Source organism: Sedimenticola hydrogenitrophicus, assembly GCF_025175675.1.
GTDB lineage: Bacteria > Pseudomonadota > Gammaproteobacteria > Chromatiales > Chromatiaceae > Sedimenticola > Sedimenticola hydrogenitrophicus.
This window is the reverse complement of sequence record NZ_JANIOA010000018.1, coordinates 1-94,508: the sequence shown is the minus strand read 5'-3', so window position 1 is coordinate 94,508 and position 94,508 is coordinate 1. Positions and strand designations below refer to the sequence as shown.

At 61.8% G+C, this 94,508-nt stretch carries 81 protein-coding genes and 1 riboswitch; of the genes, 45 read left to right on the top strand and 36 right to left on the bottom strand.

Annotation, left to right across the window (positions count from 1 at the left end):
- Positions 1 to 253: 253 nt before the first annotated feature.
- Entirely contained in the window at positions 254 to 1,261 is a 1,008-nt protein-coding gene (gene epmB, locus NPX02_RS11645) for an EF-P beta-lysylation protein EpmB (RefSeq protein ID WP_260293752.1), read from the bottom strand.
- Positions 1,262 to 1,296: 35 nt separating this feature from the next.
- On the opposite strand from epmB, the gene efp reads away from it, so the two are divergent.
- Positions 1,297 to 1,869 (top strand): elongation factor P, encoded by a 573-nt coding sequence (gene efp / locus NPX02_RS11640; RefSeq protein ID WP_260293751.1) that lies wholly within the window; start codon positions 1,297 to 1,299, stop codon positions 1,867 to 1,869.
- 13 nt (positions 1,870 to 1,882) lie between these two features.
- Entirely contained in the window at positions 1,883 to 2,872 is a 990-nt protein-coding gene (gene epmA, locus NPX02_RS11635) for an EF-P lysine aminoacylase EpmA (RefSeq protein ID WP_260293750.1), read from the top strand.
- Positions 2,873 to 2,967: 95 nt separating this feature from the next.
- On the opposite strand, the gene NPX02_RS11630 is transcribed toward epmA, so the two are convergent.
- The gene (locus NPX02_RS11630; RefSeq protein ID WP_260293749.1) at positions 2,968 to 3,447 is read right to left on the bottom strand and encodes a MarR family winged helix-turn-helix transcriptional regulator; all 480 of its coding nucleotides are present in this window, start codon (positions 3,445 to 3,447) and stop codon (positions 2,968 to 2,970) included.
- 200 nt (positions 3,448 to 3,647) lie between these two features.
- Here NPX02_RS11630 and NPX02_RS11625 point away from each other — a divergent pair, with 200 nt between their 5' ends.
- From NPX02_RS11625 to NPX02_RS11610, 4 genes are all read left to right on the top strand, one after another.
- On the top strand, positions 3,648 to 5,420 hold the full coding sequence (locus tag NPX02_RS11625; RefSeq protein WP_260293747.1) for an N-acetylglutaminylglutamine amidotransferase: 1,773 nt from the start codon (positions 3,648 to 3,650) through the stop codon (positions 5,418 to 5,420).
- A gap of 11 nt (positions 5,421 to 5,431) precedes the next feature.
- The gene (ngg, locus tag NPX02_RS11620; protein ID WP_260293746.1) at positions 5,432 to 7,183 is read left to right on the top strand and encodes an N-acetylglutaminylglutamine synthetase; all 1,752 of its coding nucleotides are present in this window, start codon (positions 5,432 to 5,434) and stop codon (positions 7,181 to 7,183) included.
- 4 nt (positions 7,184 to 7,187) lie between these two features.
- A complete protein-coding gene (locus NPX02_RS11615) occupies positions 7,188 to 8,342 on the top strand; it encodes an osmoprotectant NAGGN system M42 family peptidase (RefSeq protein WP_260293745.1) in 1,155 nt (384 codons plus the stop codon).
- Between the two features lie 240 nt (positions 8,343 to 8,582).
- Complete coding sequence (locus tag NPX02_RS11610) at positions 8,583 to 10,511, top strand: putative bifunctional diguanylate cyclase/phosphodiesterase (protein WP_260293743.1); 1,929 nt, start codon at positions 8,583 to 8,585, stop codon at positions 10,509 to 10,511.
- A 373-nt stretch (positions 10,512 to 10,884) separates the two neighbouring features.
- Here NPX02_RS11610 and NPX02_RS11605 read toward each other — a convergent pair whose 3' ends face one another.
- From NPX02_RS11605 to NPX02_RS11560, 10 genes are all read right to left on the bottom strand, one after another.
- Positions 10,885 to 12,168, bottom strand: a complete 1,284-nt coding sequence (locus NPX02_RS11605) for an RNA polymerase sigma factor (RefSeq protein ID WP_260293741.1) — start codon at positions 12,166 to 12,168, stop codon at positions 10,885 to 10,887.
- Between the two features lie 6 nt (positions 12,169 to 12,174).
- Positions 12,175 to 12,579 (bottom strand): VOC family protein, encoded by a 405-nt coding sequence (locus NPX02_RS11600; RefSeq protein ID WP_260293740.1) that lies wholly within the window; start codon positions 12,577 to 12,579, stop codon positions 12,175 to 12,177.
- 25 nt (positions 12,580 to 12,604) lie between these two features.
- Positions 12,605 to 13,015, bottom strand: a complete 411-nt coding sequence (locus NPX02_RS11595) for a YciI family protein (RefSeq protein ID WP_260293739.1) — start codon at positions 13,013 to 13,015, stop codon at positions 12,605 to 12,607.
- 42 nt (positions 13,016 to 13,057) lie between these two features.
- Positions 13,058 to 13,429: a VOC family protein gene (locus NPX02_RS11590; RefSeq protein WP_260293738.1), complete on the bottom strand. Its 372-nt coding sequence runs from the start codon at positions 13,427 to 13,429 to the stop codon at positions 13,058 to 13,060.
- 52 nt (positions 13,430 to 13,481) lie between these two features.
- Positions 13,482 to 13,835, bottom strand: a complete 354-nt coding sequence (locus NPX02_RS11585; RefSeq protein ID WP_260293737.1) for a DUF1428 domain-containing protein — start codon at positions 13,833 to 13,835, stop codon at positions 13,482 to 13,484.
- A gap of 602 nt (positions 13,836 to 14,437) precedes the next feature.
- A complete protein-coding gene (locus NPX02_RS11580; RefSeq protein ID WP_260293736.1) occupies positions 14,438 to 14,794 on the bottom strand; it encodes a YciI family protein in 357 nt (118 codons plus the stop codon).
- A 420-nt stretch (positions 14,795 to 15,214) separates the two neighbouring features.
- Positions 15,215 to 18,415: an efflux RND transporter permease subunit gene (locus NPX02_RS11575; RefSeq protein WP_260293735.1), complete on the bottom strand. Its 3,201-nt coding sequence runs from the start codon at positions 18,413 to 18,415 to the stop codon at positions 15,215 to 15,217.
- 152 nt (positions 18,416 to 18,567) lie between these two features.
- A complete protein-coding gene (locus NPX02_RS11570) occupies positions 18,568 to 19,809 on the bottom strand; it encodes an efflux RND transporter periplasmic adaptor subunit (RefSeq protein ID WP_260293734.1) in 1,242 nt (413 codons plus the stop codon).
- Between the two features lie 985 nt (positions 19,810 to 20,794).
- A complete protein-coding gene (locus tag NPX02_RS11565) occupies positions 20,795 to 21,520 on the bottom strand; it encodes a response regulator (protein WP_260293733.1) in 726 nt (241 codons plus the stop codon).
- 5 nt (positions 21,521 to 21,525) lie between these two features.
- Positions 21,526 to 23,037 (bottom strand): DUF4118 domain-containing protein, encoded by a 1,512-nt coding sequence (locus NPX02_RS11560; protein WP_260293732.1) that lies wholly within the window; start codon positions 23,035 to 23,037, stop codon positions 21,526 to 21,528.
- Positions 23,038 to 23,208: 171 nt separating this feature from the next.
- Between NPX02_RS11560 and NPX02_RS11555 the strand changes: the two genes are divergently transcribed.
- From NPX02_RS11555 to NPX02_RS11520, 6 genes are all read left to right on the top strand, one after another.
- Positions 23,209 to 24,654 carry a TrkH family potassium uptake protein gene (locus NPX02_RS11555; RefSeq protein WP_260293731.1) on the top strand — a complete coding sequence of 482 codons (1,446 nt, stop codon included), beginning with the start codon at positions 23,209 to 23,211 and terminating at the stop codon, positions 24,652 to 24,654.
- Between the two features lie 550 nt (positions 24,655 to 25,204).
- Complete coding sequence (locus NPX02_RS11550; RefSeq protein ID WP_260293730.1) at positions 25,205 to 27,751, top strand: sensor histidine kinase; 2,547 nt, start codon at positions 25,205 to 25,207, stop codon at positions 27,749 to 27,751.
- On the top strand, positions 27,748 to 28,194 hold the full coding sequence (locus NPX02_RS11545) for a response regulator (protein WP_335342555.1): 447 nt from the start codon (positions 27,748 to 27,750) through the stop codon (positions 28,192 to 28,194). The genes NPX02_RS11550 and NPX02_RS11545 overlap by 4 nt, the downstream gene beginning before the upstream one ends.
- Before the next feature lie 21 nt (positions 28,195 to 28,215).
- Positions 28,216 to 30,309 (top strand): putative bifunctional diguanylate cyclase/phosphodiesterase, encoded by a 2,094-nt coding sequence (locus NPX02_RS21365; protein WP_305792847.1) that lies wholly within the window; start codon positions 28,216 to 28,218, stop codon positions 30,307 to 30,309.
- 348 nt (positions 30,310 to 30,657) lie between these two features.
- A complete protein-coding gene (locus tag NPX02_RS11525; protein ID WP_260293729.1) occupies positions 30,658 to 32,268 on the top strand; it encodes a CHAD domain-containing protein in 1,611 nt (536 codons plus the stop codon).
- Complete coding sequence (locus NPX02_RS11520) at positions 32,265 to 33,011, top strand: ParA family protein (protein ID WP_260293727.1); 747 nt, start codon at positions 32,265 to 32,267, stop codon at positions 33,009 to 33,011. Before NPX02_RS11525 ends, NPX02_RS11520 begins: the two co-directional genes overlap by 4 nt.
- A 33-nt stretch (positions 33,012 to 33,044) precedes the next feature.
- Here the strand turns inward: NPX02_RS11520 and NPX02_RS11515 are convergent, their stop codons facing one another.
- Positions 33,045 to 33,386 (bottom strand): S24 family peptidase, encoded by a 342-nt coding sequence (locus NPX02_RS11515; protein WP_260293725.1) that lies wholly within the window; start codon positions 33,384 to 33,386, stop codon positions 33,045 to 33,047.
- 55 nt (positions 33,387 to 33,441) lie between these two features.
- Here NPX02_RS11515 and NPX02_RS11510 point away from each other — a divergent pair, with 55 nt between their 5' ends.
- From NPX02_RS11510 to NPX02_RS11480, 7 genes are all read left to right on the top strand, one after another.
- Positions 33,442 to 35,250 carry an ABCB family ABC transporter ATP-binding protein/permease gene (locus tag NPX02_RS11510; protein ID WP_260293724.1) on the top strand — a complete coding sequence of 603 codons (1,809 nt, stop codon included), beginning with the start codon at positions 33,442 to 33,444 and terminating at the stop codon, positions 35,248 to 35,250.
- A gap of 209 nt (positions 35,251 to 35,459) precedes the next feature.
- Positions 35,460 to 36,608, top strand: a complete 1,149-nt coding sequence (gene cca / locus NPX02_RS11505) for a tRNA nucleotidyltransferase/poly(A) polymerase-related protein (RefSeq protein ID WP_260293723.1) — start codon at positions 35,460 to 35,462, stop codon at positions 36,606 to 36,608.
- Positions 36,609 to 36,920: 312 nt separating this feature from the next.
- A complete protein-coding gene (locus tag NPX02_RS11500; RefSeq protein WP_260293722.1) occupies positions 36,921 to 38,564 on the top strand; it encodes an ATP-binding protein in 1,644 nt (547 codons plus the stop codon).
- Complete coding sequence (locus NPX02_RS11495) at positions 38,564 to 39,211, top strand: response regulator (protein ID WP_260293721.1); 648 nt, start codon at positions 38,564 to 38,566, stop codon at positions 39,209 to 39,211. Before NPX02_RS11500 ends, NPX02_RS11495 begins: the two co-directional genes overlap by 1 nt.
- Positions 39,212 to 39,469: 258 nt before the next feature.
- Positions 39,470 to 39,940, top strand: a complete 471-nt coding sequence (locus NPX02_RS11490) for a rhodanese-like domain-containing protein (RefSeq protein WP_260293720.1) — start codon at positions 39,470 to 39,472, stop codon at positions 39,938 to 39,940.
- Positions 39,941 to 40,355: 415 nt separating this feature from the next.
- Complete coding sequence (locus NPX02_RS11485) at positions 40,356 to 40,967, top strand: hypothetical protein (RefSeq protein WP_260293719.1); 612 nt, start codon at positions 40,356 to 40,358, stop codon at positions 40,965 to 40,967.
- A gap of 11 nt (positions 40,968 to 40,978) precedes the next feature.
- The gene (locus tag NPX02_RS11480; protein WP_260293718.1) at positions 40,979 to 41,563 is read left to right on the top strand and encodes a hypothetical protein; all 585 of its coding nucleotides are present in this window, start codon (positions 40,979 to 40,981) and stop codon (positions 41,561 to 41,563) included.
- Positions 41,564 to 41,660: 97 nt separating this feature from the next.
- On the opposite strand, the gene NPX02_RS11475 is transcribed toward NPX02_RS11480, so the two are convergent.
- Genes NPX02_RS11475 through NPX02_RS11460 form a run of 4 tightly spaced genes read right to left on the bottom strand, consistent with a single transcriptional unit; the run spans position 41,661 to position 45,312 of the window.
- A complete protein-coding gene (locus NPX02_RS11475; protein ID WP_260293717.1) occupies positions 41,661 to 42,164 on the bottom strand; it encodes an STAS domain-containing protein in 504 nt (167 codons plus the stop codon).
- 1 nt (position 42,165) lies between these two features.
- A complete protein-coding gene (locus NPX02_RS11470; protein WP_260293716.1) occupies positions 42,166 to 43,362 on the bottom strand; it encodes a SpoIIE family protein phosphatase in 1,197 nt (398 codons plus the stop codon).
- Positions 43,359 to 43,733, bottom strand: coding sequence for a response regulator (locus tag NPX02_RS11465; protein WP_260293715.1), 375 nt, complete (start codon positions 43,731 to 43,733; stop codon positions 43,359 to 43,361). Before NPX02_RS11465 ends, NPX02_RS11470 begins: the two co-directional genes overlap by 4 nt.
- Before the next feature lies 1 nt (position 43,734).
- The gene (locus NPX02_RS11460) at positions 43,735 to 45,312 is read right to left on the bottom strand and encodes a PAS domain-containing sensor histidine kinase (protein WP_260293714.1); all 1,578 of its coding nucleotides are present in this window, start codon (positions 45,310 to 45,312) and stop codon (positions 43,735 to 43,737) included.
- Between the two features lie 535 nt (positions 45,313 to 45,847).
- Here NPX02_RS11460 and NPX02_RS11455 point away from each other — a divergent pair.
- Complete coding sequence (locus NPX02_RS11455; protein WP_260293754.1) at positions 45,848 to 46,606, top strand: PEP-CTERM sorting domain-containing protein; 759 nt, start codon at positions 45,848 to 45,850, stop codon at positions 46,604 to 46,606.
- A gap of 209 nt (positions 46,607 to 46,815) precedes the next feature.
- Here NPX02_RS11455 and NPX02_RS11450 read toward each other — a convergent pair whose 3' ends face one another.
- The 5 genes from NPX02_RS11450 to NPX02_RS11430 form a co-directional block, all read right to left on the bottom strand.
- On the bottom strand, positions 46,816 to 48,543 hold the full coding sequence (locus NPX02_RS11450) for a putative bifunctional diguanylate cyclase/phosphodiesterase (RefSeq protein WP_260293713.1): 1,728 nt from the start codon (positions 48,541 to 48,543) through the stop codon (positions 46,816 to 46,818).
- A gap of 90 nt (positions 48,544 to 48,633) precedes the next feature.
- Positions 48,634 to 49,071 (bottom strand): response regulator, encoded by a 438-nt coding sequence (locus NPX02_RS11445; RefSeq protein WP_335342553.1) that lies wholly within the window; start codon positions 49,069 to 49,071, stop codon positions 48,634 to 48,636.
- Positions 49,071 to 50,690, bottom strand: a complete 1,620-nt coding sequence (locus tag NPX02_RS11440; RefSeq protein ID WP_260293712.1) for a sensor histidine kinase, YfiR-like protein-associated — start codon at positions 50,688 to 50,690, stop codon at positions 49,071 to 49,073. The genes NPX02_RS11445 and NPX02_RS11440 overlap by 1 nt, the downstream gene beginning before the upstream one ends.
- Entirely contained in the window at positions 50,687 to 51,244 is a 558-nt protein-coding gene (locus NPX02_RS11435) for a TOL_0243 family YfiR-like periplasmic protein (RefSeq protein ID WP_260293711.1), read from the bottom strand. The genes NPX02_RS11440 and NPX02_RS11435 overlap by 4 nt, the downstream gene beginning before the upstream one ends.
- A 7-nt stretch (positions 51,245 to 51,251) precedes the next feature.
- Complete coding sequence (locus tag NPX02_RS11430) at positions 51,252 to 53,153, bottom strand: TOL_0244 family TonB-dependent receptor (RefSeq protein ID WP_260293710.1); 1,902 nt, start codon at positions 53,151 to 53,153, stop codon at positions 51,252 to 51,254.
- A gap of 447 nt (positions 53,154 to 53,600) precedes the next feature.
- On the opposite strand from NPX02_RS11430, the gene NPX02_RS11425 reads away from it, so the two are divergent.
- The 4 genes from NPX02_RS11425 (at position 53,601) to NPX02_RS11410 (ending at position 56,739) form a co-directional block, all read left to right on the top strand.
- Positions 53,601 to 53,927 carry a helix-turn-helix domain-containing protein gene (locus NPX02_RS11425; RefSeq protein ID WP_260293709.1) on the top strand — a complete coding sequence of 109 codons (327 nt, stop codon included), beginning with the start codon at positions 53,601 to 53,603 and terminating at the stop codon, positions 53,925 to 53,927.
- Positions 53,921 to 55,225: a type II toxin-antitoxin system HipA family toxin gene (locus NPX02_RS11420; RefSeq protein ID WP_260293708.1), complete on the top strand. Its 1,305-nt coding sequence runs from the start codon at positions 53,921 to 53,923 to the stop codon at positions 55,223 to 55,225. Before NPX02_RS11425 ends, NPX02_RS11420 begins: the two co-directional genes overlap by 7 nt.
- A 131-nt stretch (positions 55,226 to 55,356) precedes the next feature.
- Positions 55,357 to 55,962 carry a DNA-3-methyladenine glycosylase I gene (locus NPX02_RS11415; protein WP_260293707.1) on the top strand — a complete coding sequence of 202 codons (606 nt, stop codon included), beginning with the start codon at positions 55,357 to 55,359 and terminating at the stop codon, positions 55,960 to 55,962.
- Positions 55,963 to 56,298: 336 nt separating this feature from the next.
- Positions 56,299 to 56,739 carry a PaaI family thioesterase gene (locus NPX02_RS11410; RefSeq protein WP_260293706.1) on the top strand — a complete coding sequence of 147 codons (441 nt, stop codon included), beginning with the start codon at positions 56,299 to 56,301 and terminating at the stop codon, positions 56,737 to 56,739.
- Positions 56,740 to 56,803: 64 nt separating this feature from the next.
- On the opposite strand, the gene NPX02_RS11405 is transcribed toward NPX02_RS11410, so the two are convergent.
- Positions 56,804 to 57,598: an arsenite methyltransferase gene (locus NPX02_RS11405; protein WP_260293705.1), complete on the bottom strand. Its 795-nt coding sequence runs from the start codon at positions 57,596 to 57,598 to the stop codon at positions 56,804 to 56,806.
- A gap of 83 nt (positions 57,599 to 57,681) precedes the next feature.
- A complete protein-coding gene (gene sigZ / locus NPX02_RS11400; RefSeq protein ID WP_260293704.1) occupies positions 57,682 to 58,239 on the bottom strand; it encodes an RNA polymerase sigma factor SigZ in 558 nt (185 codons plus the stop codon).
- 179 nt (positions 58,240 to 58,418) lie between these two features.
- On the opposite strand from sigZ, the gene NPX02_RS11395 reads away from it, so the two are divergent.
- Positions 58,419 to 58,847 carry a c-type cytochrome gene (locus NPX02_RS11395; protein ID WP_260293703.1) on the top strand — a complete coding sequence of 143 codons (429 nt, stop codon included), beginning with the start codon at positions 58,419 to 58,421 and terminating at the stop codon, positions 58,845 to 58,847.
- A 134-nt stretch (positions 58,848 to 58,981) separates the two neighbouring features.
- Here NPX02_RS11395 and NPX02_RS11390 read toward each other — a convergent pair whose 3' ends face one another.
- Together NPX02_RS11390 and NPX02_RS11385 are read right to left on the bottom strand one after the other, a co-directional pair.
- Positions 58,982 to 59,986 carry an ABC transporter permease gene (locus NPX02_RS11390; RefSeq protein ID WP_260293702.1) on the bottom strand — a complete coding sequence of 335 codons (1,005 nt, stop codon included), beginning with the start codon at positions 59,984 to 59,986 and terminating at the stop codon, positions 58,982 to 58,984.
- Between the two features lie 3 nt (positions 59,987 to 59,989).
- The gene (locus tag NPX02_RS11385) at positions 59,990 to 60,877 is read right to left on the bottom strand and encodes an ABC transporter ATP-binding protein (RefSeq protein WP_260293701.1); all 888 of its coding nucleotides are present in this window, start codon (positions 60,875 to 60,877) and stop codon (positions 59,990 to 59,992) included.
- Between the two features lie 401 nt (positions 60,878 to 61,278).
- Here NPX02_RS11385 and ald point away from each other — a divergent pair, with 401 nt between their 5' ends.
- The 18 genes from ald to NPX02_RS11295 all read left to right on the top strand — a co-directional run bounded on the left by ald (position 61,279) and on the right by NPX02_RS11295 (position 83,927).
- Entirely contained in the window at positions 61,279 to 62,397 is a 1,119-nt protein-coding gene (ald, locus tag NPX02_RS11380; RefSeq protein ID WP_260293700.1) for an alanine dehydrogenase, read from the top strand.
- Positions 62,398 to 62,502: 105 nt separating this feature from the next.
- A riboswitch (cobalamin riboswitch) is annotated at positions 62,503 to 62,733 on the top strand.
- Positions 62,734 to 62,853: 120 nt separating this feature from the next.
- Positions 62,854 to 63,459, top strand: a complete 606-nt coding sequence (cobO, locus tag NPX02_RS11375; RefSeq protein ID WP_260293699.1) for a cob(I)yrinic acid a,c-diamide adenosyltransferase — start codon at positions 62,854 to 62,856, stop codon at positions 63,457 to 63,459.
- 94 nt (positions 63,460 to 63,553) lie between these two features.
- A complete protein-coding gene (locus NPX02_RS11370) occupies positions 63,554 to 64,366 on the top strand; it encodes a cobalamin-binding protein (protein WP_260293697.1) in 813 nt (270 codons plus the stop codon).
- A gap of 536 nt (positions 64,367 to 64,902) precedes the next feature.
- On the top strand, positions 64,903 to 66,300 hold the full coding sequence (locus NPX02_RS11365; RefSeq protein WP_260293696.1) for a sigma-54 interaction domain-containing protein: 1,398 nt from the start codon (positions 64,903 to 64,905) through the stop codon (positions 66,298 to 66,300).
- A gap of 421 nt (positions 66,301 to 66,721) precedes the next feature.
- Positions 66,722 to 67,810 (top strand): TRAP transporter substrate-binding protein, encoded by a 1,089-nt coding sequence (locus tag NPX02_RS11360; RefSeq protein ID WP_260293695.1) that lies wholly within the window; start codon positions 66,722 to 66,724, stop codon positions 67,808 to 67,810.
- Positions 67,811 to 67,866: 56 nt separating this feature from the next.
- Positions 67,867 to 68,490, top strand: a complete 624-nt coding sequence (locus NPX02_RS11355) for a TRAP transporter small permease subunit (protein WP_260293694.1) — start codon at positions 67,867 to 67,869, stop codon at positions 68,488 to 68,490.
- Positions 68,491 to 68,494: 4 nt separating this feature from the next.
- On the top strand, positions 68,495 to 69,862 hold the full coding sequence (locus NPX02_RS11350) for a TRAP transporter large permease (protein ID WP_260293693.1): 1,368 nt from the start codon (positions 68,495 to 68,497) through the stop codon (positions 69,860 to 69,862).
- A 266-nt stretch (positions 69,863 to 70,128) separates the two neighbouring features.
- Positions 70,129 to 70,623 (top strand): universal stress protein, encoded by a 495-nt coding sequence (locus NPX02_RS11345; RefSeq protein ID WP_260293692.1) that lies wholly within the window; start codon positions 70,129 to 70,131, stop codon positions 70,621 to 70,623.
- 17 nt (positions 70,624 to 70,640) lie between these two features.
- Positions 70,641 to 70,997: an SRPBCC family protein gene (locus tag NPX02_RS11340; RefSeq protein ID WP_260293691.1), complete on the top strand. Its 357-nt coding sequence runs from the start codon at positions 70,641 to 70,643 to the stop codon at positions 70,995 to 70,997.
- 78 nt (positions 70,998 to 71,075) lie between these two features.
- Positions 71,076 to 73,025, top strand: coding sequence for an acyl CoA:acetate/3-ketoacid CoA transferase (locus tag NPX02_RS11335; protein ID WP_260293689.1), 1,950 nt, complete (start codon positions 71,076 to 71,078; stop codon positions 73,023 to 73,025).
- Between the two features lie 149 nt (positions 73,026 to 73,174).
- Entirely contained in the window at positions 73,175 to 76,888 is a 3,714-nt protein-coding gene (locus tag NPX02_RS11330; RefSeq protein ID WP_260293688.1) for a DUF1631 family protein, read from the top strand.
- 449 nt (positions 76,889 to 77,337) lie between these two features.
- Positions 77,338 to 78,333, top strand: coding sequence for an aldo/keto reductase (locus NPX02_RS11325; protein WP_260293687.1), 996 nt, complete (start codon positions 77,338 to 77,340; stop codon positions 78,331 to 78,333).
- 298 nt (positions 78,334 to 78,631) lie between these two features.
- Complete coding sequence (gene cspE / locus NPX02_RS11320) at positions 78,632 to 78,835, top strand: transcription antiterminator/RNA stability regulator CspE (protein ID WP_260293686.1); 204 nt, start codon at positions 78,632 to 78,634, stop codon at positions 78,833 to 78,835.
- Positions 78,836 to 79,176: 341 nt separating this feature from the next.
- Positions 79,177 to 79,791, top strand: coding sequence for a LysE family translocator (locus NPX02_RS11315; RefSeq protein ID WP_260293685.1), 615 nt, complete (start codon positions 79,177 to 79,179; stop codon positions 79,789 to 79,791).
- 4 nt (positions 79,792 to 79,795) lie between these two features.
- Entirely contained in the window at positions 79,796 to 80,302 is a 507-nt protein-coding gene (locus tag NPX02_RS11310) for a gamma-glutamylcyclotransferase family protein (protein WP_260293684.1), read from the top strand.
- 282 nt (positions 80,303 to 80,584) lie between these two features.
- Positions 80,585 to 82,459, top strand: a complete 1,875-nt coding sequence (locus tag NPX02_RS11305) for a PAS-domain containing protein (protein ID WP_260293683.1) — start codon at positions 80,585 to 80,587, stop codon at positions 82,457 to 82,459.
- A gap of 102 nt (positions 82,460 to 82,561) precedes the next feature.
- A complete protein-coding gene (locus tag NPX02_RS11300) occupies positions 82,562 to 82,999 on the top strand; it encodes a thioesterase family protein (protein WP_260293682.1) in 438 nt (145 codons plus the stop codon).
- Between the two features lie 181 nt (positions 83,000 to 83,180).
- Complete coding sequence (locus tag NPX02_RS11295) at positions 83,181 to 83,927, top strand: flavodoxin family protein (RefSeq protein WP_260293681.1); 747 nt, start codon at positions 83,181 to 83,183, stop codon at positions 83,925 to 83,927.
- Between the two features lie 58 nt (positions 83,928 to 83,985).
- Here the strand turns inward: NPX02_RS11295 and NPX02_RS11290 are convergent, their stop codons facing one another.
- Positions 83,986 to 84,618 carry an NUDIX domain-containing protein gene (locus NPX02_RS11290; RefSeq protein ID WP_260293680.1) on the bottom strand — a complete coding sequence of 211 codons (633 nt, stop codon included), beginning with the start codon at positions 84,616 to 84,618 and terminating at the stop codon, positions 83,986 to 83,988.
- 198 nt (positions 84,619 to 84,816) lie between these two features.
- On the opposite strand from NPX02_RS11290, the gene NPX02_RS11285 reads away from it, so the two are divergent.
- Together NPX02_RS11285 and NPX02_RS11280 are read left to right on the top strand one after the other, a co-directional pair.
- Positions 84,817 to 85,686 (top strand): fumarylacetoacetate hydrolase family protein, encoded by an 870-nt coding sequence (locus NPX02_RS11285; protein ID WP_260293679.1) that lies wholly within the window; start codon positions 84,817 to 84,819, stop codon positions 85,684 to 85,686.
- A gap of 323 nt (positions 85,687 to 86,009) precedes the next feature.
- Entirely contained in the window at positions 86,010 to 86,564 is a 555-nt protein-coding gene (locus tag NPX02_RS11280; RefSeq protein ID WP_260293677.1) for a PEP-CTERM sorting domain-containing protein, read from the top strand.
- A gap of 90 nt (positions 86,565 to 86,654) precedes the next feature.
- Here the strand turns inward: NPX02_RS11280 and NPX02_RS11275 are convergent, their stop codons facing one another.
- From NPX02_RS11275 to NPX02_RS11235, 9 genes are all read right to left on the bottom strand, one after another.
- Positions 86,655 to 87,566, bottom strand: a complete 912-nt coding sequence (locus NPX02_RS11275) for a helix-turn-helix domain-containing protein (RefSeq protein WP_260293676.1) — start codon at positions 87,564 to 87,566, stop codon at positions 86,655 to 86,657.
- Positions 87,556 to 88,161 (bottom strand): nucleotidyltransferase family protein, encoded by a 606-nt coding sequence (locus tag NPX02_RS11270; RefSeq protein ID WP_260293675.1) that lies wholly within the window; start codon positions 88,159 to 88,161, stop codon positions 87,556 to 87,558. The genes NPX02_RS11275 and NPX02_RS11270 overlap by 11 nt, the downstream gene beginning before the upstream one ends.
- Positions 88,158 to 89,141, bottom strand: a complete 984-nt coding sequence (locus NPX02_RS11265; protein ID WP_260293674.1) for an XdhC family protein — start codon at positions 89,139 to 89,141, stop codon at positions 88,158 to 88,160. The genes NPX02_RS11270 and NPX02_RS11265 overlap by 4 nt, the downstream gene beginning before the upstream one ends.
- Before the next feature lie 59 nt (positions 89,142 to 89,200).
- Positions 89,201 to 91,363 carry a xanthine dehydrogenase family protein molybdopterin-binding subunit gene (locus tag NPX02_RS11260; protein WP_260293672.1) on the bottom strand — a complete coding sequence of 721 codons (2,163 nt, stop codon included), beginning with the start codon at positions 91,361 to 91,363 and terminating at the stop codon, positions 89,201 to 89,203.
- A 3-nt stretch (positions 91,364 to 91,366) separates the two neighbouring features.
- The gene (locus NPX02_RS11255; protein WP_260293671.1) at positions 91,367 to 91,828 is read right to left on the bottom strand and encodes a (2Fe-2S)-binding protein; all 462 of its coding nucleotides are present in this window, start codon (positions 91,826 to 91,828) and stop codon (positions 91,367 to 91,369) included.
- A gap of 388 nt (positions 91,829 to 92,216) precedes the next feature.
- Entirely contained in the window at positions 92,217 to 92,606 is a 390-nt protein-coding gene (locus tag NPX02_RS11250; protein WP_260293670.1) for a hypothetical protein, read from the bottom strand.
- 101 nt (positions 92,607 to 92,707) lie between these two features.
- On the bottom strand, positions 92,708 to 93,028 hold the full coding sequence (locus tag NPX02_RS11245; RefSeq protein WP_260293669.1) for a hypothetical protein: 321 nt from the start codon (positions 93,026 to 93,028) through the stop codon (positions 92,708 to 92,710).
- Between the two features lie 315 nt (positions 93,029 to 93,343).
- Positions 93,344 to 94,015, bottom strand: coding sequence for a DUF4145 domain-containing protein (locus tag NPX02_RS11240; protein WP_260293668.1), 672 nt, complete (start codon positions 94,013 to 94,015; stop codon positions 93,344 to 93,346).
- Between the two features lie 59 nt (positions 94,016 to 94,074).
- Positions 94,075 to 94,508: hypothetical protein (locus NPX02_RS11235; RefSeq protein WP_260293667.1), on the bottom strand; the 434-nt coding region annotated here is incomplete at its 5' end.

Genomic DNA, 94,508 nt, shown 5'->3' with positions numbered 1-94,508 from the left:
TAGACTGCTGATCCAGGCGGCGGCCTCCTTTGGTTTAAGCAGCAGCGAACCGGCGGGCGCGGCGCTGCGCTCAGGCATTTTAAAACCGAGTGTGTTCTTTGTCTCCATGCAATCGTTATAATCCTGCAAATGGAATTCAACCGCTGACCAACCGCGCGCATTTTACAATATTATTATCGGCAGGTTCAGATCCTACTATAGTAAATATTTGATTGTAAGCGGGTTCAGCCCCCGCAGGTGGTGGTGTGGTGGCTCAGAATACCGGCTGCTTGGAGGCCGCGCCCGCCACCTCCCGGACCATTCGGGGGACCAGATAGCCGGGCAGGTTAGCCTGCAGTGCCTGCTGCAGGCGCCGCGCCTCGGCGGCCTCCACCTCGAAGTGCGCGGCGCCGGCGACCCGGTCAAGCAGATGCAGATAATAGGGGAGTACCCCGGACTCGAACAGCGCCAGGCTGAGTTCGGTCAGGGTGGCGGCGTTGTCGTTCACCCCCTTGAGCAGCACCGACTGATTGAGCAGGCTGACGCCCGCCTGGCCGAGCCGGCGCAGGCCCCGGGAGAGTTCCGGGCTCAGCTCCCGCGCATGATTGATGTGCAGCACCAGCACCGGTCGCAGGCGTCCGCCGGCGAGCCAGCCGCTCAGTTCCGTCGTCAGGCGCGAGGGGATCACCACCGGCAGGCGGGTGTGCACACGCAGCCGCCGCAGGTGCGGGATCGCCTCCAGCCGGGCGACCAGCGCGGCGAGTTTGGCGTCACTCAGGGTCAGGGGGTCGCCGCCACTGAGGATGATTTCATCGATCTCCTGCGCCTGGCTGATATGGTCGATCGCCTGCTGCCAGCGTTGCCGCAAGACGGCGGCCTCCTGGTAGGGGAAGTGGCGCCGGAAACAGTAGCGGCAGTTGACTGCGCAACTGCCATTGGCGATCAGTAGCAGCCGTCCCCGGTATTTGTGCAGCACCCCCGGCACGATCGCCTTCTCCAGGTCACCCACCGGGTCCTCCACGAAGCCCGCGGCCGGCAGGCTTTCCGCGCCGAGCGGCAGGACCTGGCGCAACAGCGGATCGTCGGGGTCACCTTTTACCATCAACTCGGCAAATTCCCGTGGGACTTTCAGGCCGAACAGCCGTGCCGCGGCACGCGCCGCCGGCAACAGCTCCCGATCGAGGCGCAGAAACCCGAAGAACGCATCGACGTCGCTGAAGGCGTTGGCCAGCGATTGCTGCCATAGGGGAGTCTGACAGACAGGCTCTATTCGATGTATCATGCGCGTTTTCCAGTCGGCTGTTTGGTGAGGACAAGATGGCAACGTATAGTACCAGTGAGTTCAAGGGTGGGCTAAAGATCATGCTCGATGGCGACCCCTGCTCCATTATTGAAAACGAATTCGTCAAGCCGGGCAAAGGCCAGGCGTTCAGCCGGGTGAAGATCCGTAACCTGAAGACCGGCCGCGTCATCGAGCGCACCTTCAAGTCCGGGGATTCGGTCGAGGCCGCCGATGTGATGGAGATGGATCTGCAGTACCTCTACTCGGATGGCGAGTTCTGGCACTTCATGCATCCGGATACCTTCGAGCAGGTGAGCGCCGATGCCGCCGCGGTCGGCGATTCGGTGAAGTGGCTCAAGGATCAGGACATGTGCACCGTCACCCTGTGGAACGGCACGCCGATCATCATCGAGGTGCCCAATTTCGTCAATCTGACCATCACCGAGACCGATCCCGGCCTCAAGGGCGATACCTCGGGGGGTGGCGGCAAGCCAGCGACCCTGGAGACCGGTGCTGTGGTGCGGGTGCCGCTGTTCGTGCAGACCGGCGAACTGATCAAGGTGGATACCCGCTCCGGGGAGTATGTCTCGCGGGCCAAAGAGGAGTGACTTGGGGCATCGCTTGAACGACCGTCAGACCGCTCCCGGGGCGTCTCCGGCGGCGTCCATCGAGACGCTCCGGTTGCGTGCCCGGGTGATCGCACAGATCCGGGTGTTTTTCCAGCACCAGGGCGTGCTGGAGGTGGAGACTCCGGTCTGCTCCCGAGCGGCGACCACCGATCCCGCCATCGAGTCCCTGGTCACCCGCTATACCGGTCCCGGTGCCCCGGCCGGCCTGCCGCTCTATCTGCACAGCTCACCCGAGTTTCCGATGAAGCGCCTGCTGGCCGCCGGCTCGGGCCCGATCTACCAGATCTGCAAGGTATTTCGCGACGGTGAAGCGGGGCGGCTGCACAACCCCGAGTTCACCCTGCTGGAGTGGTATCGCCCCGGCTTCGATCACCATAGGCTGATGGACGAGGTGGAGCGGCTGGTCGGGGGTTTAATGCCGGAACCGGCGGTTGCCCGCCGTCTCAGCTACCGGGCGCTGTTTCAACAGCGGCTGCAGATCGATCCCCACCCGGCCACGGCCGAGCAACTGCGCAACTGCGCCCTGCAACAGGGGGTGCCGGGTGTGGACCGGCTGGAGCTGCCGCATCGCGACGCCTGGCTGGATCTGCTGATGACCCACTGCATCGAACCGGCCATGGAGCCCGGGCTCTGCTTCGTCTATGACTACCCGGCCAGCCAGGCGGCGCTCTCCCGGGTGCGGCCCGGCAGCCCGCCGCTGGCCGAGCGCTTCGAACTCTACCTGGACGGTATCGAACTGGCCAACGGCTTTCACGAGCTGACCGACGCGGCCGAGCAGCAGCGTCGCTTCGAGCGGGATCTGCAGGCCCGCGCCGCGGCCGGTCAGCCGGTCGTACCCATGGATCGCCGGTTCATCGCCGCATTGGACGGGGGTATGCCGGAGTGCGCCGGGGTGGCGCTCGGTATCGACCGCCTGATCATGCGCCTGGCCGGCGTGGATCATATCGAACAGGTGATTGCCTTTCCGCTGTCACGCGCCTAGCCCGCAGGGTGGGGTGAGTGCCACAAACCGCATCCTGACCAGGCGATCCGAATCAGCCGTACCCTGGAAAAATATTCGCCGATAATGAACGCGAATCAGGGGTTTGGCGGGTCGATATCCAGCAGCGGGGCGGCATCGATACTCTCCGCGTCCATCATGGTGGCGACGCGCTGCAGCGCGGAGAGGATCTGGGTCTTCTCCCAATCCTCCAGCGCCTCGAACCGTTCAATGAACTTCTCGTGCAGCAGCGGCGGTGTGGCGAGCAGGATCGTCAGGCCGGCCTCGGTGAGACGCGCATTCACCACCCGCTTGTCCACGCTGCTGCGCACCCGCTCGGTCAGTTTTTTATCCTCAAGGCGATTGAGAATGGTGGTGACGGTGGCCTGACTGAGGGACACATCGTCGGAAATCCGCTTTACCGTGACGTCGCCCAGGGCGTTGATGGCGCGCAGCACCATCACCTGGGGGATGGTCAGGCCACAACTCTTTACCATGCGTTTTGACTGCAGATCGGTTGCGCGAATAATGCGGCGCAGGGAGACGAGCACGTCATGCCAATACTGATTTTCGGCCATGAGTTGGGTTAGGTTGAATTTGAAGGGTGGGGGATTATAGCCAGTTTTCATATTTCAACCAATTCTCAACTAACCATTTGGACTCTAAACATTAGAAGTGTAATAATAACTTATTAGAATTATCATGAGAAGGACGCGGCGGAATTCGTCGGGACAGTCGGCTTGCGCGGGCTGCCGTGTCGACAACAGGAGTTTGTTATATGTGTGGATTCGCCGGGATATATGCCCCCGGAGTGGCTGAATCGAATGTCGCCCGGGTTGAGCGAATGACCCGCAAACTGGCCCCCCGGGGCCCCGATGGTGAGGGGATTGTGACCCGCAACGGGCTGGCCCTGGGGCATCGCCGCCTCAAGGTGATCGACCTGTCGGAACATGCCCAGCAGCCGATGGTGGATGCCGAACTGGGCCTGGACCTGGTGTTCAACGGCTGTATCTACAACTATCGTGAGCTGCGCGAGGAGTTGCAGGGCCAGGGCTACCGCTTCTTCTCCCAGGGCGATACCGAAGTGGTCCTCAAGGCCTACCACGCCTGGGGAACCGAGTGCGTCAAACGCTTCAACGGCATGTTCGCCTTTGCCATTCACGAACGCGACACGGGGCGCTTGGTGCTGGCCCGGGACCGGCTTGGCATCAAGCCCTGCTACCTGGCGGAGTCGGATGGACGGCTGGCCTTCGCCTCCACCTTGCCGGCGCTGCTGGAAGCGGGCGATATCGATACCGCTATCGACCCGGTGGCGCTCAACTATTATCTGAGTTTCCATGCCGTGGTGCCGGCGCCCTTCACCTTGCTGAAGGGGGTGCGCAAGCTGCCGCCGGCCACCATCCGGGTCTATGAGAAGGATGGGTCGCACCACAGCGAAACCTACTGGCGACTGCGTGTGGGCCGCCGCGAGGAGGACCGCTCGGTGAGCGCCGAGGAGTGGCAGGAACGGGTGCTGGAGGCGCTGCGGCGCGCGGTGCGCCGGCGCATGGTGGCGGACGTGCCGGTGGGTGTGTTGCTCTCCGGCGGTCTCGACTCCAGTCTGATTGTCGGCCTGCTGGCGGAACAGGGTCAGACCGGCCTGAGCACCTTCTCGGTGGGCTTCGAGGAGGCCGGCGGCGAGAAGGGGGACGAGTTCCAGTACTCCGATCTGATCGCCGAGCACTTCCAGACCGATCACCACAAGATCATGGTCCCCTCCAGCCGTCTGCTGGAGACCCTGCCGGAAACCTTCAGCGCCATGTCCGAGCCGATGGTCAGCTATGACAACATCGGTTTCTACCTGCTCTCCCAAGAGGTCTCCAAGCACCTCAAGGTGGTTCAGTCCGGACAGGGCGCCGACGAGGTGTTCGGCGGTTACCACTGGTATCCGCCGCTGCTGGAAGCGGGCACCGGGGCGGCCGAGTACCGCCGCCTGTTCATGGACCGTGATTTCGACGAGTACGCCGCCACGGTCCAGTCCGAATATGTGCAATCGGACTATGCCGGCGCCTTCATCGAACAGCAGTTCGCCGATGAGAATGGCGGCAGCGCGGTGGACCGGGCGCTGCGTCTGGATACCACGGTGATGCTGGTGGATGACCCGGTGAAGCGGGTCGACAACATGACCATGGCCTGGGGGCTGGAAGCGCGGGTGCCGTTCCTGGATCACGAACTGGTGGAACTGGCCGGGCGGGTGCCGGCCGAGTTGAAGGTGCGCGACGAGGGCAAGTGGGTGCTCAAGGAGGCGGCGCGGCAGGTGATCCCGCACCAGGTGATCGACCGGCCCAAGGGGTATTTCCCGGTTCCGGCGCTAAAATACATAGAAGGGCCTTATCTGGAGTTTGTCCGGGACGCCCTCAACGACAGCCGGGCCATCAATCGCGGGCTGTTCAACCGTGACTACCTGGACCGGTTGTTGGACAACCCGAAAGACCACATCACCCCGCTGCGGGGTTCCAAACTCTGGCAGGTGGCCCTGCTGGAACTATGGTTGCAGACCCACCATCTCTAGGGTACAGAGCAATGACCAAACCAGAGCAAGGAACGAATGGTAATCTGAATATCGAACAGATGGGATCGCTGAAACACTGGGGGGAACCCCCCAGTTCGATAGCCGACGAACTGGACAAACAGGCGGTGGTCGACTGCGGCTGGGGCCGGCTGATCTTCGGTCAGACCTTCCGCTCCAGCCGCCAGCTGGCCGACCAGCTGCGGGATGAGCGTCTGGGGCGCCGTGACGTGGCGCTCTACAGCCGCGACCCCCAGGTGGTGATCTCCCAGGCGCCCCGGGAGCTGTTTATCGATCCCTCCCTCACTTACCGCCTGAACCTGGAATTCGCCGAGCTGGCGGATGTGGCGCTCGCCGGCATCAAGATCCGGCCGATAGCCGATGCCGCGGACGTGGAGCAGGTCAATCGCATCTACAAGGCGCGCTCCATGGTGCCGATGCGCGAGGGGTTCTTCGACTACCAGCAGGCCCATCCCGAACTGCGGATTCTGCTCGCGGTGGAGGAGCAGAGCCACCAGGTGGTCGGCTGCGTCACCGGGGTGGACCATTTTCGCGCCTTCGGCGATCCCGACAACGGCTCCAGCCTGTGGGCGCTGGCGGTCGATCCCCAGTGTGAGCACTCCGGTGTCGGCGAGGCGCTGGTGATCGCCCTGATCAACTCCTTCAAGTCCGCCGGCCGCTCGTTCATGGACCTGTCGGTGATGCACAACAACGCGCAGGCGATCCACCTGTATGAGAAGCTGGGCTTTTTCCAGGTCCCGGTGTACTGCATCAAGACCAAGAATGCGATCAATGAGCAGCTCTACATCGGGCCCAAGAGCGACGAGAAGCTGAATGTCTATGCCCAGATCATCATCGACGAGGCCTATCGCCGCGGTATCGTGGTGGATATCGTTGACGCCGCCGGCGGCTTTTTCGACCTGAGCCTGGGTGGCCGCACGGTCAGCTGCCGCGAGTCCCTGACCGATCTCACCAGCGCGGTGGCCATGAGCCGTTGCGACGACAAGGCGGTGACCCGGCGGTTCCTCTCCCGGGCCGGCCTGAACGTGCCGGAGCAGGAGCTGCTGCGGGACGAGGCGCAGGCGCTGGCGTTCCTGCAGCGTCACCAGCGCATCGTCATCAAGCCCGCGCGCGGCGAGCAGGGGGTCGGCGTCTGCGTCGATCTGAGCGAGCCCGGCGAGGTGATTTCCGCCTATGCCCAGGCCTCGTCTTTCTGCGACCGGGTGGTGGGCGAACGTTTCGTGCCGGGTGAAGATCTACGCATCATCGTGATCAACGACGAGGTGGTGGCGGCGGCGGTGCGGCGGTCCGCCTCGGTGGTGGGGGACGGCGAGCACACGGTGGCCGAACTGATCCGCAAACAGAGCCGGCGGCGGGCGGCGGCCACCCAGGGTGAGAGCATGATCCCGATGGATGAGGAGACCGAACGCTGTGTCAACGACGCCGGCCTGGCCATGGACCGGGTGCTGCCCAAGGGGCGGCGTCTGAAGGTGCGCAAGACCGCCAACCTGCACACCGGCGGCACCCTGCAGGATGTCACCGAGCGGTTGCATCCGACACTGGCCAAGGCGGCCATCCGCGGTGCCCAGGTGCTGGATATGCCGCTGGTCGGGTTTGATTTCATGGTGCCGGACGTGGAGCGCCCCGAGTACGCCATCATCGAGGCCAACGAGCGCCCCGGGCTGGCCAATCATGAACCCCAGCCCACGGCCGAGAAAATGCTGGACATGCTGTTTCCACAAACCACGCTGACCCATCACCGGTAACGTTATGAAGATATTGGATATCGACCGTCGCTACCTGCGCGAAACCCTGCTGGAGCTGCTGCATATCCCCAGCCCCACCGGCATGACCGACATCGTGGTTCAACTGGTCTGCCACAAGCTGGAGGCGATGGGGGTGGAGTACGAACTGACCCGGCGCGGCGCGATCCGCGCCAATCTTTATGGCCAGGTGCATACACCGGACCGGGCCATTGCCGCGCACCTGGATACCCTCGGCGCCATGGTCAAAAATCTGAAACCGAACGGCCGCCTGGAGGTGGTCTCGGTGGGCACCTGGCCGGCGCGCTCCGCCGAGGGGGCCCGGGTGACCCTGTATATCGACAAGGGCATTCAGTACCGCGGCAGTCTGTTGCCGTTGATGGCCTCTGGGCACGTGTTCGGCAAGCAGGTGGATGTTCAGGAGGCGGCCTGGCAGAACCTGGAACTGCGCCTGGATGAGCCGGTACACAGTATCGACGCGCTGAAAGCGCTGGGTATCCACCCCGGAGACATGATCTCCATCGATCCGCAACCGGAGTTTCTCGACAACGGCTTCTGGATCTCGCGCTTTCTCGATGACAAGGTGGGGGTGGCGGTGGTGCTGGCCGCGGCCAAGGCGATCAGCGACGCCCAACTGCAGTTGCCGATGGACTGCCATCTGCTGTTCACCATCTCCGAGGAGACCGGGGTCGGTGCCTCGCATATCCTGCACGGCGATGTGGCCGAACTGCTGGCGGTGGACAACGGCACCATCGCCCCCGGGCAGAACACCTCCGAATACGGCGTCACCATCGCCATGCAGGACTCCAGCGGCCCGTTCGACTGGTACCTGACGCGGCGCCTGATTTCGCTGTGCCAGACCTGCGGTATCGAACACAGCCGCGACGTGTTCCGTTTCTACCGCAGCGACTCGGCCTCGGCGGTGGAGGCCGGCAACGACATCCGTACCGGCCTGGTCTGTTTCGCCCTGGATGCCTCCCACGGCCATGAGCGCACCCATGAGAAATCGGTGCTGGCGGTGGCCCGCTTGCTGGCCATGTACATGCAGAGCGGTCCCCTGTTCGAGCGCGACGAACGGCCCCTGGGCCCGCTGGACGATTTCCCGGAAGATCCCACCGACTGGGCCGACGACCTCAGCGTGGACAAGCCGGAGTCCGGATAGCCGATTACGCCGGGAGCGGTAATGCTGCTCAATAAGGGGATACTTTGAAACTACTCACTTACAGACTGGGTGATTGGCTACGACACTTTTTGCTATTTTTGATGCGGTCTGATCCCGACTCCAATGCGTTGAAATTCGGGAATTTACCGAGAAATATTTGATAGCCAAAGGGATCAAGTTTCCATCCCGCTTGCCGACAACAGGTCCATGTGCAGGATTTCCACCCCGTAAAGAAGTAGCATGGGATCTATAATTGACATCAAAACGGAACAGGTCCGGCTGGTTTACAGCGCCATTCCGCTCTCAGCGCTCGCCATTTTCATCAACAGTACGTTACTGGGCATCGTCCTTTGGACTGTCACCAGTAGCGAAATAATCCTCTCGTGGCTGGCGGCTACCTACCTGCTATCGGCACTTCGATTGTGGCATTACCGAAAATTCAAGGCGTGTAATCCCTCTCCGGCTGACATCGGCCGATGGAGAAATCAGGCCCTGATCGCCACCGTTCTGTCGGGCCTGCTCTGGGGGACGGCAAGTCTGGTCCTGTTTCCCGGTGACGACATCGCGCATCAGGTATTCCTGGCTTTTGTGGTTGCCGGCATGAGTGCCGGTGCCGTTACCACGCTCTCGGCCTATACCACTGCCTGCCTGGTGTTCATCAGTTTGGCATTGCTGCCCATTGTGCTGCGCTTCTCCTTACTGGGCAGTTCTCTCGGCTATACCATGGCCTTCATGTCCGCCCTGTTCCTGGTCATGCTGATGATCACCTCGACACGTCTCAACCGGACGATTTTAGGGGCCCTGGAGATGCGATACGGGCGGCAGGTTGCGGAGGCGACTGTCCGCCGCCAGGCCCTCTACGATACCCTGACCGATCTCCCCAACCGGCGTATGTTCTTTGATCGTCTGAAGCAGGAGTTGGCCCGGTCACAGCGCCACAAGCACCTGGGCGTAGTCATGTTTCTCGATATAGATCACTTCAAGAAAATCAATGATTCACTCGGGCACCTGGTCGGAGATGAACTCCTGGTTGCGGTCGCTGACCGGCTAAAAGGGCGCCTACGCGACGAAGACGTCATCGCCCGTCTTGGTGGAGATGAGTATGTGATCCTGGTTCCCGAGATCGGGGATGCCCTGGAAGGGGCGACGCGCCGCGCCCAGTTGTTTGCTGAAGAGTTGCTGACACTCATCCGCGGCCACTTTGATATCAGGGGGCACAATCTACATGTAACGGCCAGCATTGGCATCACACTCTTTCCCCTGCAACAGAAAACCCCTGAAGATCTTCTGCAACAAGCCGATACAGCGATGTACCAGGCAAAGAGAGAGGGGCGCAACAGCGCATGCTTCTTCCTGCCCAACATGCAGGAGGCGGCCAACCATCGTCTGTCCATTGAAAAAGGTTTGCATCAGGCCCTCGCCAGGGATGAGTTCGAACTCTACTACCAGCCCCAGTTTGATAGTCACGGTGTACTCATCGGCGCCGAAGCGCTGCTGCGTTGGCATCACCCGGAGCGTGGCACGGTTTCACCGGGAGAGTTCATCACGATTGCCGAGGAGAGCGGGATCATCCTGGAGATAGGTGAATGGGTGTTGAGGGCGGCTTGCAGGGCTGTCTCGGCGCTCTCGCTGCATCATCTGACGATATCGGTCAACGTAAGCCCCAGGCAGTTCAAGGATCCTAATTTTGTCGAGCGGGTGAAGAGGGTGCTGGACGATACCGGCGCGGATCCCAGGCGCCTGCGTATCGAGATTACGGAGAGCACCGTCATCGACAATATCGAACAGACTATTGTCCGGTTACAGCAGCTAAAGGCGCTCGGGATCAGCTTCTCGATTGATGACTTTGGCACCGGCTACTCCTCCCTTGCGTACCTGAAGCGCTTGCCTGTGGATGTCATCAAGATCGATCAGTCGTTTGTTCGTGACATCGAGACCGATGCAAACGATGCGGCTATTGTGGAGACTATCATCGTCATGGCCAAACATCTGGGTCTGGGTGTTGTGGCGGAGGGAGTGGAGCCCGAGAGCATGCGCAGTTCCCTGCTGTCAAAGGGTTGTCACCAGTTCCAGGGCTATCTGTTCAGCCGCCCTCTCCCTTTCCCTATTCTGCAAAGCCAGTACCTGACCGGCCAAGCACGGCAGGTCGACCCAAAACTCCCTGCCTAACTACCCTTACCCACAAATGCCGATGAACACGCGTGTAGGATGGGTGGAGGCGCGGCCCCCTTGTTAACGGCTATTCGCGGCGGTCTGGCGCGGCGTAACCCATCTTCGGATGTGGGTGCACGATGGGTTGCGCGTCGGAGAGGGAGTCGGCGGAGAGTTCATAGAGGCGCTCCACCCATCCTACGCCTGGATGCAGTCCGGCCTACACATGGTAACGGGCCGGTCCAGGACTTTGTGGGAATGGTGCTCGCTTAAGGGCTTCCCGGCAGTGTCGGAATGCCAGCCCGTGCACGCCCCACCTGTAGGAGGCCCGCCCCGGGCCGATCGGCCGACGCACAGGCCTCTGATCGTTCATCGCGGAGGGGCGCCGCGCCTACGGGTCGGATTTGCCGCAGGCAGTGGCCCGTCGCAGCAGCAGGCACCGTTCCTGCGCATTGGCGGTGAGCGAGGCGGCGCGCTGGAACTCCCGGCGCGCCTCCTCCCGGCGGTCGAGCTTGAACAGCAGATCGCCGCGCACACTCGGTAGCAGGTGATAGCCCTTCAGGCTCGGTTCGCCGGTCAGGCCGTCGACGATCTCCAGGCCGGCCAGGGGGCCGAACGCCATGGCCGCGGCCACCGCGCGATTGAGTTCCACCACCGGCGACGGGTTCAGCTGGGCGAGGGCATCGTAGAGGGCGGCAATACGGCCCCAGTCGGTCTCCTCGGCCCGGGGCGCCCGGGCGTGGCAGGCGGCAATGGCGGCCTGCAGGCTGTAGGGACCGAGTGCGGCGCCGAGGGTGACGGCGCGCTCCAGCGCCGCCAGGCCGCGCCGGATCAGCAGCGGGTCCCAGCGTGTGCGGTCCTGGTCCAGCAGCAGGATCGGCTCGCCTTGCGGACCTGTCCGGGCATAGATGCGCGAGGCCTGGATCTCCATCAGGGCCACCAGTCCGTGCACCTCCGGCTCGCGCGGCATCAGTTCGGCGAGGATGCGCCCGAGTCGCAGCGCCTCGTCGCATAACGTCGGACGCACCCAGCGATCGCCCGCGGTGGCCGAGTAACCCTCGTTGAAGATCAGGTAGATCACCTCCAGCACCGAGCCGAGCCGGCCGGCGAGCGCCTCGCCGCGCGGCACTTCGAACGGCACCCGGGCCGCGCTCAGGGTGCGTTTGGCGCGCACCATGCGCTGGGCGACGGTCGCCTCCGCCGCCAGGAAGGCGCGGGCGATCTCATGGGTGGTCAATCCGCCGAGCAGCCGCAGGGTGAGGGCCACGCGCGCCTCCGGCGACAGCAGCGGATGGCAGGCGGTGAAGATCAGACGCAGCAGATTGTCGCCGATTTCGTCATCCAGGGCCGCGTCGACGGCCTCCTGAAAATCGGCCCGGGCGGTGTCCCGCTGTACATCCAGTTCGTACCCCAGCTGCCGGTGCTTGCGCTCCAGCAGCGGGTTACGCCGCAGCTGGTCGAGGGCGCGATTTTTCGCCGTGGTCATCAGCCAGGCGGCTGGCCGCTCCGGGATCCCGTCCTCCGGCCAGTGCTCCAGCGCGGCCACCAGGGCGTCCTGGGCGAACTCCTCGGCCAGGCCGATATCGTGCGTCAGCCGGGCCACCACGGCGATCACCTTGGCCGCCTCGATACGCCAGACGGTCTCGATGGCACGCCGGGTGTTGCCTGCGCTCATGGGCCCTTAACTCTCCACATGGATCATCCAGGGTACGCCGAAGCGGTCCGTGAGCATGCCGAAGGCGGGAGAAAAAAAGGTTTTCTCCAACGGCATCTGCACCTCGCCCTCTTCGGCGAGCAAGCCGAACAGTTGTTGCGCCTCGTCCACGTCCTTTGCATTCAGCGTCAAGGCGAAGCCCTGGAACCGCGCCTCGCCCGAGCAGTTGCCATCGCTGCCCATCACGACGCTGTCGCCGATCCTCAGGTTCATGTGCATCACCTTGTCGGGATCATCGACCGGACACATGGTCGGGTCCGGGGCCTCCGAGTAGCGCAGCAGGGCCACGATCTCGGCGCCCAGCGTGGCCTGGTAGAAGTGGGCCGCCTGTTCCGCGCAGCCTTCGAAAAAGAGATAGGGCTCGATACGCATGGTCTGTCGCTCCTGTGGTTTCCGGTTACTCTCCGATGCCCATGTCGCGGAAACGCTCCACCGTCTCCGAGGGACTGAAGTCTTCCAGCTCGAACAGCTGGCGGATCTCGATCTCCGCCTCGCCGCGGTCGATCGATGGGTTGGGGTAGCGCCGCGCCCACTCCACCGCCTCCTCGCGCGAGCCCACCTGGATCAGGGTATAACCGGCGATCAGCTCCTTGGTCTCGGTGAACGGGCCGTCGATCACGGTGCGTTTGTCTCCGTCATAGCGGATCCGCCACCCCTTGGCGCTGGGCTGCAGCCCGGAGCCGTCCAGCAGCACGCCCGCCTTGCTCAGCTCTTCGTGATAGGCGGCCATCTCGGCCAGCAGCGCCTCGCCGGGCATCACCCCGGCCTCGGAATCCGGGGTGGCCTTTACAATAATCATGAATCGCATCTTAAAATCCTCCCGTTTCAGATTGGCCGGTCTGACAGACCGTTACTGCATGGAGTGCAGACCGAACAGGTTGCCCTCGGAATCGAATCCCAGGCTGATGAAGCCATACTCGCCAATGGACATCTTCTCCTGCTTGATGCTTCCGCCGGCGGGAACGATGCGTGCCTCCTCGACGGCGCAATCCTCGCAGCCGAAGTAAACCAGTGTACCGGCACCGCCCGAGGGGATACCCTCCATCTTCACCAGCGCCCCCGAGGCGCCCACGCTGTTCATGTCCATCGGGAAGCTCCATAATTCCAGGTCCGGGTTGTTCAATCTCTCCAGCGTGGTCTGGAACACCGTTTCGTAAAACTGCCTGGCCCGTTCCATCTCCTGCACGTAAATCTCGAACCAGACGACCGGGTTGTTGTTCATGGCGACCTCCTTGGTCAGGTATGCGACAACGGTTGGTTGTGGCGATCGTCGGCTACTCGTCGACAATTATCTCGAAGCCGCCATAGATCATGCGGCTGCCGTCAAACGGCATCGGATTGGCCTCCGGATTCAACCGGGGATCGGCCATCGCCTTCTCCATGCCCTGGTCGCGCGCCTCCCGTGACGGCCACAGGATCCAGGAAAACACCACCGTCTCCTCCGCTTTGCATTTGACCGCCATGGGAAAGGAGGTGACTTCGCCCTCCGGCACGTCATCGCCCCAGCACTCGACCAGTTTCAGCGCCCCGTGCTCATTGAACACGGCGGCGGCGGTCTGCGCGGTCTTTCGGTAAATCTCTCTGTTCTCGGTAGGTACCGCGAGTACGAATCCATCGATATATGACATGATGTGGCTCCTCCATTCTGATCGGCTGCGTCAGCCGATTTCTCGATCCTTTCCATTTTGTCCCTGTTATCCCTACGACGGGCGAAGCGGAGTGAAATCGACAGCCTCCGATATTTTTTCCTGATTACCCATCAAACTCAGCTGTGTTGAGGAAAATATTAGCCGCGAATAAACGCAAATGAACGCGAATAATGTCATTTCGTAAACATCTTATCCGCTGGTTTGGAGAGTACCGACCATTTTCGGGCATGTGTCGGTCCCTATTAAATCCTGAGCGGTTGGTTATCTTTATCACTATTTGCGTGTATTCGCGTTCATTCGCGGCTTAAATAAACGGTATTCGACCATGGCTGAGTATTGTGGGTAATCAGGTATTTTTTTGTATTTTGTTAATCAACCCGTAACCAGTTGTCCGGACGGTACGGGAGCCGTCGCCCCCCTTCGTGCCGGAGGCGCTCCTACATCCCGGTTTACTGCACCTGTAGGAGCGGCTCTGCCGCGAAAGGCGATCGCGATTCACAGGGGTCGGAGTCAAATCGGTCCAACGGCCGGGGGTGAATCAGACCTTATGGCCGATTTGACTCCGACCCCGGCATGGTCAATCAACCCGCGGAACAGGGCGCCAGTTCGCGTACCTCCACCGTCGCCCAGCGGGCCGCCGGGCATTGGCCGGCGATGACGATGGCCTCCTCCCGGGTGACGTTGTCGAGCAGAAAAAAGCCGCCCACCATCTCCTTGGTCTCGGTGAAGGGGCCGTCGCGCAGTTGTGGCTGGCCGTCGCGCACCTGCACCCGCACGCCCTGGCCGTCGCCGAGCAGCGATTCGCTGGCTCGCAGCAGGCCACGGGCGGCCAGCCCCTCACCGAAGCTCACCATCTCGGCGTAGGCCTGGCGTCCCTCCGCTTCCGTGCGTTGCGCGCGCTGGCCGTGGGGTTCCAGGATCAGCAACAGGTAGGACATGGGTCTCCTCCTCTGGAGTTAGTTAGCCCGACAAAGCCGAGGCTTGGTGGGTGAGTGCCTCAAAGGTGCCACTACATCATGGGTCGCCCGGGGTGGGTAAACGACTTGCCATAGCCACGGCTCCGGCCGGCCCCGAATCGCTAAACGATCTGTAGTCTCGCCAAGACGCCAAGGAGAACAGATTCGTAGGGTGGGTTAGCGGCGCACAGGCACAACACTTCCAGACCACGACAACAGCCGGGCGCAGCGTAACCCACCGCGTCTCAGGCCGTAAAACGGTGGGTTACGGCGCGCGCACGGTGCAATGCAAACGGCCACCCCTTGCGCCGGGCGCGCCTAACCCACCCTACAAAACTGTCCCCCCGTTCTTCCTTGCCTGCCAGCGGGGCCGGAGTCAGCTTTGACTCCGGCCCCGGCGTATCACTCCGCCTCCGACCCCTGCGGGTGCAGGCCGCCGCCGCCCGGATGGTGGCTGGGGGCGTGGGGCGACCGGTGCGGCGCCAGGTGGGGCCGCTGCTCGAACTCTTCCGGGCTGGTGCGCAGCCGGCGGTCGGTGACCAGGCGGTAGAACAGCGGGATGAAGAAGATCGCCAGGAAGGTCGCCGCCAGCATGCCGCCCACCACCCCGGTGCCGACGGCATGGCGCGCCCCGGCACCGGCGCCGCTGGAGATGGCCAGCGGCAGCACGCCGAGGATGAACGCCAGCGAGGTCATCAGGATCGGCCGGAAGCGCAGCCGCGCCGCCTCCATGGCGGCGGCGGTGGCGGAGTAGCCCTCGCCCTTCTTGAGCAGGGCGTACTCGACGATCAGGATGGCGTTTTTCGCCGCCAGACCGAGCAGGGTCACCAGGCCGATCTGAAAATAGACGTCATTGCTGAGCCCGCGCAGCCAGACCGCGGCCAACGCGCCGAAGGTACCGAACGGCAGCGCCAGCTGCACCGACAGCGGCAGCGACCATTTCTCGTACTGGGCGGCGAGGATCAGGAACACCATCAGCACCGCCAGGCCGAGCGCCAGGTTGGCGGTGCCGCCGGAGCGCTTCTCCTGGAACGAGGCGGAGGTCCATTCGTAGCTGAAATCCGGCCCCAGGGTGCGGTCGGCGATCTCCTCGACAATCTGCAGCGCCTGCCCGGAGCTGATGCCGGGTGCCGCGTTGCCGAAGATCTTTACCGCCTGGACGTTGTTGTAGCGGTCCAGGGTCTCCGGCCCCGAGGTGTAATCGACCCGGGCCAGCGCCGACAGCGGTACCTGGTCGCCGTTGTTGGTCGGCACATAAAGCGCGCCGATGTCCCGCGGGGTGGCGCGATAGCCCGGTTCGGCCGACATCTGCACCTGCCAGGTGCGGCCGAACTTGTTGAAATCATTCACGTAGAGGGTGCCCAGGGTGGCCGCCACGGTGGTGAACAGCGTGTCGATGTCGACCCCCAGCAGTTTCGCCTTGGCCCGGTCCAGATCGACATAGAGCTGCGGCACCCGCGAGCGCCACAGCGACAGCGGCTGGACGATGCGTTCGTCCTTGCGCAGCTCCGCCAGCAGCTGTTCGCTGGCGGCCGCCAGCGCCTTGGGTCCGTCCTCGCCGCGGTTCTGCAGGTAGAGCTCGAAGCCGCCGGCATTGCCGAGACCGAAGATCGGCGGCGGCCCGAAGGCGATCACCAGGGCCTCGCGGATGCCGGCGCTCTTCGCCATCAGTTGGCCCACCATGTCGTCGGTGGAGCGCTGGCGCTGGTCCCAGTGGCGGGCGGCGACGAAGATGGTGGCGGCGCTGTTGCGGAAGCCGCCGCCGAGAAAATCCAGTCCGGCGAAGGCCACCACGTGTTCGGCGTCGGGATCGGCGCGCATGATCTCGATCACCTCCTGCGTCACCGCCTCGGTACGGCTGAGGCTGGAGCCGTCCGGCAGGTAAACGGCGCCGATGTAGTAGCCCTGGTCCTCGTTCGGCACCAGGGAGCCGGGGGTGATCTGCCACAGGAACACGGCCGCGCCGACCATCAGCAGGTAGAGCGCCACGGCCAGCCCGGCGCGCCGCAGCAGGAAGCCGACGCCGGCCAGGTAGCCGTTGGTGAAGTGGGCGAAACCGCGGTTGAAGGCAGTGAAGAAACGCCCCGGGTGGCGTCCCTGGTTCTGCAGGATGAGCACCGACAGGGCCGGGGTCAGGGTCAGGGCGACAAAGCCGGAGAGGATCACGGCAATGGTGATGGTGACGGCGAACTGGCGGTACAGCTCGCCGGTCAGGCCACCCAGGAAGGCGATGGGGATGAACACCGCGCACAGCACCAGGACGATGGCAATGACCGGCCCGGTCACCTCGCGCATCGCCTTCAACGCCGCCTCGCGCGCCGCCAGCTTCTCTTCGTGCATGATGCGCTCGATGTTCTCCAGCACCACGATGGCGTCGTCCACCACGATGCCGATGGAGAGCACCATGCCGAACAGGGTGAGGGTGTTGATGGTGTAGCCGAGCAGGTGCAGGCCGACGAAGGTGCCGAGCAGCGACACCGGCACCGCGATTACCGGGATCAGGGTGGCGCGCCAGTTCTGCAGGAACACGAACACCACCAACACCACCAGCAGGATCGCCTCGCTCAGGGTCTTGATCACTTCACGGATCGACACCTCGACGAAGCGCGTGGTGTCGTAGGGGATGGAGTAGGTCAACCCCTCGGGGAACTGTTTCGCCAGTTCGGCGACGGTCGCCTTGACCTCGTCGCCGACCGCCAGCGAGTTGGCGCCGGGCTGCAGGAAGATGCCCACCAGGGTCGCCGGCTTGCCGTTGTAGAGGCCGGTGAAGTCGTAATCCCGGGAGCCCAGTTCGATGCGCGCCACATCCTTGAGCCGTAGCAGGGCGGTGCCCTCGCCGGCACGCAGGATGATGTCACCGAACGCCTCCGGGGTCGACAGGCGGCCGCGGGCATTGATGGTATAGACCAGATCCTGGCCGGCGCCGATCGGCGGCTGGCCAATCTTGCCGGCGGCAAACTGGGCGTTCTGCTCACGGATGGCATCGGCGATCTCGTTCGCGGTGACGCCGAGGGCGGCCATCCGGTCCGGCCGCAGCCAGATGCGCATGGCGTAATCCTTGGCGCCGAAGATCTGCACGTTGGTGGTGCCGGGGATGCGCTTGAGCCGGTCCAGCACGTTCAGGGTGACGTAGTTGCTGGTGTAGAGGTCATCGAAGCGGCCGTCCGGCGACAGGAAGGCGAGCACCTGGAGGAAGGCCGAGGAGCCCTTCTCCACCGTCACCCCCTGGCGGCGCACCTCCTCCGGCAGGCGCGGCTCGGCCTGCTTGACCCGGTTGTTGACGTTGAGGGCCGCCTGGTCCACGTCGCTGCCGATCTCGAACGTGGCCTGGATCTCCAGCACCCCGTTGGAGGCGGATGTGGAGCTCATGTACATCAGGTTCTCGACGCCGTTGATGGTGTTCTCCAGTGGCGCGGCGACGGTCTGCTCGATGGTCTCGGCCGAGGCGCCGGGGTAGATGGCGCGCACCGTCACCACCGGCGGGGCGATCTCCGGATACTGGGCGATGGGCAGGATGCGCATCGCCAGCAGACCGGCGAGCACCAGGAAGATCGACAGCACCGCGGCGAAGATCGGCCGATCGATAAAGAAGCGCGACAGCATGTTAGTGCTCCGTCAATGTGCTAATGGCGAGTTCAGTGAGCTTGTCAGCGTTCATGGCAAGGCGCGCCTCGCCGGCAATGGTCGGCTCCCTTGGCAAGAGGCGCAACGCCGTCCATGGGCGCTGAATCCGTAATTATCACGTTGACGGAGCACTAGTACCCCTCAGCGGGTTGCGCCAGGGCGGCGGTTGGTGTGGCGGTGGGTGGGGTTGTCGCCTTCGGCTGCGGCTGGATCGGCATGCCGGGGAAGAAGATGCGTGCCGTACCCTCGATCACCACCCGGTCGCCCGCCGCCAGCCCGGAGCGGATCACCCAGAGGGATTCGCCGTCGGCCATGTCGGGCTGCTCCACCCACTGGCCGACCTCGACCGGCCGGGGTTGGGCGGTGGCGGCGCCGTTTTCGCCCGGGCCCACCACGTAGACAAACTTGCCCTTGGCGTCCTCCTGCACCGCGCGCTGCGGAACCGCCAGGGCGTTGGGGAGGATACCCCCGGTGATCGTTACCCGCACGAACTGGCCGGGGCTGAGCCGGGCCGCCGGATTGGGCAGGATGGCCCGTACATCGTAGGCACCGGTGCGCGGATCGGTCCGGTAGTCGCTGAAATCGACCTGTCCGGCGTGCGGATAGGCGGAACCGTCGGCCAGCTTCACCTCGACCCGGGTCTGATCCGGCGGCGGCAGCGTCAGGGTGCCCTCGGCCAGCTGGCGGTCGATCTCCAGGCGTTCGTTCTCGGCGATGGAGAAGCGCACGTGCAGCGGGTCGACCTGGGCCAGTCTGGCCAGCGGACCGCTGGTCGGCGAGACCAGCGAGCCCTCCACCTGCAGGGCGCGGCCGATTCGGCCGTCGATCGGCGCCTCTACCCGGGTATAGTCGAGGTCGAGCTGGGCCTGGGACAGTTCCGCCTCGGCGGCAGCCACCCCGGCGCGGTGCAGGTCACGGTTGGAGCGGGCATCGTCCAGGTCGCGCTGGCTCACTGACAGGGACTTGACCAGCGGGGTCAGCCGCTTCACCTCCCGCTCGGCCTGGGTGAGGCGTGCGTGGGCCTCGGCCAGGTTTGCTTGCGCCACCCGCTTGCGCGCCTCGAACGGGGCGCGGTCGAGCTGAAACAGCGGCTCGCCGGCCTTGACCCGGCCACCCTCGTCGAACAGCCGCTGTTCGATCAGCGCGGTGACCCGGGGACGGATCTCGATTTCGCGCGATGCCTCCAGCCGGCCGACGTACTCGAACTGCGCCGGCAGGTCCCGGGGCTGCAACGCCACCACCGTGACCTGCTGTGGCGGCATGGCGCCATCCGCCGGTTGCGATTCGCTCTCGCCGCAGCCGGTCAGCTGCAGCATCAGCAAGCCGAGGAGCAGGCCGGCGCAGGCGGGGTGGATCTGCCTGGTTATGCTCATGCGGCCTGTGCCTCGGGCCGATGCGGGAAGGGGCGGGTTGTCATGACGGAAACTCCATATCTATCAGTTGTGTATATTGGGGGCGATGGCGCGTCGGCTCAGTCGGTCGTGGCGTCGCTCACTTCAATGTTAATCGCTCTCCGGGCCTCACCGGTTACCCGACTCCGCCCTGATTACCCGAAAACGGCCCTATCTCCCTGGTCGACGAATGAATCAACGCCCGATCGACACCGGCCGTTGCATCGGTCTTGTCATACCGGCGTTTTTTTCAGAACGGGGGCGTGCCGATCAATCCGCGAGGCTGGCTGCCGGACCCGATGTGGGGCGGTGGGGTCAACCGGGAAGGTGTCGTGGCGGATGGTTGTGCATGCTGGCTCCTCATGATTTCCCTCTGTCGTGCACGTGTCCGATGCCCCTGTCACGGGCCCGTCGAGCAGTGATACAGAGTGATAATAGTCCATATATCGGCACTGCACGCGGATTCTACCTCATTGTTTAAATAGGAAAAAAGCACAAGAAATACCGGTTTTTTCGGCTGGGCGGTTTTGCCAGGAAGGGCGGAATCAGGCTGATTTGGTTCGATATTTTTGGCGAATGCGGGGGTAACCACGGATGGACACGGATAAACGCGGAATGCGATTCGGGGGAGACAGCCGGAACTCGTCAGGTTTGACCTGTCCATCGGCCGAGCGCCTCTGAATGAGAGAGGGCCAATGGACTCTCGCCAAGACGCCAGGCACGCCAAGGAAAATAGATATACCCCTATAATCTTTGCGCTCTTGGCGTCTTGGCGAGAGGAATAATCCTTTACCGATCCGGAACCGGGAAGGCGCCGTGGGTACGAAAAGTTGTCCGGCCGCCTTGGGTGGCCCAGGGTATCGCGGGGGTGTTGTGGCGCCCTTGAAGCCCTCACCCAATAGGCCCCAGGCTTTGCCGGCGGTAGTTTACTCCGTGGTCCGGAAGAGTCAGGCGCGCCTGGGCCGGATTAATTTGATTCCGAATCCTGATTGTTGTCGTCCAGGGCGATCGGCAGGGCCAGCCGGTAGCCGACCCCCTGCACGGTGATGATGAAGCGCGGATGGGCGGGATCGTCACCCAGTTTGCTACGCAGCTGACCCATCAGCACCCTCAGGTAGTGGGTCTCCTCCTGTTGCGCCGGTCCCCAGATGGCCCGGAGGATCTGCTGGTGGGTCAGTACCTGGCCTGGCGAGGCGATCAGCAGGTGCAGCAGCTCATACTCCTTCTTGGTGAGGTGGACCGGATGGCCATCCACGCTGACGTCACGCAATGAGAGGTCGACCCGCAGCCCCTGCGATTCGAACAACCGTTGGGTCGCCCGGGGCTGGCGCGCGTCGCGCAGCACCACGCGGATGCGCGCCATCAGTTCACTGATGCCGAACGGCTTGGTGACGTAGTCGTTGGCGCCGGCATCCAGGGCGGCCACCTTCTGGGTCTCGTCGGCGCGTACCGACAACACGATAATTGGGACGCCGGACCACTCGCGCAGGCGGGCGATGAACTCCTGGCCATCCATATCGGGCAGTCCCAGGTCGAGGATGACCAGGTCCGGCGACCGGGCCACGCACAGCGCCAGCCCCTCATCGCCGAGGCGCGCCTCGTGCACGCTGTAGCGGTGTGCCTCCAGGCTGATGCGCAGAAACTTGCGGATCTGCGCCTCGTCCTCAACCACCAGGATGGTCTCTTGCGGCATCGCTGTTATTCTCCCGGTTCCGGCTGGCCGGCCGGCAGCCGGATGCGTATGCAGGTGCCACGGCCGTTCGGGCCGTCCTCGGCGCTGACGCCGCCGCCGTGGGCCAGGATCATGCCGCGCACGATGGCCAGCCCCAGACCGGTGCCCTGGCGGTTGCCGCGGTCGCCCTGGCGTGCGGTATAGAACATGTCGAATATCTTCTCCCGCTCCTCCGGCGGAATGCCGGGGCCCTCGTCACACACCTGGATCTCCACCTGGCCGTCGATGAAAGCGGCGCTGAGGAGGATGCGGCCGTTGGCGGGGGAGAAGCGCAGCGCGTTGTCCAACAGGTTCACCAGTGCCTGCTCGATCAGCACCCCGTGCACCCAGAGCAGGGGCATATCGGGGGCGATGGCGATCTCCAGGGGCCAGCCCTTCAACGGGTCGCGCATCCGCTCCGTGGCGCTGGAGAAGATGTCATGCAGGTCCACCCAGTCGCGCCGCAGGGTCAGGGTGCCCTGGCCCAGACGGGTCATGTCCAGCAGGTTCTGGATATGGCGGTCCAGCCGTTGCGCCTCCTCCACCACGGTCTCCAGGAGTTCGGTACGGTCCTCGCGGCTGAAGTTGTCCCCGTACTCCAGCAGGCTGGTGGTGGAACCGATGATGGAGGCGAGCGGGGTGCGCAGGTCGTGGGAGACCGACGACAGCAGGGCGGAACGCAACTGCTCTGTTTCCGAGACCAGTCGCGCCTGTTCCAGGTCGGCCACCAACTGGGTGCGGTGCAGGGCGATCGCCGCCTGTTCGCACAGGCTGCGTGACAGCGGCAGCTGTTCGCCGTCCAGCGCATCGCCCTGGAGCGCCAGCAGGCCGAGCGGTTCGCGGTCGGTGATCAGCGGCAACAGCTGCCAGCCGTCCCGCAGCACCGGCTCGGCGTTGCCGGTCGTCCACGCCTGCCGTGGATCGATGGCCGGGGGGGCGGCGGACAGGTCCGTGCCGGCCCGCGGGGTCGCGATTCCCTGCTCGTCTGGAAGGTAAACCGCCACCGGGCGGTCGAGTGAATGGGCAAACTGAGCCACCAGGGTGTCCAGCACCTCCCGGGTATCGGCGGCCGAGGACATGCGGCGGCTGAATTCATAAAGATTGGAGATGCGCTGCAGCGAGAGGTGCCGTTGCATCATTTCCCGGTGCATGCGGGCCGCCAGGTTGCCGGCGATGGCGGCCATCAGCAGGAAGAAGACCAGGGTGGCCACGTCGCCGTCGTCGGCTACGTCGAAAGTGTAGAAGGGCGGGGTAAAGAAAAAGTTGTAGGTGAGAAAGCTGAGCACGCTGGCCACCAGCGACGGACCCAGTCCGGTACGCGCGGAGATGATCAACACCCCGGTCAGGAACAGCAGCGAGAGGTTGGCGTGGGGCATCAGCCGGTGCAGCAGGAAGGCCAGGCTGGCCGAGACCAGCACGATGAGAATGGCCCCGGCATAGGCCATCGGTTTCTGGGTGAACAGATGTTCGGAGCTGCTGTTGTCGATGGCTATGGGCATGGCTACCGGTTTCCGTGTTTCGGATCCTGGGTTGGTGAGTCCATTGTGCTGTCTGCGGCGATGGTGATAAATAAAAAAAGCATAAAATTTTTACGTTATTTTTATGTGACCGGGTCGGGGACGGTTCCGATAATAGGCCATCGGCTGATTGTAGCGTTACCGCCTGGTCCCATGAATCCTTCCATTATCGCCCAAGTACTCGGCATCTGGCTGTTGCTGTTCAGCGGTAGCTTGCTGCCGCCCCTGGTTATCTCACTGCTCTACCACGACGGTGAGACCATGCATTTTTCCCTGCTGGTGCTGTTCAGCCTGATCAGCGGGCTGGTGCTCTGGTTGTTGTCGGCAAAACACGAGACCCAACTGCGCACCCGTGATGGTTTCATTATTGTGGTGGTGCTGTGGCTGGTGACCAGTCTGCTGGGCATGCTGCCGTTTATCTTCGGCCTCGGCTTGAGCGTTGCGGATGCCCTGTTCGAATCGGTGTCGGCCTTTACCACCACCGGCGCCACGGTGATCACCGGCCTGGATGATCTGCCGCCCTCGATACTCTTTTTCCGCCAGGAGATGCAGTGGCTCGGCGGCATCGGTGTGGTGGTCTCGGCCATCGCCCTGCTGCCCATGCTGGGTATCGGCGGCATGCAGATGTTCAAGGCGGAGACCCCGGGGCCGATGAAGGATGAGAAGCTGACCCCGCGCATCGCCCACACCGCCCAGGCGCTGTGGAAGCTCTATCTGGTGATGACCCTGGCCTGCGCGCTACTTTACTGGGCCGGCGGCATGTCCCTGTTCGATGCCGTGGCACACAGCCTGACCACCGTCTCCACCGGCGGTTTCTCCACCCATGATGCCAGCCTGGGTTATTTTGACAGTGTCTTTATAGAGAATGTGGCGACCCTGTTCATGCTGCTCGGCGGGATCAGTTTCAGTGTCCATTTTCTGGTCTGGAAACAGCTCTCTTTTCGCCCCTACTGGCAGAGCGTGGAGGTCCGGGTGTTCCTGTCGCTGGTCCTCGCGGTGATCCTGGTGACCAGTGCCGTGCTCTACCTCGAGGGCGCCCGGGACAGCCTGCTGGAGTCCCTGCGCTACGCCTCGTTTACCGTCGCCTCGGTCGTCACCAGTACCGGCTATGGCATCGACGATTTCTCAGTCTGGCCCACCATGCTGCCACTGCTGCTGATCCTGATCAGTTTTGTCGGCGGCTGTGCCGGCTCCACCGCCGGCGGCATGAAAGTGATCCGCTTCGTCATCATGGGCAAGGGGGCAGGACTGGAGATCCAGCGGCTGATGCACCCCTCCATGATCAGGTCGCTGCAGCTGCAGGGCAAGGTGATCGACGTGCGGGTCGCAGACGCGGTGCGTAGCTTCTTTAGCGTCTACGTCGCCACCTTCGTGCTGTTCATGCTGTTTCTCATGGGCCAGGGCCTGGATCAGGTAACCGCCTTCAGCGCGGTGGCCACCAGCATGAACAACCTGGGTCCCGGGCTGGGTGACGTGGCCAGTAACTTCCAGTCAGTGTCCGATTCGGCCAAGTGGATACTCTCCTTCGCCATGCTGCTGGGCCGCCTGGAGATCTTCACCCTGCTGGTGGTGTTGAGCCCCGCGTTCTGGCGCCGCTGAATCCCTTGGGTAGTCCCCCGGCGCTGCCGGGGGAGTCGTCAGGTTTATCCTGTCTATCGGCCGAGCGCCTCTGCTTGAGAGAGGGCCAATGGACTCTCGCCAAGACGTCAAGCACGCCAAGGAAAATCGATACACCCCTATAATCTATGCGCTCTTGGTGAGAGGAATAATCCTTTACCGATCCGGGAAGGCGCCGTGGGTACGAAAAGTTGTCCCGCCGCAATGGCTGGTCCGGGGGTATTGCGGGGATATTTCCGCAACTGGCGTATCTGTGACCGATCTCTGATCCGTACCCCGATTCTTGACTAAAATACTAATGTATTTCCGGTGATGACCTATAGTTGAGGTCTGTTCCCCTGTGAAGGCCGTTCTGTGACCCGCCAGGCATCCGGCGCTGGCCATATCGTCGGGTTCGCGGTGTCCGAGGGGAGCCATGCCGGGTGGAAACCTCTGAAATAGCGGTAAATGGGCTCGATTGCGCCACCTGTTTCGAAGGAATGATGATCTGGATCGGGATGATCCGGACAGGTGCTGGATTAACGTATCGGTCATGTGGAATTGGCGATTCGCATACAGATTGCTGGGGATACTGGCACCGCTGTCACTGGTGCTGGCGGTGGTGCTGTGGCTGCTGTTCAACGCCGAGGCCAGCGGGATACGGCAGATCGCGCGTGCCGATGAACAGCATGTGATTCAACTGGCGGTCCAGCTGATCGAGACGGAACTGGATCGGGTGCGCGGCGATGCCCTTTATCTGGCCGAACAGTCGTCGCTACAGCAGTGGCTCGAAACCGGCGATCCCGCGGCACAGGCCCGCCTCGGCGAGGACCTGCTCACCTTTACCCGGCATCGCGGTCTGTATGACCAGGCCCGGTTCCTTGATGAGGCGGGTCGGGAACGGGTCCGTGTCGACTGGAATGGAGGCGTTCCCCGGGCTACCCCGCCCGATCAACTGCAGGACAAGACGGACCGCTACTATGTCCGGCAAACCCTGGCCCTGGAGAAGGGCGGGATCTACGTCTCGCCTTTCGATCTCAATATCGAGCAGGCCAGGATCGAGCGACCGCTCAAGCCGATGATCCGCTTCGGCACGCCGGTGTTCGATCAGGCGGGCAAGCCGCGCGGACTGATCATGCTGAACTATCTGGGGCAGCGGCTGCTCGACCGGCTGCGCAAGATCACCACCGGCTCCGGCAATCACCCGTGGCTGCTCAACGCGGACGGATACTGGCTGCTGGGCCCGACGCCGCGGCAGGAGTGGGGCTTTATGTATCCCGATCGTCGGTCACACAGCTTCGCCGGCGCATACGCGGAGATCTGGTCGGCGATGCAGGGCGGCCGGGTGCAGGATCAGGTGACGCACGATGAGGGGATTTTCAGCTACCGGCGGCTGGAACCGGAGACCCTGCCCCTCGGCTTGAACGCGGAACGCTGGTATCTGGTCAGCCGCCTGCCGCGGGCGGTGGTCGCCGGCGAACTGGCCGGGCGCAGCCACAACTACCTGCTGGTGTTCCTGATACTGACGCTGCTGCTGGCCCTGGTGGGTGGCGTCATTGTGCGCAAAGACCTGCAGCGGCGGCTTGCCGTGGCCGGGATCAGCGACAGCGAGGCGCGTTTCCGCGGGCTGTTGGATTCCGCGCCCGACGCCATCGTGATCATCAATCGGGCAGGGCAGATCAATCTGATCAATAGCCAGGCCGAGAAGTGGTTTGGTTACGGCCGTGATGAGCTGATCGGGCAACCGGTTGAACAGCTGATCCCGGAACGCTTTCGCGGCCGCCATACGGTTTATCGGCAGGACTATTCGGAAAAACCGGTGGTCAGGCCCATGGGGGCCGGTGTTGAATTGTTCGGTCGCCGCAAGAATGGCACCGAGTTCCCGGTGGAGATCAGTCTGAGTCCGCTGAAATCCGCCGGCGGGCTGCTGGTGACCGGCATCATTCGCGATATCACGTCACGCAAGCGGGCCGAGGAGGCGCAGCGCCTGATCGAGGCACGCTATCGGGAGCTGGTGAACAACCTGCCGGTGGGGGTGTATCGCAGCAGCGGGGATGAGTCGGGCCGCTTCCTTGAGGTGAACCAGGCGATGCGGGAGATGTTTGAGGCCGAGTCCGCGGATGAGTTGATGAACTGCGCCCTGACGGATCTGTTTTGTGACCGTGCCCGCCAGCGGGCATTCAGCGACCGACTCCAGCGACAAGGCCATGTGAACGGTGAAGAACACCACATGAAGACGTTGCGGGGAAAGAACTTTTATGCGGCGATAACGGCGGTAAAGAAGCAGGATTTCGCCGGACGGATCTATTTTGACGGTGTCATAGAGGATATCAGTGAACGCAAGGAGAGTGACCTGCAGATCCAGCAGCTGAATGAGGTCTTACGTGCCAGGACTACGGCGCTGGAGTCCACCAACCGGGAACTGGAGGCCTTCTCCTATTCCGTCTCTCACGACCTGCGTGCGCCGCTGCGCGCCATTGACGGTTTCAGCAGCACCCTGCTGAGTGACTATGCCGGGTCGCTGGACGAGCGCGGGCGTGACCGGCTGCAGCGGGTGCGGGCCGCCGCCCAGCGCATGGCAACACTGATCGACGATCTGCTCAAGTTGTCCCGGGTCAGCCGTGCCGAACTCAAGCAGGAGCTGGTGGACCTGACCCGGCTGGCCGGCAAGGTGCTGGAGGAGTTGCGCCAGGCGGAACCGCAACGCCGGGTACGCTTCACGGTTCAGCCGGATCTGTATGTACAGGGTGATGTCCAGCTGCTGCGTGTGGTGATGGATAACCTGTTGGGCAATGCCTGGAAATTCACCGGCCAGTGCGCGGAGGCGCTGATCGAGGTCGGCGGCAGTGCCAGCGAGGATGGGATCTGTGTCTTCCATGTCCGGGATAACGGGGCCGGTTTCGATATGGCCTATGTCGACAAACTGTTTGGCGCCTTTCAGCGGTTGCACGACAGCGGCGAGTTTCCCGGCACCGGTATCGGCCTGGCGACAGTGCAGCGGATCATCCATAAGCACGGCGGGCGCATCTGGGCCGAAGGTAGCGTCGGCGATGGGGCGACCTTCTATTTCACTCTGGATCGGACAAGGAGCGCGACATGAGCGACATGAGCGACAAGGTGATTCTGCTGGTAGAAGACAATCCGGATGATGAGCTGCTGACACTCGATGCGCTAGCCGCCAACCACGTCGGCAACCGGGTGGTGGTGGCGCGCAACGGCGTCGAGGCGTTGGACTACCTGTTCGCAAACGGGATCTACAGCGGGCGCGAGGTCACCGATCTGCCGGCGGTGGTGCTGCTGGATCTGAAGCTACCCAAGATCGATGGTCTGGAAGTGCTGCGGCGCATCCGCGCGGATGCGCGTACGCAACTGCTGCCGGTGGTCATCCTGACCTCGTCCAACGAGGACGAGGACCGACTCAAGGGGTATACCCTGGGCGCCAACAGCTATGTTCGCAAGCCGGTGGATTTTGATGAATTTGTCAGGGCGGCCGGACAGTTAGGACTGTACTGGCTGTTGCTCAATCAGCCCCCGCCTGATTGATGCCGGAAATGGAGATCACCCATGACGCAATCCGAAACCCCCACCCCACTTCTGCACGTACTGATCATTGAGGACGTGGAGAACGATGCCTTGCTGCTGGCGGATTTTCTCCAGGCGGGCGGGCTTAAGTTCGACTGGGAATATGTGGATACGGAAGCGACCCTGACAGCGGCGCTGCAGTCCCCCTGGGACATTATCTTTTCCGACTTCTCCATGCCCAACTTCAGCGGTACCCGCGCCCTGGAGCTGGTGCGTCGGTATGATCCGGATATCCCGTTCATCTTTGTCTCCGGCACCATCGGCGAAGAGGCGGCGGTGGAGGCGATGAAACGGGGCGCCCAAGACTTCGTCATGAAGGGCCAGCTGGCGCGGCTGCTGCCGAGCGTCGAGCGCGAACTGCGGGATGCCAGAACGTGCCGCGAACGGCGCCAGGTCGAAGCGGCGCGCAACCGGCTGGCCGCGGTCCTGGAGGCGACTCCGGACCTGGTCGCCATCCATGCACCGGACGGCCGGCTGCGCTATCTCAACGGCGCCGGCCGTCGGCTGTTGGGGTTGGACACCCAGCAGCAGATCGAGGGGCGCGGCATGCAGGATATCTTCCCGGAGGATATGGCCCAACAGCTGATAGTGGACGTGATTCCCCATGTGCGTAAGCATCACTCCTGGAGCGGGGAGACCGTATTGCAGATCGCCGAAGGCGATGAACTGCCGGTGTCGCTGGTGGTACTGGCGCGCCACAACCCGCAGGGGGAGCTGGAGGATCTGTCGATCATCGCCCGGGACATATCGGAACGGAAACGCTTCGAGGCGGAGTTGCAGCATCGTGCTACCCACGACACGCTGACCAGCCTGCCAAACCGCTACTTCCTCATCGATCATATGACCTCGGCGCTGGAACGGGCCCGGCGCCACGACAGCTGTGTGGCCGTGTTGTTCCTGGATCTGGACAATTTCAAACGCATCAATGACACCCTGGGGCATGCCGCGGGTGATGCGCTGCTGCAACAGGTAGCGCAGCGGCTGACCGGCTGCCTGCGGCCCAACGATACGGTGGCGCGGCATGGGGGGGATGAGTTCACCATCATGGTGGATGACCTGTCGGGCGTCGACAATACCGTGGTGGTCCTGCGCAAGCTGCATGCCGCCTTCGAGAGCCCGGTGAACATCGGCCTGCATAAGGTGTACGTCACCTTCAGTACCGGCATCGCCCTCTACCCGCATGATGGGGAGAACGTGGAGGACCTGTTGCGCCACGCCGACACGGCCATGTACCAGTCCAAGTCTTCGGGACTCAACCAGTACCGTTTCTATGCGCCGCGCATGAACGCCCGTGGCCACGAATACCTGGCCATGGAGAGCGATCTGCGCCAGGCACTGGAGCAGGAGCAGTTCCGCCTGCACTGTCAGCCCCAGGTGAGTCTGCGCGGCGGCGAGATCGTGGGTATCGAAGGGTTGATCCGCTGGCAGCATCCGCAGCGCGGGCTGGTGTCACCGGCCGATTTTGTCCCCCTGCTGGAAACATCGGGGCTCATCATTCCGGTGGGCGAATGGGTGCTGCGGCAGGCTTGCCGGTTGCATCGCCAGTGGCGCGAGGCGGGGTTTCACGGGCCGCGCATTTCGGTCAATGTCTCGGCCATCCAGTTCAACGACCGGGACCTGCTGGACAAGGTGCGCCGCGCCCTGGCGGAGGAGCAGATGCCGCCCGGGAAGCTGGAGCTGGAGATCACCGAGAACATGGTGATGCGCGACCCGCTCGGTGCGGCGGAGATCCTGGAGGCGTTGCATACCCTGGGGGTGCGCACCGCCATCGATGATTTCGGCACCGGCTACTCCTCCCTGGCCTACCTGAAGCGGTTCCCGGTCAATGTGTTGAAGATCGACCAGACCTTCGTGGCGGATCTGGGCCGGGACCCGGGCGATGAGGCGATTGTCGAGGCGAGCATTTCGCTGGCGCGCAAGCTGGGCCTGGAGATCGTCGCCGAAGGGGTCGAAACCCTGGAACAATTGGAATTCCTGCGCGCCCGCGATTGCGACCTGGTGCAGGGATACTACCTGAGCAAGCCGGTGACCGACACGGCGCTGGTTGGACTGTTGCCGAAGGTATGGCGCTGGTGAGCGGCAGGGGTACCCGCCCCGTGGCCTGGCCATTATCCGCTTCCCGGCAGGCCGGGTTGGGCCGATCCGCCGGTGCTTGAAACCCGCCCCGTCAACTGTAATGGTATTTTTATGCCCGCTTGATTAGTATCTAGCCCCTGAGCGGACCCTACCGCGACTCACGGGATAAGGGCTCGCGCAAGAATAAGTTCCGGTATTCGGTCGCCACTGGCCCCCTCCGTCGGCGTTACGCTTTTTGGCAAGGGAACAGCCATTGCCTGCAAAACGTGCCTTGCCGGCGGGGCCCAGTGACGCCCTCGGTACTACGGAATTATTCTTGCGCGAACCCTAAGGGCAGGATACAACCACATGAAGGCACCAGAGCTCCAGTATCAACTGCGGGATGCAGGGTCGATCGGTGAGGTGATGACGGCCCTCTCCTCACAGTTTCAGTTGACCAGTGAGCCGGAACAGAGCGTGCGCCACACCCTCCATGACAGTTTCGACTGGCGCCTGTTCCAGGCCGGTCTGCAACTGGACGAAGTGCAGGGACAGGGCCGGCATGAGCTGACCCTGCGCAAGCTGGATGACGGCACGGCCTGCGAGACGATACGTCTGGAGGGCTCGGTCGGCGGGTTTTACCAGGCGTATCCACCCGGACTGTTGCGTGACCGGCTGGCCGCCGCGCTGCAGATGCGCAGCCTGCTACCCCAGGTGGAGGTCCGCTGCCGCGAGCGACTGCTCAGCGTCCTGGATAACGAGCGCAAGACGGTAGTCAGGGTTGCTCTGCGGGAGCACGCCGCCCGGCCGCCCGGACGCGGCGAGTACCAGCCGATGGCCGCCCTGGTCCGGCTGCTGCCGGTGCGTGGCTATGCCAAGCCGCTCACTCAGCTCGGTCGGTTTCTTGCCGATACCCTCGAACTGCAACCGCAGCGCGAGCCGCTGATTGTCCTGGGGCTGGCGGCCATCGGCCGGCAGCCACTGGATTACAGTTCCAAGCTCGATATCGAACTGCATCCGCGGATGCCGGCGGGGGAGGTGGCACGGCAGATTCACCTTACCCTGCTGGAGACCCTGGAGAGCAATCTGCCGGGTACCCGGGCCGACCTGGATTCGGAGTTCTTGCATGACCTGCGGGTGGCGGTGCGGCGCACCCGCTCGGCGCTCAGCCAGATCAAGGGGGTGTTTCCCAAGGCGGAGATGGAGGCATTCCAGGAGCGCTTCGCCTGGGTGGGCCAGTTGACCGGCCCCACCCGCGACCTGGATGTCTACCTGCTCGGTTTCAACGAGTACCGCAACAGTCTGCCGGAGCCGTTCCGCCCCGACCTGGAGCCGTTGCATGAATTTCTCGTCCGCCATCAGCAGGCCGAGCACCAGACCATGGTGCGCAAGCTCAACTCGCCCCATTTTCACCGCCTGATGAAGGAGTGGCGCGGCTTTCTGCAGGCAACGCCCGGCGCGGAGCCCAGTCTGGAACAGGCCGCGCCCCAGGCCGGCAAGCCGATCGCCAAGCTGGCGGGCAAGCGCATCCATCGCACCTTCGGGAGGGTGTTGAAGGAGGGCCTGGCGATCAATTCCCACTCCCCGCCGGAGGCGCTGCACGGGCTGCGCAAGCGCTGCAAGAAACTGCGCTACCTGCTGGAGTTCTTCCAGAGCCTCTATCCCGCGGACCAGGTGAAGCCGCTGATCAAGCGCCTGAAGGGGCTGCTGGACAACCTGGGCGAGTTCCAGGACCTGGAGGTGCAGGCCGACAAGCTGCGCGAGTTTGCCCACCAGATGGTGGCCGAGGGCGAGGTGCCCGCCGATACCCTGCTGGCGATGGGCATGCTGGTGGATGGCCTGCTCCGGCGGCAACAGGAGAGCCGGCTGGCCTTCGCCGAGCGCTTCGCCCGGTTTGCCGATGCGGATCAGTTGGCCACCTTTGAACAGCTGTTCGGCAAGGCGGGGAAAAAGCGCGCCGAGTCCGGGGGGACGGTATGAAGATTATCGGCGTCTACAACATCAAGGGCGGGGTGGGTAAGACCGCCTCCGCGGTGAATCTCGCCTTCCTGTCGGCCCGGGCCGGGCTGCGCACCCTGGTCTGGGACCTGGATCCGCAGGGCGCGGCCAGCTATTACTTCCGCATCAAGCCCCGCGTCAAGGGGGGCGGCCGCAAGATGATCAAGGGCAAGCGGGACCTGGACGGGCTGATCAAGGGGAGCGATTTCGACAACCTGGATCTGCTGCCGGCCGACTTCTCCTACCGCAACATGGACCTGGTGCTGGGTGAGGCCAAGGGACCGGTGAAGCAACTGCTGCGGCTGTTGCGGCCGCTTTCCGAGGAGTACGACCGGATCTACCTGGACTGTCCGCCGAGCATCTCGCTGGTCTCGGAGAACATCTTCCGCGCCGCCGATGCCCTGCTGGTCCCCACCATCCCCACCACCTTGTCGCTGCGCACCTATGAACAGTTGGTGGCGTTTCTGCAGGGTCACCAGGTGGGCGAGGTGAAGCGCATGCCGTTCTTTTCCATGGTGGACCGGCGCAAGCGCATGCACCGGGATCTGATCGAGCAGCTGCCGGCACGTTTTCCGGAACTCCTGGATGCCCACATCCCCTATGCCAGCGATGTGGAGCGCATGGGCTATTTCCGCGCCCCGCTGGGGAGCTTCGCCCCGCGCAGTGCCGCCGGCACCGCCTATGAGGCGCTGTGGCGCGAGCTGGAGGCGGCGCTCGCGGGCTGATCGCCATCCCCGCGGATTGCGGGTGGCAGGGTGTCAGCTCACCAGGCCGCTGTTCTCCTCGTAGGGTTTATAATGCTTGACCTTGCGGCGGATATTACGCTGGACAATCACGCCCTCGACCTTATGATGGGTGCCGTCCAGGGTTAGGCCCGGGTACGCCGGGTTGAGCGCCACCAGCCGCACCTGGCCCGACGCATCGCGGATCCACTGGCGGAACAGCCGCTCGCCATCCACGCTGATGATGACGTAGGCACCGCTGGCGCACACCTCGGAGGGCTCGATGACGATGATGCAATTGAGCGGAAATTCCGGCTCCATGCTGTCATCCAGCACCTGCAGGGCGTAAAGTTCGTTGTAACTGCAATCTTGTGTCATATCGGTTGGCCCAGGAATTCTGCTGTATTAGTAAATTATTAAACAGTCTCTCTATATGGCACACAATCGTCAAGCCCAGGCGCGTCCCCACAGTGACCGGCGCGACTGGAAAAATATCAGGAACATGCTTCCCTATCTCTGGGGTTATCGCTGGCGCGCCCTGCTGGCCCTGGGCTGTCTGGTGTTGGCCAAGGTGGCCAATGTCGGCATTCCCGTGGTGCTCAAGGGGATTGTCGACGGTATGGATCGCGGCCAGGAGACCCTGCTGGTCCTGCCGGTGGCCCTGCTGATCGGCTACGGTGCGCTGCGGGTCAGCAGTACCCTGTTCAACGAGCTGCGTGACGTAATATTCGCCCGGGTACGCTACCACGCCATGCGCCGGCTGGCGACCGAGGTGCTGACCCACCTGCACCGGCTCTCGCTCAGTTTTCATCTGGGACGCCAGACCGGCGCCATCAGCCGGGATCTGGATCGCGGCACCCGCAGTGTCAGCTCCATCCTCAACTACATGGTGTTCAGCATCATCCCGATGGTGGTCGAGTTCGCCCTGGTGGCGGTGATCCTGCTCACCCACTACGACCCGATCTTCACCCTGGTCACCTTCGGTACCGTCGCTGTCTACATCGTCTTTACCTTTGCCGTGACCGAGTGGCGCATGGATTACCGCCATACCATGAACCGGCTGGAGTCCCAGTCCAATGCGCGCGCGGTGGACAGCCTGATCAACTACGAGACGGTCAAGTACTTCGGCAACGAGCGCCTCGAGCTGGAGCGTTTCGACGGCACCCTGGACGGGTGGGAAGAGGCCGCGGTGAAGAGCCAGAGCTCCATGTCCCTGCTCAATTTTGGGCAGGGCGGGATCATCGGTCTCGGCGTCACCGCTATCATGTTCTTCGCCGCCGGCGGGGTGGTGGACGGCAGCATGTCCATCGGCGATCTGGTGCTGGTCAACGCCTTCCTGCTGCAACTGTTCATCCCGCTCAATTTCCTCGGCATGGTCTACCGGCAGATCAAGTACTCCCTGGCGGACATGGATCTCATCTTCAAGCTGATGGAACTGCAGCCGGAGATCCAGGACCGCGCGGACGCCCCGGCCCTGCGGCTGAACCGGGGCGAGGTGCGTTTCCGCCAGGTCTGCTTCTCCTACCAGGCGGAACGGGAGATCCTGCGCGATGTGGATTTCACCATCCGCCCCGGCGAAAAGCTGGCGGTGGTGGGGCACAGCGGTGCCGGCAAGTCGACCCTGTCGCGACTGCTGTTCCGTTTCTACGACGTCACCGGCGGGGCGGTGCTGGTGGACGGCCAGGATGTACGCGAAGTGACCCAGGAGAGCCTGCGCGAGGCGATCGGCGTGGTGCCCCAGGACACGGTCCTGTTCAACGACACCATCTATTACAACCTCGCCTACGGCCGCCCGGATGCGAACCGGGAGGAGATCGAGGCGGCCGCCGGCATGGCCCATATTCGCCAGTTTATCGAGTCCCTGCCGCACGGCTACCAGACCCTGGTGGGGGAACGGGGGCTGAAGCTCTCCGGCGGCGAGAAGCAGCGCATCGCCATCGCCCGGGCGATCCTCAAGCGGCCGCGAATCCTGATATTCGACGAGGCGACCTCGTCCCTGGACACCCAGACCGAGCAGGCGATCCTCGAGACCATGCGTGAGGTGGCGGAGGATCACACCACCCTGGTGATCGCCCACCGCCTCTCCACCGTGGTGGACGCCGACCAGATCCTGGTAATGGACCAAGGACGGATTATCGAGCGCGGCAGCCACCGCCAACTGCTGGCGCAGGCCGGGGTGTACCGCGAGATGTGGCAGCTGCAGCAGGAGGAGCGCAAGATGCAAGTGGAGCAGGCGGTATGAAAAATTGGCAGGACAGACGATTTTAACCCACAGGTGTCGGAGTCAAACCGGCCCGCTGTCGTGCATCGGTTCACCGGAGTGAGCCCGGTTTGACTCCGACACCTCCGGAATGATTCGTCCAACCCGGCAGCTGAACGGTCGGGAGTGTACAAGTTAATGTTTTCCTTCGTGTTCTTTGCGCCCCTGGCGGTTGAAATGAGGTTTTTGGAATGAACATCTATCTGGTCGGCGGCGCGGTACGCGACCGGCTGCTGGGCATCCCGGTCAAGGACCGGGACTGGCTGGTGGTGGGGGGCAGCGAGGCGGAGATGCTGGAGCGCGGCTTTGTCCGCGCCGACGGGCAGTTCCCGGTGTTCCTGCACCCCGAGACGGGCGAGGAGTACGCCCTGGCGCGGCGCGAGACCAAGACCGGGCCGGGCTACAAGGGATTCAGCGTCGAATACGGCCCGGATGTCACCCTGGAGGAGGATCTGCGGCGGCGCGACTTCACCATCAACGCCCTGGTGGAGAATGAGGCCGACGAGGTGATCGATCCCGTGGGCGGCCTGGCCGATATCGAACAGCGCCGGCTGCGCCATATCACCCCCGCCTTCGGCGAGGACCCGGTACGGCTGCTGCGCGCGGCACGCTTCATCGCCCGCCTGTCCACGCACGACTTCTCCCTGGCCCACGACACCTTCGACCTGATGAAACAGATGGCCACCAGCGAGGAGCTGGCGGCGCTCAAGCCGGAGCGGGTCTGGCAGGAGTTGAAACGGGCCCTACTGGAACCCGCGCCGTGGCGCTTTTTCGAGACCCTGCAGCGTTGCGGGGCGCTGGCCGCCCTGCTGCCGCCGCTGGCAGAGGCCATGGCCGAATCGGAGGAGAGCGACACCGCCCACGGCGAGCAGCCGGACTGCGAGCCGATCCGGGCGCTGAAGCGCGCAGTGGCGGCCGGGGCCGATCCGCAGGTGCGCTTCGCCGCACTGTTGCATAGCCTGTGCCTGGGCACCGCCCGCGCCAGCTGGCTCAAGGCGGCTTTGCCGGTGGAGCGGGAGTATCTGGACCTGCTGGCCCAGTTGCAGGGGGTGGCCCGTTTCTATCCGGGGGCGCTGCACCGTGAGCCCGCCGCCACTCTCGATCTGCTGATCCGCGGGCGGGCACAACAGCAGCCGGAGCGCTTCCACCGGCTGCTCCTGCTCTGCACCGTGGTCTGGCCCGCGCCGCCGGAGCAGCTGACCGCCTGGCTGGCCGAGGCCGGGCGCGCCATGGCCTCGATCTCTCCCGCCCGGCTCAGCGCGGAGGGGCTGCAGGGGGCCGATCTGGGGCGGGTGCTGCGGGAACGGCAGATCCGCGCCATCTCCGGGCTCGGGACATGATCCGTTCGTCGTATTCCCTGGTCAAAATGCATCGCCCGTAGGAGCGGTGCCCCGCCGCGATGATCGACCCGGAGGTGGTGCCCCGACCCATCGGCCCGGGGGCGGGCCGCCTGCCGGCCGTGTTGTATCCGCCCGCGATGAATATAGCCGCCTTGACATTCCCTTCCCTGGACGATCACCACCGCACGGGATCACCAGCCGCCGATGACCAGTTTCCTTCACCATGGAAAATCATGCTAAATTAGCAACTTCGAATACAGAGCGCTGAGCAATCCGGTTCGCATCCACACAAGGTGAAAAATGACTACGGCCATGACGAACGATGAGAAGCCGCCTCGTTCCCCTGCGCCCGAGGCCGGTGGCCCGCTGATGAACGTGGTCGGCCGCTACCCCTATCTGCAGGTGCTGGTGGCTGCCCGCCTGATCGGCCCGCTCATCACCCTTGCCTCGGCCCTTCTGTTCAGTCTGCTGCTGGCGCTCTGGTTCGTTCGCGGCACGGCGCCGGACCCGATCGGCCTGCTGTTTCTCGCCACCATTCTGGTGGCAATTGCCGCCTTCATTGTCGGCGTCAACCGGTTGCGCAACCGCCTGCTGGCGCCACTGGTACAGCTGGAGCGTGCGGTGGGGGATGTCTGCCAGGGTGAGCCCTGGACCTCGATGTTGATCGATGACGTGGGGGTGCTGGGGCCGCTGGCCAGGGATCTGGACAGCCTCAGCAGCGAGCTGATCGATCTCTACGAGGATATGGACAACCGGGTGGCGCGGCAGACCCGGCGGTTGGCCCAACAGACCACCGGCCTCAAGGCGCTCTACGATGTGGCGGCCAGCATCAACCAGGTCGATGACATGGACGAGCTGCTGCTGCGTTTTCTGCGGGTGCTCAAGGAGATGGCCCACGGCGTCGCGGCCACGGTCCAGCTGACCACCGCCCAGGGGCTGATGCGCCTGGTCGGCAGCATCGGCCCGGATGACCGTATCCTGACCGAGAGCGAGCAGCTGCCGGTGCCGCTGTGCCAGTGCGGCAAGACGCTCTCCAGTGGCGACGTGCTCTGTGAACACGATGCGCTGGCCTGCTCCAGGCGCAACGGCCGGCACATGTACGGCAGCGATGAGCTGGAGCAGATCACCATCCCGTTGAAATTTCATGGCGATGTGCTGGGGCTCTATCGCCTGCTGATCAAAAAGTCCGGACTGGAGGGACGTGAGGAGACCTACGACCTGCTCTATACCATCGGCAGCCACCTGGGCATCGCCATTGCCAAGCACCGCTCGGACGAGGAGGCGCGGCGCCTCTCCATCATCGAGGAGCGCACCGCCCTGGCCCATGAACTGCACGACTCCCTGGCCCAGACCCTGGCCAGCCTGCGCTTCCAGGTGCGCATGCTGGACGAGACCCTGGAACAGGAGCCGGGTGACAACTCCCTGGCCCGCAACGAGCTGGAGCGGATCAAGAACGGACTGGACGAGGCCCATACCGAGCTGCGCGAGCTGCTCAATAACTTCCTCGCCCCGGTGGACCAGCGCGGCCTGATCCTGGCGCTGGAGAAGATGACCCAGCGCTTCCGCCAGGATACCGGGATCCCCATCTTCTTCCAGTGCGGCTGTCGCCAGGTCAATATGGGCGCCAGCGAGGAGATGCAGCTGCTGCGCATCGTGCAGGAGAGTCTGGCCAACATCCGCAAGCACGCCAAGGCGCATACCGTGCGGGTGTTGCTCACCTGTAATACCGAGGGCGAATACCGGCTGCTGGTGGAGGATGACGGCGTCGGCTTCGACAATTTCCGGCCGCATGGCAACCCGGGGGAACATATCGGCCTCTCGATCATGGAGGAGCGGGCCCGGCGGGTGGGGGCCGAGATCAGGATCGAGAGTGAACCGGGTGAAGGTACCCGGGTTGAACTGACCTATAACCTGGGCCTGAGCGCCCGCAAAAGCGAGCAGAAAGAGAGCGGCTGATGCGTATCCTGTTAATCGATGACCACGCGCTGTTTCGTATCGGCCTCCAGGAGCTGTTGCAGCGCCGGGGGATCAACGTGATCGGTGCCTTCGGCAATTGCCGGGAGGGGATCGAAATGGCCGCACGCGAACAGCCCGATGTGGTGCTGCTGGATATGCGCATGCCGGAGATGAACGGCATCGAGGTGCTGCGGGTATTGCGCGAGCAGGGGCTGACCATGCCGATCGCCATGCTCACCACCAGCCGCGAGGAGAGCGACGTGATCAACGCCCTGCAGGGGGGCGCCCAGGGCTATCTGCTCAAGGATATGGAGCCGGACGACCTGGTCAATGCCCTGCGCGCCATTGTCGGCGGCGCCACCATCGTCGCCCAGGAGCTGACCGGCATCCTCGCCAAGGCGGTGCAGGGCGAGGGACAGGCCAGCACCGTCCGGGATGTCTTTGCCGACCTCACCCCGCGCGAAGCGGAGATCCTCTGCCTGCTGGCGGACGGCCAGAGCAACAAGGTGATCGCGCGCAACCTGGGCATCTCCGACGGCACCGTCAAGCTGCACGTCAAATCCATCCTGCGCAAACTCAACGTGCATTCGCGGGTCGAGGCGGCGGTGATCGCCGTCGAACAGGCCCTCTGCTCCCGTGAACAGTAACCCTCATCGTAACTACTCACGGGGTGATTGGCCTGCCTTGCCGGCCTCACGTGATGGCTTGTGTCCTCGAATCCAGCCCCTTTTTCAGCGCCTGCCCAAACTCGCTTTGCTCAAACAAGGGCAGGCTTGAATCTGAAAAAGGAGCCGGATTCGAGGCGCCATCAAGATCGGCCAACAAGGCAGGCCAATCACTTACAGACTGGGTGAGTAGTTACCCCTCATCAACGATAAACCAAAGCAGTAACAGGACTTATCACCATGATGCGATTTATAGAACTGATCCGCAGCTGCCTGACGGATGTAAAAGAGATCATGCCGTGGGATCTGGAGGAGCGCCAGCTGGCCAATCCCGATCTGCTGATAGTCGACGTGCGCGAGCCGGAAGAGTTCGCCGCCATGCACATCCCCGGCTCCATGAACGTGCCGCGCGGCATCCTCGAATCGGCCTGCGAATGGGACTACGAAGAGACCGAGCCGGAACTGGTACGCGCACGCGAGCGCGAGATCGTGGTGGTCTGCCGCTCCGGCTACCGCAGCGTGCTGGCCGCCAACTCCCTGCAGGTACTGGGCTTCGAGAACGTCGCCTCGCTGAAGACCGGCCTGCGCGGCTGGAACGACTATGAACAACCGCTGGTGGACGCCAACGAACAGCCAGTGGACGTGGAAGCGGGCGACGACTACTTCACCACCAAACTGCGGCCGGAGCAAAGACGGCCGGTCGGGGGCTGAACCCACTGTCCCTGTGCCGGGTTCACTCCGGTACCCCCGTAATGCACCTCCACTTAATCACCATATCGACATGCGTGGAGAATAATCATATGAATGATGAGTGTCCCGTATTTCGCCGTATTTCCGAGGCGATTATGCGGGCGACCTGGGTGGCGGGGTGATTGTTTCGAAAGGTGGGATATTTGGTGAGTGAACAGCCGAGTGGGCACAAAAACCGTGCCCACCCCACAAGGCTACTTGGCCGTGAAATGTCGCTGTCATATAGGTTTTTATGGATAAGGTGAGTGTGGTATTTTATGGCCTCGCGTGATCTTGGGATCGGGCCAGGCGCCGTCCTGTTTTCGACAGCGCTTAGCGTGAAACAACGATAATTTACCATCATTTCCGACAAAAGCTTATCAAGGGGATTATTTGCATGAGAAACATATTGAAACCGGGTTCGTTTGCCGGTCGTTGGGCGACCTTGTTGAGTATCGCTCTCTTATCCGGATGTGCGAACATGTATGTGGATAATGGAACGAGGGAGATCAGCACTGACCAATACGCAAAGCCGGAACCATTGCGCCCCGTGCAGGCGCTGTTTGAGTTTCAGACGAAAGGGGTACTGAACGCTCGGGCAACAGATTTACTGAAAGTGAAGGTGCTTGATCAAGTCAAGTCCAGCGGCTTGTTTAGCGATGTGTCTGAAGAGCCGGTAACGGGAGGCGCCCTGCTCAGCATTACCTTGAACAATGTCCCCGTGACCGATGATGCTTTCAGCAAGGGATTTGTTACCGGACTCACCTTTGGTTTGGCCGGTTCACAGGTCACTGATGGCTACGTATGTACCGCCCGTTATGTAGGTGATACTTCTGGCCAGGCGATTGAAAAGAAAGCCCGCCATGCCATTCATACCACGGTGGGTAATGCCGCCGCTCCGGCAAATGCCACCAAGGCTGTAGATACTGAAGATGCGGTCTACACAATGACCCGGCAAGTCGTGAGTAATGTTTTGAACGATCTGTCGCACGACAATAATTTCAAGTGAACGGGGCTGTCATGAACTCAGTATTTTTACGTGAGATCAAATTATTTTTGGCTGGATTGATCGGAATGAGCCTCGTCGGCTGTGCCTCTGTGGCCATGCCTCCTCCATCGGCTACACCGAGTACGCTGGAAAAGCTGCGTATCGCCAATTTGGCGCCATCCAATGTGGGTAAATTCGGTATTGCGCCTGATCGAAATCCCGAGATGGACAGCTCACTGGGTGGATTGCGCGGTTCGTCGCTCCAGGGTTCGAATGGCAGTTTCTCCCAGCACCTCAGGGGAGTGGTTGTTGCTGAACTGAAGGCCGCCGGACTGTATGATGAAAGTTCCAACATATTGATCGGTGCACAGCTTACTGACAGCCAGGTAGACGCGGCGATAGGGACAGGGACCGCAAAGCTGGCTGCGAATTTCACCGTGGATAAAGCAGACAAACGGGTATTCGAAAAGACGCTGTCGGTTGATTCCCGGTGGAAGTCTTCCTTTGTGGGTGCCATAGCAATACCCGAGGCGATTAATCGATATAGTGAGCTCTATAGGGCGTTGGCAGCGAAGCTTTTTGACGACGAGGATTTTCGTGAAGCGCTGGCACGCTAACCCCAGTAGCGAGTAGGATGGGCGAAGGAGGAGCGACCTAACCCACCGGTTCCGATCGACAGGTTAGGTTGCGTTTCACCGATCCTCTCATCGCCGGCTAGCCGTCCTTCCCTTGGCGTTGTTCGGCCTCCAATGCCGTGACCAGATCCTGGAATACCGTTCGGTTGCGTTCGTCGATGGCGCAGAGTCGGCGATGGGCGGAGAGGACCAGGTCCAGCATTTCGCGCTCGTCCACGGCCAGGGTATCCAAGGCTTTCGGTTCGGTGGTCTCGAGGCTGTCGCCGCCCAGGATATGGAACTGCTGATCGAAACAAACTACCCGCAGTAGCTCGGTGATATCCGGGTTGGACGAGACAATCAACGGCTTGCCTTCTCCCCGCTGCGCCAAGTGATTGGCAATACCTGCCAGGATGCCGAGACAGGTGCTGTCGATGGATTCGGCCTGATTGAGGTCGATCAGGTAACGGGTCAGTCCGCTGTCGGCGAAGGTGGTGTTGAGCAGGGCATCGAGGGCGGGCGCCAGTGGGTGACGGACGTTACCCGAAAGCTGCAGGATCAGAGTGTCGCCCTCTTTGGCATAGCGTGCGGAATCCTTATTCATTCTAACCGTCCCGTGTCAGCAGTAGCAGCGTGATGTCGTCGGGGTAGCTTTGACCCGCACTCAATCCCAGGCGCTCGATCAGGTTTTGGGCGCTGGGGTCGAAATGGTTCAGGGCGTCGAGCAGGTGCCGTTTCTTCTCCGCCAGGGTGGGCTGAGGCAGCACGTCGAGGATGCCGTCGGAGAAGGCGGCAAGGGCGAAATGCTCCGGCAGGTCCAGGGTATCTGTAGCGTAACCTGCCCCCGCGAAGAGCCCGACGGGTGGTCCTCGTCCCGGAAGAAAATCCGCCTGGGTGCCGTCGAACAGCAGAGGGCTGGGAAAGTGGCCGCCAATGCTGTATTTGATCCGGTTACGCTCGCTGTCGATGACCGCATAGAAGATGGTCAGATATTTCTCCAGTTGGTCCGACAGCAGGGTCTGGTTGAGGCGTGCGAGCAGCCGGTCAGGTTCCAGCACGGTTTGGTCATTGTCCTTGTGCAGCCGTTCGAGTTGACGGTTGACATAGCTCTTGAGGAGCACGGTAATGAAGGCGGAGGAGACGCCATGTCCGGATACGTCGGCAAGGTAACAGCCGAAGTGGCCGCGATCGATACTGAAGTAGTCTACGAAATCACCGCTCAATACCATTGAGGGCAGGAGGCTGTGGCTCAATCGGTAGGGGGTGAGGTCGATCGCCTGCTCGGGCATGATCTGCAGCTGGATGCGACGTCCCGCATCGGCATCGTCGCGCATCTGCTGCAGGCTCTCCTGCAGACGGCGGTTGGCCAGTTCCAGATCCTGTTGATAACGGTGGTTGTCGCGGATTAATTGCGCCTTTCCCAGGGCGGCGGCGACGGCATGTTCGAGCACCGCCATGTCCTGGATCGGTTTGACGACGAAATCCCAGGCCCCGGCGCGCAGGGCATCCACCGCATCCTTCAGCACCCCCGTACCGGAGATGGCAATGACCGGCAGCTCAGGATGGTATTGGTGCAGCTCCCCGATCACCTCCAGCCCGTCGAGACCCGGCATGCGTAGATCGCTTAACACCAGATCAAACCGTTGCCGGTTTACCGCCTCGATCGCCCGCAGCCCGTCCTCCGCCTCGAACACCGAATAACCGGAATCCTCCAGATAGCCGGCAATGTTGTAGCGGATCATACTCTCGTCATCCACTACCAGGATCCGGATCTCTGCGGCTGTCGGGGCGGGATTGCTCATCGGCCGGCACAGAGCGCGCGCACGGTCGCAGCCAGTTTGGTCATGTCCGTGACCGGTTTACGGTAGAGATGGTCCGGTGTGATACCGATGGCGCCGAGTTCGGGGGAGATGACATAGTTGGGTGATCCGGTATGGAGCAGGAAGCGGATCCCGGGGTCCTGCCGGTGCAGCGCCTGACAGGCCTGGTCGCCGTTCATGCCGGGCAGGCGCATGTCCATGATGCATACCTGCACCCTCAGTCCCGCCTCAACCTTTCGCAACGCCTCTTCGGCCGAATTGGCGACGTCAACCTCCAGCCCTTCATCCTCCAGATAGGCCGCCAAATTGGAACTGATCAGCTCCTCATCGTCGACAATCAGTACCGACGCCATCTCAATGCTCCTCGTGCCGAGGTAGCCGCAGGGTGAATTTTGAGCCCTTGCCCGGAATGGAATCCACCTCCAATCGGCCATGGTGTTGCTCGGTGACGATGAAGTAGGCTACCGCGAGCCCAAGACCTGTCCCCATGCCTACCGGCTTGGTGGTGAAAAACGGCTCGAACAGACGGTGACGGACCTCTGCCGATATACCCGGTCCGTTGTCGATCACCTCCAGGCGCAGCCACTGTTCCTCCTCACGCAGCCGCAGGGTGATCGTCGGAGAGGTTTGCAGTGGATTGCCGGCCATCGCCTGGGCGGCATTTTTCAGCAGGTTGAGCAGCACCTGTTCGATGGCCATGGCTTCGCAGAAGATCAGGTCGGAGCCGACATCGTAGTCGCGCTCGATGGTGATGCGCCGGAAGTCATAGTTTTTCTTGACGTCATAGTCGTGGCTGGCGAGATGCAACACGGTCTCCACCAGTTCGGGCAAGGAGGTCGGGACGAAACTCGAGGTGCTGCGCCGGCTATAAGCGAGCATCTCGGTCACGATTCGTCCCGCCCGCTCGGTAGCCTCCTGCATACCGGCAATAAACTGAAAGAGTCCGCGCTCGGTCATATAGCGGCGCATTGCCTCCAGATCCAAGCCCACATTATCGGCCACCTCCCGGTTCTTCGGGATCTCGTCGGAGAGCCGGCGCACCAGGTTTTGGCAACTCTGGGCGATGATCCCAAGCGGGTTGTTGATCTCGTGGGCCATGCCCGCGGCCAGGCCCCCCACCGACATCATCTTCTCCGTCTGGACCATCATCTCCTCGATGCGGACTCGCTCGGTGACATCATCGATACGAACCACGCCACCCAGGGCATCGGCAGAACTGAGCGGATAGACCACCAAGTCGATAAAACGGTTGCCGCTACCGCTTTGCAGCGGGAGGCGTTCCTTGCGCACCGGATGGCGTTCGCGGATGGCGCCGCTGATATCTCCCAGTTGACGCTCCAGGAAGGGGAAGAGCTTTACCAGGGGTTGGCCGATGCCCTCCCCGATGTCCATACCCCGCTCCGCCGCGGCGGAGCGGTTCCAGTGGGTAATAATGCCCTTCTCATCCACGCCGACCAGGATCGACGGCATGGAGTCGATGATGTCCTGGAGATGGGCCCGGGCGCTGAGCAGGGCCTTTTCCACCTCTTTCTGTGCTGTCAGATCATGGATGATGCCGATAAAGCCATGGAACTCCGCCACCTCGATCTCGCCTACCGAGAGGTAGATGGGGAAGACGGTGCCGTCCTTGCGCCGTCCCTCCACCTCACGGCCGATGCCAATGATATGGGGTTCTTTGGTCTCCAGGTAACGGGCGAGATATTCGTCGTGATGCCGGCTGTAGTCCGGTCCCGCCAACAGCTTGATATTGCGCCCCATCACCTCTTCCGACGGATAGCCGAAGAGGCGCTCGGCAACCGGATTGAACATCTCGATATTGCCGTGGATATCGATGGCGATAACAGCGTCGGCGACATTGTCCACTATTCCCCGCACCCTGGGATCGGTACTCCAGAAGCGAACACGCTGTACTTGGTCTACTGAGGTATCCATCGTTACGCTCGTATTCCCGTCCGTTTGGACTCAATAATCCACTCTTTCCCCAGCCCGCTGCCGGGACATTTTGAGTATAGTTGAGTAAATTTGTCGGGTAATGGTTCAGATATAAACCCCAAACCCGGGACACCCAACACTCGATTGGCTGTGACGTGATGGTAAACACCAGACGATTGGCCTTAAAGCGTCCGAAGTGGACATGGCAAATCTGGTGGATTTATCGGGGAGTATTCGAGGTGGGAATGGTGGATGGCCTGTATGTCTGTAGTTCGCTGGATTTCGTATTTTCTCGCGTATTTTCTCGTATTTTTTTCCCGGATGGCCATGATAATTGTCTGGTTTTTTTACAGTTCGCCCTAATGCCGTAGGGTTTTTGGCGGCATGCTGACTATCTATAAAGTTAAAAAATTATAAATTACAGTTACTTGAAGAGGGTGTTTGTGATGGTGGCACGGTAAATGCCTTATTGAATCTGACAGGGTCTGTTTACGATCAAGTAAGACAAAAGAAATGGCTAGGGAGAACTGCAGTGATGATTAGAAAGTATAAATTTGTGGTAGTGGCCGCCGCGATGACACTCAGTGCGACAGCGAATGCAACGATAGCTACCGTGTTCGATGGTATTTCGGCTGGTGTCGCCTCTTTTGATTCGACGGTAACCGGAACGGGCGCGACGGTAGACTTTGATATATGGTCCGGCTTGTCGAGTGGCACCAGTATCGATCGTGGCGACTATGTAATCACCCAAAATGATGGGGGCAGCGGATTTCCGACCACGTATGGCAGCATGTCGGGGCAGGTGATTGGCATCAATCCGGCCGGCCCCACCACCCCCATCGCCGGTCCGCGTGCTGATCCACTGGACTACTTTAATAGCGGTATCACTTTCACCTTTGATAGCGCTGTCAATGCGGTTGGCTTTGAGATTGGCGACTGGGCTACCTGTTGCCATGACCCGGTAACTGAGCTGTTTATCTCCTTTGATGGGGGAGCGCCTATCCTGGTAGCAAGTGCAACTGCCACCTCTGATGGTTTATTCCCGTCTCAGAATAATCCAGGCGTTAATGTGTTTGAGATATTTGTTGCGGCTTTTGATGATACCGGTGATTTTACCGAGGTCTCCTTCTGGGGTAATGGTATTGGTGAAGTTCTGGTCGCTGGCGGACAACTGCGTTACGCTCTACTGGAGCAGGGCAGTCTTCCCGGTGTCCCAGTTCCTGCTCCTCTCGCCCTGATGGCGATTGGTTTGCTGGGTATGGCTTGGCGTGTACGGAAACAGGCTTCGAGCTGAATAAAAAGATCCAGCTTTAGGGCGTCAACTTGGGTGAAGAGGCCCCCGTCGTGAGGCGGGGGCTTTTTTTATGTGCTGAAATAATTCGCTGCAATACGCAAAATAAAGCCGGGACAACCAACATTCGATTGACTGCGCCGTGATGCTAATCACCTGGCGTTACGGGTAACAGCTGAGGGGATACGCGTAACGCCTGACTTCGTCACCTTTCAGGGCAGCAGGGAGGCAAAGGGCGGTGGCGGCGTCAGCAGCGGGGTGATGTTGTCAGCCGGTACCGGCCGTTGGAAATAATAGCCCTGCACCCATTCGCAGCCCTCGTTGTGCAGGAATTCGAGCTGTTCCCGGGTTTCGACACCTTCGGCCACGACATGGAGCCGCAGTCGCTCCGTCATCGCGATGATGGCCCGGGTGATTGCCGCATTGTCGAGGTCGTTGGGCAGACCGTCGACAAAGGTTTTGTCGATCTTCAGCACGTTCACCGGAAACCGCTTAAGATAGCTCAGGCTCGAATAGCCGGTGCCGAAATCGTCCAGCGAAATTGAAAGCCCAAGGTCGCGCAGCTTTTTCAGCATCTGCAGGGCCGTATCCGGATCCTGCATCAGCGCCGTCTCGGTAATTTCGATCTCCAGCTGCTCGGGATCCAGCTGATAATGTTTGATGATGCGGCTGACGATCTCCACCAGGTTGCGCTGGTGGAACTGAAAGGCCGAGAGGTTCACGGCCATCCGCGGTGTCGGTGATATGCCGGTCGCCTGCCAGTGACTGACCTGTCGGCACGCCTCTGCCAGCACCCATTGCCCGATCGGCAGAATCTGTCCGGTCTCTTCGGCTAGCGGAATAAAAATGGCCGGCGAAATCGGCCCCCGGTCTGGATGCGTCCAGCGCAACAGTGCCTCGACCGCAACAACACGGCCGCTGGAGAGCTCGACCTGGGGCTGGTAGTGGAGCGAGAATCGCTGGCCTTTCACCGCCTGTGCCAAGTCCCGTTCCAGGCTCAGGCGCTGGTGCAGCTGCTCGCGGATCTCGGGTTTGAAGAACCGGCAGCCACCCTTGCCCTCCTTTTTGACCCTGTGCATCGCCATGGCCACACTGCGCTGCAGCTCTTCCGCGTCCTTGCCGTCGTCCGGAAAAACACTGACGCCGATACTGGCATGCACCTGCAGAGCATAGCCGCATAGGGTGACAGGCGCGGCGAGCGTCCTCCGGAGTTTGCCGATGCTCTGCACCAGATCGCTTTTCAGCACCAGACTCGGCAGGATCAGGGCAAACTCGTCGCCGGCCAGTCGAACGACCACGTCGTCCGTCCTGGCACATTTGACCAGACGCCGGGCAATCTTCTTGAGCAGTTGATCGCCGGCGTTCTGGCCCAGGCTACTGTTGATATCGCGAAAGCGAACCAGGTTGAGCTGCACCAGCCCGACCTTCAGTCCTTGACGCCGGGCCTGCTCGATCAACTGATTGAGACGCCTGTCGAACAGGGCACGATTCGGCAAGGCGGTGAGTTCGTCATAATTGGCCAGAAAGCGGAGGCGTTTTTCGGCCAGACGCCGCTGACGCCGCGTTTCCGACTCCTGCAACTCGCGGGGCACCGTGGCCGACAACCGACGCAGGTTACCCTTGAGGATGTAGTCCTGGGCGCCCGACTTGACGGCCTCGACCGCAGTCTCCTCGCCGAGGGTGCCGGAGACGAAAATAAAGGGTACATCCGGATCCTTCTGGCGTACCAGCCGCAGCGCCTTGATTCCATCGAAGGTGGGCATCGTAAAGTCTGAAAACACAATCTGCCAGGGGTTCTGCAGTGCCTCTGCCAGGGCCTCTTCGGTGTCGACGCAGACATAGTCCGGCTCGTAACCGTTGCGGCGCAGCTCCCGCAGCAACAGCTGAGCATCGTCCTCGACATCCTCAATAATCAGCGCCTGCAAAGGTATCCTGTCCATTATCCTTGCTCCTGTACTTGCTCCTGTAAAGGTACCGGCCCGGTGCTGTGGTCGGGCCGGGTCAGGTTCAGGGTCGCCATCGATCAGGTCCTAATAGGGCAGTTCATTCAACAGCAGCCAGTAAATACCCAGTTGGCCCACTGCCGCGACGAATTCGATGAAGTCCACCGGCTTGCGCACATAACTGTTAGCGCCCAGGTTATAGCTGCTGACAAGATCCTCATCCTGTCTCGACGAAGTGAGAATGACCACGGGCAGCACTCGCGTCTGCTCGTTGCCCCTGATCCGGCGCAGCACTTCCAAGCCGTCAATCTTCGGCAGCTTGAGATCGAGCAGTACCACCGCGGGCAGGTCGCGGCTGTCCCGATCGGCATACTGACCCTGGGCGAAGAGGTAATCGAGGGCTTCAGCGCCGTCCCGGGCCACCACGATCGGATTGCTGATATTGCTCTTGCTGAGGGCTCTGAGGGCCAGGACCTCGTCATCGGCGTTGTCCTCCACCAGCAGTATCGGTTTGCTGTGCATCATCATCCATCTCCTGTTATCGTCTCCGGGGGCTGCGGCAGCGTGAAATAAAAGACCGCGCCCCGGTCAACTTCCGCTTCGGCCCAGATCTGACCGCCGTGACGGCTTATGATGCGCTGGACCGTTGCGAGACCGACCCCGGTACCGGGATAATCGCGCGCATCATGCAGGCGCTGAAAGGCGCCGAAAAGCCGGCCGGCATAGGTCATGTCGAAGCCGGCGCCGTTATCTTCGATGAAGTAGCTGGGACGACCGTCGGCATCGCGCAGGCCGAATTCGATCCGGGGCTGGCTGTGCTTGCCGGTGTATTTCCAGGCGTTGTTGAGCAGGTTTACCAGCGCCACCCGGATCAACCTTGCGTCACCGTAGCCGCTCAGTCCGGCGCCGATCCGCACCTCCACCGCGCGCTTCGGGTCGCTTTCCCGCAGCTGTGCCACGATCTCCTCGGCCATGCTGCTGAGATCCAGCACCTCACGATCGAGCTGCGTCCGGCTGACGCGGGACAGGTTCAGCAGGTCATCGATCAGTACGCCCATGCGCTGGGCCGCCAGGCGTACCCGGCTCAGATAGTCCTGGCCGATATCGTCCAGCCTCGCCTTGTAGTCCTCGAGCAGGGCCTGGCTGAAGCCGTCGATGGAGCGTAACGGCGCCCGCAGGTCGTGCGATACCGCGTAACTGAAGGCCTCCAACTCCTTGTTTGCATTTTCCAGTTCTGCGGTGCGCTCAAGCACCCGCTGCTCGAGTTCGGCATTCAGCCGTCCGACCTCCTGGCTGGCCTCGATGCGCTCGCGTATCTCCTCGGCCAACCGGCGGTTGCCGGACTCCAGTGCCTTGGTGCGCCGGCCGATTTCCGACAGCAGGTCGTTGAAGGCCTGCACCAGATAGCCGATTTCGTCGTCGGTGGTGCCTTCGGCACGCAGGCTGTAATCCCGCTGTTCGACCACCTTCCGTGCCAGTTCGGTCACCCGAAGTACCGGGCGTGTGATGCGTGTCTGGATCCACAGCGAGACCAGCATCGAGATCACCAGCGCCAGCAGAGCCACGCCGAGGACGATGCCGATATCACGTAATAGCCGTTCGTTATAGGGAAAGTCCGCCAGCAGATAAACGGAGCCGAGCAGCTCGTTCTCGAACTGGATAGGCTGGAACAGACCCAGTTGGCCTTCGACGCTACGAAAATCCGCCGTACCCGGCCGTTCGGGCAGCACAGCGGGTTCGATGTCCGCAGCGGCATAGTGGGTGAAGAGTGCGCCATCGGACCGGTAGATCGCCGCGGCCAGTATCTGCGGGCGCAGGTGCAGCAGCGCCAGTTGCTGACCGGCGACCCCGGGATCGTCGAACTGCAGGGCCGCCACACTGGCCTGGCCCATCAGGTCAGCCAGGGTGCGAAGATCCTGCTGAGTACGTTCACGAAAGTCCCCTAGGTCGTAGACGATGATGATGGATCCCGAAATCAACAGCGCCGTCACCGTCGTCAGCAGTACGCCCAGGGTCAGTTTGTGGCGGATCGAACGCAGTCCGAAGTTCTGCTTCCCGGACCGGCCTGTCACGCCGGGCGTCCTGTCCTGCGCCGACGAGTCGTGCGCCGGATGCCCCTGATTCAAACCGAGACGCCGCATCATGGTTGCGCCCTCCGTACCTGACGCGCGACCGCCAGCAACTGCGAGCTGATGCGCAACTTTTGGGCCTCGGCGGCAATCAGCGAGATATCGAAGCGGACCCGGTCGCCTTCGACAACAAAATTGACGCTGCTGCCGGTTGCCAGTCCGCCGGGATCGTCAGTAACCAGAAGCACCGGCTTGTCCTGCAGGCGCTCGAGAACTGTCTGTCGGGCGGCCCCGTCTCTGCCATCGACGTATAGCAGATGGACCCCCGCCGGGGCGATGTCGTTCCGGTAAAAGCGCACCTGCAGTGGCCGCTGTTTGACGTAACGGCCGACGATCACCCGCTGCAGTTCCTTGGCGATGGCGATATCGCCGACGACCCCGATCACGATCGGATCGGCGGGCCCGGCAAAGGCCGCGTCGGGCCATTCGACGTAGAGGCTGAACTTGTACAGAAAGGCGGCCTTGATGCGGTCCTCGGGCGTTGTTTCCTGTGCGGAGGCGGCGGGCACCGTCACCAGGCAGAGACTCAGCCAGAACAGTTTGATCATCAGCGCAGCCGGTCGTTTCATCACCACTTCAGAACCTCAGCAGCAGTTCAAGATAAAGACTGCGTTCGACTTCGTTGCGCGAAGTACCCTCACCAAACTCGCCATGCGATGGATCGAGCAAGTTCCAGGCCGACAGGGACAGCTCGGCATTGGACGTGGGTTTCCAGCCCAGACGCAGGTCCAGGGCGGTATAGGCGGGCACCTGTGGGTTGGAGAGCTTGCCGACATGGCGCAGCGTCAGGTCGAGCTCGTGGGCGGGGCCGAGATTCAGGCTGGACCGCAAGAGCCACTGGTTCGACGGGTCGTTGCCCTGCGAGGTCTCGATACTGCCGGGCTCAAGATCGAGATCTTCCTCGCGCAGCAGGACGCCGGCGCTCAGGCGCCAGCGCTCGGTGGCCTGAAAATCGCCCCAGGCCTCGAGCCCGTAGATCTGCGCCTCGATACCGTTGCCGAGCACCAGGTTGCCATCACCGACCGATTCGAGCGCGCGCAGATCAGCGTAGTCATGATAGAAGGCGGTCAACGAATAGTTGAACCGCCCCAAGCGGTTGCCGCGGTAACCAAGCTCGAGCGAATCCGCGGTCTCGGATTCGAAATTCGGACCACCGACCAGTGGCAGCGATGGCACGAAAACGAAGAAGTCGCGGTCCAGTCGCGACGGCGTGCGCACCGCCTGGGCCAGCGAAGTCCAGAGCAGATCCTGCGGCGTGATATTCCAGGCCAGCCGGGCATTGGGCATGAATTCCAGGCCAGTATAGCTGTTGTGCTCCAACCGGCCGCCAAGGGTGAGCCGCAAGTTCGGCCGCAGGCCGATTTCGTCCTCCACGAAGAGGTTGCTCCAGCGCAGGCGCTTCTTGGCCGGTAGAAAGGCCAGGAGCGCCGAGTTGGTCACATCGTCCCAGGCCGAACGATGGCCCAGGCCCCAGACGATCATCTGCCGCTCGCCCAACCTGAAATTGTGCTGCAGTTCGAGATCGAGGATATTCAAGGTCTCGGCGAATTGGCCGGGAATGTCGCGCTCGGTCCTGTCGTAGTAGGCCTGCAGCTCCAGTGTCGCATCATCCCCGAGCTCATGCTGCCAACGGCTCAGCAGGTTGAGGCCACGGATCTCGTCCCGATCCTCGGCCTGCCGGTTCAGCCGGCCTTCATAGGCATCGCCCTGCAGGGTCAGCTTTCCATTCAGCGGCGTATCGACGCGGAAACCGGCCTGGCCCTTGTGCCAGCCGTCACCGGCCCCGCGGCCGCTTTCCCGCTGCGACTCTTCGACCCGGAAACCCTTGCCGTAGACCCGATAATGACCGCCGCTTTGCAGGGCGCCGCCATAGCGCACCGCCGCGCCGCGCTCGAGATTGCCGGCCCCCGCCGCCAGCAGGGTACCCTGGGTATAGGCGGCAGAGCGGGTGATCACATTGATCACGCCATTGACCGCATTACTGCCCCAGGTGGTGGTGTTGGGGCCGCTGATCACCTCGATACGCTCGACATCCTCGAGCAGCACATCCTGTGCATTCCAAAACACACCGGAAAACAGCGGTGTATAGGCGATGCGGCCATCAATCAGCACCTGCAGCTTGTTGGCGGTGGTGGAATTGAAGCCCCGGGCGCTGATCGCGTAGCTGTCGGCACCGACGCGGGCGACCAGCAGGTTCGGCGCCAGGCGCAGGACCTCGGGCAGGCTGGTAGCACCGCTGCGACGGATATCCTCGGCGGTGATGACGAATACCGATGCGGCGGCATCGGACAGGCTCTCGGGTCTTTTCGACACCGAGCTGATCGTCAGGTTGGCCAGCTCCTCGAGGCTGAGTTCGATCAGTTCGTTGGTGGCATTGGCAGCGCTGTCGGCCCCGGCCTGCGCGGGCAGCAGCAGCGCTGCGGTCAACAGCAGGCTGAGGTAATGAACAAGCGGCCGTTTTGGGCAGCGGTATGGCAATGCCGTATCCGCGCGGCTCTTCCGTGAAATCCTTGCCAGCATAACAAGCGTCCAGACATAGAGGGTATAAGAAGCATAAACGCCCTTTTCCGCCGACCGTGACAGTCACGATCCCGAACAGGCGGAAACGCCCTGAGTCGATCTAGAACTAAATGTATAGACGACCGGTGAGGAATTGCCAGCCTATTTAATGGCCGGGATTACCGATTGCCCAATACCACAAATAAAGCCTGGTAACTTAATTCAACCTATGGCTGAGTTTTTCTGTCATAAGGTAAAATAATATGCTTTAATAGCAAAAATTAGGTATTAGAGATATAAAAATACCCTTAAACAATATTTACACCCTTCGTTCGTTTTATGTACTACTATAGGTAAGCATTTACTCTTAATTGCTATAAATAGTTACTTATAGGTAAATATATGCCTGTTACAAATCTGTATTCCATGAGCGACGAAGCAATTGCCGCGGAGCTGGGCGGGCGCATCGAGCAGCTGCGACTGGAGGCGGATATCACCCAGGAAAGTATCGCCGGGGAGCTGGGGGTCACCACCAAGACCTACCGTGCCGCGATCAAGGGGAGAGGCAAGTTTGCCACCCTGATCGGCATCCTGCGGGTGCTCGGTCAGCTGGAGCTGGTGGATCGCTTCATTCCGGAGACCCCGTTTAGCCCCATGGCTCTGCTGGAGCTGCAGGGGCGCCAGCGCCAGCGGGCGTCCGGGGCCGGTGCGCGCAAACAGGATCCGAACGCTGAGGAGGATCTCGGATGGTAACGCATCAGGTCGCCCGGGTGATGCTGTGGGGCGAACTCGTGGGTGCCCTGGCCTACAACGAGGAGACCGGCTTCAGCGCCTTTGAATACGCCCCTGGCTGGCTGCGTAAAGGGGTTGAGATTTCGCCCATCCGACTGCCGCTCGGGCGGCGCAAGTACCTGTTCAGCGAGCTCCCCTACGCCACCTACCGCGGCCTGCCGGCCGCCTTCGCCGATACCCTGCCGGACGATTTCGGCAATGCGGTGATCGATGCCTGGCTGGCGAAACAGGGGCGCGACCCCGGGTCGTTCTCCCCGGTGGAACGCCTGCTCTACACCGGGCGCCGCGGAATGGGCGCGCTGGAGTACCACCCGGAGTTCGACCAGGCCCTGACCCGGACCGCCCCGCTGCGGGTCGATGCCCTGGTGGCGATGGCCCAGCAGGTGATCGACGGTCGCGCTGCCCTGCAGGTGGCGATAGACCGGGAGCAGCGCGGTGATGGCCTGGAGTCGCTGTTTCAGGTGGGTACCTCCGCCGGTGGGGCGCGGGCCAAGGCGGTGATCGCCGTCAACCGGGAGCGTACCGAACTGCGCAGCGGGCAAGTGGACTGTCCCGAGGGCTTTGAGCATTTCATCCTCAAATTCGATGGCGTGGTGGACAGCAACCGCAGCCATCAGACCTTCGGCGATCCGCAGGGGTATGGCCGCATGGAGTACGCCTATTATTTGATGGCCCGGGATGCGGGCATCCGGATCTCTTCGTGCGAACTGCTGGAAGAGGGCGAACGGGCCCATTTCATGACCCGGCGCTTCGATCGGGTCGGCAACGAGAAGCTCCATTTCCAGTCGCTCTGCGCCATGGATCACGCGGACTATAAAAGGCCCGGGCACTACAGTTATGAGCAGCTGTTCGGCCTGATGCGCCGCCTGCGCCTGGATCGGCAGACGGCGCTCGAGATGTACCGGCGCATGGTGTTCAACATCGTCGCCCGCAATCAGGATGACCACCCGAAAAATGTCGGCTTCATCCGCCGCCAGGGGGGCGGCTGGGGGTTGGCTCCGGCGTTTGATCTGGCCTACAGCTATCGGCCCGATTCGCCCTGGGTCGGAAGTCATCAGATGACCCTGAACGGCAAACGCGATCACTTCCTCCTGGCGGACCTGCTGGCCCCCGCGGCCACCTTTGGCCAGGAGGCCCGGGACATTATCGAAACGGTCCGGGAGGTGGTCTCCCGCTGGCCGGATTACGCGGCGCAAGCGGGTGTGCCGGAGCTCTTCGCGGCGGCCATCGGCAAGCATCACCGCCTGGTTTTTTCCTGATGCGCCGGTTGGAGTGGGGAAAAGACTATCCCGTCACCTTGCAATGCTACGCTACTATGAATGGAATCAGCAGGCGGCGGAGCGCCTGAAATTCCTGTTGGATTGAACCGGCATTAATCGAGGAGCCCGTGATGACTGAGCCTTTTATCGCCCAGGACAACAAACCCCGCTGCCGATGGTGTGGCGCCGCGCCGGAGTTTCTGGATTACCATGACCACGAGTGGGGCTACCCGGTGGATGATGACCGGCGCCTGTTTGAAAAGCTCTGCCTGGAGGGCTTCCAGTCGGGCCTCAGCTGGCGCACCATCCTGGCCAAGCGGGAAAACTTCCGCACGGCCTTCCACCAGTTTGATTTCAACAAGGTGGCCCGCTTTACCGAGCGCGATGTGGATCGCCTGCTGCAGGATGCGGGTATCGTGCGTCATCGCGGCAAGATCGAGGCGGTGATCAATAATGCGAAGCGTGCCCAGGAGCTGGTGGAGCAGGAGGGCTCCCTGGCCGCCTTTTTCTGGCGTTATGAACCTCCAGCCGAAAAGCTGGCGGCGCCGCAAACCGCCTCAACGTCGGATGAGTCGGTCGCCCTGTCCAAGGCGTTGAAAAAGATGGGTTGGAAGTTTGTCGGCCCGACCACCGTATACGCCTTCATGCAGGCCATGGGATTGATCAACGATCATGTCGGGCCCTGCGTTATCCGAGATAAAGTGGAACGTGCGCGCGAGCGTTTTACGCGGCCCTAGTAGTCCTTCTATAAAATAAAGTTAGAGTGTTAAAGGAATGGCACTTACTTAAGGCGAATTGCAGGATTTTCGTCATTCCGGCGCAGGCCGGACAAAAGCGCGAAGCGCGTTGAACGACTGAAAGTCGGCCCGAAGGGTGAGCGAAGCGAATAATCCAGGAATACCGCCACCATTAAGCAGTCTGGATCCCGGCCTGCGCCGGGATGACGGTGGTTCTTGGCTTAAGTTAAGTGCCATTCGAGTGTTGAAGAACTTTTGTGGGTGGATAAGCGACAGCGCATCAACCGCGGCAATGGTGGATGCGCCTACCGGAAAATCCGCCGAAAGGAGATAGATGTGAGCAAGCTGAGAGCGGATGTTTCGATCGAGCTGTTGAACCAGCGGGGAACCGAATACTTGCCCGGGTTCCTCGGAATCCAGATGGTGGAACTGGCGGCCAACAGCCTGCGCAGCCGCATGCCGGTGCAGAAGCTCCACTTCGCCCCCAACAATTTTCTGCATGCGGCCAGTGTTGTGGCGCTGGCCGATACGACTTGCGGCTATGCCACCATCGCGCACCTGCCGGATGGGGCGGAGTCATTCACCACCATCGAGTTGAAAAGCAACCACCTCGGTACGGTGAAGGAGGGGAGTATCGTTTGCCACGCGACACCGCAACATCTGGGAAAAAGCACCCAGGTCTGGGATGCGGTCGTGTCGGATGAGGCCAGTGGTCGCAAGATTGCCCTGTTCCGCTGTACCCAGATGATTCTCTGGCCAAAGGGGGGAAGGGGATAAGGTTCCAGGAACCAACCAGTTTGGATGGCGTGGGCACGCCGGACGCGCCCACGCCGATGCACCTTCAGGTTAGGGGTTTCACCGCCTCGATATTGGCCGATGCCACGTAATCATCCACCGACGTCCCCGGCGCCCAGTCGCGGATGAAGCGCCTGCTCTCGTCCTTCGGCGTGATGCGGATCTGCTCAAAGCCACCCTCGCGCAGCATCGCTTCCACTTCCGCCACCCGTGAGGCGCCGGCCACGCAACCGGTGTAGAGCGCCAGATCCTGGCGCATCGTCTCCGGCAATTCGGCCAGCGCCAGCACGTCGGAGATGGCCAGCCGGCCGCCCGGTTTCAGTACCCGGTAGGCCTCCGCGAACACCCGGGGTTTATCCGGGGAGAGATTGATCACGCAGTTGGAGATGATGACATCCACCGAGGCGTCGGCCAGCGGCAGATGCTCAATCTCCCCGAGGCGGAACTCGGTGTTGCGGTAGCCGCCCTGCTCGGCGTTCCGGCGTGCCCGGGAGATCATCTCCGCGGTCATGTCGACGCCGATCACCCGGCCGCTGTCGCCGACCTGACGCGCCGCCAGGAAACAGTCGAAGCCGCCGCCACTGCCCAGGTCGAGTACCACCTCACCCGGCTTGAGCGCGGCGATGGCCTGCGGGTTTCCGCAGCCCAGGCCCAGGTTCGCGCCCGGGGGGGCGCTGCCGGTCTCCTCGGCGCTGTAGCCGAGCCCTTGCGACAGACTCTCCACACTGGTTGCCGGCGCACCGCAGCAGGCGCTGCCACAGCCGCTGCCTTCGCCGCTGGCCACACGGCCGTACTGCTGTCGTACCGCCTGGCGTATTTCATCATGCTTCACTTTGTCCATGGGTCTCTCCCGTTGTTGGAAGTGCGGCAATTGCCGCCCAATAACCCATAGACGGAAGAAAGGGCAAAAAGACGCAACGGATTTCAGCTGCATTCGTTGTCACAGTAGCCGCCCTGGTCGTCGCGGCGTGAGTAACCGACGATGCGGCCGCGTTCGCACTCCACATCGCAGCAGGCCAGCAGCCGTGCCTTCAGTTTTTCCCGGCCGCGCTGGATCCGCGACTTGGCCCCGGACAGGGAGAGACCGAGGCGCTCGGCCACTGCCTTCTGCGGCAGCTCGTCGATTTCCGACAGCTGCAGGGCGCGGCGGTAGATTTCCGGCAGTTCGGCGATCAGCGGTTGCAGGCACCCGGCCAGTTCCGCGACATGGTCGGGTTCGGGCCGCTCCTGCGGCAACTCGTCGGCCAGGGCGGCGGGTAGCGGGGCGGTGGCCGGTAGCGCGCGGTAGTAATCGGCGATGGCGTTGGCGGTGATGCGGTAGAGCCAGGGGGTGAGTTTGCCCTTCGCCCTGAGCGTGGGCAGGCTCAGGTGGGCCTTGAGATAGACATCCTGGAGAATATCGTCGATGGCATCCCGCTCCCGGACGCGCCGGGCGACATAGCCGCGCAGCCGCTCTTTGTGTTGTTGCCAAAAGTCGTTCATGGGTGGCCTGATCCGCGAATTGGTTGAACCGCATCGTTGATTATGAATCGATTTGCAGTCCCGATGCAGCTATTACTGCTAACATTATTACTTGTAGGGGATTGATTTGGAGGTGATACGACATGACACGCAGTGGAATATTGAATCCCATCAGTATAACCCTGATTATGGGATCCCTATTGTTTGCAACCCTGCCCTTGGCCAGCGAAGAGATGCATATGGAGAAACGGGGTGAGCACAGCATGGGAACCGAGGCCGGGCACATGGAAGGCCGCGAGGAGCATGCGGAACAGATGGAGCGTCACGGGCACGAATCCTGGGTGACCCCCCCCCACGCCTACGCCGACAAGCGAAACCCCGACTGGGATGACCCACAGGCGGTGGTCAGGGGCATGGCGGTATTCGCCCAGCAGTGTGCCCAGTGCCACGGTGTATCCGGTATCGGCGACGGGCCGCTGGCGGGTGGTCTGGTCCACCGGCCGGCTGACCTCAGTAAGCATTTTCATGCCAAGGACGGCATCAGTGACGCCTATCTCTTCTGGCGCGTGAGTGAGGGGGGGGGCGGTGGAACCGTTCAAATCGGCCAATTCGGCAATGCCCGCATTTAACCAGCTTCTGAATGAGCGGCAGCGTTGGGACGTGCTGACCTATGTCCATCAGCAGATCCACAAGGGCTTTGTTCTGACTGTGGAAAATACCGGTAAATAACCCGGTGTGCGGCTCACTTGCCAGGGTAAATCAACTATTCCCACTTGAAACTGCGTGCCCCGAAGGTCATGAACAGCGCACTCATGGCCAGCAGGATCAGCAGGTGCGGGACAATATCCAGCAGCCCGGCGCCGTCGATCATGACGGCGCGGGCGGCGTCGATCATGTGGGTGAGCGGAAACACCTGCGCCAGCTGGCGGATAATCTCCGGTGAGCCCTCCAGCGAAAACCAGACCCCGGAGAGCAGCATCATCGGCCAGCTGATCATGTTCAGCAGGCCGTTGGCGGTCTCCTCGCTGGAGAGGCGGGCGGCAATGATCAGACTCAGGCAGATCATGCTGAAGGTGCCGATGACCAGCACCAGGAACAGGGTCAGATAGGAGCCGTTCATACGGAACCCCACCAACAGGTTGGTACCGGCATAGACCAGGGTGGTGACGGCGACGATCAGCCACAGCCGCGATGCCACCTGGGCGGAGAGGAACTCAAAAGCGGTGATGGGGGTCGCCTTGAGCCGTTTCAGCACGCCGTTTTTACGATAGCGCACAATCACGTAACCGACGCCGAACAGGGCGCTGAACATGATGTTCATCCCCAGTACTCCGGGGATCAGCCAGTCCACATAGCGGATCGCCTCGCCGCTGACGGTCTGTTTGTGAAAGCGGTTCTCGCCCCCCGCCAGCAGTTGTTCCAGCAGATAACCGTTGGCCGACTGATCGTTGATCCAGTAGCTGCCGCTGGCGGTCTCCAGCAACATGTCCAACTGGTGTCGCTCCACCTTGGGGATGGCGGACGCGATGCTCTCCACCGGGATGAACTGGATGTGCTTGAGACGCAGAAAGCGCTCGATGCCGGGCGCCTGCTGCGGTTGGCCGAACAGCCCCACCTTGAACAGCGTCTGACCCCCGGTGGAGAAGGCAAAGGCAAAGCCGAACACGATCAGCACCGGCAACACAATATTCCAGGAGAGGGCGCTGCGGTCGCGCAGGAACTCCAGGTTGCGGGCCGAAAGCACGGCCAGGAAGCGACGGAATCCCATGGTTCAGCTCCTCAGCTCGCGGCCGGTCAGTTCCAGAAACAGATCCTCCAGGGTGCGGGAGCGGATCTGCAGATGGGTCAGGGGTACCTGCCGGGCGATCAGCAGCTCGATGGAGGCGGTGATATTGTCACTCAGGATCTCCACCTGGCCATTCGCCCGGTGCAGCCGCATCCGGCTGTCGCTGTCGAGTGATTCCGGTACCTCGCCGGCCGGCAGGCAGATCACCGAGTGGTCGAAATGTTTTTTCAGCAGCGCCCGGGGTGAACCCTGGGCAATGATCTTGCCGTGGTCCATGATGATGATCTCGTCACACAGCTCATACGCCTCCTCCATGTAATGGGTGGTGAGGATCAGGGTCTTCTGCTCCCGTTTGATGTCGTTCACCAGCTGCCAGAAGTTGCGCCGCGCCTGGGGATCGAGGCCGGTGGTGGGTTCGTCGAGAAAGACGATCTGCGGGTCATTGATCAGGGCGATGGCCAGCAGCAGTCGCTGACGCTGGCCCCCGGAGAGGCGGCGCACGTCGCGGTCGAGGAAATCGCCCAGGGCGCAGCGCTCGATCAGCTCGTCGATCGGGCGGGTGTGCGGGTAGAAGCGGCTGAACAGTTCCAGGATCTCGCCGACCCGGATAAACTCCTGCAGCGCGGTCTCCTGGAACATGATACCGGCCTCATGGCGGAACGCCACGCCGGTCGGCTCTCCCTTGTAGCGGATCTCCCCCCGGGTCGGGGTGATGATCCCCTCCAACATCTCCACCGTGGTGGTCTTGCCGGCACCGTTGGGACCGAGCAGACCGAAGCAGCTGCCGCGCTCGATGGAGAAGCTGACGCCATTGACCGCCTGCACGCCATCGAAGTGTTTGACCAGATTGTCGACCTGCAGGATGCTGCTCATGAAAACTCCGACCTACGGACCTGTCAACAAATAACTATCACATCTGGCTGGTCTTTTCGTCCGCCTTCGGCGTTACGGCAAGACTTACATAGAACGACTATGCGCGCCTCGCCGTGCCTTGAAGGCAAAAGGCCTCTTCAATAAAACCTGTGGCCGGTGCAATCAGTAACAGTTATTTCTTTCCAGGCCCTAAATGATCGATCATTGTAAGCCATTTGCTGGTGGCGGGGGATATTCCGTCGGCCGCGGCATAATCGCAGGATTTCACATCCGCCTGGCGTATCCCGGGCGAGGCAAAAATTAACGCAAAAAAGTGGGCGGAATGGTCTAAATTTCACCTATCGGGGGACGACTTTTATTCACGGAATTTATCCAAACCATAACGACGGGGAGAGACCAGTATGTTGATTGGTGTGCCGAGAGAGATCAAAAATAACGAGTTCCGGGTGGGCCTGACCCCGGCCAGTGTGCGTGAGCTGACACTCCATGGCCATCAGGTCGTGGTGGAGAGTGAGGCCGGTGCCGGTATCGGCATGGATGATGACGCCTATCGGGCGGTTGGCGCCGAGATCGTGGCGGAGGCCAGAAGCGTGTTCGACCGGGCCGAGATGGTGGTGAAGGTGAAGGAGCCACAATCCTCCGAGTGCCGCCTGCTGCGCGAGGGCCAGCTGCTGTTCACCTACCTGCACCTGGCGCCCGATCCCAACCAGACGGAACTGCTGGTCAATGCCGGCGTCACCGCCATCGCCTATGAAACCGTGACCGACCGGCGCGGCGGCCTGCCGCTGCTGGTGCCCATGTCCGAAGTGGCGGGGCGTATGTCGATTCAGGCCGGTGCCCAGTGTCTGGAGAAGTCTCACGGCGGCGCGGGCCTGTTGCTGGGCGGGGTGCCGGGTGTGGCGCCGGCCAATGTGGTGGTGATCGGCGGCGGCGTGGTCGGCACCAACGCCATCCGCATGGCGATGGGGCTGGAAGCTCACGTCACGGTGCTGGATCGCTCCATCGAACGGCTGGCGGAGCTGGATCTGCAGTTCGGCGGCCGCCTCAACACCATCTACTCCACCAAGGAGGCGCTGGAGGCCTATGTGCTGGACGCCGACCTGGTGATCGGCGCGGTGCTGGTGCCGGGGGCGGCGACCCCCAAGCTGGTGACCCGCGAGATGCTGGGACGCATGCGTCCCGGCTCGGTACTGGTGGATGTGGCAATCGACCAGGGGGGCTGTTTCGAGACCTCCCACGCCACCACCCACGCCGATCCCACCTACATCGTCGACAACATTGTCCATTACTGCGTCGCCAACATGCCCGGCGCGGTGGCTCGCACCTCCACCTTCGCGCTCAACAACGCCACCCTGCCGTTTACCCTGGCGCTGGCGAACAAGGGCTTCCCCCTGGCCCTGGCGGATGATCCCTATCTGCTGGAGGGGCTGAATGTGCACAAGGGGCGTGTCACCTACGAAGCCGTGGCCAGTGCCCTGGGTTACGACTATCTGCCGGCCCGGGAGGCGCTGGCGCTGTGAGCCCGCCAGCAGCCCCGCAAATGGCGGGCATGGCCCGCCCTATAGGGCGCCCCGGGAGCGCCGATCCCGGGGCCGTTTCTTGACACCCTTTTGGCATTGCTTTAGCTTCCAACGTCTGCTTCAGGTGTCCCCAAGGTATCCATCCAGGGGATGAAACGGGAAGCCGGTGCGTTACTGACCTGCCCGGTCAGGGGACAATTCCGGCGCTGCCCCCGCAACGGTAAGCGAGTCACGGCGCATCACACGGCCACTGCGTAGCGATTACGTGGGAAGGCGATCCGCCCGGTGGTCACACCACTCGCAAGCCCGGAGACCGACCTGAGGCAAAGTTGGCATCGCGGCGGGCGATGCGCCGGCTATGGGTGACGACGTCCACCCCGGTCCGTGTTGCTTCCCCTCTGCCATGCCTTTCAGCCACATGATCGGCGCGCGGGTGAGTGCGCCCAGGGAAAACCCATGAGTGAATCCGATCAGAGCGCGCGCCACCGCCGGCGTATGCAGCGCAAGAAGAGCGTGGTGGACGGCGCCATAGCCGAGGCGGACCGGGACCAGGGGCTGCTGCTGGTGCTGACCGGCAACGGCAAGGGCAAATCCAGCTCCGCCTTCGGCATGCTGGCGCGCGCCCTGGGTCACGGCCTGCGGGTCGGCGTGGCGCAGTTTGTCAAAGGGCGCAGCGACACCGGCGAGGAGGGCTTCTTCCGCCGCCAGCCCGGCGTCACCTGGCAGGTGCTGGGCGAGGGCTTCACCTGGGAGACACAGAACCTGGCGCGCGATACCGAGACCGCCCGGCGCGGCTGGGAGCAGGCGCGGACGCTGCTGCGCGATCCGGACCTGGGACTGGTGGTGCTCGATGAACTCACCTATCCGCTCAAGTACGGCTGGCTGGAGCTGCAGACCGTGCTGGACGATCTGGCGGCACGCCCGCCCATGCAGCATGTGGTGATCACCGGCCGTGGCGCGCCCGAGGCGCTCTGCGCGGCGGCCGATACGGTGACCGAACTGGCCGATCTGAAGCACGCCTTCCGCTCGGGCATCCGTGCCCAGCCGGGGGTCGACTGGTGAGCGTGCGACGTTGCCCGACTGTTCCTGCCCTGCGCGGCGGGGTCAGACTCGATTTTTTTCTTCAGATTGCCGCATTGGCTGGGTCATCATCACTATGGACATCGTCAACCGCTACTACCCGCAACGCATCGTCTGCCTGACCGAGGAGACCACCGAACTGCTCTATCTCCTGGGCGAGCAGGAGCGCATCGTCGGCATCTCGGGTTTCACCGTACGCCCGCCGCGGGCGCGCAAGGAGAAACCGAAAGTCTCCGCTTTCACCAGCGCCAAGATCGACAGGATCCTCGACCTGGAGCCGGACTTGGTGCTGGGCTTCTCCGATCTGCAGGCCGACATCGCCGCGCAACTGATCCGCGCCGGGTTGGCGGTGCATATCTTCAACCAGCGCAGCGTCGCGGAGATCTTCGAGATGATGTGGATGCTCGGTGCCATGGTGGGTGCGGCGGACAGGACGGTGCGGCTGATCAACGAAATGCAGCAGGGACTGGCGGCCATCGAACAGTCGGCCAGCGCCCTGCCGCATCGGCCGCGTATCCTCTTCGAGGAGTGGAATGAGCCGCTGATCTCCGCCATCGGCTGGGTCTCCGAACTGATCACTCTCGCCGGTGGCGAGGACTGCTTCGCCGAGCTGGGCCGGGAGCGGTCCGCCAAGGGCCGGATCATCGCCGATCCGGCGGAGGTGGTTCGGCGCGCCCCCGATATCATTATCGGTTCCTGGTGCGGCAAACGCTTCTGGCCCGAGCAGGTGCGGGCGCGGGAGGGCTGGGATAGCGTGCCGGCGGTTCGCCATGGCCAGCTTCATGAGATCAAGTCCTGCGATATCCTGCAGCCGGGACCGGCAGCGCTGACCGACGGGGTGCGCCAGCTGCACGAGATCATCCGGCGCTGGGCCGCCAGCCAAAGCTAAGGCCGGCGTAACCGTCGCAATCGCGGGCGATGCGGTTCGCAAGCTCACCAGCATCTACGGCAGGTTGGGTGCAAAGTTACCCGTATTCATGTTCATTCGTAACTTCTCACGGGGCGATTGGCCTGCCTTGTTGGCCGATCTTGGTCCAGCCATCGTGTGAGGCCGGCAAGGCAGGCCAATCACTTACAGACCGGGTGAGTAGTTACGTTCATTCCATCCTTAGGTCCGTAAACGGTGCATCCCTGCACCACTTCTCCATCCTTAGGTCCGTAAACGGTACATTGCATCTTCGGCTTCGTTATCGGTACATCCCTGTACCACTCCTCCTGTACCACTCCTCTTGCACCACTCCTCGCGGCCCGGTTTTCCTTGGCACTGCCGCGCTCGGCAGTGCAAGTGCCCGGTCGATGGTCTACATTTGATACCAATACAGAGCTGATCCCAATCGGCCAACAGGAGCGGCTCCACCTCGAGCGGCAACCGTCGTCCGCGTTTTTGCTACCTTGCGAATAACCAGTTTCAGGACCCCGCCATCTATGAGCGAAGACAACTGCATCCAGTCTGCCATGGTCGATTCACTCTTTGATATCTTCGAGGAGCTGTGTGAGGGCGCGGTCTCGGTGGACGAGAACGCGCGCATCGTCTGGATCAATTCGAAATACCTGAACCTGCTGGGGGTGGCCGACGAGGACGAGGTGCTGGGCCGGGACGTACAGTCGGTGATCCCGGAGAGTATGCTCGCCCACGTGGTGGAGACCGGGCAGCCGATCCTGCTCGACATCATGCGCTTCAACAACCGTCACTTCGTGGTCAGCCGGCTGCCGCTGCACAACGAGGACGGCGTGGTGATCGGGGCGGTCGGCTTTGTGCTCTACGACAGCCTGGACTACCTGAAGCCGCTGATCTCCAAGTTCGAGTTGCTGCAGCAGCGGCTCTCCAGTGCCGAGGCCAAGCTGGCCGCCGCGCGGCGTACCCGCTACAGCATCGCCAATATCATCGGCCGCAGCCAGCACATCTGCGATCTCAAGGAGCAGGCGCGCGCGGTGGCGCGGCACACCAGCCCGGTGTTGATCCTGGGCGAGACCGGCACCGGCAAGGAGCTGCTGGCCCAGTCGGTCCACTCCGCCTCGGTGCGGCGTCACGAACCGTTCGTAGCGGTTAATCTGGCCGCCGTCCCCGAGAATCTGCTGGAGGCCGAGTTCTTCGGCGTCAGTCCCGGCGCCTACACCGGTGCCGACAAGCGCACCGGCCTGGGGAAATTCGCCCTGGCCAATGGCGGGACCCTGTTTCTCGACGAGATCGGCGATATGCCGCTGCAGCTGCAGGCCAAGCTGCTGCGCGTCCTGGAGGAGCAGGAGTTCGAGCCGGTCGGCTCGAACGCGGTCCAGCGGGTGGATGTGCGCATCATCGCCGCCACCTCCCAGGACCTGGAGGCCAAGGTGCGGCAGGGCGGCTTCCGCAGCGACCTCTACTACCGGCTCAACGTGCTGCTGGTCGCGGTGCCGCCGCTGCGGGAGCGGCTCGATGACATCAAGCCGCTGAGCGAATATTTTCTCGAAACCATCGCCTCCCGTAGCGGTGATGCCCTCAAGGTGATCGACCCCGATGGGCTGGCGGTACTCGAATCCCACAACTGGCCCGGCAACGTGCGCGAGCTCAAGAACACCCTGGAGCGGGCCTGTCTCATGTGCGACAGCGCCGGTCTCTCCGCCGACGGGCTCAGGCCGTTTGTCCCGCGCGGGGCCACGGCCCCCGTCACCGCTGCCGCCGAAACCGGACTGTCACTGCCGGCCCGCATCGCCAGCATCGAGCGGCAGGCGATCAGCCGGGCACTGGAGATGACCGGCGGCAAAAAGGCCCCGGCCGCGCGCATCCTGGGGATCTCCCGCTCCCAGCTCTACGACAAGATACGTGACCACCGGTTGTACGATTAGGCGACACTCTCTGTCGTAATTTCACACACTGCAATATATCCCTTTAAATACAATAACTAAGATAATTTCCTAGTAAAACTGTCGGGATTAACGACAGCGACGGCTCCCGCCGCGCATTTTCTGCGGCAATCCAACCCTTTGTAAATATTGGCTATTTTTTTATTCCGCCACTCTGGCATGTGGGTTGCACTCTTATGCCTCAAGCGATAAGCGGCCGGCCATTTCCTTGGTACGGACGCAGGAAAATGAGGAGGAGTGGAGGGCCCACGGCACGGTGCATCGGTGTGCAACCCTGCCTCCCGGGACTATTCCATCCGGTGATTCCTGCTGGCGTTCGCTGTCACTCTCGGCCTGGCTCTGCAGGTGCGGGTCGAGGGTATGTTCCGACCTTTTTTCAACAACACCAGTGTGGAGGTACGCGATGAGTAGTCTGTATGAGATGAAATCCAACCAACGGGAGATGCTGAAGCGGGCATTGGGTGCGTCGCTGATCGGCGCCGGCCTGGTGCTGGGATCGGCCGCGCAGGCGGCGGAAAATGTACGCTGGAAGGTGCCGGTCGCCTTCGGCACCAACCTGCCCGCCTTGGGTGACAACATCAACTATGTCGCCGAGGCGCTCAACGCGGCGTCGGGCGGCGCGGTCCAGTTCAAGGTGTTTGAGCCGGGCAAGCTGGTGCCGCCGTTCTCGATCACCGACGCGGTCAGGGACAACAAGGTACAGGCGGGTTACACCTGGGTCGGCTACGACCAGGGCAAGATCCCCTCGTCACCGCTGTTTGCCGCGCGTCCCTTCGGCATGGAGCCATGGGAATACACCGCCTGGTGGTATGAGGGCGGCGGCCAGGCGCTGGGTGAGACCGTGTATGGCGAGCACAACATCCATCCGGTCCTGTGCGGCATCATCGGCCCGGAAACGGCCGGCTGGTTCCGTAACGAAATCAAATCGCTGGATGACCTGAAGGGCCTGAAGATCCGTTTTGCCGGACTCGGCGGGCGGGTGATGCAGAAGCTCGGTGCGTCGGTCACCATGCTGCCGGGTGGTGAAATCTTCCAGGCGCTGGAGAAGGGCGCTATCGATGCGACCGAATTCTCGATGCCGGCGATCGACCAGAAGCTCGGTTTCAACCGGGTGGTCAAGTACAACTACTTCCCCGGCTGGCACCAGACCTACACCGCATTCCATCTGCTGGTGAACAAGGGGGTCTGGGAGAAGCTGGACCCAGCGAACCGGGCGCTGATCGATATGGCCTGTACCGCCGGGGTGATGCGCAACCTGTCCCGGGGTGAGGCGCTGCAGGGCGCCGTGATCGACGGCTTCAAGGCCGAGGGCGTCCATGCCAATCGGTTGCCTGATGAGCTGCTGCGCGAGCTGCAGGAGATCACCGGGCAGGTGATGGTCGAAGAGGCGGCCAAGGATGCCCACTTCAAGACGGTCTACGAAGCGCAGGAGGCCTTCTCCGAGAGCTATAAGAGCTGGAAGAGCCTGGGCTATCTGCCGCGCGACTTCTGATCTGGTTTAACGCCACTGGCAATTGACCGAATGCGACGAGCTCATGGGGGAACGAGATGATGAAGTCGGGAACCACTCCACAACCAAACATACCCGAGGAACATGATCTCCTGCATGAGCTCGTCCATCATGCCGAGCTGCCGCATACGGCTTTTTCAACCCGGATAGACCGGGTGATACGGGCCATCGGCGCCTCCATCTCCTGGATCTGGCTGCTGCTGGTGGCGATCATTATCACCAATGTCTCCATGCGTTATCTGTTCGGCGAGGGGCGCATCGAGTTCGAGGAGATCCAGTGGCATCTCTATTCCATCGGCTTCCTGCTGGGGCTCTCCTACTGCATGGAGTCGGATGACCATGTGCGGGTGGACGTGCTGTATGAACGCTTCAGTCTCAGGACCAAGGCGTGGGTCGAGCTGTTCGGCACCCTGTTCCTGCTGCTGCCCTTTTTGCTCCTGTTGTTGCGTTACAGCGTACCGTTCTTTAGCTACGCCTGGTCCATTAATGAGGTTTCGGATGCGCCGGGGGGACTGCCGGCGCGTTGGGTCATCAAGTCGTTCCTGATCATCGGCGTTATCCTGCTGATCGTGATCACCTGCTCGCGGCTCTCCCGGGTGACCGCCTACCTGTTCGGCCGGCCGGCGGCGCTACCGGCGGCCTCCAACAAGACGGGGGGGTGAGGTCATGGCATTCAATGAGATCCTCTGCATCCTCATGTTCGTGAGCTTCATCGGTCTCCTGTTCACCGGTTTCCCGGTGGCCTGGGTGCTGGGTGGGCTCGCCTTTGTATTTACCGTGATCGGCTGGGCCACGGGCCAGTTTACCGATCTCATGGCGGATTCGTTCTACGCCATCGACTGGGCCTACACCTCGGCCGTGATCGACCGCATCTGGGACGTGATGAAGAACTGGGTGCTGGTGGCCCTGCCCATGTTCATCTTCATGGGACTAATGCTCGACCGTTCCGGCATCGCCGCCCAGCTGATGGGCAATTTCGTCAAGCTTTTCGGGCGCATGCGCGGCGGCTATGCGGTGACCGTCGCTCTGATCGGCATCCTGCTGGCCGCCTCCACCGGCATCATCGGCGCCTCGGTGGTGCTGTTGTCGCTGCTCGGCCTGCCGGTGATGCTGGAGAACAAGTACCGGCCCTCGTTCGCCGCCGGCACGGTCTGCGCGGTCGGTACCCTCGGCATCCTGATCCCGCCGAGCATCATGCTGGTGCTGATGGCCGACCGGCTGGCCATTTCCGTGGGTGATCTGTTCCTCGGGGCGCTGATCCCGGGGGTGCTGCTGGGCACCATCTACATCGCCTACATGGTGGTCTTTGCCGCCCTGGTGCCGGGGGCCGCGCCGGCCCCGCAACACACCGACCCGATCACCTGGAAACTGGTGTTGGGGGTGCTGTGGGCGGTGCTGCCGCCGGCCGGTCTCATCCTCGCGGTGCTCGGTACCATCTTCATGGGCCTGGCGACCCCCACCGAGGCCTCGGGCGTCGGCGCCTTCGGCGCCATCCTGCTGGCCGGGGCCAAGCGCCAGCTGAACCTGGGGGTGTTTCGTGAAGTCTGTCAACAGACCACCCGGACCACCGCCTTCATCTTTGCCATCTTTCTCGGTGCCACCGCCTTTTCCCTGGTGTTCCGCGGCCTGGGCGGGGATGAACTGATCGAGTCCGGATTGACCTCGCTGCCCTTCGGGCCCACCGGCATCGTTATCGCCATCCTGTTTTTCACCTTCCTCCTGGGATTTTTTCTCGACTGGATCGAAATCACCCTGATCATTCTGCCCCTGGTCGGTCCGGTGGTGCAGGGCCTGGGCTTCGACCTGGTCTGGTTCACGGTGCTGTTCGCCGTCTGCCTGCAGACCTCGTTCCTGACGCCACCGGTCGGATTCGCGCTGTTTTACCTGAAGGGGGTGGCGCCGAAGAGCATCACCGTGGCGCATATCTACAAGGGCGTGTTGCCGTTTATCGCGCTGCAGCTGCTGGGGCTGGCCCTGGTATTCGTCTGGGAGGATCTGGTGACCTGGCTGCCGGGCGTCGCCTACGGGAATTGACAGCGATGCGGTTCGCTTTAGGCACCGCATCTAAGGTCCCGCGCAAGAATAAGTTCCTGTATTCGGTCGCCCCTGGGCCCCGCTGGCGGCGTTACGCTTTTTGGCAAGGGAACAGCCATTGCCTGCAAAGCGTGCCTTTCCAGCGTGGCCCAGGAACGCCCTCGGTACTACGGAATTATTCTTGCGCGGACCCTAAGGGGTTTTTTGAATAGCTACCAATGGGCGTTGAGCGTAGCACCACGCCTTCACAGCAGGGGGAAATGACCATGTTGGCCTTGATCAAAAAGATTCTCTACGCAACGGACCTGGGTGCGAATGCACCGACGGTATTCAACTATGCGGTGAGCCTCGCCAGGAGTTTTCAGGCAGAGATTCATCTCCTGCACGCCATCGAGCCATTGGGTGCCACCGGCCGAACCCTGATGCGCAGCGCGGTACCGGAAAAGCAGATCGATGAGCTGGAGCGCCAGGGCTTGGAAAAGGTACGGAAAGAGATTCACCGGCGGCTCGCGGAGTTCGCCAAGCATGAGCTGGGTACCGCCGATGAGCGTGCGACGTTGGTGAGCAAGATCGTCATCGCCGAGGGACAGGCCGACACGGTGATCATCGAACAGGCCCAACAGATCGGTGCCGACCTGATCGTCATGGGTACCCACAGCCAGTCCACCCTCGATCGGGTGCTGCTGGGTTCGGTCGCCCGCAAGGTGACCCACCTGAGCCCCATCCCGGTCCTGCTGGTACCTATCCCCGGGGAACGCTGAAGCATACGGAGGCGTACATGTCGAAACTGGTGCTCAAGACAGAGATTGACGCGCCGCCCGGGGTGGTCTGGCAGACCCTGCGCAACTTCGCGGCCGCCACCAACTGGCACCCCCTTGTCGAACAGCGCTACACCTGTGACGACGACGCCCGGGTGATGGTCTGTTCAATAACGGAGAGTCCCTTGCCGATCGATAAGTGTTCAATCGAAATCCGCGTTACCGACAATGGCGCGGGTGCCTCCGCCATCTCCTGGACCGGTGTGTTCTCCACCACCAGTGAGCATGAGATGGCGGCGGTCAAAGAGCTGCAGCGGATCCTGCATGGCCGTATCACCCAGCTCGAGGCGATGTTCGGCGGCACCGCCAAGGGGTAACACCTCAATAGTGGCGTTTCAGTGTAACGGGATAACCATGATCGAAGCGACGGCCGCTACGGCCCGCGAGGAGGACGTGTGCGTAACAAGATAGTCTCACTGGAGGATGCGGTCGCCATTATTCAGCAGGGCGATACGCTCTGTACCTCCGGTTTTGTCGGTATCGGTACGCCGGATGAGCTGCTGGAGGGCCTGGAGCAGCGCTTTCTCGGCACCGGCTCGCCGCGCGATCTGACCCTGATCTTCGCCGCCGGGCAGGGCGACGGCAAGGAGCGGGGGCTCAACCGGTTGGGCCATGAGGGATTGCTGAAACGGGTCATCGGCGGCCACTGGGGGCTGATCCCCAAGGTAGGCCGGCTGGCCGTCGAAGGCCGCATCGAGGCCTATAATCTGCCCCAGGGTTGTATCTCCCACCTGTTCCGCGATATCGCGGCGGGCAAGCCGGGCACCCTCAGCCGGGTCGGCCTGGAGACCTTTGTCGATCCGCGCCACGGCGGCGGCAGGCTGAACGATATTACCCGGGAGGAGATCGTCAAACTGATCGAGATCGAGGGTGAGCAGTTGCTATTCTACAAGGCCTGCCCGATCAACGTGGCGCTGATCCGCGGCACCACGGCCGATCCCTCCGGCAACATCACCATGGAGCGTGAAGCGCTGCTGCTGGACAACCTGGCCATGGCCATGGCGGTGAAAAACTGCAACGGTGTCGTCATCGCCCAGGTGGAACGCATCGCCCGCCAGGGCTCGCTCGGCTGCCGCGATGTGGTGATCCCCGCGCCCCTGGTGGACTGCGTCGTGGTGGCACGCCCGGAAAACCACATGCAGACCTATGCCACCCGCTATTCGCCCGCCTATTCGGGCGAGATCAGCGTGCCGCTGGAGAGTGTGGCTCCCCTGCCCCTGGATCTGCGCAAGATCATCGCCCGGCGCTGCGCCCTGGAGCTGCCGCCGAACGGGGTGATCAATCTCGGCATCGGCATGCCCGAAGGGGTGGCGGCGGTGGCGGTGGAGGAGCGGGTGCTCGACCTGTTCACCCTGACCGCCGAACCCGGCATCATCGGCGGCATGCCGGCCAGCGGGCTCGATTTCGGCGCGGCGGTGAATACCGAGGCGGTGATCCACCAGAACCAGCAGTTCGACTTCTACGACGGCGGCGGTCTCGACCTGGCCTGCCTGGGCATGGCCGAGGCGGATCGCCAGGGCAGCGTCAACGTGAGCCGGTTCGGTCCCAAACTGGCGGGGGCCGGGGGCTTCATCAATATCAGCCAGAATGCCCGCCGCCTGGTCTTCGCCGGTACCTTCACCGCCGCTGGCCTCAATGCCGTCGTGGAACAGGGTCGGCTGCAGATCCGCCAGGAGGGGCGGGCGCGCAAGTTCCAGCAGGCGGTGGGGCAGGTCACCTTCTCCGGTCCGCTGGCCGCGCGGCGTGGCCAGCCGGTGCTCTATGTGACCGAGCGCTGCGTGTTCCGGCTGCGGGAGGACGGCGCCCTGGAGCTGATCGAGATCGCCCCCGGGATCGAACTGGAGCGGGACATCCTGGCGCACATGGCGTTCCGCCCGGTCATCAACGATCCCCGACCGATGGACGGACGCCTATTCCGCGCTGAGCCGATGGGGCTGAAGTCGATTCTGCTGGACCTGCACCTGGACGACCGCATCGGCTACGATCCGCACCGCAACCTGCTGTTTCTCAATTTCGAAAACATGCATATCCACGACAGCGCGGACGTGGAGGCGGTGCGCCAGGCCGTCGAGGCACGCTGCCGGGAGATCGGCCGGTGGGTCGATGTGGTGGTGAATTATGGTGGCGTGCGCATCGATGACGAGGCGACGCAGGCCTACGCGGCCATGGTGCAGGATATGGAGGCGCGCTATTACCAGCGTATCTCCCGCTACGCCACCAGCGCCTTCATGCGCATGAAACTCGGCCGGATACTGACCCGGACGGTGGCGCCCCATGTGTTCGAAAGCCGCGCCGAGGCGCAGCATTTTCTCGACCGGATAGAGACGGGTCGGCCGCCGGCGTGATGTGGCGGGTGGCCGCGGATTCCGCCGCCGTGGGTAGCACCCGAATAATTGTGGTATTCTGCCGGATAAGCGATTTTCCTTGTCCTGTTGGTTTTTGATCAGCGCGCATTAGCTCCCGATCAAAACAACAGTTTGTGCTGGAGTGCCATTTGACTCAGGATCGACGCAAACACCCGCGCTTCAAGAGCGGCCATCCGGCGCGACTGATACTGAGCGACTCGGTGGCGACGGATTGCCGGATCGAAAATTTTTCCCGGGGTGGCTTCCGTCTCGCCATCGACAGCGAGACGCTGCAGCGGATCGGACGTGAGGGCCGCCTCGATGCCCAGCGGTCGGTGGACGCGGTGGTGTTGTTGCAGACGGAGACGGATGCGCAGGAGCACCGCATACCGGTGCGGGTGGTGTTCGCATCCGACCAGGGGGTCGGCGCGATCTTCATGCACCCGGATCAACGGGTGCTGAGCTATCTGTCGCGCTCCTCCCTGACCAACAGGCAGCGTGCGGCCACCACAGGCGATACCCCGTCAACCAGAGCATTGCAGCAGATTCAGACGCAGCTGGTTCAGTCCCTCGGCAACCGCTATGCGGGCTTTATCCGGATCCTCACGGAAACTTTTCTGGAACAGGAAGATCAGGCCTCGCAACAGGAACAGCCCGATCTGCGCCACGGGCGGCGGGCGATCGAGGCCGGGGCGGCCGCGCTGAAGCAGCGCTTTCTTGAACAGATTGCCGGGAACTGGCAGCAGCTGCGGTATACCGAGACCGCTGCGGACCTGGCGATGGCGGATGACCAGAGCCTGGAACTGGTGGATCAGGATGAGTTTGACGAGTGGGCGGCGGTGGTCGCCACCTCCCGCCGGTTGGAGAGCCGCCTGTCGCAGACCCTGTTCAGACTCTCCCAGGCGATCGCCCGCATGCTCAAGTCGCCGGTCAGCAACGACAACAATCCCCTCTCCCCCTACAGCCTGTTGTGGGCCTTCAAGAAAAGCCTGGACCCCCTGGGCCTGAGCGTGTCGGTCAGGCACACCGCCTATGCGGTGTTTGCAGAACAGATCCTGGCCACCCTGGATCCGCTCTATCATCAGATCTACCAGCTGTTGGAGCAGCACGGCTTCGCGGTCGACCAGATTGCAGCAGCGCAAGTGCAATCGGCCCCCGTGGCGCAGACGGAAGCAGTCCCCGAGGCGCGGACCCGGCCCCGGCCCCGTTCCCTGGTTCAAACCCTCTCCGCCTTCATCGGACGAGCCCGGGACGACGGTCGGACGGAGAGTGCCAGCCACGTTACCAGCAACGCCGCCGTCGCCCATGCCCTGGAAGATATGGTGCAGGCGGATCAGCGCAACCTGGCCGATCGGGTGGAGCAGGCGCTGGGTGGCCACGCCGGCACCGAGGGCGCTGTGGAAGTGTCGGCCGAGGGCCGGCAGATCATCGACGCCACCGAGCAGCTGCTGCGCATGGCGCAACAGGATCCACGTCACAACAGCACCATGCGCCGCATCCTGCGGCAGATACAGCTGCCGCTGGCCAAGGCGGCGATCAGTGACCCGGCGGTACTGAATGATCCCGGCCACGCTTCGCGCCGGTTGCTGGACAATCTCGACCAACTCGCCCTGCTGACGCCGTCCACGGAGGAGTCCGTACTCGCCCGTGGCAGTGAGGAGAAGCTGCAGGCGATACTCCACTCCCTGGAGCAGGCCGGCGGCAAGGCCGACCTGGACCAGGTGACGCAGGAGGTGTCGACGCTGTTGCAGGAGCGCCGGGCGCAGTTCAACAGCAACCTTGAACAGGTGTTGGCCGCCTCCGCGCAAGCGCGGCAGTCGGTCGACGCCAGTTGTCGGATCCGCGCCTTCCTGAAGCAGGAGCTGGGCGGCTCGATCTCGCTGCTGGTTGATCAACTGCTGCGCCTGGGGTGGGCCGGTCTGCTGGTGCAGACCGCTCTGGCGGGTGAGGAGAAACAGAAGCACCTGGAGAGCTATCAGGGCGTGCTGAGTCTGCTCAACCGGGCATTGCGGCCGGATTCGCCGCATGCCTTTCTGCAACCCGAAAAGTGGGACAAGGTGTCCCGAATATTGAACAAGGGTTTTGCAAGATACCCGGTCTATCACACCCAGTCCCGGGCACTGATCGCCGAGTTCGGTGAGTGCCTGGAGAAGGGTAGCGCGAGCTATCGACTGCAAAACGAGCGCCGCATCGATGTCGACGAGGCCTATCTTGATCAGTTGCTCCCGGCCTCTGCAGAGGCGGCACCGGTAGCCGATTTGGAGAGCCGGATCGACCCGCAGTGGCGCTCCCGGCTGGCGGAGATCCGGATCGGTGACTGGGTGGCCGAGCAGCGCTCCCAGGGGCATGCGCGCATGCTCAATCTGGCGCTGCACGACGAGCTGGACAACCGTTTCCTGTTCGTCGACAGCAACGGTGTCAAGGCGCTGGATTGTACCGGTCACGAGATGGTGCTGCGGCTGCAGTCCGGCCAGCTTTCGCTGCTGGAGGATGCCGGACTGCCGATGGTGGAACGGGCGGTGGAGCGGGCGCTGCGGCTGAGTTTCGAGCAGTTGCGGGAGCAGAGCGACCGGGACAGCGTCACCGGTCTGATGAACCGCCGCGCCTTTCGGCGCGAGCTGGAGCGGCTGCTGGACAGTAGCCGCCATACACATAACCGGCACGCCCTGATCTGCGTCGACGTGGACAAATTCAGCCTGGTGAACGAACTCTGCGGCAGCGACGGTGGCGACCAGTTCCTGGCCAACATCGCCGGCATCTTTCGCAGCTTCCTGGACGGCAGTCACCTCCTCTCCCGCACCGGGGACAATGAGTTCAGCATCCTGCTGGAACAGATCAACCTGGACGGAGGCTTCCGCTTCGCCGAAACCCTGCGCAAGGCGGTCCAGAACTACCACTTCCAGTGGAGTGGCGAGCAGGTTACGGTGACGGTCAGTGTCGGCCTGGTCGAGGTCAGCAGCGATAGCGGGCAGGCGGAGGCGCTGATCCATGCCGCCCATTCGGCCTGCGAGGAGGCCAAGCATGAGGGCCGCAACCGCAGTCTCTGCTACCAGCAGGAGGGCGCGGTTTTTGAAGAGAAGCAGCGTCTGGTGAAGTCGGTCCCGCTGATTGAAAAGGCGCTGGAGCAAGATCAGCTGGAGCTGTTCGCCCAGTTGATCCAGCCGGTGTTTGTCGGCGATGGCCTGTCGGACCATCACGAGGTACTGCTGCGGCGTATGGACGAAAATCATCAGCCGATCAGCCCGGAGCAGTTTATCGAAGCGGCCGAGCACTACGAGCGCATGCAGGCGGTCGACCGCTGGGTGGTACAGCGCTTCTTCAACTGGGCCAACAACGAGCTGAGTGCCGAAACCGCCGGCTACCTGGGGGGGTTCAGCATCAACCTGTCCGGCCAGTCGATGGGCGACGAGAGCTTCATCCCGTTCCTCAAGGAGCAGATCCAGCACTCGGTGATCGCCCCCGAGAAGCTGGCGTTCGAGATCACCGAGACCGCCATGGTCAGCCAGCTGGGACAGGTTACGGCACTGATGCGGGAGATCAGGGCACTGGGCTGCCGCTTCTTCCTCGACGATTTCGGCACCGGCTACGCCTCCTACTCCTACCTGAAGGAGTTTCCGGTCGACGTGGTGAAGATCGACGGCATCTTTGTCAAGGATATTCACCAGGATGAGGTGAGCTGCGCCATGGTCAAGTCGATCACCGAGGTGGCCCATCACATGGGCAAGCTGGTGGTGGCCGAATTCGTGCATCACGAGGCGATCCTCAACGTCCTGCGCCGGCTGGAAGTGGACTACGCCCAGGGCTTCTGTATCGGCCGGCCGGGGCCGCTCAAACTGCTCTCCCGCTATAAGTCGCCGGTCTGATCGGTCGCGCCCACGGCGCGGCCGATCGGGTAGGCGAGTCTTGCATGCCTATCCATTGCAAGTGCCTCTGGTACGCAGGTTTTCATGGCGAAGATCGTAGGTTGGGGTGAGGAACGAACCCCAACATCATGGCGCCCACACATGAAGCTCCGTTGGGGTTCGCAGGCTCACCCCAACCTACGGCCTGGCCATCAAGTCCACCTGTGCATTCCAGCTTGGAAGGGTGGGCACGCTTTTTGTGCCCACGCGGAAGGTGCGGCACGGGGCAAAGCCGCTCCCGGCCATCCCTGGCCTACGCGGCATAAGTTCATCGCTGAACAAAAAGGAGGGCACAGACTACGTGCCCACCCTTCTATGTGACTTTCCATAAACAACCTGTGGCCGTGTCCACGGCAGGATCTGATATAGTCCGCAGATACAGGAAATGGTGCTGTTAGGGAGGCGAAGTGATGCATACAAGAACCATTGGCCCGTTCACGGTCTCGGCCCTCGGGCTCGGCTGCATGAGCATGTCCTGGGGCTACGGGGCGGCGGATGACGCCACCTCGGAGCGGTTGCTGCAGGAGGCCCTGGATGCGGGTTACACCTTTCTCGATACGGCGGCCATGTACGGCATGGGACACAATGAATCCCTGATCGGGCGTGCCCTCGGCCACCGGCGCGGTGAATTCACCCTGGCCAGCAAGTGCGGCATCGCCCGGGGCGAGGACGGCAACCTGAGCGTGAATGGCCGTCCGGAAGTCCTCCGGCGGACCTGTGAGCAGAGCCTGCGGAATCTGCAGACCGAGGTGATCGACCTCTATTACCTGCATCGGCTCGACCCCCAGGTGCCGGTGGAAGAGAGCGTCGGGGTGCTGGCCCGGCTGGTGGACGAGGGCAAGGTGCGCAGCATCGGGCTCTCCGAGGTCTCCAGCGAGACCCTGCGCCGCGCCCACGCCGTCCACCCGATCACCGCCGTGCAATCCGAGTACTCGCTCTGGGCGCGTACCCCTGAGCGCCGCATGCTCGCCACCTGCCGCGAGCTGGGGGTCGGATTCGTCCCCTTCTCACCGCTGGGCAGGGGGTTCCTTACCGGCCGTGCCCAGGACATCACCCATCTGGAAGAGGGGGACATCCGCACCAATGTCTGTCGTCCCCGCTTCGAGCCGGATAACTTCGCCACCAACCAGCGACTGCTGCAGCCGTTTGGCGAGATCGCCGCCGAGCAGGGCTGCAGCATGGCCCAAATGGCCCTCGCCTGGGTGCTGGAGCGGGAGGAGGGGACCCTGGTACCGATTCCCGGTACCAAGCATCCCGAATACATGCGGGAGAATGCCGCCGCCGGGAATATCCGGCTGGACGCCGCCGTGGTGGCGCGGCTGGACGGGCTGATCAATGACCGGACCGTCAAGGGCGAGCGCTATAACGCCCAGTTAATGGCATCGATCGATTCCGAGAAGGATTGAGATCGGTCGGCGTCTATAGGCTATCCTATAAAGGCCAGCTACAAACGGGTGGGAGGATAGGGCGTCCTATGGGCGCCAACGGCCCGATTCCGCTACAAGGGGCTATTTCGGCCTCCATTGTCCCGGATTATGAAAAAGTCGCTTGTCTTTTCATTGAGTTTTCAATAGAGTGCGACACATTGCAGTGTACTTGTAGTTTTTCGGCAGTTATCCTCTCGCAGTTCGTGGCAGATTCTTCCGTAAGCGCTTGGCAAGCGTCTGCATATCAAAGATCAATTTTTACAGAGGTTTTAGTAACATGGCTACAGGTACAGTTAAGTGGTTCAGCGACGAGAAAGGCTTCGGCTTCATCACCCCGACCGACGGTTCCAAGGACGTTTTCGTTCATCACAGCGCCATTCAGGGCGGCGGTTTCAAATCGCTGGCTGAAGGACAGACCGTCTCCTTCGACGTCGAGCAGGGCCAGAAAGGCCCCAGCGCGGCGAACGTCGTACCCCAGTAAAACGGGTTCGGGTGCCTGGCACCCGTGAAAAAGCCCCGCCACCCGGCGGGGCTTTTTTTATGGGCGAGCAGGATGGGTGGAGGAGGAACGACCTAACCCACCAACCCTTCTACCACACAGGGGTCGGAGTCAAGCCGTGCACCGGCGGCGGGAACTTCTTCCGAGTCCGAGCGGCTTGACTCCGACCCCTTCCCCCGCTTGGTTGTAGGAGGCCCGCCCCGGGCCGATTGTCCGCCCCCCTCCCGGTTAAGCGAGGTGCGCCGGGCTCTGGTACACTCAAACGTATTGGATAGGGGCGTATTGGGCAGGGCATCCACCAGGGCCATCGGGACGGGTTACGCATGTTTACCACCGAATTTCTCATCACCTCGCTGATTATCGTGATGCTGCCGGGGCCCGGTGTCATCTACACCCTCTCCACCGGCCTGTTCGTCGGCCGGCGCGCCAGCCTGGCGGCGGCGATCGGCTGCACCTTCGGCAGCATTCCCCATCTGCTGGTGAGTATCCTCGGGCTGTCGGCGCTCCTGCACCTGAGCGCGCTGGCGTTTCAGCTGCTCAAGTATCTGGGGGCGGCCTACCTGCTCTATGTCGCCTGGTCCATGTGGCGCGACACCGGCCACCTGCAGATCGACCAGCGGCGCTGCCGGCACGGCCTGCGGGCCATCGCCGTCAAGGGCTTCCTGATCAATATCCTCAATCCCAAGCTCTCCATGTTCTTTATCGCCTTTCTGCCCCAGTTCGTGCCGCTCGGCTCGGCCTCGCCGGCCCTGCACCTGGTGCTGCTGAGCGGCATCTTCATGCTCATCACCCTGGCGGTATTCCTGCTCTACGGCCTGTTTGCCGGCTCGCTGCGGGATTACGTGATCGGTTCCCCGCGCCTGTTGGGCCGCCTGCAGCGCGGCTTCGCCGTCGCCTTCGCTACCCTCGGCGCCCGCCTGGCGATGGCCGAAAGGTAGTGCCATGTACTACTTTGCCTATGGTTCGAACATGTCCAGCCGGCGCCTGTGGCAGCGCCTCGGTTCGGCCCGCGCGGTAGCGGTGGCGCGACTGCCGCGGCACCGGCTGTGCTGGCACAAGCAGGGGCTGGATGGCTCCGGCAAGTGTGATGCCGCCCATACCGGCGACCCCGGCCATGCCGTCCTGGGGGTGCTGTATGACGTGGCGGTGGCGCAGCGTGCGCTGCTCGACCGCGTTGAAGGGGTGGGCGCCGGCTACGAGGCGATCGACGTCGGTCTGCTGCTCGATACAGGAAGCTCCGTAGCGGCCTTTACCTATCGGGCGACCCTGATCGATGCCGACACCTTGCCCTTCCACTGGTACAAGACCCACGTGCTGCGCGGTGCGCGTGAGCATGGCCTGCCCGAGGAGTACATCGCCCGGCTGGAGGCGGTGCCATCGCGGGACGACCCGGACCGGGAACGGCAGCGGCGCGAGCTGCTGATATATCAACCCGGGGCGTTGGGGTAGCCTGCGAACCGCAACGGGGTTTCATGGGGGTTGTCATGATGTTGGGATTCTTTCTCACCCCAACCGGGATCCTGGCGGCAATGGTGGATGCGCCTACCGGCTTATCCACCCTACGCAACTGAAACAGCTTTACCCGGCAATATTAAATTGGAAGACTGCTGGGTCGGATTAACATAGCGTAATCCGACGAGAAAGCCGGAGGCGCAGCCGTCGGTTGCTATGCCAAGAATAAATGTCGTATGGTTATTCGCAGCAACTAAAAAAGTGGGACGAGGGGGGCGTATGTCGGAGGGATTGGCCGGAACAGGTTCATCGCATGCGGATATTCTGCAGACCATTATCGATTTCCTGCCCAGTGGCGTCACCCTGTTCGATACGCAGTTGCGGATGGTCGCCTGCAATGAACAGTTAAAGCGCTTGCTGGATTTTCCCGCGGCTCTGTTCGAGAACGGCTTACCGACGATGTATGAGCTGGCCATTTTCAATGCCCGTCGCGGCGACTATGGCCCCGGCGACCATGAGCGGTTGGCACAACAGGTTTTGGAGCGTGCACGCAACATGCAGGCGCACGTTTACGAGCGGACCCGACCCGATGGCACCGTGCTGGAGATCCGCGGCGCCCCGCTGCCGGATAACGGTGGCTTTGTCACTATCTATACCGATATCACCGAAAGAAAACGTGCCGAACAGGAGGCGAAGCGCTACGCCACCTATCTTGACACGGTGCTGAACACACTGCCGCAGGGGGTTACCGTGATCGATGAAAATCTCGACCTGGTGCTATGGAATCAGCGGTTTGTCGATGTGCTGGAGCTACCGCCTGAACTGATCCATGAAGGGGCGCGGCTTGAGGATGTGATCCGCTACAACGCGGAGCAGGGCGAGTATGGCGAGGTGGACCCCGAGGCGAAGGTGCGCGAGGTGGTGGATCTCGCCCTGCGTTTCGAGCCGCATCGCCTGGAGCGTACCCGACCGCAGGGTCAGACCATTGAGGTCGAAGGTCGGGCCATGCGGGTTGACGGCAAGGTGGCGGGATTTATCACCACCTACACCGATATCACCGAGCGCAAGCAGGTGGCACGGTTCGAACAATTTCGCAGCCATTCCCTGGAAATGCTCGCCAGTGGCAGGCCACTGCCGGAGATTCTCGATACCATTACTCACGGTCTGGAACAGCTCAATCCCGCCATGCTGTGCAGTATCGCCTTGCTGTATAGCGACGGCAGATACCTGAAAACGGCGTCCGCGCCCAGCCTGCCTGATTTCTATACGCGGGCCGTCGACGCCATCGAAATCGGGGCGGGCGTGGGATCCTGTGGAACGGCCGCCTTTACCGGGAAGCGGGTGATTGTCGGCGATATCATGTCACATCCCGATTGGTCGTCGTTGCAGGAGCTCGCGACCCGTGCCGCACTGGGCGCCTGCTGGTCGCAGCCGGTTCACTCCTCGTCGGGTCGGGTGTTGGGCATGTTGGCGATCTATCATCATCGCCCGCGCGTGCCCACGGAGTATGATATTTCCATCATCGAGCAGTCCGCCCACCTGGTCAGTATCGCCATCGAGCGCAGCGTCGCCGCGGACCAGGTGCGGCAACTGGCGTTCTATGACACGCTAACCAACCTGCCCAATCGGCGCCTGCTCAACGACCGCCTGGTTCAATCCCTGGCCGCCAACAAACGGAGTGGTCGTTCTGGCGCCTTGATGTTTCTGGACCTGGACAACTTCAAGCCGCTCAACGATGCCCATGGACACGTGGTGGGCGATCTGCTGCTGGTTGAGGCCGCGGCCCGGCTGAAAGGGTGCGTGCGCGAAATGGATACCGTGGCCCGGTTCGGCGGGGATGAGTTTGTGGTGATGCTGACGGATCTGAGCGCGGATAAGGCCGATTTGGTTTCGCAGGCCAGGAGCGTGGCGGAAAATATCCGCAATGCGTTGTCGCAACCCTATCGACTGGCCATCAGGCATCAGGGAGCGGAGGAGAGCCGGGTCGAGCATCACTGCACGGCCAGCATTGGCGTGGCCATGTTCGCCGGCCACGAGGCCAGCCAGAGCGACATCCTCAAATGGGCCGACAAGGCGATGTATCAGGCCAAGGAGGGCGGGCGCAATGCGATCTGCTTTTATGCTTCAGGGGCTTGCGTGTGCAACGACAGGTAGAGCCGCGATCGCCGCGTTTGTCATGTCGATCCCGATCCAGCTCCCTTCAATCGCACTGACGCATCCGATCTACATTCAATAATCAGAGGAAAATCGAAATCGATGAAAGCGACCTTGAAACCGGGCATTGTCTACGAACATAAATTTGTCATTCCGCCGGCCAAGACGGTGCCCTCCCTGTATCCGGAGTCGGAAGAGTTCCTCGCCATGCCAGAAGTTTTCGCCACCGGCTTCCTGGTGGGTCTGCTGGAGTGGGCCTGCATCAAGGCGATCAATCCGCATCTGGACTGGCCGCGAGAGCAGACCGTCGGCACTCATATCAATGTCAGCCACGAGGCGGCGACACCCCCGGGTCTTGAGGTCACCGCCCGGGTCCGGCTGGAAAAGGTGGAGGGCAAAAAATTGCTATTCAGCGTCGAGGCCCATGACGGCGTGGACCTGATCTCCCGTGGTGAACATGAGCGTTTCATTATCGACAAGGAGAAATTCGATGCGCGAATCGCGCTGAAGAGTAGTGCCGCAGATCGTAAGTCAGGGTAAGCCTGCGGACCCCAACGGGTTTACAGACATGCGTACGATGATGCTGGGGCTCGCTTCCCACACCAACCTACGGGCTGCGCACCCTGGTGGTTAACATTGGGCCTCCCCCTCCCGGGCTTGGCCTATAGTGTTAACAGTGAATCGAGATTGTCAGGCCACACACGGGTCAAGGAGAGCAGCCATGGCGTTAACCGAAAGGCAGCAAGAACTGTGCACCACTCACCCCTACGACTTCTCCGATCTGTCGGCGCTCTTTCTCAACTGCACCCTCAAGCCGACCGGTGTGACCTCGAACACCGAGGCGTTGATCGAGGTTTCTCGTGCCATCATGGACGCCAACGGTGTCAAGACCCAAATCCTGCGTCCGGTGGATTACCAACTGCCCCCGGGGGTCTATCCCGACATGACGGAACACGGCTTCCAACGGGATGACTGGCCGGAACTCTGTGAACAGGTCATGCAGGCACACATCCTGATCATCGGCACCCCGATCTGGCTGGGTGAAGAGAGCTCCGTATGCCGCCGTGTCATCGAGCGCCTGTATGGGGAGTCGGGGAGATTGAACGCCAAGGGCCAGTACATCTACTACGGCAAGACCGCCGGGACCCTGATCACCGGCAATGAGGACGGGGTGAAACACTGCGCCATGACCGTGCTGTACGCCCTGCAGCATCTCGGCTACACCATTCCGCCACAGGCGGATGCCGGCTGGATCGGCGAGGCGGGGCCGGGCCCCTCCTATGCCGATGAGGGCTCGGGCGGTCCCGAAAACGAGTTCACCCAGCGCAACACCACCTTCATGAGCTGGAACCTGATGCACATGGCACGCCTGCTGACCGATAGCGGTGGTATGCCGGCCCACGGCAACCAGCGTGACCGGTGGGAAGCCGGCTGCCGGTTCGATCACCCGAATCCGGATTATCGGTAGCCCGCGTAGCCTGGGCACCAGGAGCGTGCCCATCCGGCAAGTCGACGCGCCGGCGCGGCTACCCGCCGAGCCAGCCCAGCGCCAGGCCGGCCCACAGGGAGAGTGGCCGGGTCTTGATCAATCCGAGTGCCTCGGTCCGCTCCAGTACCAGGGGGCGGATGTCCTCCCCCTCGCGCGCCAACCCGTGATATCCAGCCACAGCCGTGGCGTCCACCGTGGCGCAGTAGAGATGCACCTGTTCGCTCGACAGGTGTGGTGCCGTCATATAGGTGCCGATCGGTTTGATCGAGTCGGGGATCAACCCGGATTCCTCGGTAATTTCGCGGGTTATCGCCTGCAGCGGCGTCTGCCCGTTCTCGATGCGGCCGGCCACGATGTCGACCAGCCAGGGAGAGAGACCGGCCACGTGCGCGCCGGCACGGTACTGTTCCACCAACACCACCTTGTCCGCGGTTGGATCGTGCAGCAGGGCGGCCACCACATCGCTGCGATGCAGGACTTCCCGCACCAGCGGACCGGTGGTGGTGCCGTCAAAGCGGTCATGTTCCACCGTCAGGCGACGCAGCTCGAAGAATCCCGTGTACTCGGTGCGGGTTTCGAGAATATTCGCTTTCAGTCGTTTGTCTGCCATGGCGTCATTGTGGATGAACCGCGCCGGGATGGCCATATCCCGCGGAACCCGGGCAGCCACTGCGCTGCTCCCGCAGGGTGGATGCGACCCGCCGATACCGGTTGAATCCCCTCCTGCCGCGGATTTCCAAAGCCCCCGCGTGTTCACTACTGACACGAGCTGGCATAGAATGACCGGTGACCTGTTCCTCTACTCATCGAAGCGCGCCACCACGGCGTGCCGTGGGTGATCACAACAACACTACCTGGGGGTGATCAGATGCGGCTTTTGACCTATCGCACGGGCGCGGGTGTACGCTGGGGGGTGAGCACGGCGGCCGGGGTATTGGATGTTGCCGCCGCCCAGCACGAATTCGCTGCTGATACCCGACCCTTCGAACCCGCCTGCGACCGGCTGCCCGGGTTGCGTGAACTGCTTGTACAGGCTGAGGGTCACGAGGATCTGTTTATCGACGAGGCCGCCCTGGAACTCGGCCCCTGCCTGCCGGTTGCCAACAAGATCATCGGCATCGGGCTCAATTACCGCCGCCACGCGCGCGAGGCCAACATGGCCGAACCGAAGGCGCCGATCCTGTTCGCCAAGTACAACAACTGTCTGGCCTCGGCCCGCGATAGCATCGACCTGCCGACCACGCGCCACCAGTATGACTACGAGTCAGAACTGGCCGTGGTGATCGGTAAGCGGGTCAAGCGGGTCGGCCCCGACGAGGCGCTGGACAGTGTGTTCGGCTACTGCGTAGCCAACGACCTGAGCGAGCGCGAACTGCAGTTGAGCGCCGGCCAGTGGACTATCGGCAAGATGCTCGACGGCTTCCTGCCGGTCGGTCCCTACCTGGTCACGGCGGAGGAGGTGGGCGATCCGCAAAACCTCGGTATCCGCTGCTGGGTAAACGGGGAGCTGCGCCAGAACTCGAACACCGCCGACATGATATTCCCGGTGGCCGAACTGATCAGCTACATCTCCTGTTACGCCACCCTGGAACCGGGCGACATCATCATCACCGGCACCCCCGAGGGGGTGATCCTGGGGATGGAGCACAAGGTCTGGCTCAAGCCGGGCGACGAGGTGGTGGTGGAGATCGACAAGCTCGGCCGCCTGACCAACCGCATGACCTGCAGCGACAATTGAAATCCGATTATTCGCCGGTGCGTCCCGTTGAGGGGTGGGAATGTCTGGGATTCCCGGCGATATGAGGATACCACCTCAACTGGATTTGGTTATCGCATTGACCCCGGCGATCCTTCGGCTCACTCAACTCAGCGATGCCGCTGCAAGAGAACGGATTCACAATCAGGTGGGTGGGTGTCAGTTATTTTTACACACCTGCTTGATAATCTAGTCATGTCCAATAATTTCCTAATGATTACAATGCCATAAGTACGTGGCGTCAAATTTGCATGCCTGCTTACCGAAGCCTCAGCTAATTGATAATACCAAAGGAGGTAAGGAAAATGAGCCTTGCAAAAACAACGGTCATGCTTCTTGTTTTAATGTGTGTCGCCCAAGGGGCAACGGCCTCATTGGTCACCAACGGCGGGTTCGAGACGGGCGATCTCACGGGATGGACATGCACGGGAGCAGACAGCTGTCTTGCCGACACCGGGTCATTAACCCCTCACAGCGGAAGCTGGTACCTGGAAGGGTTCGACAATACCGGCTTTGCGACGTTATCGCAGACCATTACAACGGTAATCGGCGTCGACTACGAGCTGTCCTTTTACTCCATTGTCTCTATACAAGATCCTGCAAACATATTGAATTACGCAATCACGGGATATGCACCGACACTGGTTGCCGACACCTTGAGTTGGCTTAATACAATGAGAACATTTACCGCCACCTCTACAAATACAGTGATCAGTTTCATGTTTGAAACGGATTCCGGAACAGGGATATGGGGCATCGACGATGTGTCGGTAACCAGCGCAGTTCCTGAACCGGCAATTCTTTCCCTGATGGGACTCGGCCTTCTGGGCATGGGTTGGCAGCGACGCAAGGTCGGATAGGTTATCGGCTTCCCCCGGTAAAAACCCCTTTATGGTTTTCCATAAAGGGGTTTTGTGTTGTCTAACGAACAGTGGTTTCGGGTGTACCCGCTAGTGCACGGAATTCTCATCCCGGTAGGCCTTCGGGCTGACGCCGATTTTCTTTTTGAACAGCCGGGAAAAGTATTGCGGATAATCAAATCCCAACCGGTAGGCGACCTCGGCCACGGTGACATGGGGCTGCAACAGGAGATCCTTGGCCTCATCCAGCAGGTAGAGGTGGATATGTTCCAGGGCGCTTTTGCCCGTCTCGGCCTTTAACATGTCGCTGAGATAACGCGCGGACATGCCCATTTTTTGGGCGATCTCCTCTATCCGGGGGGTTCCCAGCAGTTGCAGTTTCCCCTCTTCAAAATAGCTCTGCAGGGCGTCCTCAAAACGGCTTGCAATCTCCCGGGAGAGATCGGTGCGATCCAGGAACTGCCGCTTGTAATAACGATTGGCATATTTCAACAGGGTATCGACCTGTGACAGCAGCAGGTCCTTGCTGAACTCGTCCTGGTTGCTGCGGTATTCGGCGTGAATGTTGTTCAGCAGGGCGCGCATCTGCGCCACTTCCTTCGCCGAAAGATGGAGCGCCTCATTCACCGCATAGGAGAAGAAACCGTATTTCTTGAAATCACTTCGGATTTTATGCCCGCGAATGAAATCCTCATGGATGAACAGCAGCATGACGTCCGAGGAGACCACCACCTCCGAGAAGGTGAGCTCCTGGCGCGGGGCGGTGAACATCATGGAGCCGTTGGTGAAATCGTACTTCGTTCGTCCATAACGCAACTCGCCGGAGATGATGTCCTTGATGGCTATCGCGTAGAAATCGGTTGAATAGCTGAGCACCCCTCCCTGGCAGCACGAGGCGTCGCCCGAAACCAGCCTGTCCGTGACATACACGTACAGCAGCGGATGCTCCGGCTCCGGCAGGCCCATGGCGCGGGTGAATTCAGTGATGGTTTTATAGTGCATATGCGTCTGTACCCTGGAGTATTCGCGAAAAATGTAGCAATTCACCTTGGGTGTCTATATCGGTCTTCGCCGTCGGCATCGGCACCGCAATGACCTGCTCTGCTTGTGCCTTTAACAGGCTCCTTGCGCCCTGATCGCCGGTCAGCTGTCGCAGCCGGTCGAAGTACGGGGCCGGAAACAGTGCCGGCACCCCCGTCCTGTCGGCGTATCGGGCAGCTACGAGGGTTGTGCCGTCGAAGCGGTCGATCAGCCGCGCATAATCGCGCCGCCCGACGGCCACCTGATCGGCCAGCGCCAGCATGATACCGTCATAGGCCGCCCGTTGGCCTATCTCGGTCACGCCCCGGGCGATCGAGGAGCCAAGCCCCGAACGCCACGCCGGATGCACGATGATTTGCGACAGCTCGCCGATCAGTGGCCGTACCTCATCATGATAGGCGCCGAGCACCGTGTACAGGTCTCCCCGGAACAGCGGCACGAGCCGTTCAAGCGTGCGCACCAGCATCGCCTTGCCCGCGATCGGGGCGAGCTGCTTCCTGCCGCCGAAGCGGGAGCCCGCTCCCGCCGCCAGAACCAGGCAGGCGAGGCGGCTCATACGGCTGCCACCTGCGGCAGCGGGTGCACGCGCTGCTGATATAGCACCGCGTGGCACTCGGCCAGGATGGAGAGGGCGATACTCTCCGGCAGCTGTCCGCCGATCTCAAGACCGGCGGGGCCGGAGACCGGACAGGTCAGGTCACCTTCGCGCAATCCGGCACGTTCCAGCACCTGCCGGTAGCGATGCCGCGGACCCAGCAGGGCAATGTGCCTGAGCCCGCCCTGCTGCAGCTGCCGCAGGCCATCGGCATCGAGGTCGATGTTGTGGGACATCAGTACGGCAGCATCCACCCCCTCTGCCGCCACGTAGCGGGCGAGTCCGTCGCCGGTCTCCCTGAGTATGGCATCGGCGCTGGGGAAGTAGGTCTGCCGCGCATTGGCCGGGCGCGGATCGACCAGGGTGATGTACCAGCCCAGCTCCTTGGCGATGCGCACCACGGGGCGGGCATCGACACCCCCGCCCAGCACCAGCAGGTGCGGCTCCGGGATGATCGGCGTCACCAGCCAGCCGTCCGCCATTACGCTACGCGCCAGGGGGCGCCGTTCGCCCGCCTTGAAGTACGCGTCGGTACCGCCAATCCGCTGGTAGTAGGTGCCGGGCTGCCGGTCGCGCAGGGCCTGCGCCACCGCCTTCAGGTCCAGGTCGTTACCGGCGCTGAGTGGCTGCAGCATGATGTAGACCTTGCCGCCACAGCCGATCCCCAGCTGGAATGAGAGGTCATCCTCGTCGCTGCCGTCGTACACCAGGGTGAGCGGGCGGCCGCTGCGCATCACCTTGCCGGCGTTGCGGACGATGTCCGACTCCAGGCAGCCGCCGCTCAGCAGCCCGTATTGCTGCCCCAGGCCGTTGATCAGCATCATGGCGCCTGCCTTGCGGTAGGCGGAGCCCTCGGTTTTGTACACAGTGCCAAGCACCCATTCGGTCGCGGTCTCGGCCCGCAGCCAGGCGCCCAGCAGATCGGAGAGTCGATTGCTCATAGCGGATCGCCTCGCTCGTTGTCAGTGTGAATGGCCATTCGCTTTCTCCCGACACCAAACTAAACCAGCTTGAAACCGGATCGGGTGATCGGCAGTTGCGTGATCCGCCGGCCGGTGACCGCGAAAATCGCATTGGTCACGGCGGGGCCGGTGGGTGGCACGGCGGGTTCGCCCACGCCGCTGGGCGCCTCGCCGGAGGGCACGATGGACACCTCGATGCGCGGCATATCGGCCATGCGCAGCGGCGCGTAATCGGGGAAGTTGCTCTGCACCACCACGCCCTCTTTCAGCGTCACCTCGTTACGCAGAATCGCCCCCAAAGCAAATCCCGCACCGCCCTCCATCTGCGCCGAGATCACATCGGGGTTGACCGCGACACCGCAATCGACGGCGAGGTAGAGCTTGTCCACGTGCACCCGATCATCCTCGACGGTGACATCGGCCACGGCCGCCACGTAGGTGTTGAATGAGAAATGACAGGCGAAGCCGCGCCGCTGTCCCGCCTGCCAACCCGACCGGTCGCGAACCGCCTGGATGACTCCGGCCAGCCGCCGCTGCCGGTTATCGGATGGATCCAGCAGGGAGAGCCGCATCGCGACCGGGTCCTGATTCGTCTCATGGGCAATCATGTCGAGCAGGCTCTCCATGGTGAACGCGGTATGGGTATGGCCGACCGAGCGCCACCACAAAACCGGAACAGGTGAGTGAAAATCGGCCACTCCCACGGCCAGGTTGGGAAGCTGGTAGAGCGTATCGGCGACACCCTCGACGAGCGTGTGATCCACGCCATCATGCACCGACACCTCTTCAAACGACGTACCCTTCATGATTGATTTGCCGGCGATGCGGTGATCCCAGACCTGGATCTTCCCCGCCTGGTCGAGGCCGATGCGTGCCCGGTGTACGGCCATCGGGCGATAGTAGCCCCCGCGGATATCGTCCTCGCGGCTCCATACCAGCTTGACCGGTATCCGCTTCCCGAGCAGGGCAAAGGCCATGGCGGCTTCCACCTGGTAATCGGCGGTCGGTGTGGCGCGGCGTCCGAAGGAGCCGCCCGCATAGAGCGTATTGATCTCTACCTGCTCGGGCTTGAGGCCCAGCACCTGGGCCACGGCGCCGTGGGCAATCGCCGGGAACTGGCAACCGTCATGGAGGGTGACCCCCCGGTCGGTCGGCTCGATCACGCAGCAGAGCGGTTCCATCGGCGCATGGGCCAGAAACGGGAAAGAAAATTCCGCCTCTATGGTCCGCTCGGTGTCGGACAGCAGCGCCTGTGCCTGCTCTGTCGAGAGTGCCTTGCGTGCCTGGAACTGGGGAGTGGCGGCCAGCTCCTGGTGCGCCTTGAACAGCGCCTCGCTGCTGCGCATCTCCGCCTGGGAGAAATCCCACTCGGCCCGGATCGCCTCGCGTGCCTTGAAGGCGGTCCAGGTGTGCTTTCCGAACACCGCCACCCCGGCGCGATTTGGCAGGGTCTGGGCGCCGATAAAGTCAGGTACCTGTTTCGCCCCGGACGCCTCAAAGCTGTTCAATGCGCCGCCGAACCGGGGGCTGCGCAGGATAACCGCATAGACCATGCCGGGCAGCTTGACGTCCATGGCGAAGGTAGCCGTACCGTCCGTCTTGGCGCGGCTGTCCTTGCGCGGCAGACGGCGCTTGCCGATCAGCTTGAACTCACTGGCCGGTTTCAGCGCCGGCTCCGGGTTCGGTTCCAGGCTGGAGGCCAACTGGACGAACTCACCAAAGCCAGCCTTGCGCTCCCCGGCGCTGATCACCCCGCCGTCGACGGAGATACGCGCTGGATCGATCCCCCATTGGCGGGCGGCGGCGCGCACCAGCAGATCACGCGCGGCCGCACCGGCCTGGCGATACTGCATGAAGGAGTTGGCGATGGCGGTCGAGCCGCCCGTCCCCTGTGCACCAAACAACAGGTTTTTGTATTTCTCATTATCCGAGGGGGCGAACTCGGTCCGAATGCCATCCCAATCCGCGTCCAGCTCCTCGGCCACCAGCGTGGTCAGCCCGGTGGTGGTGCCCTGGCCCATCTCGAAATGTTTCACGATGACGGTGACCACACCCTCGTTGTCGATGCGCACAAAGGGGTTGAAAACGGTCGCTTCGCTGCCTGCCGCGAGGGCACCACGGATATTCAGGCCGATCACCAGGGCGGCGGCGCCACTGGCGGTCGCTTGCAAAAACTGACGACGGGAAATTTCCATGTTCATGATTCATGCCTCCAGTTTCTGCGCCGCCAGCTTGATGGCGTCCTTGATGCGAACATAGGTTGCACAACGGCAGGCATTACCCGACATAAAGCCGTCAATATCCTCATCCGAGGGCGCCTGGTTCTGTCGCAACAGACCGATCGCCGACATGATCTGCCCGGACTGGCAATAACCACACTGCACCACGTCCCGCTCACGCCAGGCGGCCTGCACCGCCGCGGCAACGGCGTCATTCACCCCCTCGATGGTGACGATCTCGCCACCGGCCACGCTCTCGATCGGCGTGGAACAGGAGCGCACGGGGGTGCCGTTGAGGTGCACCGTGCAGGCGCCACAGGAGGCGACGCCACAACCGAATTTGGTGCCTGTCAGGTCGAGTTGGTCTCTGAGTATCCAGAGGAGCGGCGTGCCGGGCTCGGCATCCACGCTGTGCTGTTGACCGTTGACTGTTAACTGAATCTGCATGATGGCCTCCTTGCGGGGTATCTGGGAGGAACCTATTGTGGCGCGCAGCGCACTCCGAAAAGAATAGACAAATTTACGTAATCCGCGCACATTTTGACGAAGCCGGATCACGCGCGCGTGGGTATTAAAGTAGCCGTCAGGTCAGGAGGCCGCTGTTCAAAGGAAGTGAGGAGGGGGCGGGATTGAATTTCAGACAGCTACAGGGGGTGGTGATTATTGGATCTCGCCGTTGGCTTATTAGATGCGATTCAGGTCAGACGAAAAAACTGCGGTAAAAACACATCACCCGAAAATTTAGTCCGTAGGTTGGGGTGAGCTTGCGAACCCCAACGGTTTTTAGTAATAGGCGTCAGGATGTTGGGATTCATTCCTCACCCCAACGGGCTGGTTAGAGATTCATACATTTCGGCTCTTCCCATGATGCATTCGGTTTAGCTTTCAATCCCTTCATTTCAGCCAATATGGCTGGATCGCGTTTTACAATGTACTCACTAATAGAGCCAGTAGTGTCTCTTTCAACGAGAGACGCTATGACATGCATTTCTCTATTTGCTGCGATTTCCGCTTTTTCAAGTGCTTCTGTATTACATCCATGAGTAAGGTAGTCATGGAATTCACGATACCTCTCTAAATGATTGACTGAATTCATTGCCTGTACTCTGCGTAATTCGATGCTGAACTCTGAGAGTTGATTCTTCATGGCAGATCTTGCAGAGATCTCAGCCACTATTACCAATGAAAGCAGCCACACAATTACTATCAACACTTTCTTTTTCATTTAATCTCTAATGCCGCCAACACGCGCAGCTTTGTAGTGACGGCGAAGTCGCAACGGAAAAGCTGTCACCGTGAGCCATCATGGCATTGAACACCCTCCTGTTAGAGATGGGTGTTCGTTTTATCCGGGATGTTAATTCCCTCACCGAGCGATTTGTTAGCAGGCATTTCAGATAGTTCGTATTTTGAAAATAGCTGAAACGAAGCCCACACAATTCCAATAATCACCGCTAAGCCCGTAAAGAAGAATGCCCAACCAGATGAAGCAATAACGACTTTTAGCGGCAGAACAACCAGAAACAATAAACCTATGTAAATATAACCATGGTTTGTATCAATATATTCTGCCCCACAACCAGAACACTTTATTTTCTTTTTTACTTGCCGGGTTGGTATTTGCGCATTACATACTTTACATTCCATGTTCGTGCCTTCTAACATCTAGCACAGCGGCGTAGCTTCGCTACGTCCAGCCCCGAAGGGGGGGTATTTGGGATCAGTGTGAAAACACATCGCCAGAAATATTTAGTTTTTACACTGACCCCAAACATTATATGTCAGGTGGCTGAGTTTCAAATATCAGCTTAAATTTTGTAGTTGCCACACCTATCTCAATTATTGTTCGTAAGAAACACAAATTTATCACTGCTGTCCCATAAACTTTAAAATGACTGTTCGTCGGGACCTGGTTTTTCTACAAACTCATTAGGCAATCACATAAACAATATATCACCTTGTTTAGGCGTTACTTTTCCCTCTCGGGGGGATATCTTTAACAGCTAAACTTGCACTCTCCTTTAGTAAATAAAGGTGATGGACAATTGTCTCAGTGAGATCCAGGGAGAAAACGACTTGGCCGTTGTTGGGCACAAACCCCCTATGAATTGATGCATGGCCGAGTTCAAGTGCCTTGTCAAGTATCTCGAGTTGAATCTTGGAAATATAACCTTCGATTTCGAAGGCCTTAAGGTTTTTCGTGAACGAGCCTTGATCTCCAATCTTATCAATCATAATCGCCTCAAGAATGGCGCGGACTCCCATAGCGGCCAAGCTTGGACAGTCGTTTTGCAAAGCAGAATATACCTCTTTCATTAACTTTGTAATATGCCACTCTGTATCTAGCTCACGAAACCATGTTGGTTGTTTTCTGAATATCGTTGGAGGGTAATACCGGGTATTGACTACAGGGCGCCCATCTGCCTCTACATCTTCACTGAACCAATCATTGTGCTTGATTTTCACGGCATCACATCCATTACATTGGAGGACCGTATAAGAATCACCCCAGCTGACTTCAAACTGCCCTTCAAAGACTTCTGAGTCGGTTCTGCGTAAAACATTCTTCACTGTGTAATTAACGGAAGGCCCGCACGAATTGCAAAGGTCTTTAATTACTTCGCCAGTTTTCATCAAACGCAGCCTCTCATTGTTTAGCGTAAATCTAAATATTTATGGTCGAAATATTGATATTATGCCAGTAATGCTCTGTGCAACAATGCACCTACGGCAGCAAAAGCCAACAGATAAGGTACATAAAGATCAGTATACGCTTTATTTGCAAACACAACTTTACTCCAGGCGCCTATCTTTATTCGTTCAAAGGCCATAAACGGTAGTTGATGAACGACACTATCGGGGTGAAAATCACCTTTTTTGTTTTCGACTTGAAGCACAATACTACGCGCAAAAACGTTGCCACCTAAAAGAACATTAACCGGTATTGGAATAGATTCAATCTTTTCATCATCGTCGACAAATGTCTGCCAGCCTTCCGTATTTGCGATACCTGACATCTCTTTGAACTCGGTAATTCTAGTACCAACAAATGCTTGATACCATTTCGAGTCCTCCATTGTTTTCCTGACTAAATCTCTTAGTTGTGCGTGCTCTGGTTTTACATAAA

Excerpts from the sequence above, each read along its gene's own strand:
- NPX02_RS11285 (WP_260293679.1), top strand. The coding sequence starts at position 84,817 with ATGCGGCTTTTGACCTATCGCACGGGCGCGGGTGTACGCTGGGGGGTG.
- NPX02_RS11580 (WP_260293736.1), bottom strand. The coding sequence starts at position 14,794 with ATGTCCTACCTGTTGCTGATCCTGGAACCCCACGGCCAGCGCGCGCAA.
- NPX02_RS11440 (WP_260293712.1), bottom strand. The coding sequence starts at position 50,690 with ATGATGCGGCGTCTCGGTTTGAATCAGGGGCATCCGGCGCACGACTCG.
- NPX02_RS11500 (WP_260293722.1), top strand. The coding sequence starts at position 36,921 with ATGACGAACGATGAGAAGCCGCCTCGTTCCCCTGCGCCCGAGGCCGGT.
- NPX02_RS11610 (WP_260293743.1), top strand. The coding sequence starts at position 8,583 with ATGGGATCTATAATTGACATCAAAACGGAACAGGTCCGGCTGGTTTAC.
- NPX02_RS11470 (WP_260293716.1), bottom strand. The coding sequence starts at position 43,362 with ATGAGCAATCCCGCCCCGACAGCCGCAGAGATCCGGATCCTGGTAGTG.
- cca (WP_260293723.1), top strand. The coding sequence starts at position 35,460 with ATGAACATCTATCTGGTCGGCGGCGCGGTACGCGACCGGCTGCTGGGC.
- NPX02_RS11495 (WP_260293721.1), top strand. The coding sequence starts at position 38,564 with ATGCGTATCCTGTTAATCGATGACCACGCGCTGTTTCGTATCGGCCTC.
- NPX02_RS11625 (WP_260293747.1), top strand. The coding sequence starts at position 3,648 with ATGTGTGGATTCGCCGGGATATATGCCCCCGGAGTGGCTGAATCGAAT.
- NPX02_RS11490 (WP_260293720.1), top strand. The coding sequence starts at position 39,470 with ATGATGCGATTTATAGAACTGATCCGCAGCTGCCTGACGGATGTAAAA.
- NPX02_RS11245 (WP_260293669.1), bottom strand. The coding sequence starts at position 93,028 with ATGGAATGTAAAGTATGTAATGCGCAAATACCAACCCGGCAAGTAAAA.
- NPX02_RS11515 (WP_260293725.1), bottom strand. The coding sequence starts at position 33,386 with ATGACACAAGATTGCAGTTACAACGAACTTTACGCCCTGCAGGTGCTG.
- NPX02_RS11250 (WP_260293670.1), bottom strand. The coding sequence starts at position 92,606 with ATGAAAAAGAAAGTGTTGATAGTAATTGTGTGGCTGCTTTCATTGGTA.
- NPX02_RS11260 (WP_260293672.1), bottom strand. The coding sequence starts at position 91,363 with ATGAACATGGAAATTTCCCGTCGTCAGTTTTTGCAAGCGACCGCCAGT.
- NPX02_RS11280 (WP_260293677.1), top strand. The coding sequence starts at position 86,010 with ATGAGCCTTGCAAAAACAACGGTCATGCTTCTTGTTTTAATGTGTGTC.
- NPX02_RS11445 (WP_335342553.1), bottom strand. The coding sequence starts at position 49,071 with ATGATGCACAGCAAACCGATACTGCTGGTGGAGGACAACGCCGATGAC.
- NPX02_RS11525 (WP_260293729.1), top strand. The coding sequence starts at position 30,658 with ATGAAGGCACCAGAGCTCCAGTATCAACTGCGGGATGCAGGGTCGATC.
- epmB (WP_260293752.1), bottom strand. The coding sequence starts at position 1,261 with ATGATACATCGAATAGAGCCTGTCTGTCAGACTCCCCTATGGCAGCAA.
- NPX02_RS11560 (WP_260293732.1), bottom strand. The coding sequence starts at position 23,037 with ATGCCCATAGCCATCGACAACAGCAGCTCCGAACATCTGTTCACCCAG.
- NPX02_RS11255 (WP_260293671.1), bottom strand. The coding sequence starts at position 91,828 with ATGCAGATTCAGTTAACAGTCAACGGTCAACAGCACAGCGTGGATGCC.
- NPX02_RS11415 (WP_260293707.1), top strand. The coding sequence starts at position 55,357 with ATGACTGAGCCTTTTATCGCCCAGGACAACAAACCCCGCTGCCGATGG.
- NPX02_RS11550 (WP_260293730.1), top strand. The coding sequence starts at position 25,205 with ATGTGGAATTGGCGATTCGCATACAGATTGCTGGGGATACTGGCACCG.
- NPX02_RS11465 (WP_260293715.1), bottom strand. The coding sequence starts at position 43,733 with ATGGCGTCGGTACTGATTGTCGACGATGAGGAGCTGATCAGTTCCAAT.
- NPX02_RS11480 (WP_260293718.1), top strand. The coding sequence starts at position 40,979 with ATGAACTCAGTATTTTTACGTGAGATCAAATTATTTTTGGCTGGATTG.
- ngg (WP_260293746.1), top strand. The coding sequence starts at position 5,432 with ATGACCAAACCAGAGCAAGGAACGAATGGTAATCTGAATATCGAACAG.
- NPX02_RS11345 (WP_260293692.1), top strand. The coding sequence starts at position 70,129 with ATGTTGGCCTTGATCAAAAAGATTCTCTACGCAACGGACCTGGGTGCG.
- NPX02_RS11360 (WP_260293695.1), top strand. The coding sequence starts at position 66,722 with ATGAGTAGTCTGTATGAGATGAAATCCAACCAACGGGAGATGCTGAAG.
- NPX02_RS11370 (WP_260293697.1), top strand. The coding sequence starts at position 63,554 with ATGGACATCGTCAACCGCTACTACCCGCAACGCATCGTCTGCCTGACC.
- sigZ (WP_260293704.1), bottom strand. The coding sequence starts at position 58,239 with ATGAACGACTTTTGGCAACAACACAAAGAGCGGCTGCGCGGCTATGTC.
- NPX02_RS11605 (WP_260293741.1), bottom strand. The coding sequence starts at position 12,168 with ATGAGCGCAGGCAACACCCGGCGTGCCATCGAGACCGTCTGGCGTATC.
- NPX02_RS11355 (WP_260293694.1), top strand. The coding sequence starts at position 67,867 with ATGATGAAGTCGGGAACCACTCCACAACCAAACATACCCGAGGAACAT.
- cobO (WP_260293699.1), top strand. The coding sequence starts at position 62,854 with ATGAGTGAATCCGATCAGAGCGCGCGCCACCGCCGGCGTATGCAGCGC.
- NPX02_RS11450 (WP_260293713.1), bottom strand. The coding sequence starts at position 48,543 with ATGGACAGGATACCTTTGCAGGCGCTGATTATTGAGGATGTCGAGGAC.
- cspE (WP_260293686.1), top strand. The coding sequence starts at position 78,632 with ATGGCTACAGGTACAGTTAAGTGGTTCAGCGACGAGAAAGGCTTCGGC.
- NPX02_RS11275 (WP_260293676.1), bottom strand. The coding sequence starts at position 87,566 with ATGCACTATAAAACCATCACTGAATTCACCCGCGCCATGGGCCTGCCG.
- efp (WP_260293751.1), top strand. The coding sequence starts at position 1,297 with ATGGCAACGTATAGTACCAGTGAGTTCAAGGGTGGGCTAAAGATCATG.
- NPX02_RS11555 (WP_260293731.1), top strand. The coding sequence starts at position 23,209 with ATGAATCCTTCCATTATCGCCCAAGTACTCGGCATCTGGCTGTTGCTG.
- NPX02_RS11595 (WP_260293739.1), bottom strand. The coding sequence starts at position 13,015 with ATGCGATTCATGATTATTGTAAAGGCCACCCCGGATTCCGAGGCCGGG.
- NPX02_RS11545 (WP_335342555.1), top strand. The coding sequence starts at position 27,748 with ATGAGCGACATGAGCGACAAGGTGATTCTGCTGGTAGAAGACAATCCG.
- NPX02_RS11510 (WP_260293724.1), top strand. The coding sequence starts at position 33,442 with ATGGCACACAATCGTCAAGCCCAGGCGCGTCCCCACAGTGACCGGCGC.
- NPX02_RS11350 (WP_260293693.1), top strand. The coding sequence starts at position 68,495 with ATGGCATTCAATGAGATCCTCTGCATCCTCATGTTCGTGAGCTTCATC.
- NPX02_RS11630 (WP_260293749.1), bottom strand. The coding sequence starts at position 3,447 with ATGGCCGAAAATCAGTATTGGCATGACGTGCTCGTCTCCCTGCGCCGC.
- NPX02_RS11425 (WP_260293709.1), top strand. The coding sequence starts at position 53,601 with ATGAGCGACGAAGCAATTGCCGCGGAGCTGGGCGGGCGCATCGAGCAG.
- NPX02_RS11475 (WP_260293717.1), bottom strand. The coding sequence starts at position 42,164 with ATGAATAAGGATTCCGCACGCTATGCCAAAGAGGGCGACACTCTGATC.
- ald (WP_260293700.1), top strand. The coding sequence starts at position 61,279 with ATGTTGATTGGTGTGCCGAGAGAGATCAAAAATAACGAGTTCCGGGTG.
- NPX02_RS11455 (WP_260293754.1), top strand. The coding sequence starts at position 45,848 with ATGATTAGAAAGTATAAATTTGTGGTAGTGGCCGCCGCGATGACACTC.
- NPX02_RS11590 (WP_260293738.1), bottom strand. The coding sequence starts at position 13,429 with ATGAACAACAACCCGGTCGTCTGGTTCGAGATTTACGTGCAGGAGATG.
- NPX02_RS11520 (WP_260293727.1), top strand. The coding sequence starts at position 32,265 with ATGAAGATTATCGGCGTCTACAACATCAAGGGCGGGGTGGGTAAGACC.
- NPX02_RS11435 (WP_260293711.1), bottom strand. The coding sequence starts at position 51,244 with ATGAAACGACCGGCTGCGCTGATGATCAAACTGTTCTGGCTGAGTCTC.
- NPX02_RS11265 (WP_260293674.1), bottom strand. The coding sequence starts at position 89,141 with ATGAGCAATCGACTCTCCGATCTGCTGGGCGCCTGGCTGCGGGCCGAG.
- NPX02_RS11340 (WP_260293691.1), top strand. The coding sequence starts at position 70,641 with ATGTCGAAACTGGTGCTCAAGACAGAGATTGACGCGCCGCCCGGGGTG.
- NPX02_RS11485 (WP_260293719.1), top strand. The coding sequence starts at position 40,356 with ATGAGAAACATATTGAAACCGGGTTCGTTTGCCGGTCGTTGGGCGACC.
- NPX02_RS11570 (WP_260293734.1), bottom strand. The coding sequence starts at position 19,809 with ATGAGCATAACCAGGCAGATCCACCCCGCCTGCGCCGGCCTGCTCCTC.
- NPX02_RS11585 (WP_260293737.1), bottom strand. The coding sequence starts at position 13,835 with ATGTCATATATCGATGGATTCGTACTCGCGGTACCTACCGAGAACAGA.
- NPX02_RS11270 (WP_260293675.1), bottom strand. The coding sequence starts at position 88,161 with ATGAGCCGCCTCGCCTGCCTGGTTCTGGCGGCGGGAGCGGGCTCCCGC.
- NPX02_RS11600 (WP_260293740.1), bottom strand. The coding sequence starts at position 12,579 with ATGCGTATCGAGCCCTATCTCTTTTTCGAAGGCTGCGCGGAACAGGCG.
- NPX02_RS11310 (WP_260293684.1), top strand. The coding sequence starts at position 79,796 with ATGTACTACTTTGCCTATGGTTCGAACATGTCCAGCCGGCGCCTGTGG.
- NPX02_RS11615 (WP_260293745.1), top strand. The coding sequence starts at position 7,188 with ATGAAGATATTGGATATCGACCGTCGCTACCTGCGCGAAACCCTGCTG.
- NPX02_RS11390 (WP_260293702.1), bottom strand. The coding sequence starts at position 59,986 with ATGGGATTCCGTCGCTTCCTGGCCGTGCTTTCGGCCCGCAACCTGGAG.
- NPX02_RS11305 (WP_260293683.1), top strand. The coding sequence starts at position 80,585 with ATGTCGGAGGGATTGGCCGGAACAGGTTCATCGCATGCGGATATTCTG.
- NPX02_RS21365 (WP_305792847.1), top strand. The coding sequence starts at position 28,216 with ATGACGCAATCCGAAACCCCCACCCCACTTCTGCACGTACTGATCATT.
- NPX02_RS11365 (WP_260293696.1), top strand. The coding sequence starts at position 64,903 with ATGAGCGAAGACAACTGCATCCAGTCTGCCATGGTCGATTCACTCTTT.
- NPX02_RS11295 (WP_260293681.1), top strand. The coding sequence starts at position 83,181 with ATGGCGTTAACCGAAAGGCAGCAAGAACTGTGCACCACTCACCCCTAC.
- NPX02_RS11315 (WP_260293685.1), top strand. The coding sequence starts at position 79,177 with ATGTTTACCACCGAATTTCTCATCACCTCGCTGATTATCGTGATGCTG.
- NPX02_RS11405 (WP_260293705.1), bottom strand. The coding sequence starts at position 57,598 with ATGGACAAAGTGAAGCATGATGAAATACGCCAGGCGGTACGACAGCAG.
- NPX02_RS11240 (WP_260293668.1), bottom strand. The coding sequence starts at position 94,015 with ATGAAAACTGGCGAAGTAATTAAAGACCTTTGCAATTCGTGCGGGCCT.
- NPX02_RS11575 (WP_260293735.1), bottom strand. The coding sequence starts at position 18,415 with ATGCTGTCGCGCTTCTTTATCGATCGGCCGATCTTCGCCGCGGTGCTG.
- NPX02_RS11385 (WP_260293701.1), bottom strand. The coding sequence starts at position 60,877 with ATGAGCAGCATCCTGCAGGTCGACAATCTGGTCAAACACTTCGATGGC.
- NPX02_RS11565 (WP_260293733.1), bottom strand. The coding sequence starts at position 21,520 with ATGCCGCAAGAGACCATCCTGGTGGTTGAGGACGAGGCGCAGATCCGC.
- NPX02_RS11300 (WP_260293682.1), top strand. The coding sequence starts at position 82,562 with ATGAAAGCGACCTTGAAACCGGGCATTGTCTACGAACATAAATTTGTC.
- NPX02_RS11420 (WP_260293708.1), top strand. The coding sequence starts at position 53,921 with ATGGTAACGCATCAGGTCGCCCGGGTGATGCTGTGGGGCGAACTCGTG.
- NPX02_RS11460 (WP_260293714.1), bottom strand. The coding sequence starts at position 45,312 with ATGGATACCTCAGTAGACCAAGTACAGCGTGTTCGCTTCTGGAGTACC.
- NPX02_RS11325 (WP_260293687.1), top strand. The coding sequence starts at position 77,338 with ATGCATACAAGAACCATTGGCCCGTTCACGGTCTCGGCCCTCGGGCTC.